The sequence below is a fragment of the Salipiger sp. HF18 genome (genome assembly GCF_011806505.1).
In the GTDB taxonomy this organism is placed as follows: Bacteria; Pseudomonadota; Alphaproteobacteria; order Rhodobacterales; family Rhodobacteraceae; genus Salipiger; species Salipiger thiooxidans.
Map to the genome: position 1 here is coordinate 1 of NZ_JAATOS010000001.1, position 113,181 is coordinate 113,181.

General features: G+C 66.1%; 103 protein-coding genes and 8 pseudogenes (1 of these 111 only partly in view). 59 read left to right on the top strand and 52 right to left on the bottom strand.

Going from position 1 to position 113,181, the window contains the following annotated elements; genetic code table 11:
- The 4 genes and pseudogenes from HC022_RS00005 to HC022_RS00020 all read right to left on the bottom strand — a co-directional run.
- Positions 1-457: pseudogene (locus tag HC022_RS00005) on the bottom strand (xanthine dehydrogenase family protein molybdopterin-binding subunit); the annotation flags it as partial.
- A 2-nt stretch (positions 458-459) separates the two neighbouring features.
- Positions 460-2,406 carry a TRAP transporter fused permease subunit gene (locus HC022_RS00010; protein WP_089959348.1) on the bottom strand — a complete coding sequence of 649 codons (1,947 nt, stop codon included), beginning with the start codon at positions 2,404-2,406 and terminating at the stop codon, positions 460-462.
- A gap of 59 nt (positions 2,407-2,465) precedes the next feature.
- Positions 2,466-3,449, bottom strand: coding sequence for a TAXI family TRAP transporter solute-binding subunit (locus HC022_RS00015; RefSeq protein WP_089959346.1), 984 nt, complete (start codon positions 3,447-3,449; stop codon positions 2,466-2,468).
- 216 nt (positions 3,450-3,665) lie between these two features.
- Positions 3,666-4,577: a helix-turn-helix domain-containing protein gene (locus HC022_RS00020; protein ID WP_008888033.1), complete on the bottom strand. Its 912-nt coding sequence runs from the start codon at positions 4,575-4,577 to the stop codon at positions 3,666-3,668.
- A 135-nt stretch (positions 4,578-4,712) separates the two neighbouring features.
- Between HC022_RS00020 and HC022_RS00025 the strand changes: the two genes are divergently transcribed.
- On the top strand, positions 4,713-5,969 hold the full coding sequence (locus HC022_RS00025) for an amidase (protein ID WP_167450874.1): 1,257 nt from the start codon (positions 4,713-4,715) through the stop codon (positions 5,967-5,969).
- On the opposite strand, the gene HC022_RS00030 is transcribed toward HC022_RS00025, so the two are convergent.
- Positions 5,970-6,419, bottom strand: coding sequence for a CoxG family protein (locus HC022_RS00030; protein ID WP_008888177.1), 450 nt, complete (start codon positions 6,417-6,419; stop codon positions 5,970-5,972).
- 186 nt (positions 6,420-6,605) lie between these two features.
- On the opposite strand from HC022_RS00030, the gene HC022_RS00035 reads away from it, so the two are divergent.
- From HC022_RS00035 to HC022_RS00045, 3 genes are read left to right on the top strand one after another with little or no spacing between them, the layout of a single operon-like run.
- Entirely contained in the window at positions 6,606-8,279 is a 1,674-nt protein-coding gene (locus HC022_RS00035) for a class I adenylate-forming enzyme family protein (RefSeq protein ID WP_167450875.1), read from the top strand.
- Complete coding sequence (locus tag HC022_RS00040; protein WP_008888166.1) at positions 8,279-8,689, top strand: PaaI family thioesterase; 411 nt, start codon at positions 8,279-8,281, stop codon at positions 8,687-8,689. The genes HC022_RS00035 and HC022_RS00040 overlap by 1 nt, the downstream gene beginning before the upstream one ends.
- Positions 8,686-9,687: an NADPH:quinone oxidoreductase family protein gene (locus HC022_RS00045; protein ID WP_167450876.1), complete on the top strand. Its 1,002-nt coding sequence runs from the start codon at positions 8,686-8,688 to the stop codon at positions 9,685-9,687. The genes HC022_RS00040 and HC022_RS00045 overlap by 4 nt, the downstream gene beginning before the upstream one ends.
- A gap of 295 nt (positions 9,688-9,982) precedes the next feature.
- Here the strand turns inward: HC022_RS00045 and queF are convergent, their stop codons facing one another.
- Genes queF through queC form a run of 4 tightly spaced genes read right to left on the bottom strand, consistent with a single transcriptional unit; the run spans position 9,983 to position 12,221 of the window.
- On the bottom strand, positions 9,983-10,447 hold the full coding sequence (gene queF, locus HC022_RS00050; protein WP_167450877.1) for a preQ(1) synthase: 465 nt from the start codon (positions 10,445-10,447) through the stop codon (positions 9,983-9,985).
- A 15-nt stretch (positions 10,448-10,462) separates the two neighbouring features.
- Positions 10,463-11,170, bottom strand: coding sequence for a 7-carboxy-7-deazaguanine synthase QueE (queE, locus tag HC022_RS00055; protein ID WP_167450878.1), 708 nt, complete (start codon positions 11,168-11,170; stop codon positions 10,463-10,465).
- Complete coding sequence (queD, locus tag HC022_RS00060; protein WP_167450879.1) at positions 11,167-11,520, bottom strand: 6-carboxytetrahydropterin synthase QueD; 354 nt, start codon at positions 11,518-11,520, stop codon at positions 11,167-11,169. The genes queE and queD overlap by 4 nt, the downstream gene beginning before the upstream one ends.
- Positions 11,520-12,221, bottom strand: a complete 702-nt coding sequence (gene queC / locus HC022_RS00065; RefSeq protein ID WP_167450880.1) for a 7-cyano-7-deazaguanine synthase QueC — start codon at positions 12,219-12,221, stop codon at positions 11,520-11,522. Before queC ends, queD begins: the two co-directional genes overlap by 1 nt.
- 438 nt (positions 12,222-12,659) lie before the next feature.
- On the opposite strand from queC, the gene HC022_RS00070 reads away from it, so the two are divergent.
- From HC022_RS00070 to HC022_RS00115, 10 genes are all read left to right on the top strand, one after another.
- Positions 12,660-13,163, top strand: a complete 504-nt coding sequence (locus HC022_RS00070) for a MarR family winged helix-turn-helix transcriptional regulator (RefSeq protein WP_008888293.1) — start codon at positions 12,660-12,662, stop codon at positions 13,161-13,163.
- Complete coding sequence (locus tag HC022_RS00075) at positions 13,160-13,861, top strand: SDR family NAD(P)-dependent oxidoreductase (protein WP_167450881.1); 702 nt, start codon at positions 13,160-13,162, stop codon at positions 13,859-13,861. The genes HC022_RS00070 and HC022_RS00075 overlap by 4 nt, the downstream gene beginning before the upstream one ends.
- A complete protein-coding gene (locus tag HC022_RS00080; RefSeq protein ID WP_167450882.1) occupies positions 13,861-15,192 on the top strand; it encodes an FAD-binding oxidoreductase in 1,332 nt (443 codons plus the stop codon). The genes HC022_RS00075 and HC022_RS00080 overlap by 1 nt, the downstream gene beginning before the upstream one ends.
- Before the next feature lie 111 nt (positions 15,193-15,303).
- Complete coding sequence (locus HC022_RS00085) at positions 15,304-16,950, top strand: peptide ABC transporter substrate-binding protein (protein WP_089959305.1); 1,647 nt, start codon at positions 15,304-15,306, stop codon at positions 16,948-16,950.
- Positions 16,951-17,040: 90 nt separating this feature from the next.
- Complete coding sequence (locus tag HC022_RS00090) at positions 17,041-17,991, top strand: ABC transporter permease (RefSeq protein WP_008888184.1); 951 nt, start codon at positions 17,041-17,043, stop codon at positions 17,989-17,991.
- Positions 17,992-18,008: 17 nt separating this feature from the next.
- Entirely contained in the window at positions 18,009-18,890 is an 882-nt protein-coding gene (locus tag HC022_RS00095; RefSeq protein ID WP_089959302.1) for an ABC transporter permease, read from the top strand.
- A gap of 11 nt (positions 18,891-18,901) precedes the next feature.
- The gene (locus HC022_RS00100) at positions 18,902-19,921 is read left to right on the top strand and encodes an ABC transporter ATP-binding protein (protein ID WP_167450883.1); all 1,020 of its coding nucleotides are present in this window, start codon (positions 18,902-18,904) and stop codon (positions 19,919-19,921) included.
- A complete protein-coding gene (locus tag HC022_RS00105; RefSeq protein ID WP_167450884.1) occupies positions 19,921-20,949 on the top strand; it encodes an ABC transporter ATP-binding protein in 1,029 nt (342 codons plus the stop codon). Before HC022_RS00100 ends, HC022_RS00105 begins: the two co-directional genes overlap by 1 nt.
- Complete coding sequence (locus HC022_RS00110; protein ID WP_167450885.1) at positions 20,946-22,268, top strand: FAD-binding oxidoreductase; 1,323 nt, start codon at positions 20,946-20,948, stop codon at positions 22,266-22,268. Before HC022_RS00105 ends, HC022_RS00110 begins: the two co-directional genes overlap by 4 nt.
- Before the next feature lie 204 nt (positions 22,269-22,472).
- Positions 22,473-24,578 (top strand): LssY C-terminal domain-containing protein, encoded by a 2,106-nt coding sequence (locus HC022_RS00115; RefSeq protein WP_167450886.1) that lies wholly within the window; start codon positions 22,473-22,475, stop codon positions 24,576-24,578.
- Positions 24,579-25,081: 503 nt separating this feature from the next.
- On the opposite strand, the gene HC022_RS00120 is transcribed toward HC022_RS00115, so the two are convergent.
- The 15 genes and pseudogenes from HC022_RS00120 to HC022_RS00190 all read right to left on the bottom strand — a co-directional run bounded on the left by HC022_RS00120 (position 25,082) and on the right by HC022_RS00190 (position 37,631).
- Positions 25,082-26,062, bottom strand: a complete 981-nt coding sequence (locus HC022_RS00120; protein ID WP_008888061.1) for an MDR family oxidoreductase — start codon at positions 26,060-26,062, stop codon at positions 25,082-25,084.
- Positions 26,059-26,748, bottom strand: a complete 690-nt coding sequence (locus tag HC022_RS00125; protein WP_089959283.1) for a TetR/AcrR family transcriptional regulator — start codon at positions 26,746-26,748, stop codon at positions 26,059-26,061. Before HC022_RS00125 ends, HC022_RS00120 begins: the two co-directional genes overlap by 4 nt.
- A 273-nt stretch (positions 26,749-27,021) precedes the next feature.
- Positions 27,022-27,216: pseudogene (locus HC022_RS00130) on the bottom strand (transposase); the annotation flags it as partial.
- 139 nt (positions 27,217-27,355) lie between these two features.
- On the bottom strand, positions 27,356-28,168 hold the full coding sequence (locus HC022_RS00135; protein WP_167450887.1) for an ABC transporter ATP-binding protein: 813 nt from the start codon (positions 28,166-28,168) through the stop codon (positions 27,356-27,358).
- Entirely contained in the window at positions 28,165-29,208 is a 1,044-nt protein-coding gene (locus HC022_RS00140) for an iron ABC transporter permease (RefSeq protein WP_167450888.1), read from the bottom strand. The genes HC022_RS00135 and HC022_RS00140 overlap by 4 nt, the downstream gene beginning before the upstream one ends.
- Entirely contained in the window at positions 29,205-30,290 is a 1,086-nt protein-coding gene (locus HC022_RS00145) for an ABC transporter substrate-binding protein (protein WP_167450889.1), read from the bottom strand. The genes HC022_RS00140 and HC022_RS00145 overlap by 4 nt, the downstream gene beginning before the upstream one ends.
- A 14-nt stretch (positions 30,291-30,304) precedes the next feature.
- The gene (locus HC022_RS00150) at positions 30,305-31,021 is read right to left on the bottom strand and encodes a Crp/Fnr family transcriptional regulator (protein ID WP_167450890.1); all 717 of its coding nucleotides are present in this window, start codon (positions 31,019-31,021) and stop codon (positions 30,305-30,307) included.
- 10 nt (positions 31,022-31,031) lie between these two features.
- Positions 31,032-32,423 carry a PepSY domain-containing protein gene (locus HC022_RS00155; RefSeq protein WP_167450891.1) on the bottom strand — a complete coding sequence of 464 codons (1,392 nt, stop codon included), beginning with the start codon at positions 32,421-32,423 and terminating at the stop codon, positions 31,032-31,034.
- Between the two features lie 45 nt (positions 32,424-32,468).
- Positions 32,469-32,843 carry a DUF2946 family protein gene (locus tag HC022_RS00160; protein WP_167450892.1) on the bottom strand — a complete coding sequence of 125 codons (375 nt, stop codon included), beginning with the start codon at positions 32,841-32,843 and terminating at the stop codon, positions 32,469-32,471.
- A 3-nt stretch (positions 32,844-32,846) separates the two neighbouring features.
- Complete coding sequence (locus HC022_RS00165; protein ID WP_167450893.1) at positions 32,847-33,305, bottom strand: copper chaperone PCu(A)C; 459 nt, start codon at positions 33,303-33,305, stop codon at positions 32,847-32,849.
- Between the two features lie 174 nt (positions 33,306-33,479).
- A complete protein-coding gene (locus tag HC022_RS00170; RefSeq protein WP_167450894.1) occupies positions 33,480-33,836 on the bottom strand; it encodes a polyketide synthase in 357 nt (118 codons plus the stop codon).
- Positions 33,837-33,931: 95 nt separating this feature from the next.
- Positions 33,932-34,114 (bottom strand): annotated as a pseudogene (locus HC022_RS00175) (transposase); the annotation flags it as partial.
- Positions 34,115-34,184: 70 nt separating this feature from the next.
- A pseudogene (locus tag HC022_RS00180) lies at positions 34,185-34,733 on the bottom strand (transposase); the annotation flags it as partial.
- 854 nt (positions 34,734-35,587) lie between these two features.
- Entirely contained in the window at positions 35,588-36,904 is a 1,317-nt protein-coding gene (locus HC022_RS00185; protein ID WP_368484586.1) for a sensor histidine kinase, read from the bottom strand.
- A 55-nt stretch (positions 36,905-36,959) separates the two neighbouring features.
- A complete protein-coding gene (locus HC022_RS00190) occupies positions 36,960-37,631 on the bottom strand; it encodes a response regulator transcription factor (protein WP_008888089.1) in 672 nt (223 codons plus the stop codon).
- A 147-nt stretch (positions 37,632-37,778) separates the two neighbouring features.
- On the opposite strand from HC022_RS00190, the gene HC022_RS00195 reads away from it, so the two are divergent.
- The 6 genes from HC022_RS00195 to HC022_RS28525 all read left to right on the top strand — a co-directional run bounded on the left by HC022_RS00195 (position 37,779) and on the right by HC022_RS28525 (position 43,272).
- Entirely contained in the window at positions 37,779-38,855 is a 1,077-nt protein-coding gene (locus HC022_RS00195; protein WP_167450896.1) for a tricarboxylate transporter, read from the top strand.
- Between the two features lie 86 nt (positions 38,856-38,941).
- On the top strand, positions 38,942-40,972 hold the full coding sequence (locus HC022_RS00200; RefSeq protein ID WP_089959249.1) for a tripartite tricarboxylate transporter permease: 2,031 nt from the start codon (positions 38,942-38,944) through the stop codon (positions 40,970-40,972).
- Between the two features lie 18 nt (positions 40,973-40,990).
- Positions 40,991-42,079, top strand: coding sequence for a 4-oxalomesaconate tautomerase (locus HC022_RS00205; protein WP_167450897.1), 1,089 nt, complete (start codon positions 40,991-40,993; stop codon positions 42,077-42,079).
- A 1-nt stretch (position 42,080) separates the two neighbouring features.
- Complete coding sequence (locus HC022_RS00210; protein ID WP_167450898.1) at positions 42,081-42,896, top strand: universal stress protein; 816 nt, start codon at positions 42,081-42,083, stop codon at positions 42,894-42,896.
- A gap of 10 nt (positions 42,897-42,906) precedes the next feature.
- Positions 42,907-43,068 (top strand): hypothetical protein, encoded by a 162-nt coding sequence (locus tag HC022_RS00215; RefSeq protein WP_008888049.1) that lies wholly within the window; start codon positions 42,907-42,909, stop codon positions 43,066-43,068.
- A 9-nt stretch (positions 43,069-43,077) separates the two neighbouring features.
- A complete protein-coding gene (locus HC022_RS28525) occupies positions 43,078-43,272 on the top strand; it encodes a hypothetical protein (protein ID WP_175583387.1) in 195 nt (64 codons plus the stop codon).
- A 331-nt stretch (positions 43,273-43,603) separates the two neighbouring features.
- Here HC022_RS28525 and HC022_RS00225 read toward each other — a convergent pair whose 3' ends face one another.
- Positions 43,604-44,659: an AbrB family transcriptional regulator gene (locus HC022_RS00225; protein WP_167450899.1), complete on the bottom strand. Its 1,056-nt coding sequence runs from the start codon at positions 44,657-44,659 to the stop codon at positions 43,604-43,606.
- Positions 44,660-44,736: 77 nt separating this feature from the next.
- Here HC022_RS00225 and HC022_RS29760 point away from each other — a divergent pair, with 77 nt between their 5' ends.
- Genes HC022_RS29760 through tcuB form a run of 3 tightly spaced genes read left to right on the top strand, consistent with a single transcriptional unit; the run spans position 44,737 to position 47,868 of the window.
- Positions 44,737-45,420, top strand: coding sequence for a GntR family transcriptional regulator (locus HC022_RS29760; protein ID WP_167450900.1), 684 nt, complete (start codon positions 44,737-44,739; stop codon positions 45,418-45,420).
- On the top strand, positions 45,417-46,817 hold the full coding sequence (tcuA, locus tag HC022_RS00235; RefSeq protein WP_167450901.1) for an FAD-dependent tricarballylate dehydrogenase TcuA: 1,401 nt from the start codon (positions 45,417-45,419) through the stop codon (positions 46,815-46,817). The genes HC022_RS29760 and tcuA overlap by 4 nt, the downstream gene beginning before the upstream one ends.
- Positions 46,807-47,868, top strand: a complete 1,062-nt coding sequence (gene tcuB / locus HC022_RS00240) for a tricarballylate utilization 4Fe-4S protein TcuB (RefSeq protein ID WP_167450945.1) — start codon at positions 46,807-46,809, stop codon at positions 47,866-47,868. The genes tcuA and tcuB overlap by 11 nt, the downstream gene beginning before the upstream one ends.
- 263 nt (positions 47,869-48,131) lie before the next feature.
- Here tcuB and HC022_RS00245 read toward each other — a convergent pair whose 3' ends face one another.
- Entirely contained in the window at positions 48,132-49,040 is a 909-nt protein-coding gene (locus HC022_RS00245; RefSeq protein WP_167450902.1) for a LysR family transcriptional regulator, read from the bottom strand.
- A gap of 168 nt (positions 49,041-49,208) precedes the next feature.
- Between HC022_RS00245 and HC022_RS00250 the strand changes: the two genes are divergently transcribed.
- The 4 genes from HC022_RS00250 (at position 49,209) to HC022_RS00265 (ending at position 55,829) form a co-directional block, all read left to right on the top strand.
- Entirely contained in the window at positions 49,209-50,873 is a 1,665-nt protein-coding gene (locus HC022_RS00250; RefSeq protein WP_089959233.1) for a GMC family oxidoreductase, read from the top strand.
- Between the two features lie 26 nt (positions 50,874-50,899).
- On the top strand, positions 50,900-53,410 hold the full coding sequence (locus tag HC022_RS00255; RefSeq protein WP_167450903.1) for a CoA transferase: 2,511 nt from the start codon (positions 50,900-50,902) through the stop codon (positions 53,408-53,410).
- Between the two features lie 37 nt (positions 53,411-53,447).
- Complete coding sequence (locus HC022_RS00260) at positions 53,448-54,098, top strand: aldehyde dehydrogenase family protein (protein ID WP_303049029.1); 651 nt, start codon at positions 53,448-53,450, stop codon at positions 54,096-54,098.
- A 642-nt stretch (positions 54,099-54,740) separates the two neighbouring features.
- Entirely contained in the window at positions 54,741-55,829 is a 1,089-nt protein-coding gene (locus HC022_RS00265) for a TRAP transporter substrate-binding protein (RefSeq protein ID WP_008888207.1), read from the top strand.
- Between the two features lie 86 nt (positions 55,830-55,915).
- Here the strand turns inward: HC022_RS00265 and HC022_RS00270 are convergent, their stop codons facing one another.
- From HC022_RS00270 to HC022_RS00295, 6 genes and pseudogenes are all read right to left on the bottom strand, one after another.
- Positions 55,916-57,307 carry a TRAP transporter large permease subunit gene (locus HC022_RS00270; protein ID WP_008888238.1) on the bottom strand — a complete coding sequence of 464 codons (1,392 nt, stop codon included), beginning with the start codon at positions 57,305-57,307 and terminating at the stop codon, positions 55,916-55,918.
- Complete coding sequence (locus HC022_RS00275) at positions 57,307-57,882, bottom strand: TRAP transporter small permease subunit (RefSeq protein WP_167450905.1); 576 nt, start codon at positions 57,880-57,882, stop codon at positions 57,307-57,309. The genes HC022_RS00270 and HC022_RS00275 overlap by 1 nt, the downstream gene beginning before the upstream one ends.
- Positions 57,883-58,120: 238 nt before the next feature.
- Positions 58,121-58,224 (bottom strand): annotated as a pseudogene (locus HC022_RS00280) (IS5/IS1182 family transposase); the annotation flags it as partial.
- A pseudogene (locus HC022_RS00285) lies at positions 58,215-58,508 on the bottom strand (isocitrate/isopropylmalate family dehydrogenase); the annotation flags it as partial. The pseudogenes HC022_RS00285 and HC022_RS00280, both read right to left, overlap by 10 nt.
- Entirely contained in the window at positions 58,469-59,842 is a 1,374-nt protein-coding gene (locus tag HC022_RS00290) for a HAMP domain-containing sensor histidine kinase (RefSeq protein ID WP_167450906.1), read from the bottom strand. The gene HC022_RS00290 and the pseudogene HC022_RS00285, both read right to left, overlap by 40 nt.
- On the bottom strand, positions 59,829-60,506 hold the full coding sequence (locus HC022_RS00295) for a response regulator transcription factor (protein ID WP_008888264.1): 678 nt from the start codon (positions 60,504-60,506) through the stop codon (positions 59,829-59,831). Before HC022_RS00295 ends, HC022_RS00290 begins: the two co-directional genes overlap by 14 nt.
- Positions 60,507-60,671: 165 nt before the next feature.
- Here HC022_RS00295 and HC022_RS00300 point away from each other — a divergent pair, with 165 nt between their 5' ends.
- Genes HC022_RS00300 through cyoD form a run of 9 tightly spaced genes read left to right on the top strand, consistent with a single transcriptional unit; the run spans position 60,672 to position 69,481 of the window.
- Positions 60,672-61,250 carry an HdeD family acid-resistance protein gene (locus tag HC022_RS00300; RefSeq protein WP_008888190.1) on the top strand — a complete coding sequence of 193 codons (579 nt, stop codon included), beginning with the start codon at positions 60,672-60,674 and terminating at the stop codon, positions 61,248-61,250.
- Positions 61,243-61,959, top strand: coding sequence for a DUF1003 domain-containing protein (locus HC022_RS00305; protein ID WP_242661695.1), 717 nt, complete (start codon positions 61,243-61,245; stop codon positions 61,957-61,959). The genes HC022_RS00300 and HC022_RS00305 overlap by 8 nt, the downstream gene beginning before the upstream one ends.
- Entirely contained in the window at positions 61,946-64,534 is a 2,589-nt protein-coding gene (gene mprF / locus HC022_RS00310; RefSeq protein WP_167450907.1) for a bifunctional lysylphosphatidylglycerol flippase/synthetase MprF, read from the top strand. Before HC022_RS00305 ends, mprF begins: the two co-directional genes overlap by 14 nt.
- A gap of 12 nt (positions 64,535-64,546) precedes the next feature.
- Positions 64,547-64,870 (top strand): YidH family protein, encoded by a 324-nt coding sequence (locus HC022_RS00315; protein WP_008888294.1) that lies wholly within the window; start codon positions 64,547-64,549, stop codon positions 64,868-64,870.
- Entirely contained in the window at positions 64,857-65,513 is a 657-nt protein-coding gene (locus HC022_RS00320; protein WP_254884838.1) for a hypothetical protein, read from the top strand. The genes HC022_RS00315 and HC022_RS00320 overlap by 14 nt, the downstream gene beginning before the upstream one ends.
- Entirely contained in the window at positions 65,510-66,469 is a 960-nt protein-coding gene (locus HC022_RS00325; protein ID WP_175583388.1) for a cytochrome ubiquinol oxidase subunit II, read from the top strand. The genes HC022_RS00320 and HC022_RS00325 overlap by 4 nt, the downstream gene beginning before the upstream one ends.
- Positions 66,466-68,559 carry a cbb3-type cytochrome c oxidase subunit I gene (locus tag HC022_RS00330; RefSeq protein ID WP_167450908.1) on the top strand — a complete coding sequence of 698 codons (2,094 nt, stop codon included), beginning with the start codon at positions 66,466-66,468 and terminating at the stop codon, positions 68,557-68,559. The genes HC022_RS00325 and HC022_RS00330 overlap by 4 nt, the downstream gene beginning before the upstream one ends.
- Positions 68,556-69,185 (top strand): cytochrome c oxidase subunit 3, encoded by a 630-nt coding sequence (locus HC022_RS00335; RefSeq protein WP_089959209.1) that lies wholly within the window; start codon positions 68,556-68,558, stop codon positions 69,183-69,185. Before HC022_RS00330 ends, HC022_RS00335 begins: the two co-directional genes overlap by 4 nt.
- Positions 69,182-69,481, top strand: a complete 300-nt coding sequence (cyoD, locus tag HC022_RS00340) for a cytochrome o ubiquinol oxidase subunit IV (RefSeq protein ID WP_008888170.1) — start codon at positions 69,182-69,184, stop codon at positions 69,479-69,481. Before HC022_RS00335 ends, cyoD begins: the two co-directional genes overlap by 4 nt.
- A gap of 2 nt (positions 69,482-69,483) precedes the next feature.
- Here cyoD and HC022_RS00345 read toward each other — a convergent pair whose 3' ends face one another.
- From HC022_RS00345 to HC022_RS00395, 11 genes are all read right to left on the bottom strand, one after another.
- Complete coding sequence (locus HC022_RS00345) at positions 69,484-71,022, bottom strand: DHA2 family efflux MFS transporter permease subunit (RefSeq protein WP_167450909.1); 1,539 nt, start codon at positions 71,020-71,022, stop codon at positions 69,484-69,486.
- The gene (locus tag HC022_RS00350) at positions 71,019-72,023 is read right to left on the bottom strand and encodes an HlyD family secretion protein (RefSeq protein WP_167450910.1); all 1,005 of its coding nucleotides are present in this window, start codon (positions 72,021-72,023) and stop codon (positions 71,019-71,021) included. Before HC022_RS00350 ends, HC022_RS00345 begins: the two co-directional genes overlap by 4 nt.
- 64 nt (positions 72,024-72,087) lie before the next feature.
- On the bottom strand, positions 72,088-72,237 hold the full coding sequence (locus tag HC022_RS00355) for a DUF3096 domain-containing protein (RefSeq protein WP_083791917.1): 150 nt from the start codon (positions 72,235-72,237) through the stop codon (positions 72,088-72,090).
- Positions 72,234-72,758: a DUF1269 domain-containing protein gene (locus HC022_RS00360; protein WP_167450911.1), complete on the bottom strand. Its 525-nt coding sequence runs from the start codon at positions 72,756-72,758 to the stop codon at positions 72,234-72,236. Before HC022_RS00360 ends, HC022_RS00355 begins: the two co-directional genes overlap by 4 nt.
- Before the next feature lie 32 nt (positions 72,759-72,790).
- Positions 72,791-73,060 (bottom strand): hypothetical protein, encoded by a 270-nt coding sequence (locus HC022_RS00365; protein ID WP_008888192.1) that lies wholly within the window; start codon positions 73,058-73,060, stop codon positions 72,791-72,793.
- A 26-nt stretch (positions 73,061-73,086) separates the two neighbouring features.
- Positions 73,087-73,869: a 3-hydroxybutyrate dehydrogenase gene (locus HC022_RS00370; RefSeq protein ID WP_008888203.1), complete on the bottom strand. Its 783-nt coding sequence runs from the start codon at positions 73,867-73,869 to the stop codon at positions 73,087-73,089.
- Positions 73,870-73,881: 12 nt separating this feature from the next.
- Positions 73,882-74,478, bottom strand: coding sequence for a cytochrome b/b6 domain-containing protein (locus HC022_RS00375; RefSeq protein ID WP_167450912.1), 597 nt, complete (start codon positions 74,476-74,478; stop codon positions 73,882-73,884).
- Between the two features lie 5 nt (positions 74,479-74,483).
- Positions 74,484-75,230: an acetoacetate decarboxylase gene (locus tag HC022_RS00380; RefSeq protein ID WP_008888299.1), complete on the bottom strand. Its 747-nt coding sequence runs from the start codon at positions 75,228-75,230 to the stop codon at positions 74,484-74,486.
- Between the two features lie 11 nt (positions 75,231-75,241).
- Positions 75,242-76,348, bottom strand: coding sequence for a patatin-like phospholipase family protein (locus tag HC022_RS00385; protein WP_167450913.1), 1,107 nt, complete (start codon positions 76,346-76,348; stop codon positions 75,242-75,244).
- 213 nt (positions 76,349-76,561) lie between these two features.
- Positions 76,562-76,954 carry a tautomerase family protein gene (locus HC022_RS00390; protein ID WP_167450914.1) on the bottom strand — a complete coding sequence of 131 codons (393 nt, stop codon included), beginning with the start codon at positions 76,952-76,954 and terminating at the stop codon, positions 76,562-76,564.
- A gap of 82 nt (positions 76,955-77,036) precedes the next feature.
- Positions 77,037-77,444, bottom strand: a complete 408-nt coding sequence (locus HC022_RS00395) for a hypothetical protein (protein ID WP_167450915.1) — start codon at positions 77,442-77,444, stop codon at positions 77,037-77,039.
- 178 nt (positions 77,445-77,622) lie between these two features.
- Between HC022_RS00395 and HC022_RS00400 the strand changes: the two genes are divergently transcribed.
- From HC022_RS00400 to HC022_RS00460, 13 genes are all read left to right on the top strand, one after another.
- The gene (locus HC022_RS00400; RefSeq protein ID WP_167450916.1) at positions 77,623-78,507 is read left to right on the top strand and encodes a mechanosensitive ion channel family protein; all 885 of its coding nucleotides are present in this window, start codon (positions 77,623-77,625) and stop codon (positions 78,505-78,507) included.
- Between the two features lie 441 nt (positions 78,508-78,948).
- Positions 78,949-79,806 carry an oxaloacetate decarboxylase gene (locus HC022_RS00405; RefSeq protein WP_008888175.1) on the top strand — a complete coding sequence of 286 codons (858 nt, stop codon included), beginning with the start codon at positions 78,949-78,951 and terminating at the stop codon, positions 79,804-79,806.
- A 10-nt stretch (positions 79,807-79,816) separates the two neighbouring features.
- Positions 79,817-80,530 carry an SDR family NAD(P)-dependent oxidoreductase gene (locus HC022_RS00410; RefSeq protein WP_008888269.1) on the top strand — a complete coding sequence of 238 codons (714 nt, stop codon included), beginning with the start codon at positions 79,817-79,819 and terminating at the stop codon, positions 80,528-80,530.
- Positions 80,527-81,045: a TRAP transporter small permease gene (locus tag HC022_RS00415; protein ID WP_167450917.1), complete on the top strand. Its 519-nt coding sequence runs from the start codon at positions 80,527-80,529 to the stop codon at positions 81,043-81,045. The genes HC022_RS00410 and HC022_RS00415 overlap by 4 nt, the downstream gene beginning before the upstream one ends.
- Positions 81,042-82,319, top strand: coding sequence for a TRAP transporter large permease (locus HC022_RS00420; RefSeq protein ID WP_008888144.1), 1,278 nt, complete (start codon positions 81,042-81,044; stop codon positions 82,317-82,319). Before HC022_RS00415 ends, HC022_RS00420 begins: the two co-directional genes overlap by 4 nt.
- Before the next feature lie 32 nt (positions 82,320-82,351).
- Positions 82,352-83,368, top strand: a complete 1,017-nt coding sequence (locus HC022_RS00425; protein WP_008888230.1) for a DctP family TRAP transporter solute-binding subunit — start codon at positions 82,352-82,354, stop codon at positions 83,366-83,368.
- Positions 83,369-83,470: 102 nt separating this feature from the next.
- Positions 83,471-84,892 carry an FAD-binding oxidoreductase gene (locus tag HC022_RS00430; protein ID WP_167450918.1) on the top strand — a complete coding sequence of 474 codons (1,422 nt, stop codon included), beginning with the start codon at positions 83,471-83,473 and terminating at the stop codon, positions 84,890-84,892.
- Positions 84,889-85,677 (top strand): HpcH/HpaI aldolase/citrate lyase family protein, encoded by a 789-nt coding sequence (locus HC022_RS00435; protein WP_008888015.1) that lies wholly within the window; start codon positions 84,889-84,891, stop codon positions 85,675-85,677. The genes HC022_RS00430 and HC022_RS00435 overlap by 4 nt, the downstream gene beginning before the upstream one ends.
- Before the next feature lie 79 nt (positions 85,678-85,756).
- Positions 85,757-86,431: a GntR family transcriptional regulator gene (locus HC022_RS00440; protein ID WP_008888122.1), complete on the top strand. Its 675-nt coding sequence runs from the start codon at positions 85,757-85,759 to the stop codon at positions 86,429-86,431.
- Between the two features lie 488 nt (positions 86,432-86,919).
- Positions 86,920-87,780 (top strand): hypothetical protein, encoded by an 861-nt coding sequence (locus tag HC022_RS00445; protein WP_167450919.1) that lies wholly within the window; start codon positions 86,920-86,922, stop codon positions 87,778-87,780.
- Between the two features lie 165 nt (positions 87,781-87,945).
- Entirely contained in the window at positions 87,946-89,157 is a 1,212-nt protein-coding gene (locus HC022_RS00450) for an NAD-dependent epimerase/dehydratase family protein (protein ID WP_167450920.1), read from the top strand.
- The gene (locus HC022_RS00455; RefSeq protein ID WP_167450921.1) at positions 89,154-90,773 is read left to right on the top strand and encodes a hypothetical protein; all 1,620 of its coding nucleotides are present in this window, start codon (positions 89,154-89,156) and stop codon (positions 90,771-90,773) included. The genes HC022_RS00450 and HC022_RS00455 overlap by 4 nt, the downstream gene beginning before the upstream one ends.
- Positions 90,767-92,626, top strand: coding sequence for a glycosyltransferase family 2 protein (locus tag HC022_RS00460; protein ID WP_167450922.1), 1,860 nt, complete (start codon positions 90,767-90,769; stop codon positions 92,624-92,626). Before HC022_RS00455 ends, HC022_RS00460 begins: the two co-directional genes overlap by 7 nt.
- Positions 92,627-93,012: 386 nt before the next feature.
- On the opposite strand, the pseudogene HC022_RS00465 reads toward HC022_RS00460, so the two are convergent.
- Positions 93,013-93,219 (bottom strand): annotated as a pseudogene (locus HC022_RS00465) (transposase domain-containing protein); the annotation flags it as partial.
- A 377-nt stretch (positions 93,220-93,596) separates the two neighbouring features.
- Between HC022_RS00465 and HC022_RS00470 the strand changes: the two are divergent.
- The 4 genes and pseudogenes from HC022_RS00470 to HC022_RS29765 all read left to right on the top strand — a co-directional run bounded on the left by HC022_RS00470 (position 93,597) and on the right by HC022_RS29765 (position 96,482).
- The gene (locus HC022_RS00470) at positions 93,597-93,833 is read left to right on the top strand and encodes a type II toxin-antitoxin system ParD family antitoxin (RefSeq protein ID WP_008888043.1); all 237 of its coding nucleotides are present in this window, start codon (positions 93,597-93,599) and stop codon (positions 93,831-93,833) included.
- Positions 93,830-94,129, top strand: a complete 300-nt coding sequence (locus HC022_RS00475) for a type II toxin-antitoxin system RelE/ParE family toxin (RefSeq protein ID WP_167450923.1) — start codon at positions 93,830-93,832, stop codon at positions 94,127-94,129. Before HC022_RS00470 ends, HC022_RS00475 begins: the two co-directional genes overlap by 4 nt.
- 285 nt (positions 94,130-94,414) lie before the next feature.
- The gene (locus HC022_RS00480) at positions 94,415-94,573 is read left to right on the top strand and encodes a hypothetical protein (protein WP_167450924.1); all 159 of its coding nucleotides are present in this window, start codon (positions 94,415-94,417) and stop codon (positions 94,571-94,573) included.
- A gap of 28 nt (positions 94,574-94,601) precedes the next feature.
- Positions 94,602-96,482: pseudogene (locus HC022_RS29765) on the top strand (FAD-binding and (Fe-S)-binding domain-containing protein).
- 101 nt (positions 96,483-96,583) lie between these two features.
- Here HC022_RS29765 and HC022_RS00490 read toward each other — a convergent pair.
- The 4 genes from HC022_RS00490 to HC022_RS00505 all read right to left on the bottom strand — a co-directional run bounded on the left by HC022_RS00490 (position 96,584) and on the right by HC022_RS00505 (position 100,309).
- Positions 96,584-97,744, bottom strand: a complete 1,161-nt coding sequence (locus HC022_RS00490; RefSeq protein WP_167450925.1) for an FAD-binding oxidoreductase — start codon at positions 97,742-97,744, stop codon at positions 96,584-96,586.
- On the bottom strand, positions 97,741-99,129 hold the full coding sequence (locus HC022_RS00495) for an NAD(P)/FAD-dependent oxidoreductase (RefSeq protein WP_167450926.1): 1,389 nt from the start codon (positions 99,127-99,129) through the stop codon (positions 97,741-97,743). Before HC022_RS00495 ends, HC022_RS00490 begins: the two co-directional genes overlap by 4 nt.
- A 1-nt stretch (position 99,130) precedes the next feature.
- Positions 99,131-99,430, bottom strand: coding sequence for a (2Fe-2S)-binding protein (locus HC022_RS00500; RefSeq protein ID WP_008888280.1), 300 nt, complete (start codon positions 99,428-99,430; stop codon positions 99,131-99,133).
- A gap of 93 nt (positions 99,431-99,523) precedes the next feature.
- Positions 99,524-100,309 carry an IclR family transcriptional regulator gene (locus HC022_RS00505; protein WP_368484587.1) on the bottom strand — a complete coding sequence of 262 codons (786 nt, stop codon included), beginning with the start codon at positions 100,307-100,309 and terminating at the stop codon, positions 99,524-99,526.
- A gap of 166 nt (positions 100,310-100,475) precedes the next feature.
- Here HC022_RS00505 and HC022_RS00510 point away from each other — a divergent pair, with 166 nt between their 5' ends.
- The 6 genes from HC022_RS00510 to HC022_RS00535 all read left to right on the top strand — a co-directional run bounded on the left by HC022_RS00510 (position 100,476) and on the right by HC022_RS00535 (position 108,153).
- Positions 100,476-101,240, top strand: coding sequence for an enoyl-CoA hydratase/isomerase family protein (locus tag HC022_RS00510; RefSeq protein WP_008888123.1), 765 nt, complete (start codon positions 100,476-100,478; stop codon positions 101,238-101,240).
- Between the two features lie 109 nt (positions 101,241-101,349).
- A complete protein-coding gene (locus HC022_RS00515; protein ID WP_175583389.1) occupies positions 101,350-102,411 on the top strand; it encodes an ABC transporter substrate-binding protein in 1,062 nt (353 codons plus the stop codon).
- Between the two features lie 178 nt (positions 102,412-102,589).
- Positions 102,590-103,696, top strand: a complete 1,107-nt coding sequence (locus HC022_RS00520; protein WP_167450929.1) for an ABC transporter ATP-binding protein — start codon at positions 102,590-102,592, stop codon at positions 103,694-103,696.
- Positions 103,693-105,462: an ABC transporter permease subunit gene (locus HC022_RS00525; protein WP_167450930.1), complete on the top strand. Its 1,770-nt coding sequence runs from the start codon at positions 103,693-103,695 to the stop codon at positions 105,460-105,462. Before HC022_RS00520 ends, HC022_RS00525 begins: the two co-directional genes overlap by 4 nt.
- Before the next feature lie 64 nt (positions 105,463-105,526).
- Positions 105,527-107,050, top strand: coding sequence for a class I adenylate-forming enzyme family protein (locus HC022_RS00530; protein WP_167450931.1), 1,524 nt, complete (start codon positions 105,527-105,529; stop codon positions 107,048-107,050).
- Positions 107,047-108,153: a hypothetical protein gene (locus HC022_RS00535; protein WP_167450932.1), complete on the top strand. Its 1,107-nt coding sequence runs from the start codon at positions 107,047-107,049 to the stop codon at positions 108,151-108,153. Before HC022_RS00530 ends, HC022_RS00535 begins: the two co-directional genes overlap by 4 nt.
- A gap of 117 nt (positions 108,154-108,270) precedes the next feature.
- Here the strand turns inward: HC022_RS00535 and HC022_RS00540 are convergent, their stop codons facing one another.
- From HC022_RS00540 to HC022_RS00555, 4 genes are all read right to left on the bottom strand, one after another.
- On the bottom strand, positions 108,271-109,503 hold the full coding sequence (locus HC022_RS00540; protein WP_167450933.1) for an FAD-binding oxidoreductase: 1,233 nt from the start codon (positions 109,501-109,503) through the stop codon (positions 108,271-108,273).
- A 1-nt stretch (position 109,504) separates the two neighbouring features.
- On the bottom strand, positions 109,505-110,506 hold the full coding sequence (locus HC022_RS00545) for an ornithine cyclodeaminase family protein (RefSeq protein WP_167450934.1): 1,002 nt from the start codon (positions 110,504-110,506) through the stop codon (positions 109,505-109,507).
- 175 nt (positions 110,507-110,681) lie between these two features.
- Positions 110,682-111,905, bottom strand: coding sequence for a pyridoxal phosphate-dependent aminotransferase (locus tag HC022_RS00550; protein WP_167450935.1), 1,224 nt, complete (start codon positions 111,903-111,905; stop codon positions 110,682-110,684).
- A 2-nt stretch (positions 111,906-111,907) separates the two neighbouring features.
- A protein-coding gene (locus HC022_RS00555) for an aldehyde dehydrogenase family protein (RefSeq protein ID WP_167450936.1) crosses the window boundary here: on the bottom strand, positions 111,908-113,181 show its 3' portion. Its footprint extends 250 nt past the window's final position; 1,274 of the gene's 1,524 nt are visible here — the last part of the coding sequence; its start codon lies beyond the right edge, outside the window; the stop codon is at positions 111,908-111,910.

The following is a 113,181-nucleotide window of genomic DNA, read 5'->3' on the forward strand; positions in this document are numbered from 1 at the left end:
GGTCCACGTCCTCGTCAATGTCGGCGAAGACCGTCTCGGCGGCGTCCTCGGCGAGGTAGGGATCCTCGGCGAAGACGATGGCCACGGGCTCGCCCACGTAGCGCACCCGGCCCTTGGCAAGGCAGGGCTGGGTGTAGGGCCCGAGTCCCTCGATCCTGGTGGCCCTGAACGGGATGTCGGGCAGGTCGCCCAGGTCCTTTGAGGTCCAGACCGCGACCACCCCCGGCATCTCGAGCGCCTCGGAGATGTCGATGCCGGTGATGCGCCCCGTGGCATGGGCCGAGCGCACGACCCGGGCCCAGAGCTGGTGGGGCATGTCCATGTCCCCCACGAAGCGCCCGGTGCCGCTGACAAGCGGCCGGTCCTCGAGCCGGGTGACGGCCCGGCCGATGTAGGCCGATTTCCTCGGCGGTTTGTTGTGGTCCTGCGGCAGCGGGGGAGTGGTCTGGTCTTGCACGTTCAGAGGTCTTTGCGAAGTTCCGTGAGGGGCGCGCGGCTGCTGCGGAGCGTCCACAGCCCGAAGGCCACGAGGACGGCGCCGACAGCCAGCGCGATGAGGTTGGGCGAGATCATGAGCAAGGCTCCGATGGCGAGCGCCAGCCGGGTCGGGGCCCCGAGCGGGCCGCGCCAGTAGCCTTCCGAGGCGATGGCGATGGCCAGCACGACGACCAGAACGCGGAGCGCATCGAAGGCGATTGCCGGGATGCTGCCCTGCAGGAGAATGCCGGGCGCATACATGAAGGTGAAGGGCAGAACGAAGGCGGCGACGGCCAGCTTGCAGGCCATGCCCGCGATCGAGATCGGGTTGGCGTCGGCGATCGCGGCGGCAGCGTAGGCAGCGACGGCGACCGGGGGCGTCATCGCCGAGAGCACCGCGAAGTAGAGCAGGAACATGTGGGCCTGCAGCAGCGAGTAGCCGTAATCCCCGACCAGCGTCGGCGCCACGAGGGCGGCGGCCAGCGCGTAGGCTGCGGGGGTGGGCATGCCCATGCCGAGCAGGATGGTCATGGCGGCGGCGATGACCAGCGTCAGCAGGTCGTTCGAGCCCGCGATCAGCACCAGCAGCTCCGAGACCTTGCCGGCGAGGCCGGTCATGGTGATGCCGCCGATGACCATGCCCGCGGCGGCACAGGCGCCGGTCACCGCGACCATGCTTATGGTGGTCTGGGCGACGCCCTCGTAGAGCGCCTTCAGCGAGAAGCTCTTCCAGCGGAAGATCCAGGTGCCGAGCAGGGCGATGGTGCCGTAGAGCGCCACGTAGGTCGGGCTGAAATGCATGACCAGAGAGCCGGTCAGCACCACGAGCGGCACGATGAAGGGCCAGCCGTCGCGCAGCACCTGCCGGGCCTTTGGCAGCTCGTCGGGGTTGAGGTTGCCCGCCCCCATCCGGCGCGAGCGCAGGTCGACCTGCAGGAACACGGAGACGTAGTAGAGGATGGCCGAGATCAGCGCCGCGAAGACGATCTCGAGATAGGAGATGCCGGTGAACTCGGCCATGATGAAGACCGCGGCGCCCATGACGGGCGGCAGGATCGAGCCGCCGGTCGAGGCCGCGACCTCGATGGCGCCGGCAAGGCGTGGCGAGTAGCCGAGTTTCTGCATCACCGGGATGGTGACCGAGCCGGTGGTGACCACGTCGGCGGTCGGGCTGCCCGAGAGCATGCCGAAGAGCCCCGAGGACATGACGGCGACCTTTGCGGGCCCGCCGTTGTACTTCCCGGTGAGCGCCGCGGCGAGGCCGAAGAAGAACTGCCCGCCGCCGGCTTTTTCCAGCAGCGTGCCGAAGAGCACGAAGAGGAAGGCGTAGGTCGCGGTCACCTGCACCGGCGCGCCGAAGATGCCGTCGGTGGTGAAGACGGTGATGTCGAGGAAATGCGCGAAGCTGATATAGCCGTGGCGCAGCGGGCCCTCGAAGTTGTGTCCCCAGAGGTTGTAGGCCATGAAGATCAGCACGATCCCCGTAAGCCCCATGCCGACGGTCCGCCGGGCGGCCTCGAGCGAGAGCAGCAGGATGCCGTAGCCGAAGATCCAGTAGGCGGGCGTCAGCGGATCGAAGAGCGTGATGCGCTCGGCGATGGCCTGCATCTCGATGCTGAAGAAGACGAGGCAGGCAAGGCTGAGGCCCGAGAGGATGAAGTCGGGGATGCTTGGCCGGTCGGTGCGGGCAGCGGGCGTGGCGCCCACCAGCAGGAACAGCAGCGTCAGCATCATCGACAGGAAGACGATGGTGCGGGCCAGCACGTCCCAGGTGGACATGGTGGCGGCATAGACGGTGAACAGCGCTGTCAGGACCGCAAAGCCCTTGATCGCGTGGCCGAGCGGCCCGTCGAGCCGCCGGCGCGGGCCTGTGCCGAGTGCGGCGCCGACGAGGCGCTGCGCGTAGGTGGGGGAGGGGGGCTGGATCATGCGGTCGCTTTGCATCCGGAAGAGGTCGGCGGGGCCGGTGGTCGGCCCCGCGCGTGCCCTTACATCAGGCCTGCTTCTTCATAGGCGCGGATGGCGCCCGGGTGGAACGGCACGACGGCCTGTTCCTTCATGCCCTCGGGCGTGAAGCGCGACATGGCGGCAGAGACGGCGGCCATGGCGTCGGGATGGTCGAGCATCGCCTTGGTCACGGTATAGGCGGTCTCTTCGTCGAGTTCCTCGGTGGCGAAGAGGATGATCGAGGTGGTCACCGTCTTCACGTCGCCGCCCTCGCCGGGGTTGGCGTCGGCCGAAATCGTCCAGGGCTTGAGCGAGAACTTCTCGATCACCGCCTCGGCCGCGTCATCGGGCACCGAGAGCAGCTTGAGCGGGGTCGCCTCGGACATCTGCGTGAGCGAACTGTGGCCCTCGAAGAGCGTGTTGGCCAGCAGGTCGACGCGGCCGTCGCGCATGAGCGTGGTCTGCTCGCCCGAGGCCTGGAACTGCACCGAGCCGCCCCAGTCCTCGATGTCCTCGATGCTGACGCCGAGCGCGGCCAGCGTCTCTTCGGTGATGGCCGAGGTCAGCAGGCCCTTGCGGTTGAACACGAGGCGGACCGGCGGCTTCTTCTCCGCGAGGTCGGCGAGGCTTTCGAGCCCGTACTCCTCGGCGAAATCGGCGCGGGCGATCCACCACACCGGCGCCCAGTCATAGAGCACGGCAAGCGCGGTCAGGCCCTCGACGGGCGCCTTGAAGGGGTCGGTGCCGGCCTTGGCAAAGGCGAGGTCGCCGTCGTTGGCCATGCCGAGCGCGCAGGCGCCGGTCTGCACCTGCACCACGTTGGCGAGACCGCCCGAGGAGGTCTGGTAGGTGATGGTCGAGCCGGGCGCCTCGGCCTTGACCGCTGCATCGAGACCGGCGCCCACCAGCGACCAAAGTCCGCCCGGGCTTGCGCCGCAGACCGACTCGTTGACCGTCTGGGCCTGGGCGGGGAGCGCCAGCCCGAGAGCGAGGCCGGCTGCCGCCGAAATCTTGAGAATGTTCATGGTCCTACCCTGTTCGGTTTTTGTTGAACGTGACCGGGCGATGACGCTGCCGGTCCCGGACGTTGTTCCGTCCTGGGTCAAGCGTGACCTAAAAATGACGCGAATCGCAAGGGAAATTCCAAAAATGGAACAAAATTCAAAATGAGAATGACGGTCGCCGGCACCCGCTGCCTGTTTTGGAAGCGGGCGCGCGGGTGGCGGTTGCGTCGGGGGCGGTTATTGCCCGTCCGGGGTGATACCGTTCTCGCGGTCGACGGTTTCGAGCAGCTTGCGGAGGTAATCGGCGGCCTCGCGGCCCTTCAGCGACTCGCGCCACATCTGGTCGATGGTGCGCTCGTGCAGCGCGATGGCCTCGTCGGTGTTGGTGATCATCGCCACGCCAAGCCGCACGTTGGGCTGTTCGCCAAGGCGGAACGGGCTGATCGACAGGGTCTTCACGTCGCCCTTGCGGAAAATCTGGAAGGCGCTGTGGGGCAGGGTGCCGGTAACGAGACCGACCTGCACGCCGATGGGCTCGCCCTCGATCAGGTCGATGAAATGCTGCACCTCGCGGCGGGCGCGGGCGCGGCGTTCGCTGAGGTCGTCCGGCGGCAGGAAGGGCTGTCCGACGAAGCCCGAGCGCAGCAGGCGCACGATATCGTGGGCGGACATCAGGTTGACGATGGTGGGCCGCCGCGACAGGTAATTCGCCTTGCGTTCCTTGAGGATCTCGATGATCCGCTCGATGTCGGCCAGCGTCTGGTCGCGGTGGTCGGCGGTCTCGGGGACGCTCTCCTTGAGCAGCCGTTCCAGCGATTCATGGAAGTCGTCCGAGGCCAGAAGGTAAGAGATCGGACCGGCCAGGACGATGATCTGGTTGGCCTCGGTCTCGAGCTGGCGGAGACGTTCGAAATAGGTGACGGCGGACGAGATGTACTCGATCTCGACCCCGAGCAGGGTGGGCAGCGACACGTTCAGCAGTTCCGCCAGCCCGATCAGGGTCTCGATCTTGACCACTTCGCCCTTTTCGAAGCGGTAGACCGCGGTGCGCGAGATTCCGATGCGATTGGCGACTTCCTCGGCGCTCATCCCCGAGCCAAGTCGAAATGCCCGCAGCCTCTGGCCGATTTCGTCGTATCGCAGCGTCATCTGGTCCCTTTCTCCAGTTTTGGGAACGGAACCACCGTTTCCGCGCAGGGGCAACGAAAAAGGCCCGGTTCTGCGACGGCCTTGCCGTTCTGTTAAAAAAGTGGGATTTTGCACACAAAAGGTATGGAGGCCGACATGGACTGGCTCAACAGCTCGATCGCGACGCTGCGCAAGGCTCTGGACGCGGGGCAGGTCACGCAGGGGGCGCTGGTCGAGGCCCATCTTGCGCGCATCGCCGAGCGCGACGGCGAGATCGGGGCCTATGTCCATGTAGACGCGGACGGCGCCCGGGTGGCGGCAACCGCGCCGGTGGCGGGGCTGCTCGGCGGCATTCCCTTCGGGGTGAAGGACGTGCTCGACGTGGCGGGGATGCCCTGCGAACAGGGCAGCGTGATCTACAAGGGGCACGTGCCGCCCTTCGATGCGGGCAGCGTGGCGATGCTGAAGCAGCAGGGCGCCATCGTGCTAGGCAAGACGGCGACGGCGGAATTTGCCGGTACCGCGCCCGCGGCGACGGTCAACCCGCTGGACACGGCGCGCACGCCGGGCGGCTCGTCGAGCGGCTCGGGTGCCGCGGTGGCGGCCGGCATGGCGGTCTTCGCGCTTGGCACCCAGACCGGCGGATCGGTGCTGCGCCCGGCGGCCTTCTGCGGCGTCGCGGGGTTCAAGCCGACCTTCGGTGCCTGGCCGGTGTCGGGGATGCTGCCCGCCGCGCAGTCCTTCGATACGGTGGGCGCCATCGCCCGCAGCGCCGAGGATCTGGCCTGGGTCCATGCGGCGATGATGCGGCTGCCGGCGCCGGGCGCGACCGGCGATCTGCCGGTGATCGGACTCTGCCGCACCCACCTCTGGGACACCCTGTCCGAGCTCAGCGCCGGCGCGGTAGAGGCGGCGCGGGGGCTGTTGTCGCGCGCGGGCGCGCATGTCATCGACTTGCCGCTGGCGCCGGGGTTTGCCGAGCTGACGCAGCACCGCGCCATCGTAAATGCCTTTGAGCGCAGCGGAAACACCGCCTGCTTCGCGGCGGAGCTCGACCGGATCCGCCCCGAATCGCGCGAGGTCTTCAGCCGCGGCGAAAGCATCGACGGAGAGACCTACCTGGTCTCGCGCCGGGCGCTGGATGTCGCGCGCGCCGCGGTCGACAGGCTTTTCGGCGAGGCGGGCGTGCTGCTGACGGCGACAGTGCCGGACGTGGCACCGTCCGGGCTGGAAAAGACCGGCGATCCGCGCCTGCAGGAGCTCTGGAGCACGCTGCGCTGCCCCTCGATCGCGGTGCCCTTCGGCCATGCGCCCTCGGGGCTGCCGCTGTCGGTGCAGCTGGTGGCGCGCCCCAACGAGGACGCGCTTCTGCTCGATGTCGCGCGGCAGCTCGAGGCGCTTCGCGAGGGCTGATCAGCCCTCGGCGGTCTCGAAGCGCGCGGCGAAATTGTCGAAGAACTGCGCCGAGAGCTTGCGCGAGGTCGAGGCGATGAGCCGCGAGCCCAGCTGCGCCAGCTTGCCGCCGAGCTTCACCTCGACCTCGTAGCGCAGCAGCGTGCCCTCGGGGTGTTCGTCAAGGAAGATGCGGGCGTGGCCCTTGGCAAAGCCCGCAACGCCGCCCTTGCCCTCGCCGCTCAGCACGAAGCTCTCGGGCGGTTGCTCTTCGCTCATGGTGACAGTGCCTTTGAAGGTGGCCTTCACCGGGCCGATCTTGGTGGTGACGCTGGCGTGGAAGGTGTCGTCGCCCTCGGCTTCGAGCTCGGTGCAGCCGGGGATGCAGTCGCGCAGCACGTCGGCGTCATGGAGCGCGGCCCAGACTTCGGAGCGCGGGGCGGGGAGGGTGTATTCTTCGGAAAGCTGCATGATTGGGCACCTCGACTGTTTCAATTTTGGTTCGTCACCCCTTGGCTATTTTATTATTGAAACCCAGAAAAGAGTAGAATACCAAAAATGGAACAGTCGGACGCCCTCCGAGACGCGCCGCACCAATGAAAAAGACGCTGCATGGCCTGTCGCGATGCGCACAGGACCATGGATAGAGAGGACCAGATGACCCGGGCTTTCCAGAATATGCTGACGCGGCTGACCCCCGAGATGGTCGCCACCTTCACCGAGGCCGGGTTCTGGTCGGACGACACCATCTATGACTGCGCCCGCGCTTCCGCCGCGCGCGCGCCCGCGCAGATCGCCATCCGCGACGCCGGGCTGGCGCTGGCCTATGGTGATCTGGTGACGCTGGCCGACGGCTTTGCCGCGCGGCTGGTGGCGGCGGGCCTGCGCCCGGGCGACCGGGTCGCCGCGTGGATGTCGAGCCGCTGCGAACTGGCGGTGCTGCTGCTGGCCTGCGCGCGCGAGGGTTTCGTGCTTTGCCCGTCGCTGCACCGCAACCATACGGTGGGCGAGATCACCGGGCTGGTGAAACGGATGCGCGCCAGCGCGCTGGTCACCGAGACCGGCTTCGGGGCGGATGCGGACCGGCTGGACATCAACAGGACCGCCGCCGAGGGCACCGACCTAAGGCTGACCGTCTGGCGCGAGGCGCCGAAGCCGCGCAGCGTCGCGGATCTCGCGGCCGCGCTTGGCACCGGCGAGGCCGAGCCGCCCGGGCGCAACGGCTGCGACATCGTGTACCTCGCCTTCACGTCGGGCACGACGGGCGAGCCCAAGGGCGTGATGCACTCGTCGAACACGCTGCTCGCCAACGCCCGCGCCATCGCCGGCGACTGGAACATCGGGCCCCAGACGGTGACCTACACCATGGGGCCGCTCAGCCATAACCTCGGCTTCGGCGCGCTGATCCTGACGCTGCTGGCGGGGGGCGAGCTGATCGTGCACGACATGCCGCGCGGCAAGAGCCTGCTCGAGCGGCTGGAAGAGGTCGGCGCGACCTTCCTCTTCGGGGTACCCGCCCACGCCATGGACCTTTTGACCGAGCTCGACGCCGCAGCCGAGGCAGGCGGCACGCCGCTGGCCGGGCTGCAGGGCTTCCGCATCTCCGGTGCCGCTGCCCCGTCCTGGGTGGTCGAGCGGCTCTCGGCCCACGGCATCAAGGCGCAGAGCGGCTATGGCATGACCGAGGCCTGTTCGCACCACTACACGCTCCCCGACGATCCCGCCGAGCGCATCACCGGCACCAGCGGCCGCGCCTGCCCGGGCTACGAGGTGAGGATCTTCGACCCCGCCGATCCCGACCGCCCGCTCGCCACCGGCGAGGTCGGGCACATCGGCGGCCGCGGCGCGAGCCTGATGATGGGCTACTTCGACGACCAGGCGGCGACCGAGAAGGCGTTCAACAAGGACGGCTGGTTCATGACAGGCGACCTCGGGCGCATGGACGAGCACGGCTACCTGATCCTGACCGGGCGCCTCAAGGAGATCATCATCCGCGGCGGCCACAACATCCACCCCGCCCGGATCGAGTCGCTGGCCAGCCGCCACCCGGACGTGGCACGCGCCGCCGCGGTGGGCGTGAAGGACGAGCGTCTGGGCGAGAAGGTTTGCCTTGTGGTGATGCCGCGCAACGGCGTGGCGGTCGATCCGCAGGACGTGCTGCGCCACCTCGACGAGACGGGCCTGTCGAAATACGACATGCCGGAGTTCTTCCTGCAGGTGGACGAGATCCCGCTCTCGGCCTCGGGCAAGATGCTCAAGCGCGCGCTGCTGCCCGACATCGAGCAGGGCAAGCTGGTGCCGCAGCCGATCCGGTTCAAGGCGCCTGCCTGATGGCCGATTATCTTGCCCGGCTCGAGGAAGAGATGCGCCGCCCGCCGCTGCACGGCTGGCTGCGCCCGCAGGCGATCCGGGCCGACGGCTCCGAGGTCGAGGTGCGGCTGCCGTTCAGGCCCGAGTTTGCCGGCGGGACCGATCCGGTCTTCATCCATGGCGGCATCGTCGCGGCGCTCTGCGACCTGACCGCCCACGCGGCGGCGGCCTGTGCCGCGGGCACGCCCGTACCCACGGTGACGCTGGGGGTCGACTACCTGCGCGCCGCGCCGGGCGTGGATCTGCGCGCTGTCGGTATCCTGCGCAAGCTGGGCCGGACGCTCGCGCGTGTGGATGTGGAGATCTTCGCCGGGGACAGGCTTGTCGCGCTGTCCCGCAACACCTTTGCCATTCCCGAGGAGAGACCATGAAAGCGGTCGTGATCGAAGACTTCGGAGCGCCCTCGCAGGCCACCCTCCAGGACCTGCCCATGCCCGAGCCGGGCGCGGGCCAGCTTCTCATCGCGGTCGAGGCGGCGCCGGTCAATTTCGTCGACAGCCTCGTCTTCACCGGCAAGTACCAGTTCCTTCCCGAGCGGCCCTTTACCCCGGGCAAGGGTCCCGCGGGCAAGATCGTCGCCATCGGAGAAGGGGTCGAGGGCTTCGAGGTCGGGCAGCGCGTGCTCGCCATGGCCGAGCACGGCGGCTATGCCGAGGCGGCGCTGGTGCCCGCCAAGGACGCCTATGTGTTGCCCGAGAACGTCAGCAGCGAGGACGCCGGCGTCCTGTCGCTCGCGTTCGACACCGCGTGGACGGCGCTCTTCGAGCAGGGCCGGATGCAGCCCGGCGACACCGTGCTGGTGCTGGGCGCGACCGGGGCCGTGGGCAACGCCGCGATGCAGCTTGCCAAGATCAAGGGCGCCAAGGTGCTCGCCGCCGTCTCCTCGCCCGACCGGGCCGATGAGGTGATGCGCTACGGCGCCGACGCCATCGTCGACCTGTCGCAGCCGAAGCTGCGCGACAGCCTGCGCGAGCAGGTCTACGCCCAGACCGGGGGCCGCGGCGTCGACGTGGTGATCGATCCGCTGGGCGGCGACATCTTCGACGCGGCGCTGCGCGCGGTGGCCTGGCGCGGGCGCGTCGTGGTGGTGGGGTTTGCCGCAGGGCGCATCCCGACCATCAAGGCCAACTACCTGATGCTCAAGAACATCGAGGTCAGCGGCCTGCAGGTCAGCGATTACCGCAAGCGCCGTCCCGACATCCTCGACGCCGCCTTCCGCGAGATCCTGGCGCTGGCCTCCGAGGGGCGCATCTTGCCTGGGCCGCGCAAGACCTACGCGCTGGCCGAGTTCGCCACCGCGCTCGACGATCTGCTGGAGCGTCGCGCGCGGGGCCGGGTGCTGCTGGTGCCGAACGGGGCCGTGGACTGAGCCTTTCCGGCCGAAACCCCGAGGTGCTGGCGGCGGCGGCAATGCCGCGCTCTGTGCCGCCACAGCCACCGGGCTTCCTTCTGGTGCTGTGCGCGACGCCCGCGATGCTGGCGCTGCATCGGGGCGTGGTGATGACGCTGTTCCTGTCCGTGCCCTACAGCAGGCGCGTGCATGGCATCTTGCGATACATGGCGCCGGGTCCGGCACGGGCGCGAGCCGCGGTGCCACGTAGCGTAATCTCAGCTTACGTAAACAAGAAGACGACGGCGCCCCGCGGGTGCCGTTGTCTGCGTTTTCAGCCCCGGCCGCGGTAGGGCGGCACGCCCTGGTCGGGAAGCCAGAGCCCCTTGGGCAGCGGCCCTGTCTGCCAGAACACGTCGATCGGGATGCCGCCGCGCGGATACCAGTAGCCACCGATGCGCAGCCATTGCGGCTCGAGGAAACCGACCAGCCGCCGCGCGATCGAGATCGTGCAGTCCTCGTGGAAGGCGCCGTGGTTGCGGAACGAGGTGAGGTAGAGCTTCAGCGACTTCGATTCCACCAGCCACTTGCCCGGCGCGTAGTCGATGACGAGATGCGCAAAGTCGGGCTGGCCGGTCATCGGGCAGAGCGAGGTGAACTCCGGCGCGGTGAAGCGCACGTTGTAGGTCACGTCCGCCTGCGGGTTGGCGACGCGTTCGAGCTCGGCCTCTTCGGGGCTGGCGGGGATGCGGGTCTCGCCGCCGAGTTGCCTGAGGTTGCTGTAGATGCTGTCGGTCATGCAGGTCTCCTGCGGTCAGACGCCGCGCTTGTTGCCCCAGATCAGGACATGCAGCTGCGGCAGGATACGAGGGGTGAACCAGGCGTCGGCCATGGTGCGCTCGACGAGCCAGCCGAGCCGGTCCGCCAGCGCCTGCGGATCGACGGGCGTTTCGGGATCGACCTCGGGGTTGCCGGGCTGGAGATAGAGCGGAAGCTCCGGGTGGCGGGCGTGGGCGTCCCTGGCCCAGGCGTAGTCGGTGTCGTCGAAGATGACGATCTTCATCACCGTCTGGCGGGCGGCGCTGCCGGCGCGGACGCAGGCGGCGAAGGCGTCCCAGTCGACGGTCTCGCCGCTCGACGGGGGCTTCGGCGAGAGCACCAGCGTGTCGAGTTCGGCGAACCAGGGCCGCGCGACCGAGCCCTGCGTCTCGCAGGCAAAGCGGTAGCCCGCCGCCCGTCCGCGCGCGATCACCGGCGCGAAGTCCTGGATCGCGGGATTGCCGCCGCTGAGCGACACCGTCAGCGGCTGGCCCCCGGAGAGGCGCAGCACCTCGTCCCAGACGGCGCTGTCGCTCATCGCGGCCCATGTGTCGCGGTAGCGGCTTTCGACCGCGTGCAGGCTGTCGCACCAGCTGCAGCGGTAGTCGCAGCCGCCCGTGCGGACAAAGACGGTGGGCTCGCCGATCAGGGCGCCTTCGCCCTGGATCGTCGGCCCGAAGATCTCGGCGATGCGCAGGCTCATGGCCGGTACTCGGCCCAGGTCTTGGGGGTCTCGCTCACCAGCACGGCGCTGGTCTCGGGCCAGCGGGCCCGGCACCAGTCGAAGAAGTGCCGCGCCATGTGCTCGGCGGTCGAGGGCACCTCGAGCACGTCGTTCAGGTGGCGATGGTCGAACTGCCCGTCGATGTAGGTCTTGAGATCGGCAAGGTCGTGGTAGTCGCGCACGAATCCGTCGGTGTTGAGCGTCTCGGCGGCGAGCTCGACCACCACGACGTAATTGTGCCCGTGCAGCCGCGCGCACTGGTGGTCGGGCGGCAGGTGCTCGAGCCGGTGCGAGGCGGAGAAGTGGAATTCCTTGCGGATGCGGAACATCAGGCGGTCCCCCGCGCGGCCACGGCCTGCGCCCAGTAGTCGGGGTCGGCATAGGCCGTGGGGTCCCCGACCCCGGCGAGGTGGAAGGCCTCGCGCCGTTCGACGCAGGTGCCGCAGCGGCCGCAATGCAGCTCGCCGCCTTTGTAGCAGGACCATGTCTCGGCGAAGGGCGTGCCGTGGGCCGCGCCCGCGCGCACGATGTCGGCCTTGCTGCGCTCGACGAAGGGCGTGTGCAGCCGCACCGAGGCATAGCCGTCGAGCGCCGCCTGTTGCATCGCGTCGAAGGCCTGCGTGAAGGCCGGGCGGCAGTCGGGATAGATGAAGTGATCGCCGCCATGCACCGCGGTGGCGACGGCCTCGTCGCCATTGGCCGCTGCGACCCCGAAGCCGATCGCCAGCATGATGGCGTTGCGGTTGGGCACGACGGTGATGCGCATGGTCTCCTCGGCGTAGTGGCCATCGGGGACGTCGATGTCATCGGTCAGTGCCGAGCCGGAGAGGGAGGCGCCGATGCCGCGCATGTCGATGAGGTGGTGGGGGACGTTCAGGCGCCGCGCGGCGGCGGCGGCGAAGTCGAGTTCCTTGCGGTGGCGCTGGCCGTAGTCGAAGGAGACGAGCCGGGTCAGCTGGTGCTGGTCGGCGATGATATGCGCGAGCGACACGGAATCGAGTCCGCCCGAGCAGATGACGAGTGTTTTCATGTTGGGGCCCTTGTTTTGATATCCGGGTAGGCTGCGACCGGACGTGGGGGCAGGCGATAGCAGCCCGGGACCGGTCAGGCAAGCGCGGGCGCCGGGGCCGGGCGCCTGTCTGCCGCGGCGTCATGGGCGCGCGCGGATGGTCCGGCGTGCGCGACGATTCGTCTCGCCGGGGGGGCTGAGGCGGGCGAGGGGCCGGGACCGGCGCACCGCGCGCCATGGGCCGGACGCTGGCAAAGACGGCGTTCGGGACCGTTTCGATCAACCATTGGGCGAACGGTCACGCCCGTTGCCCGGGATTTCCCCAAACACACACTCTTCGCGCCGAAGGTGAGTTTTTCGCAAAAGTTTTGACATTAACGGTTGTCAGGCACAATTGTCATCGACAACTGTTTGGAGTGACCAGAGATGAATGAAGAGATGCGGGGCAGAGGCCGGGGAGTGACGGACGTGCAGGACGGTTTCGACGAGATCGAGCTCGACTGCCTGACCGGCGCGGTCAGCTACTACATCCGGGTGCTGAACCTGTGGATCTCGCGCGATCTCGAGAAGAAGCTGGCGAGCCTTCCGGTCGCGGGGGGCACGGGCAAGATCTCGACCCTGTTCATGGTGCTGCACCAGCCGGGCATCACCGCCTCGGAAATCATGAGCTTCGCCGGCAAGGACGCGCCGGCGATGACCCGGCTCGTCGAGAAGCTGATCGCGGACGGGCTGCTCGAGCGTCGTCCCGACCCGGACGTGCGGCGGCGCCAGCAGCTTTTCATCACGGCGGCCGGGCGCGAGGTGCTCGACCGGGTGCGCGAGATCGTCGAGCGCGAACCCGAGGACGCGTTCTGGATGCTGTCGAAGAAGGAGCACGCGCAGACCGTCGCGCTGCTTCGCAAGATCGCCGCGGCGTATGTCGAACGCCACAACGGGCTCGATTGGAAACGGAAGAAGACATGACGACCAAGACCATGCTGCTCACCGGCGGATCCCGAGGGATCGGCCACGCCATCGCCATCGAGGCCGCGAAGCGCGGCTGGTTCGTCTCGCTGGGGCTGCGCGACGCCTCGGCGCTGCCGACGGGGCTGACCCCGGAGACGGCGGAGGCGGTGCCCTACGATGCCGCCGCCGGCGGCGAGCGGGACTGGGTTAAGGGCGTGCTGGAGCGGCGCGGGCGCATCGACGCCGTGGTCGCCTGCGCCGGCATCCTCGAGCACGACCGCATCGTCACCGAGGACGAGGACACCGTGCAGCGGCTCTTCGAGGTCAACGTGCACGCGCCCCGGCGCCTTGCCGCCGCCGCGTGGGACGCGCTGGCCGAGACCGGCGACGGACGGATCATCGTCATGGCATCGCTCTCGGGCAAGCGGGTCAAGAGCAAGCGCTCGGGGCTCTATTCGTTTTCCAAGTTCGCCGCCGTGGGGCTGGCCCATGCCCTGCGCCACGAGGGCTGGGATCTCGGCATCCGCGCCACGGCGATCTGCCCGGGGCTTGTGCGCACGGACATGGGCGAATCCGCCGCAAACGGCGGCTTCCCGCCCGAGGCGATGAGCCAGGTCGGGGACGTCGCGACGCTTACGCTCAACACCCTCGAACTGCCCGGCACGCTTTGCCAGGCGGAAATCGCCTTCAACTGCCAGCCTGACGGAATCCACTGATGCCCGGTCCACGCGTAACCCCGGTCCACGGGGACGAAACCCTGCCCGACAAGGTCGAGGTCGTCGTGATCGGCGGCGGGATCATCGGCACCTCCACGGCGCTGGAGCTCAGCGAAAAGGGGCTGCGGGTGGCGCTTTGCGAGAAGGGCGGCATCGGGCAGGAACAGAGCTCGCGCAACTGGGGCTGGGTGCGGATCTCGCGTCGCGATCCGCGCGAGATCCCGCTGATGGCCGAGGCGCTGCGCATCTGGCCGGGGATGAACGACCGCACGGGGCGCGAGCTTGGCTACAAACGCACGGGCATCATGTTCTCGTGCCGCACCGACGAGGATATGGCCCGCTACGAGCGCTGGTCCGAGCATCTCAAGCCCTACCAGCTCGACAGCCGGATGGTCTCGGGCGCCGAGTTCGCCGAGGTCATGCCCGGCTGCGAGGAGCCGGTGAAGGGCGGGCTCTACACCTCCGTCGACGGGCGCGCCGAGCCGCAGCTCGCGGCGCCTGCCATCGCCGAGGCGGCGCGCGACCGGGGTGCCGCCATCCTTACCGAGACCGCGGTGCGCGGCATCGAGACCAGCGCCGGCGCGGTCTCGGGCGTGGTGACCGAGCGGGGCCGCATCGGCTGCGACGCGGTGGTGCTGGCGGGCGGGGCGTGGTCGCGGCTGTTCGCGGGCAACCTCGGCATCGACTTCCCGCAGCTCAAGGTGATGAACACCGTGCTGCGCACCGAGCCGCTCGAGGGCGGGCCGGAGGCGGCCTACTGGACCAGCGAATACGCCTTCCGCAAGCGCAAGGACGGCGGTTACACCATCGCCTCGGGCTCGACCAACGTGGTCGACATCGTGCCCGACAGCTTCCGCCTCGCGCTGCGCTATCTCCCGGCGCTGCAGCACCAGTGGCGCGACCTCAACTTCCGCGTCGGGCCACGGTTCGGGCAGGAGGCCGGCTATGCCCGCAAGTGGCGCAACGACGAGGCCTCGCCGTTCGAATACACCCGTGTGCTCGATCCCAAGCCGCATCCGCGCATCATCAAAAAGACGCTCAAGGCGGCGGCGAAGTACTTCCCGGTCTTCGAGAAGGCAAAAATCGCCCAGACCTGGGCCGGCTACATCGACGTCACCCCCGACGCGGTGCCGGTGATCTCGGCGGTCGACGGCCAGCCCGGCTTCTTCATGGCCTCGGGCTTCTCGGGGCACGGATTCGGCATCGGCCCGGCCGCGGGGCGGCTGATGTCCGAGCTGGTTACCGGCCGCACCCCTTGCGTCGACCCGCACCACTTCCGGTTCTCGCGCTTCACCGACGGAACGAAGCTGCGACCCGACGACGGGTTCTGAACCCCTTTCTCCGCGGCCGGACGACCGGGCGCGGGAGCCCCTGACCAAGCGCCACAAGAAGCGCTGGCAGCACATCAAGACCGACCCAACAGCCAACAGGAGTAGAAAAGCATGACCAACACGCCGTTCAAGGACCTGACCCACCCGTCGCGCCGCGGCTTCCTCGGGATGACGATGCTGACCGCCGCCGGTCTCGGGCTTTCGGGCCTGCCGGGCGCCGCCCGCGCGCAGGCCACCGGTCAGGTGATCGTGGGCATCAGCCAGGAGCCCACCGTCTTCAACCCGCACCTGCTGCACATCGAGGTGGACGAGGGCATCCACTGGGCGATCTTCGACCCGCTGTTCTCGGTCGAGCCCGACGGCTCCTTCGCGCCGCGGCTGGTGACCGAGGTGCCCAGCATCGAGAACGGCGGCATCTCGGAAGACGGCACCGAGTGGAAGATCACGCTGAAAGAGGGCGTGACCTGGCACGACGGCACGCCGCTGACGGCGGAGGACGTGAAATTCACGCTCGAGCTGCAGAAGGACCCCGATTTCCGCGCCGCCCGCCGCACCGGGCACGAGCTCATCGAAGAGATCACCGTGGTCTCGGACACCGAGCTCACGTGGAAGATGTCCTCGGCCTTCGCACCCTACATGGCGATCCTGAGCTGGACCTTCATCGTGCCCAAGCACGCCTTCGACGGCGTGGACCCGAACGAGGCGCCCTTCAACCAGAGCCCCATCGGCACCGGGCCCTACAAATGGGACAGCCGCGCGCCGGGCGACAACATCCAACTCGTCGCGTACCCCGACTACCACGGCGACGGCGCCTCGATCGAGCGCATCGTGGTCAAGTACGTGCCCGATCTCACGGTGCTCTACACCCAGTTCAAGACCGGCGACATCGACGTGATCGCGCTGCAGGGCATCTCGCCCGACCACTATGCCGAGGCCTCGACGCTGGAGGGCAAGACCGTGCAGCTGGTGCCGGTGGGCACCGTCGAGACACTGTCGCTGAACCTCGGCAACCCGGTGCTGGCGGACAAGGCGGTGCGCGAGGCGCTCTATCTCGGCGTCGACAAGACGACGATCCTCGAGGCGCTGTACTACGGTCTGCCGACGCCGACCGAAACCTACATGCCGCAGCAGAGCTTCTACTACAATCCGGACCTGCCCGGGCACGTCTACGACCCCGAGGCCGGCAAGGCGCTGCTCGACGAGGCGGGCTGGGTGCCCGGCGGCGACGGCATCCGCGAGAAGGACGGCCAGCGCCTGAGTTTCATCTGCTCGACCACCGCGGGCAACCACGTGCGCGAGCAGATGCAGCAGTTCCTGCAGCAGAGCTGGAAGGAGATGGGCATCGAGATGGAAATCTCGAACCTGCCGCCGGCGGTGATGTGGGCCGACCACTGGATGCAGTCGCAGTTCGACATGGCGGTGGCGGGGATCATCTTCCTCACCGGGCCGGACCCGGACACCACCAACTACATGTCGACGGACTCGATCAACGCGCAGGGCGGGGCCGGGCAGAACACCTTCCAGGTCTCGATCCCCGAGCTCGACGAGCTGCTGAAGAAGGGCGCGACCACCGTCTCGCCCGAGGCCCGCAAGCCGATCTACGCTGAGATCCAGTCGATGATCCGCGAGGAGCTGCCCTTCCTGCCGCTGTTCCAGCGCAACGAGGTGCGTGGCCATCTCGAGGGGCTGCAGGGCTACGAGCCCAACATCAACGTCCGGATCACCTTCTGGAACATGCAGGACTGGAGCTGGGCGTAACCGCCTGACCCCGCGACGACGACCGGCGGTCCCGGAGCCACGTGCTCCGGGGCAGTGCCAGACGTTCACCTTCCGACCGGAGGCCGCGCCATGATCCGCTTCCTTACCCACCGCACGCTGCAGGGGATCGTGCTGATCCTGATCGTCTCGATGATCGGGTTCACCGTGATCAACCTCGCGCCCGGCGGGCCGCTTTCGCAATACGCAATGACGCCCGGCATGAGCCAGCAGGACCTCGACCGCATCGCCCACCAGATGGGGCTCGACCGGCCGATCCCGGTCCAGTACCTGGACTGGCTGGTCAACATGGTCTCGGGCGACTGGGGCAAGAGCTACCGCGACCAGAGCCCCGTGCTGGACGTCGTGTGGCGCCACATGTGGGCGACCCTTCTGCTGATGGGGACCTCGACGGCCATCGCCGTGGCGCTCGGCACGCTGATCGGCGTGCTGGGCGCCCTGAAGCGCTACTCGGTCTTCGACTACATGGCGACGGTGGGCGCGATGATCGCGCTCTCGATCCCGACCTTCTGGTTCGGACTGGTGGCGATCTTCTTCTTCTCGCTCGAGCTCGGCTGGCTGCCCGCCGGCAACATGTACACCGTGGGCGACCAGAGCTTTTCCGACTACGCCATTCACCTGATCATGCCTTCCATCGTGCTGGCGCTGGTCAACGTGGCGATCTGGAGCCGCTACATGCGCGCCTCGACGCTCGACGTGATGGACCAGGATTACGTGCGCACCGCCCGCGCCAAGGGCTTGCCGCGCTGGCGAATCGTCTCGGCCCACATCGTGCGCAACGCGCTGATCCCGATGATCACGCTCGCCGGCCTGCAACTGCCCACCATCATCGGCGGCGCGCTGGTCACCGAGACCGTGTTCACCTGGCCGGGGCTCGGGCGGCTCTTCATCGATAGCCTCGGCTACAACGACTACCCGGTGATCATGGGGCTGCTGATGTTCTCGGCCATCCTCACCGTGATCGGCAACTTCCTCGCGGATATCGGCGTCGCGCTGGCCGATCCGCGCATCCGCCTCGGCTGACCGAAAGGAGCGATCGAATGACCGCAATCCCCGACCCGGCGACCAGGACCCGCTTCGCCATCTTCCGCGGCCCCCGCGTGCGCAAGTTCATGCGCCACCGGCTGGCCATGATCGGACTGCTCACCATCATCTTCCTGACGCTCGCCTGCTTCTTCGGGCCCTACCTGCTGCCCTACGACGAGCTCTACATCGACCTGCGCGCGCGCTTCTCGCCGCCGCTCACCGGAAGCCACATCCTCGGCACCGACCCGCTCGGCCGGGACATCGCGGCAAGGCTGTTCTCGGCCGGACAGATCTCGCTCACCGTGGGGTTCACGGCGATGGTGCTGTCGACGCTCATCGGCACGGTCATCGGCGTGGTGGCGGGCTACTTCGGCGGCTGGAGCCGCATCGGCCTGATGCGCATCGTCGACGCCTTCCTGTCCTTCCCGTCGATTTTCCTGATGCTGACGCTCGCGGCCTTCCTCAAGCCGTCGCCCACGATGATCACGCTGATCATCGCCGTCACCTCGTGGATGGAGGTCGCGCGCATCGTCGAGGCCGAGGTCCGCGGCCAGTCCTCGCGCGATTTCACCGCCGCCGCACGCATGGTCGGCGCGCCGCACTGGTGGATCATGGGGCGCGAGATCCTGCCCAATGTCATCGGGCCGATCATCGTGGCGGCGACCCTGACCGTGGCGCGTGCCATCCTGCTCGAGGCCTATATCTCGTTCCTCGGCTACGGCATCCAGCCGCCGCTGCCGAGCTGGGGCAACATGCTCAACAACGCCCAGCAATATCTCGACAGCGCGCCCTGGCTCGCCATCGTGCCCGGCGTCGCGATCACCCTCGCGGTGACGTCCTTCAACTTCATCGGCGACGGGCTGCGCGACGCGCTCGACGCCCGGTCGGTTCAATAGGAGGGCGGGCGATGACGGATCCGGTCCTTTCCGTGCGCGACCTGCGCATCCGCTTCCGCAGCGGCGGGCGCGAGACGCAGGTGGTCCATGGCGTCGATTTCGACATCCGCGGCGGCGAGACGCTGGCGCTGGTTGGCGAGTCCGGCTCGGGCAAGTCGGTGACCTCGTTCGCGCTGATGCGGCTGCTGCCCGAGGCGCCCCGCTGCACCATCGAGGGCAGCGTCTCGATGGGCGGGGTGAACCTGCTCGAGCTCTCCGAGCGCCGCATGGCGCAGGTCCGGGGGCCGAGGATCGCGATGATCTTCCAGGAGCCGCTGACCTCGCTCAACCCGGTGCACCGGGTCGGCGACCAGATCGCCGAGGCCATCCGCTTTCACCGCAAGATGAGCAAGGCCGACATCCGGGCCCGGGTCATCGAGCTGCTGACGCTGGTGGGTATCCCCGACCCGGCGCGGCGCATGCACGCCTATCCCGGCGAGATGTCGGGCGGGATGCGGCAGCGGGTGGTGATCGCCATGGCGCTGGCGCTCGAGCCCGACCTGCTGATCGCCGACGAGCCGACCACCGCGCTTGACGTCACGGTGCAGGCGCAGATCCTCGAGCTGCTGCGGCAGATCCAGCGCGCCACCAACATGGCGATGCTGTTCATCACCCATGATTTCGGCGTCGTGGCCGAGATCGCCGAGCGCGTGATGGTGATGTACGCGGGCCGCATCGTCGAACAGGGGAGCCTTGCCGACGTGCTGTCGAACCCGCGGATGCCCTACACCCGGGGCCTGCTGGCCTCGGTGCCGCGGTTCGAGGACGCGGGCCTGAAGACCGGCCCTCTCGGCACCATCGAGGGCTTCGTCCCGAGCCCCGACAACCTGCCCACGGGCTGCAGCTTCCACCCGCGCTGCCCGCACGCGCGGCCCGGCATCTGCGACGGCGCGCTGCCCGAGCTCGCGGCGCATGGCGCGGGGGCGCATCTCGTGCGCTGCGCCCGCTCGGACGAGCCGGCGTTCGGCGCCGAACCGGCGGAGGTCTCCTGATGTCCACTCTCATCGAAACCATCGACCTCAAGCAGCATTACCCGATCCGGCAGGGCCTTCTCGGGCGGCCGAGTGCCACGGTGCGCGCAGTGGACGGCATCAACCTGCGCATCCAGCGCGGCGAGGTGCTGGGGCTCGTGGGTGAGTCCGGGTCCGGCAAATCCACCTTCGGCCGCACGCTGATGATGATGGAGCAGCCGACCTCGGGCTCGGTGCTCTACAACGGGGTCGAGCTGGCGGGGCGCTCGCATAAGGCGCTGCACCCGTACCGGCGCCGGATGCAGATGGTGTTCCAGGATCCGTTCTCGTCGCTCAACCCGCGCATGACGGTCGAGGACAGCCTGACCATGCCCCTGCGCTTCCACCAGCCCGGGCTCAGCGCGCGCCAGCGCCGCGACGAGGCGGCGGAAACGCTGGAACGGGTGGGCCTGCCGCGCTCGATGATCTCGCGCTACCCGCACGAGTTCTCCGGCGGGCAGCGGCAGCGCATCGGCATCGCCCGGGCGCTGATGGTCAGGCCCGAGTTCATCGTGGCCGACGAGCCGGTCTCGGCGCTCGACGTGTCGGTGCAGGCGCAGGTGCTGAACCTCTTCTCCTCGATCCGCGAGACGCTGGGCCTGACGATCCTGTTCGTCACCCATGACCTGGCGGTGGTGGGACACATCGCCGACCGCGTGGCGGGGGTGTATCTCGGGCAGGGGGTGGAGATCCCGCCCACCCGCGCGCTTTTCACCTCGCCCCGGCACCCCTACACCGAGACGCTGCTCTCGGCCGCGCCGCAGCCGGCGGTGGGCGCGCGCCGCCAGCGCATCGCCATGAAGGGTGAACCGCCGAGCCCGCTGGCGCCGCCCTCGGGCTGCGTCTTCCGCACCCGCTGCGCCCATGCGCAGGCGGAATGCGCCGTGGCCCGCCCGGTGCTGCGGCCGCGCGGCCCGGGGCATCTCAGCGCCTGCATCCGCGACGACCTCTCCCTCGTTCCCGGCGTCGCCGAAGCGCGGCCCGACCAAGCCAGAAAGCGCATGTCATGACCAAGTTCTCTCCGTTCGACGAAACCCTGTGGCATGCCACGGCGGTGGACGCCCCGGACACCGGGCCGCTCGAGGGCACGGTGCGCACCGACATCTGCGTGGTGGGCGGCGGCTACAGCGGGCTGACCACGGCCATCGAGCTGCGCCGTCGCGGCCACGAGGTGGTGCTGCTCGAGGCGCAGGAGGCGGGCTTCGGTGGCTCCGGGCGCAACGCGGGCCATTGCACGCCGACCTTCTCCTACCTGACGCTGGACGATCTGCGCTCTCACCTCGGGACCGAGCGCGCCAACCGCCTGATCCGCCGCCAGACCAGCGGCGCCGACATGGCGGCGGAGTACATCCGCGACTTTCAGATCTCCTGCGAGTGGAAGCAGAACGGCTATTTCCAGGGTGCGCTGAGCCCGTCGCGCATCGCCCGGATCCGCAAGAAGGCCGAGAGCTACGCCTCGGTCGGCTGTCCTTCGGGGCTCGTCGACGCGGAAGAGGCTAAGCGGCTGACCGGGTCGGAACGGTTCTTCGGCGGCTGGCTGCTGCGCTCCGGCGGCCACCTGAACCCGCTGAGCTATTCCCGCGGCCTCGCCCGCGCCGCCCTGCAGGAGGGGGCCCGGATCTTCACCCGCTCCAAGGTCTCGAAGGTCGAGAGGATGGGCCAGCGCTGGCACGTGAAGACCGACGGCGGCGAGGTCGTCGCCGACAAGGTCATCATGGCGACCGGGGCCTACACCGACGGCGGCTGGAAGGGGCTCGACAAGACCTTCCGGATCAAGAAGGTCATCCTCGCGGCGACCAGCCCGCTGCCCGAGGACGTGCGCGCGCAGGTCATTCCCTTCGACGGCACGATGCACGACGGTCGGGGCGACATCTTCGTCTACAAGTACAACCGCGAGGGCCGGATCGTGGCCTCGATGTTCCCGGTCGGCCGCCGGGGCAGGGACCTCGAGTACACCCGTCAGATGCTGATGGACCGGCTGCGCTGGCTGCATCCGCAGGTGCCCGAGGCCACGACGTGGGATTACTACTGGACCGGCGAGCTCGACATGCAGCGCCACACGATCCCGAGGCTCTACGGTCTGGGGCCGGGGGCACTGGCGTGCACCGGGCTCTCGGGGCGCGGGGTGCCCACGGGCACCATGCTTGGCGGCATCCTCGCGGACTGGGCCGAGGGCACGCCCGAGAAGGACCTGCCGTTGCCGGTCGAGCGCCTGCATTCGGCACCCGCCTACATGTCCATGGCGCCGGGGCTGGTGCTGCGCTGGTACGGCTTCCAGGACAACATGGCCGCCCGCCGCGACGGGGTGGAGCTGCCGCCGCACGCCTGATGTTGCGCGGTCCGCGCGGCGCAGGGCAACCTGCGGTGGCCATGCCTCTTTGCTCCCCGCGTCGCGCAGAGTGCCCGCGCTGCTGGGCCACCCTTTGCTCAGCATGTAACCTCGCTGCAACCTGCGCCGTCTGGATGACCCCGCCGCGGCCCGCGCTGCGCGGAGGGGCATGACACCGGCTGCGGATGATCGTACTGCTACGGCATGGTGTTTTCGCTCGATCAGATCCTGCCGTCTCTCGAGAGCTTCGGGCTCTGGTCCTACTGGATCATTGGCTTTGCCTCGCTGCTCGAGGCGGTCTTCGTGACCGGCGTCGTCCTGCCCGGAACGCTGGTGGTCGATGCCGGCGGGATCCTCGTGCAGCAGGGCGCGCTGGACTTCCTCGACCTCGTCTGGTTCGTGGCCATCGGCTCGGTGCTGGGCGGCGAGATCAGCTACCGGCTGGGGCGCCTCCTGCGGGCGCGGGTCTCGAAACGCCGCTCGCTCGAGGACACGTCGAGCTATCGCCGCGCCATCCGCCTCTTCGAACGCTACGGCGGTTTCGCGCTGGTGCTGGGCCGCTTCCTCGGTCCCGTCTCGGGGCTGGTGCCGCTGGCCGCGGCGGCGGCGGGGATGCCGCATCGGCGGTTCCTGCTCTGGAACGCGATCAGCGGCGTGCCCTACGCGCTGGCGCATGTCGGGCTCGGCGTCCTCATCGGCCATTTCGCCACCAGTCTCGGTCCCTATGCGACGCGGATCGGGCTCTTCGCCGCCGCGGTGCTGGCGGCGCTGCTGCTGCTCTGGTGGCTGCTCCTGAGGGTGCTGCGCCTGATGCCCTTCCTCGTCTCGGTGCTGAGCTCGGTTGCGCAGGGGATCCGCGACAACCCCGACGTGCGGCAATGGGCCGAGAGCCACCCGCGCAGCGCCGCCTTTCTGTCGCACCGCTTCGACCGGACCCGGTTCTCGGGCGCCACGGCGACGCTGCTGGCCTGCGCCGCGGCCTATATCCTCTGGGTCTGGTTCGGATCGGTCTTCGACTTCCTCATGGCCGATCCTATCGTGCAGGTGGACACACGGCTCGCCGCGCTGATCCACGCCTTCTGGTCGCCCGAGGTCCTGCGTCTCGCGGGACACGTGACGGCGCTTGGGGACTGGCGGGTGGTCACGCTGCTGAGCGTGGCGGCGGTCGCCATCCTGCTCGTGCGCTGGCGCCCCGACCTGCTGCTGGGTCTTGGCGTCGCGCTGGCGGGCGATCTCGCTTCGGTGTTCCTGCTCAAGCGGCTGTTCCACCGCACCCGCCCCGAGCTCGGCTTCTTCGCCGAGACCTCGGGCAGCTTCCCCTCGGGCCATGCGGCGCTTTCGGTCGCCTTCTACGGCTTCCTGTTCTTCATCCTCTGGCGGCTCCGGGTGCTGCGCGCGCCCGCAGCGCTTGTGGGCGCCGCGACGCTGGCCTTCTTCGTCGGGCTGAGCCGGGTCTACCTGCTCGAGCACTACCTGTCGGACGTGCTGAACGGCTGGCTGGTGGGGGCGATCTGGCTGCTCGCCGGGGTGGCGGCGTCGGAATGGTGGCTCGACAGCCGCCCCCGGCCACCCCGGCCCGAGCGCTCCGGGCTGGTGCGGGGCGCGGCGGTGGCGCTGGTGGCGCTCTGCGTGACGGGCGCGGCGTGGCAGGTCGCGACCTATGACAAGGCGCGCAACGTCGTGGCAACGCGCGAGGCGGACGCGGTCTTCGGGACGGTCGAGGCGCTGGTTGCCTCGGGGGCGCTTCCCGGCGGCACGGAATCCGTCGCGGGGACGCCGCTGGAGCCGGTCAACGTCCTCGTGCTGGCGCGCGACGAGGCCGCGGTCGAGAACGCGCTGGCGCAGGTCGGCTGGAAACGGGCGGCGGCGCCCGGCGTCATGAGCCTCGGGCGGGCGGCACTGGCCGCGTGGAGCAACCAGCCCGACGCGACCGCGCCGGTGACGCCCTATTTCTGGAAGACCAAGCCCAACGATGTCGCTTTCCAGAAGCAGACCCCGGACGCGACCCTGCGCAAGCGCCATCACATAAGGCTCTGGCGGACGGATTTCGTCAGCACCGACGGATTGCGGCTTTTCGTCGGCGCGGCAAGTTACGACGACGGGCTCGACGGCTGGAGCGCGTGGGGTTTCCTGCACCACATCGACCCCAACGTGGATGCAGAGCGCGACGGGCTGGTCGCGGATCTCGAGGCGTCGGGGCAGGTGGCGAGGTCCGACCGGATCCGGCTTTCGGAGCCGAGGCTCGGGCAATCGGTGGCGGGGGATCCGTGGTTCTCGGACGGCGCCGCCGCGGTGCTGACGCTGCGCTGAGGCCGGGCGGGGCGCGCGTGACGGGGCCCCGCGATTGGTCGGGTCGCTGCCGGGACGGCTCGGGCGGCACCCGGCGACTGGAGCGTCGCCCATGCGCCGTCACGGAAGACGCCCGGCACGTAGAAGATGTTGAACTCTCGGGTGCCGGTGTAGGCGCCGTTGTAGATGTCGAGCTGCCCCAGCGCCATCGACACGAGCCGCGTCTGTTCGCCGCCGAGCGAGCCCGCGAAGATCTCGAAGGAGAGCTCGCCGCCGGGCACCTCAGCCAGCGCGTCGGTGACCTGCTTTTTGAACAGGTTCGACAGGCTGGTGTCGTTGCCCGCGTTGCCGTAGCGCAGCACGGTCGCCGCGAGGGCTGGGGACCACGACAGCGCCGAAACGAGGCCGGTTGCGCCCGAGAGGGCCAGACCAGCCAGCTGGTACCCCGGTCATCCGGTCTAGGGCCTGACGTTGGAAGTCGGGCGCAAGCCAGATACCTCATCTGAGCCTGCGCCCGGCAAGGATCAGGCGGTTACGGGAACGATGATGCGTCCACGGACTTCCCCCTTGAGGAACCTCTGCGCGGTCTCAACGACCTTGTCAAAAGGCAGCTCGGTGCTCATCTCCTCAAGCTTGCCGAGGTCGAGGTCGGAGGACAGGCGCGACCAGGCTTCGAGCCGGTCGGGCTTGGGGCACATCACGCTGTCCACACCGGCCAGCGTCACGCCGCGCAGGATGAACGGCGCGACCGAGGCCGGCAGGTCCATGCCCGCCGCCAGCCCGCAGGCTGCGACGACACCGCGGTATTTCATCATCGAGAGCATGTTGGCGAGAACCGTGCTGCCCGCCACGTCGATCCCCCCGGCCCAGCGTTCCTTGGCCAGCGCACGGGTCTTGCCGGTCAGCTCGGCGCGGTCGATCACCGAGGCGGCACCAAGGCCGCGCAGGTAGTCCGCTTCGGAGGCACGGCCGGTGACCGCCGCCACTTCGTAGCCCTTCGCTGCCAGAAGCGCCGTGGCGACGCTGCCGACGCCCCCTGCGGCGCCGCTGACGACGATCTCGCCCTTGTCGGGGGTCACCCCCTGCCGCTCCAGAGCCAGCACGCAGAGCATCGCGGTATAGCCCGCCGTGCCGATCGCCGCCGCCTGCCGCAGGTCGATTGCCTCGGGCAGCGGCACCAGCCAGTCGCCCTTGACCCGGGCACGTTCGGCCAGACCGCCCCAATGCACTTCGCCCACGCCCCAGCCGTTCAGCACGACCCGGTCGCCGGGCTTGAAATCGGGATGGCTGCTCTCGGCGACGGTGCCGGTAAAGTCGATGCCAGGTACCATCGGGAAGCTGCGCACCACCGGCGCGGCACCGGTGATCGCCAGCGCGTCCTTGTAGTTCAGCGTCGAGTAGGCGACGTCGACCAGCACATCGCCCTCGGGCAGCTGCGTCTCAGAGACCTCGCTTACCGAGACGGTCTGCGTGTCGTCAGGCTTTTCGATCAGGATGGCCTTCATGGTTGGGTCCTTTCAGCTTTCTGGGTGATCGTGGGGGATCGGTTTTCGATGAGACAGAAGAAGGTGGCGGCGAAGCGGTGCAGCGGCTCGGGGCGCAGCTCGAGCTTGGCGCGCAGGACCGCGCCCTCCCAGCCGATCCAGAAGGTCTCGGCGAGGGCTTCCGGGTCGAGGTCCGGCCCGATTTGCCCCTGCGCCTGCGCCTCGCGCAGCAGGCGCGTGGTGCGGGTCTGCCAGCCCTCGAGCACGCCGGTCAGGGCGGCGCGGAAGTCATCCGGCAGCGCGCCCATCTCTTGCCCGAGATTGCCGACGAGACAGCCGCGGCGGAAGCCGTGTCGGGCCATTCCCTCCGCGGCCGCGTCGGTGAAGACCCGGAGCCTGTCAAGCGGCGCGCGCGCCTCATCGAGGAAGGCGCGGTCGAGCAGCTCCACGAAGTAGTCGTTATAGGCAGTGACAAGCGTGAGGCCAAAGTCGGCCTTGCTCTTGAAGTGGTGATAGAAGCTGCCCTTCGGCACGCCCGCGGCCTTGAGAAGCTCGTCCACGCCGACCGCAGAGTAGCCCTTTTCGGTCAGGTGTTCGAGCCCGGCGCGGATCAGCTTTTGCCGCGCCTCCGACGCCTCCGGCGCACCGCGCGGACGTCCGCGCCGGGGCTTGTCGGTGGAAGTGAGGGGTGAGCCGGTCGTGGTCATGCCTTTTATTAGACCAGTCCGTCCAATAAATCAATCACTCGCTTTCGAGCGCGACAAGTCTTCAATATTTGCCTGATAAGGCTGACTTCCGAGCCCAAAACTCGTTTGAAAGAACGGCCTGCCACCTTTGCCCGGGACCACCAGCGAGAACCCAACCGAGTTAAGTGATTCTCTGCCTGCAAGGGCTGTCGGTCCAGATGGAGAGTTCGCTTGCGCTCATGGGGAGATGCCCTGCGAGATGGTGCAAGAGCGCCGACCTTCGGAGAGGTCCAGGGCGCCGAGCCTCGCCTGCTTTCCGCGCAGCGCGTCGGCCACAACCTCCCACCGGACTTCGGTATCCGCCTTGTTTTCCTGCGCGTAGATCGTCTTCAGCATTGCGGCCACGGCCCGGCGCCGCTTGGCCGGAGCATGGGCAACCGCGTTTCTCATCCAGTGAACGCGACAGCGCAGATGCGTCGCGACGAAGATGCCGCGATGCATTAGCGCCATACGCGTTTTCGTCCCGGGCGCAGAGGCACTCCCGGCTCATGGCAGACCTTCGTACCGGACGCAGCGGAGGACCGGAGCCAGGCCCAATTGAGCCGCGGCAAGGGCTGACTTTCGGGCTTCAGGTTCTGCCCGGGCTGCCTTCTCTGACCGGTTCGGTCCCCCGCTTTGCGCCCCGATCGCTCAGAACTGGCTGGTGCTCTTCCGCATGGTGCGCGATCACGACGGGCGCGCCGCAGCGGTCTGCCATGATCTGGCTGTCGATCGAATAGACGTGGTCGAGGTGGACCGACTGCAGCACGTCTCCCGGAGCGCCCGCAACGCCGAGGGTGCCACCCTCGATCAGCACGATCCGTTCGGCGAAGCGCCCTGCGAGCGTCAGGTCGTGCAGTGCGGCGATGACCAGCCGTTCCTTCGAAAGCTGCCGCAGATGCGAGAGCACCTTGAGTTGGTGGTGCAGGTCGAGCGCACTCGTCGGCTCGTCGAGGATCAGCAGGCGTGGGTCGCGCAGCAGCCGCTGTGCCAGCAGGACGCGCTGTTGCTGACCGCCGGACAGGCGGTCCATGCGCGCTCCTGCAAGCTCCGACAAGTCCATACGGGCGAGGACACGGGCAACCTCGGCCCTGTCGTGGGCGGTGATCCACCAGCCGAGCCTCTCGCGGCGACCGAGAAGCACGCATTCCGCAACCGTCATGGCGGCGCTGACGGTGAAATCCTGCGGCAGGTAGCCGATCCTCGAAGGGACCGGCCAGCCTTTGTCCAGCAACTTGTCGCCGTCATGCGGGATCACCCCCGCCAGCGCCTTCAGCAGCGTCGACTTGCCGGCGCCGTTCGGTCCGATGACAGCGACGAGCCCGCGCGACGGCAACTCGAGCCCGGGGATGTCCAGCAGACAGCGACGGCCCGCCCAGACGCGAAACTCCCTGAGGATCATGTCCGGCCTTTCATCAGGATGACGCCCAGCAGCATGGGTATGCCCGCGACGGCGGTGATGATGCCGACGGGAATGACCGCGCCGGGCGACAGGATCTTGCCGGTCACCGAGGCCGCGACGAGGACGATGGCCCCCATGATCCCCGCCATCGGCAGGCCGAAACGGTGATCCTCGCCGACCAGCGCCCGGCCCACATGCGGCGCGATCAGCCCGACAAAGCCGATGGTGCCGGTGAAGCTCACCGCGCCTGCGGTCAGCAGCGCCACCATTACCAGCACCCGGCGGCGCAGCGCAGCGACATCGAGCCCGAGGCTCGCCGCGTTGCCATCCCCGAGGCGCAGCGCGGTCAGGCTCCAGACCTCGCGCAGCACGAAGGGCAGCGTCAGCAGCAGGATCGCCGTGAGCACCTTGACGCTGGTCCATGTCGCCTTCAGCAGGCTGCCGAAGAGCCAGAAGACGATCTGTTGCAACACCTCGGGCGCGGCCATGAATTGCAGCAGCGATTGCAGCGACTGGAAGAAGAACAGCACGGCGATGCCCGCCAGCACCAGCATCTCGGGCGAGGCGCCCCGGTAGCGCGCCACCAGCTGTACCAACCCGGCGGCGATGAGCGTCGCGGCAAAGGCGGCGACGGGAATGCCGATCCAGGTGGCGACCGGCAGCGCGGTGCCGAACAGGATCACCAGCGCCGCGCCGAAGCCCGCCGCGGCGGAAAACCCCAGCGTGTAGGGGCTGGCCAGAGGGTTCGCGAGGATGGTCTGCATCAGCAGCCCCGCGATCCCCAGCGCACAGCCTACCAGGGCCGCCATCAGAGTCTGCGGCATGCGCAGGTGCCACAGGATCGTGGCGAGACGGCGGTCACTTCCGGCGGGACCGTCCTGCAAGCCGCGCAGCACCTCGTCCAGGGACAGCCCCGCCGGACCGGTTACGAGATCCGCCACCATCAGCGCGCTCAGAACGGCGAAGGCGGCCATCACCGCCGCCGCCCGGGTCAGGCCGGAGCGGCCGAAACCGCTCCGTTCCGTCGCGACAAGGCTCATTCCGCGTGCATCATGAAGGTGCCGTCCAGCGTGATCGGCAGCCAGTCGGCGTAGAACTGTGCCAGCTCTGCCTGCGGGTCCACGTCAGAGAACGCCTCGGGGTGCAGCGCTTTGCCGATGAAGCGGAAGTAGGCGAAGTCCGACAGGGTGCGCGATCCGCCATGGTAGATGCCGTAGACCTCGCCATCCTGCACGGCGGGCAGATCGGACCAGCCCGGACGCGCGAGATAGGCGGCCATGCGCTCCTGCGCCAGCGCCGGGTCGGCGGCAAAGCCCAGCGGCACGGCGGCAGGCCGGTTCAGCCACTCGGAGCCCGACAGGAAGATCACCTCGGGCGCCTCGGCCAGCACGTATTCGGGCGACAGCGGTCCCCAGTTCTCGATCTGGCCATTGGCGATGTTGGTCCCGCCAAGCCGGTCGATCACGCCGCCCCACATGCCGCCCGCGTAGGTGTTGCCGACCTCGTCCGGGCCCTTCTGCGCCAATTCGACATAGACCTTGGGCGATCCTGTGGCGGTCTCGACGCGGGCGGCGGTGTCGGCGGTCATGTCCTCATAGAGGGTTGCGAGCGCCTCGGCCCGGTCCTCGGTGCCCATTGCCTTCCCTAGCGCGCGGGTCGAGGCAAGATGCGCGTCCAGCGTCTGCGCGTTGTAGTCGAGTACCAGAACGGGGATGCCCGCCGTGTCGAATTGCTGCGCCGACTCGCCGAGGGCGTCGTATTGCCAGCCGGCGAGGATCACGAGGTCCGGGTCCGTCGCCAGCGCCGTCTCGATAGAGAAGGTGCTGCTTTCGGTGTCGCCGACGTCGGGCAGATCGGCCAGCTGCGGGAAGGCGGCGGTGTAGATCTCCCACTGCTTCGGGCGCCACTCGGCCCAGGGCCCGCGCGACAGGCCGACGATCCGGTCCACTGCGCCGGTCCCCGTCACGGCAAGGAAATCCTCGTAGTAGAAGCCCAGCAGCACTTCCTGCGCGGGGGCCTCGAGCGTCACCTCGCGGCCGCGCAGGTCGGTGATGGTGATCTCGGCCCAGGCGGGCGCGCTCAGCGACAGCAGGGCGAGGGCGGGAATGGTCAGGTGTTTCATGGTGTTTCCTTTGATCAATGAAGGCGCTGAGGTTGGGCGTCGCCGGACAGGGTGTGCAGCGCGCCCGGGTCGATCACCCGGACACGGCTTGGCAGCGGCAGGTCGATGACGCCGGCCTTCTCGAGCGCGCGGACCTGCCGCGACACGGTTTCCATGGTGAGGCCCGCCATCTGCCCCAGTTCGGTTCGGGTCACCGGCAGATGCAGCTCGGCGGGGGCGCCCTGCCGGGTGTGAAACCAGTGCAGCATGGAGGCGACCCGCTCGGATGCGCTTTTGCGGCCCAGCAGGATCTGCCAGCGTTGCGCTTCGGTCAGATGCTCCTGCACGAGCCCGAGCAGGTTGAGCCGCAGGCGCGGCACCTCCTGCGCGATCCGCTCGAACCCGTCCCGGTCACAGGTCAGCAGCTGCACCGCGCCGATGGCGCTGAGCCGCCCCCTGCGTCGGCGCGGGCCGAGAGGCGAGAGCGTCTCGCCGGGAAAGGTCAGCGCAAAGAGCCGTTCGCCGCCCGGCAAGGTGGCGTCCTCGCGCAGGCACCCGTCCAGCAGAAGGCCCACGAAGGGCGCCCGCGCCGGGTCACGGGGCACCGCCTCAGCGTCGTCATAGAGGTCTTCGGTGAAGACGCGGCGGACAAGCCGCATCTCAGGCGTGGTCAGCCCCTGGAACAGCGCCGGGCGCAGGCGCCGTGTCGCCGGAGGATGCCCCCCCGCGTGGGAATGCGATGCGATCTGCATGGGCACCCCCTCAGGACAATGCGCGTTTGAGGCGCGGCGCGTTGGACAGCACCAGCAGGTCCACGGCGATCACCGACAGCAGCGCGACCCCTGCCATCGGGAAGGCCATCGCCAGCACCAGCGCCACCAGCACCGCGCCTTTCCACATCGGCATGTCCGAGGGCACCGGCGGCGCGGCGAGCCGTCCCGCCCCGGCAGGGCGACGTTTCCACCACAGCACCAGCCCTGAGACGCTGACGAAGATCATCGCCGCGATGAAGACGGTGTTCAGGGCGAAGTTCCACAGCCCGAGGTCGCCTTCGTGCAGCGCGATGCCCCAGGCCATCGCCTTGGCATAGGTGGAGTATTCGGCGTAGCGCACGTCGGCGAGCACGTTGCCGGTGTAGCGGTCGATGTGGATCGTCCGGTCCGCCGACGGGTCCGGTCCGTCGTTCGACATGCTGTCATGGCTGATCGTCCAGACGCCGGTCGGTCCGCCGGGCAGGTTCAGGTTGTAGCGCCGGTCAAAGCCCAGCCCATCGGCAAAGGCGGCAACGCTGTCGATGCTCACCGGCCCTGCGATGGCCTGCGTCCCGGCAAGCGAGCCCGAGAGCGGCAGCGGCGTCTGTTCCAGCGTCCACGGCACCTCGTGGGAGCCTTCGTGGTTCATGCTGGCATGGGTCTCGTCCGACAGCGGCGCGCCCCATTTCTCGGCCGGGAAGGTGTTCCACGCCTGTACCATCTTCTCGCCCCAGATCCCGGCCCAGCTGAGCCCCGAGATCAGGAAGAGCACCAGCACGATCGAGAACCAGAAGGCCGTCACCCCGTGCAGGGACTTCCAGAGCGCCCGCCCGCGCTTGTTGAGCGCCGGCACCAGCATCTCGCGCAGGCCCGATCCGTTGCGGGGCCAGTGCAGGTAGAGCCCGGTGATCACCAGCAGCAGCCCGAGGCTGGCCGCGGCCTCGATCAGAAGGTCTCCGGCGGTGCCGATGAGCAGCGTGCCGTGGATGTCATTGGCCAGATCGTACCAGCCCGCCCGCCACGGGAAGCTGTGCATCACCTTCCCGGTATATGGGTCGAGGGTGACGCCAGTGGCGATGCCGTCGGCGCTCACCCGGAAGACGGCGGCATGTTCAGGGCTGAGGGGAGAGACGTACTGGCTGGCGGTGCTGCCCGGAACGGCGGCCTCGGCAGCGGATTGCAGGGCGCTGACGGGCAGCGGCGCGTGGCCGGGAACGACGCTTCGCTTCTCGTCGCCGATGCCCTGGAAAAACGCGATCCAGAGCATGATGAAGCCAGTCACGGCCAGCATCAGTAGAAAGGGAATGACGTAGAGACCGGCATAGAAATGCCAGCGCCACGCGGCGAAATAAAAGGCGCGGTCACGCGTCTGCGTGCTTGCCGCGTCGATGGAGGATGTCATGACGGGATGTCCTTGTCTGACGGAAAGAGCCGAGAGCTTTCGAAGTCAGACAGGGCGTGGCGGCGCTCGTGCTGCGGCGATGCGCAGGGGCGGGCCGCGGGCAAGGATCTGGTGTTCCCTGCGCCAGAGAACGAGCCGGCGTGCCGTCTCCTCCGGCGGGGCGACGACGAGATCGGGAGACAGGGGCGGCACCAGCCCCGACAGGATGCAGGAGGCGGTCCGGTGATCCTTGTCCGGGGCCTCCTCCGGGATTGGCGCACCGCTGGCATCGACGACGATCTCCCGCGGGCCATCCCCGGTGCAGATCACGAGGCGCATCCCCTCGGGACCGGACACGCGCATGAAACCGGTCGGCACGATGCCTGTACCGATCAGCGCCAGAAGCAAAAGCGCCCGTGTGATGATCCCGAGGAACCGCAAGGATCAGTGGCCGGAATGGTCCGAATGATCGTCCATTGCATCCACGGCAAACTCGACCGCGACCTCGCCCGCGTTGCGGAAGACCAGCGTGGCCGGGATCAAGTCGCCCTCGGCGGTCTTGCCCTGAAGGCCCATGAACATGACATGCAGGCCATCTGGCTCCAGGGTGACGGTTTCGCCCGGGGCGATGGGAAGGCTCATGATGTGGGTCATCTTCGCAACGCCATCCGCATGTTCGGTGGTGTGCAGCATGGTCTGATCGGCAAATGCGGAGTGGACTTCGACCAGTTCGTCGGCCTCGTGGCCTCGGTTGGTGATGACCATGTAACCGGCGGCGGATTTCGCCGTGGCGGTCGGCACCGGCATCCAGGGATGGTCGATGTGCAGGCTTCCCGCAGTGGTGTCATGAGCGGCCAGGGGTGTGGCCAGGGCAAGGAAGATCAGGGTCAGGGCGCGTTTCATGGCGGTCCTCGTCTGGAGTGGCCGGCAGAGCCGGTCGATTGGAGCCCCGCGGTGCAGGACGCGCGGTGCGACAAGGTGGAAAAGGGGGGGGACGACTGCAGAAGCTGGCGCGAAAGCCAGTTTCCTCGGGAACACCGTCAGGCAGCGACGCGGAAGCGCATCCTGCCGCCGGGGTCAGGCGACCGGAGGTGCCCTCGAAGGACGCAGCGGGACCGCCGCAACATCATGAAGCACCGGCGGCAGTGACGTCCACTCGGCCGGATCGAGCGATAGTTCGGCAAGGATCAGCGTGACGGAGGGCTCCTGCAGGCTCATCGCCGCGTGCAGGCGGCAGGCGTCGCAGGTCTTGCCTGCATCCATGTCCGCTCCACCGCAGATGTCTTCCGCATCGAGCCCGAAGGTCTGCGCGTAGACCAGCGCGGCCTGCTCTCCCGGCGATGCGAAACGATGCGCGAAGCCTGACGTCGCGAGGGCGACGAACAGCAGCGCGATCAGCGCGCAGAAGGGGATGAACCGCATCGAAACCTGCATGGCCGGACCTGCATACCAGCGATGCGCGAATCCGCAAGCGTCCTGATTGCCGCGCCTGTCACTCTCCGTCTCCGAGAAACCTGATGCCGGGCAGTGGACAGACAAAACCGGATCGCCGCATCCGAGAACAACGCGGGGCGGCCGGGGTTGCCGTCATGCGCCGCGAGCCAAGTCAACTCCTTGTCCAGCCAGATCCGTAGCGACCCGCGATTGCGAAGCGAAGCCGTGTAGTTCGACCAGTTCGTCGTGCGCTGGCGGGCGACTGCAGAATTGCTCATGCACCCCGTCTAACCGCATGGATTCACGATGTGAGTCCTTCGCAGACAGAGTTCAGCAACAACGCCGCGAGGATGGGCCGGTGGCGATGCCGAGACCCTCGCGCTTGCCGTCCCCGTTCACAGCTACCGCCCTGATCGCGGCGCGGGTGATGATCCGCCCACTCTCGCGCAGTTTCACGCAGGTCGCGTCGAGCCGGAGGCAGGGCCGGGCGCCTTCGGGCGGGCGGGAGACGAGTGCATTCACCCGCTCTGCGCCACTAAGGCGACTGACCTGGCTCTGCCACAAGCCGCGTTCGTCGGGGGGACCGTCCACCGGACGGTCCCCTGATCCTCCTCACCCCACCGCCTTCACCAGATCGCCTGCGAAGCGCGGAAAGACCCCGTGGGCGCAGGCCTTCCGGATCACCGCCACCAGCGCCTTCACAGCCGTCCGTCGTGGCGCCGGGAAGCTGGGCAGTCAGCTCCCCTTTCCAAGCTTCGGGATTTCCAGCGCGATCCGCCCGGCAAGAGTGTCCCGGTAACCGTCCCCCTGACCCTCCCGCAGTGGAGAGGAAACGCCCTTCCCGGCACCGGCTCGGGCGTCGATCTCCACGTCCATGATCCGCTCGGCCGCGAAGGCCGGCTTGTGGCGCTCTCGTCGGAACTCATGCATGTCCGATGCGAAGCCGGTAATCGCCATCGCGCAGACCGGGCCGATCACAGGCAGGGTCTGACGCCTGCGGGCCACCCCGGTTTCCTTCGTGGCAGTGATGATGCGCTTGTCCGGCTTTTCGATCTCGGCTCCCAGTCGCGCGATCTGTTTAAGACAGAGCCGCCTCAGGTGTCGGACGACGTCCGACAGGTAATCTTCTTCCGGGCGAAGGGCAGGGCGCTCGATGTTGCCGATGCCCTTACCCGGAACGATGGTTCCTGTCCGAGGATCTGGTGTCATTTCGACGCCTCACGAAGGGTCTGAAACAGACGGGCGGGATGAGCCGTATGTCATCGCCGAGCCGGGCGAGTTCCCGGTCCGAATAGTGCGCTGTCGCGCAGGCCTCCATGGCCACGATGCAGGGCGGCAGCGCTGACCTGACCTTCGCGGATTCTGACCGGGACAATTTCTTGCGGAAAACCGCGCGCCCGTCCGACGTCGCGCCAAGACTCCGGAAGACCTGCTTTGCCAGGTCGACGCCGACGGTTCCGGTCTCATCCATGGCGGCCTCCTCTCCCTGTGGTGACGTCAGCATCACCCTCTTGGCACATCGCGATGCCGTCGGGCGGGAGCATCGACCCCGTCAGAGTCGGGTGTGTCTCCGATCTGCCACTTGAGCCCCATCGCGGCTACCGGCCGGGCGCTGCGATGGGGTGGGATACAGCGCGGAACACCTTGTGGCCTGACCACGATCGCCAGCAGGCTGATCCCGCCGCTGCTGTGGACCAGTCTTGTACCGCCGTTTCCACGATCAGGTGCCGTTGAGAATGGACCCGCGCCCGTTACGCTCGCGGCAATTCGATGCGGATGGTCGTGCCTGCGGCGCACTCCAGCAGTTGCACGCTGCCGTGATGCCTGCGCACGACCTGTTCGACGATGGACAGGCCCAGGCCGGTGCCCTCGCCGTTGCGAAGCTGCGAGAACCGGCGGAACGCGGCCTCCGACCGGTCTGCGGGAATGCCGATCCCGTCGTCCTGCACGGTGACCGCGACGCCCGCATCGCTCAGCGCGGTCCTGACGGTGATCCGGGTCATCCCGTCGCCGCCATGGCGCAGCGCGTTGTCCACGAGGTTGGTCATCGCCTCGCCGATCAGGACCGGGTCTGCCTCGACTGGCAGAGGCTCGGCGGAGCGCTCCAGCGAAAAGTCGAGGTCACGCATCAGGGCGGCGGGCGCCAGCGCCTGACATGCCTCTTCGATGACATCGTTCAGGTCGAACCGCTGCCATGTGTCGGTGTCGCCGTAGCGCAGGCGTTCGAGCTGAAGCAGCTGATTGGTCAGACGCGCCGAGGAACGCGCCGCCGCGATCAGCTCTGCCTGCCGGGCGGCGCGCTCGGTCTCGTCGGTGACATCCGGAAGGGTCTCTGCCAGCGCCATCAGGGCGGCCGCGGGATTGCGCAGCTGGTGCGCGGCATCCGAGATGAAGACCTGGTGCGCCTCGATGCTGTCCTGCACCTGCCCGAACAGGCGGTTGAGCGTGGCGACCACCCCTGCGACCTCCTTGGGCACCGGGCGCCGGATCCGGCCCAGATCGTCCGGTGAGCGTCTGCGGATCGCCTCCTGCAGGTCGTTGAGAGGCCGCAGCCCGACCTGAACCCCGAACCAGATCAACAGCGCCAGCGCCGCCATCAGCCCGGCCATCAGGCCGATGGCCCGCAGAGCCAGCTCCTGCGCGAACCCCTGGCGGTCGCTCACACGCTGCCAGACGGTCACCACGGTTTCGCCCGAGAGGTTGGCGATGGTGCGGGTCTCGGTCATCCGCAGCACGCGCATCTTTTCGCCCCGGTAATCGGCCATATAGTAGCTGGGAAGATCGCTTTGCAGGGCGGCGCCGGCGCGCGGAGGATAGGCATAGCCCGTGACGTAATACCCCCCCGGCCCGGTGACGTGATAAAAGATTTCCCCGCCCCCGGCATCCGAGATGAAGCTGCGGGTGCTGGGCGACAGGGCATCGCCGTCCGAAATCGCCACGTCCCGCGAAATGGCCAGCGCCGCGGCCAGAAGGCTGCGGTCGAACAGTTCTTCAGAGGTTTCCTGCGCGGCATGGAACCGCCAGATCCCCAGCAGGATGGATACGGCGAACAACGGCGGCAGGATCACCAGGAACAGCCTGAGCCGCAGCGAGATCGCCCTTCGCGGCGTCGTCCTGCGCCGACTAGCCGACATTGACGTCCAGCATGTAACCCAGCCCGCGCGCCGTCTTGATCCGGATGCCGAACGGTTCGAGCCGCTTGCGCAGCCGCGAGACATGCGGCTCGATCGCGGTTTCGTCGGTGTCCGACCCCGTGCCGTAGACATGGCTGATCAGCTGCGCCTTGGACACGATGCGCCCGCTGCGTTCCAGCAGGCATTCCAGCGTCGCGATCTCCTTTCGGGGGATGTCGAGCGGCGTCCCGTCCTGGAAGAGCTGCCGGGCGTTGCGGTCGAAGATCAGCGCCCCCAGCCTCTCGCGCGCCGCAAATTCCAGGTCCTTGCGCCGGGCCATGGCGCGCAGGCGGGCCTCGAGCTCGTCCATCTCGAACGGCTTGGTCAGGTAATCGTCCGCCCCCGCATCCAGCCCAGCCACACGTTCCGCCGTCTCGGACCGCGCGGTCAAAAGGATCACCGGGGTGCCGTCGCCGCGGCGACGCATGGCGCGCAGAACGGCAAGGCCGTCCATGTGCGGCAGGTTCAGATCAAGTACCACCAGATCCGCCCCCTCCTGCGCAAGGAAGGCATCCGCCTCGGCGCCGTCATTCAGCAGATCGACGGAGTGGCCACGATCCCGCAAACGGAACGCGATCCCGTGCGCCAGGGCCTCGTTGTCTTCGATGACGGCAATTCGCATGAGATGCCTTTATCGGGATGCGCAAGTTTCACGCAAGGTTTGTACAGCATGTTGCTGCCGTTGGAGGAGGGAATCATTCCCTTGCACAAATAACGCTTTCAGCGTCGGGCGCCTGTCCGGCGTAAAAAGGTCTACGGGAGGATACCAATGACCATCAAGACCCTTGCCGCCTCGGTTGCAGCCCTCGCCCTTCTGAGCGGCCCGGCGCTGGCCGAAGTCGACTTTTCCGGAAAGACGATCGAATGGGTGATCCCGTTCTCGGAAACCGGCGGATCGGCCAAGTGGGCGAACTTCTTCGCTCCGCTTCTGTCCCAGGAGCTGCCCGGCAACCCGACCGTCGTGGTGAAATTCATGCCCGGTGCGGGATCGACCAAAGGGGCCAACTGGTTCCAGGAACAGGAGCACAAGGACGGCACGATGCTGTTCGGCTCGTCCGGGTCGACCCAGTTCCCCTACCTGCTCGACGATCCGCGCGTGCGCTACGACTACAACGACTGGATCCCGGTCATGGCGACCGGCACCGGCGGCGTCGCCTACCTGAACCCGGAAGACGGGGCAAAGTTCGACGGCTCGGCGAACGGGCTTCAGGATGTCGACCTGATCTTCGGCTCGCAGGGGGCCACCGGGCTCGACCTGGTGCCGCTGCTGGCGTGGAAACTGCTGGGCATGAACGTGGAGCCGGTGTTCGGCATCAAGGGCCGCGGTGACGGCCGCCTGATGTTCGAGCGCGGCGAGGCGACCATCGACTACCAGACCTCGTCCGGCTACCTGTCCGGCGCCGCCGATCTGGTCGCGGCCGGCACCGCCGTGCCGATGATGAGCTGGGGTGCTCTGGACGAAGATGGCAACATCGTGCGCGATCCCACCTTCCCGGACATGCCGTCCTTCAAGGAGGTCTGCGCCGCCACCGACGGCTGCGAGACCGAAGGCGTGGCCTGGGAAGCGTGGAAGGCCTTCTTCATCTCGGGCTACCCGTCGCAGAAGATCGCCTTCCTGCCCAAGGGCAGCCCGCAGGACGTGATCGACACCTATGTCGCGGCCTTCGAAGCCGTGCGCGCACGCCCCGACTTTGCCGAGATTTCGTCGAACGAAGTGGGTGAATACCCGATGTTCGTCGGCGAGGGTGCGGCGAAGGCCACCAAGGAGGCGACCACAGTGACCCCCGAGGCCAAGGCCTATGTCATCGACTGGCTCAAGGACTCCTACGGCGTGACGATCAAGTAATCGAAACGCCAGCGGGCCCTCTTCTCCTCCCCCGGGGGCCCGCAACCTTTCTTCTTTTCTGAACATTCAACCGAAAGAACGGTGCGATGGATCTCTTCGCGACCGCCCTGCCGGCGCTTGCCGACGCATGGGCGCTTATCCTGCAACCTTTGGTCCTGGGCTATCTGGTCCTGGGCGTGGTCATGGGGCTTGCGGTCGGCGTGTTCCCCGGCCTCGGCGGCATCGCCGGGCTGTCGCTGCTGCTGCCCTTCATGTTCGGCATGGAACCCGTGCTGGGTCTTGCGCTGATGATCGGCATGGTGGCCGTGGTGCCAACCTCGGACACGTTCTCTTCCGTGCTCATGGGCATTCCGGGCTCGTCCGCATCCCAGGCCACCGTGCTCGACGGCTTTCCGCTGGCGCGCAAGGGTCAGGCGGCGCGGGCGCTGTCGGCGGCCTTCACCGCCTCGCTTTTCGGTGGTCTCGTCGGCGCGGTTTTCCTGACATTGTTCATCGTGGTCGCGCGCCCTCTGGTTCTGGCCTTCGGCCTGCCGGAAATGCTGATGATCTCGATCCTCGGCCTGTCCATGGTGGCCGTGCTCGCAGGGCGCGTTGCGCTGAAGGGTCTCGCGGCGGCGGGTCTCGGGATGCTGATCGGTACCATCGGCGTGGCCGATGCGGGCGGCTCGTTGCGCATGGCCAGCTATGACTTCCCCTACCTGACGGACGGGCTGCAGCTGGTGATCGTGGGCCTGGGTATCTTTGCCGTGCCCGAGATCGTGTCCCTGCTGAGGCAGGACCGTTCCATCGCCAAGGATGCCGCCCTCGGGGCCGGCTGGATGGACGGCGTACGCGATTGGTTCGCCAACAAGTGGCTGTCGGTGCGCTGCTCGCTGATCGGCGTCGTGGTGGGGGTGATCCCCGGCCTCGGCGGCTCGGTCGTGGACTGGATCGCCTACGGCCACGCTGTCCAGACCACGAAGGACAAGTCGCAATTCGGCAAGGGCGAGATCCGCGGCGTGATCGGGCCGGAAAGCTCGAACAACGCCAAGGAGGGCGGCGGGCTGGTTCCGACGCTGCTGTTCGGCATTCCCGGTTCGGGCTCGATGGCAATCTTCATCGGTGCCATCGCCCTGCTGGGATCGGGCGACATCGAGGTCGGCCCCGCCATGCTGCGTGACAACCTCGACATCACCTATTCCATCGTCTGGCTGCTGGCGCTGGCCAATGTCGTCGGCACGCTTCTGTGCATCGGCGTCTCGGGCGGCATCGCCAAGCTGACCACCATCCGCTTCACCTACCTCGCGCCGTTCCTGTTCATGCTGATCGCCTTCGCGGCCTTCCAGTCGGGGCAGAACTTCGAGGACATCCTCGCCCTCTTCGCCATCGGCCTGATCGGCATCTTCCTGCGCCGCTTCGACTGGTCGCGCCCGGCCTTCCTGATCGGCTTCGTGCTGTCCAACCCGGTCGAGAAATTCTCGAATCAGGCGTTCCAGATCGCGTCGTTCCGGTTCCGCAAGTCGTTCGAGGACGGGATGGACTACATCTTCTCGCCGATCGTCATCGCCCTGCTGATCATCACGGTCGTCTCGGTGGTGCTGGGTCTTCGGCAGGCCAAGACCATCATGGCCGAGGGCGACGTGCAGTCGGGCTCCAAGCGCGCACCGATTGTCTTCCTGATGGTCATCATGGCCTATGTCTTGGCCGCCCTGATCAACGCCAACGCGATCCCCGATTACAACATGACGGACAAGATCGTGCCGCTGGTGATCGGAGGCATCACGCTGGCCGCCCTGCTGATCCTGCTGGTGCAGATGATCCTGCGCCCCGAGGGCGACACGATCTTCGCCGACAAGGAATCCTCGGGCGAGGATGCCGATGCGCCCTACGGGCTGTGGGGCACGCTGGCCTGGTTCGCGGGTCTGATCGCGGCGACGTATTTCGTCGGCTTCATCCTCGCGCTGGCCGGCTTCCTCGTCATCTTCCTGAGGGTGCGCGCCCAGGCTCCCTGGCCCAAGACGCTGATCCTCACGGCCTGCGGCCTCGCGCTGATGTGCGTGATGGCGGGTGCCCTCAACCGCGACTTCCCGCCGGGTCTTCTGCAACACGCGGTCGATCTGCCCTGGCCGCTGCACTGACCGTCCGGAGACACTGACATGACACAGACCGGCATTCCCTTTGTCTTCATGCGCGGCGGCACCTCTCGCGGGCCGTACTTCAATCGAGCCGACCTGCCCGAGGACCGCGAGTCTCTGGCCGAGGTGCTGATGGCGGCGCTTGGCGCGGGCCACGCGATCAACATCGACGGCATCGGCGGCGGTGTCGCCGTGACCACCAAGGTCGCGATGCTGTCGCGCTCCGACGACGACTGGGCGGACATCGACTATTTCTTCGCCCAGGTTTCGGTCGAGGATCGGCTGGTCGCCTCCACGCCGACCTGCGGCACCATCCTGTCGGGCGCCTGCCCGGCGGCGATCGAGATGGGTCTCGTCACCCCCAGCGGCGACGAGACCGAGATCCGCATCCGGGCCGTGAACACCGGGGCGCGGGTGCTGGCGCGGGTGCAGACCCCGGGCGGCGCGCTGCGCTATGACGGTGACACGACCATCGCCGGCGTGCCGGGCACCGCCGCCCCCATCGCGCTCAGCTTCATGGGCGTGGTCGGGTCCTCGACCGGGGCGTTCCTGCCCACCGGCAACCTGCGCGACCGTTTCGATGGCATCGACGTCACCTGCATGGACGTGGCGATGCCCATGGTCATCGCCCGCGCCGCCGATTTCGGCCTCACGGGCTACGAGACCGTGCAGGAACTAGACGAGAACCGCGACTTCTTCGCCCGCATGGAGGCGGTGCGCCTTCAGGCGGGCGCCGCCATGGGCATGGGCGACGTGTCGAAATCGGTCACGCCGAAGTTCGGCCTGCTGGCCCCGGCGCGGGACGGCGGCACGATCTGCACGCGCTATTTCATGCCCTGGACCACGCATCCGTCGATGGCGGTCACGGGATCGCAATGCCTTGCCTCCTGCGCGCTGACGCCGGGCACGGTCGCGGACGGGCTGCTGGAGCGGCCCACCGAAAGCCCGGCGAATGTGGTCTTGGAACACGCCTCCGGCACCATCGAGGTACTGGTGGATTTCGAGATGAACAACCACTTCACTCTCAATTCCGCCGGGCTGCTGCGCACCGCGCGCAAGCTGGCGGACGGGCATGTCTACGTGCCCGCCTCTGTCTGGAAAGGCCAGTAACATGCCGATGATGAACCTGCTCGTCGCCTTTAACGGCTCCGAAGGCTCGGTTGCCGCGCTGCGCTATGCCGCCGTGCTGGCCGACCGGCTCGGCGCGCATGTCACCGCGATGCTGGCGCACACCGCCCACGATGTCATCGACAAGCGCTCGCGCTGGATTCCCAAGGAAGCGCGCGCGCTGCTCGACGAGGTCGGCGCCAACGTCCTGCGCGAGATCGAGGCCACGTTCGAAACCGAACGCACTGCCCTGGGTTTGACCAACACGCTTCAGCTGAGGGAGGTGAAAGGGCGCGTCGATACCGTTCTGTCCGAGGCGGCCCGGCATTACGACATGCTCATTGTCGGCAACCACGCGGAGACCGACGACGAACACGTGACCCTGCACCCCGACCGCATCGCGCTGATGTCGGGGCGCCCGGTGATCGTGGTCCCGGCTGGCTACGAGGGCGATGGCCGCCTGACCCACGCGGCCCTTGCCTGGGACGGCGGCCGCGCCGCCGCGCGCGCCCTGTCCGACAGCCTGCGCCTGCTCGAGGACGCAGGACGGGTCAGCGTGCTGACCGTGGGGCCGCGAGCGAGTTGGCCGATCGAGGACCTGATGACCCACCTTTGCCGCCACGGGGTCGACGCCGTCCACGAGGAATGGCCCACCTCGCATCCCGTGGCCCCCACCTTGCTGAGCTGGTGCAAGAAGCACCGCCCGTCGCTGCTGGTTCTGGGGGCCTTCGAACATTCCAAGTTCCGCGAGGATCTGCTGGGCGGTGTTACCTCCGAGGTGCTGTCCCAGATCGACATCCCCGTCCTGCTGTCCCATTGAGGAGCCCGTGATGAACGCTTTCGAGAAACTGGCCCAGATGCGCCGCGACCTGGAAGAGATCCGCAGGGAGCTGACGCAGCCCAACCCCTCCGAGCAGATCACCGAGGCCGACCGTGCGATCCTGCATGACCGCGTGAGCCGGGCGATCAAGGCGCTGTCCCCGCACGGCTGAGCCCGCTGCATGACGGTGCGTATCCGTGACGAGTGGTTCGACACGCTGCGCGGGGTGCCCTGCTTCCGCCGGCTCGACGGCCATGAGGAGACGGTCCGGACCGATGCCGCCCCCGGCGAGGCGACGCTTGCCGCGCGTCTTGCCGGGGCCGGTTGCGTCGTGCTCTTCCGCGAGCGCACGCGCCTCACGCCCAGCCTGCTATAGCGGCTGCCGGATCTGCGGCTGATCCCGCAGCGCAGCGTCTGGCCGCATGTGGATGTCGCGGCCTGCACCGACGGGGGCGTGCTGCTGTGGTCCAAAACCGGCGCGCACGGCGCGAATAATGCTACGGCAGAGCAGACCGTTGCCCTGATCCTTGCCGCCGCCAGCGACCGCAGCAGATGGCCGGCGCCACGGCGGGCAATTGGCAGACCGGCGTCGGGCGCACGCTGCGCGGCTGGACGCTGGGGCTTTGCGGTGGGGCTTTGCGGTTACGGGCGGATCGGCCGGGCGGTGGCGGGCTACGCCTGCACCTCGGGTGCGCCGATCCACATGGTCAATCCTTCCGTCTGCCGGCGATGAGCCCGGCCACGATCGGGGCGCCGACGATCACGATGACGATGCGCGTCAGATGGTGGGTGATGACAAAGCCCAGATCGGCGCCCGTCACGATGGCCAGGACCGTCATCTCGGCCTGACCGCCCGGCGCGAAGGCCAGGTAGGCGGCCACCGGATCGCCCAGCCCCATCCACGAGACGATGCCCGAGAACACCGCCGCCAGCAGCGCCAGAACCACCACATAGGCGATGCCCGCCGCCACGACACGGGTCAGCTCGCGCAGGGTCACGCCGAGAAAGTGCACCCCGATGCCGCAGCCGATGAAGAACTGCGCCGCGAGGATCGCCTCGGCCGGCGGGCGGAAGTGGATCACCCCGGACAGCGACAGCGCCGCCGTGACGATCATCGGCCCCAGGATCGACGCGCCGAAGAGGCCGATGCGCTCTCCGCCCTTCCAGCCGATCCACGCGGCGGCGACCATGATCAGCAGCTCGTGCCACGGCAGATCCGCGACAGGACTGCCGATCGGGTTGGTCAGCGGCGCGCCGTAGAAATGGCCCAGGATGAAGGGCGCCAGCGTCACGATGATCAGCACCCGCGTCGCGTGCACCAGCGACAGCACCCTGGGGTTGGCTCCGGCCTCGGTGCCGAAGATCACCATGTCCTGAAGCCCCCCCGGCATCGCCGCATAGTAGGCGGTGGGTCCGTCGAAGCCCCAGAGCCTGCGAAAGAACGGCACGCCGATCAGCGCGATGGCCGCGATGAAAAGCGGGATCAGCGCGACGGACGCCGCCATGCGCGGCAACTCGGCGATGACCGCCGGCGTGATCGACGCCCCGACCGCCACCCCGAGGATGGTGCGCGCCGCGACGGACACCTGCCCGAATCCTCTGAGCGGGACATGCGCGAGCGCCCCCGCGAGGCAGAACGTCATCGGCCCGAACAGGAAGGGCAGCGGCAGCCCGAGCAGCCAGAACAGGCCCGTCCCCGCCGCCGCGAGGGCGAATGTCAGACCCCGCTGCCATGCCGTTCGAGTGAATAAATGTTTGCGCAAACCTGCCTCCTGCCTCCCTTGACGCCTTCATGAATACTCTTGTATCCACGTGGATACAATAGCAACGGGAGAATCGCGTGACGACCGAAGATGACAGCCCCCCGCAGGGCAACGCGGCCTATGCGCGCCTGATTGCCGAACTGCGCGACGGGCGTCTGAACCCGGGCGACCGCCTGCGCGAGACCGACCTTGCGGAACGGCTCGGCATGTCCCGCACCCCGATCCGCGAGGCGATCCGTCAACTCGAGGCGGATGGCGTCGTCACCCACGTTCCCCGCCAGGGCGCCTGCATCCGCACACTCGATTACGCCGAGGTGATGGAGCTTTACGAGATGCGCGCCGTGCTCGAAGGGACAGCCGCGCGGCTGGCCGCGCGGGCCGCTTCGGACATCGAGATCGAAGAGCTGGCGGACATGAACCAGCAGATGGCGCAGCTTGGCGACGCGCCGGATGCCTTCGTGCTGAACCGGCAGTTCCATGCCGCGCTGCTGGACGCGGCCAAGAACCGGTTCCTCGCCCGGTCGATCCACGTTCTGCAAAAGGCGCTGATGATCCTCGGCCCGACCACGCTGACCGAACCGGACCGCGCCGCGAAGGCGGTCGAGGAACATTTCGGCGTGCTCGACGCCATCAAAGCGCGGGATGGCGCGCTCGCCGAAGCCGCCATGCGCGCCCATATCGAAGCGGCACAGCGCGTGCGCGTCCGCGCCCTTCGTGCCCTGCCGACACGTTCCCCTGGATATGACGGAGATCTCCTGTGACCCTCCCTGTTTCAAGCCCCGACATACTCGTCGTCGGCGGCGGCAATGCGGCGCTCTGCGCTGCCATCACCGCCGCAGAGGCGGGTGCCCGCGTCCTGATCCTGGAAACTGCGCCGAAGCCCTATCGGGGTGGCAATTCCCGCCACACGCGCAACTTCCGGTGCATGCACCACGGCCCCCTGGGGCCGCTGGTCGACAGCTATACCGAAGAGGAATACCTCGCCGACCTGCTGAAGGTCACCGGCGGCAAGACCAATGAAGGGCTCGCCCGGCTGGCGATCCGCACCTCCGAGGAATGCCTGCCCTGGATGGAGGCGCATGGCGTGCGCTTTCAGCCGTCGCTGTCGGGCACGCTGTCGCTGGCACGCACCAACGCCTTCTTCCTCGGCGGCGGCAAGAGCCTGGTGAACGCCTATTACCGCACAGCCAACGCCCTTGGCGTCGAGGTGAAATACGAGGCGGCCGTCACCCATCTGGAGCTGGTCGACGGGCGGATCGAATATGTCGAGTACAGCCAGGGCGGAGAGACCCACCGCCTGACGCCGAAATCGGTCGTCGTGGCCTCGGGCGGCTTTCAGGCCGATACCGACTGGCTTGCCCGCGCCTGGGGCCCGGCGGCGAAGAACTTCCTCATTCGCGGCACCCGCTACAATCGCGGCGTCGTGCTGGCCGACCTGCTGGATCAGGACATCGAGCAGGTGGGCGACCCGACGCAATGTCACGCGGTGGCCATCGACGGGCGCGCGCCCAAGTTCGACGGCGGCATCGTCACCCGCCTTGACTGCGTGCCCTTCTCGATCGTGGTCAACAAGGACGCCCAGCGGTTCTATGACGAAGGCGAGGATGTCTGGCCCAAACGCTACGCGATTTGGGGGCGCCTCGTCGCAGCCCAGCCGGACCAGGTGGGCTATGTGATCATCGACGCCAAGTCGCTCAATCTGTTCATGCCCTCGGTCTTCCCGCCGATCAAGGCCGACACGCTCGAGGAGCTGGCCGGCAAGATGGGGCTGCCCGCCGACGCGCTGGCGAAGACCGTGGCCGAGTTCAACGCGGCCTGCGGCGACACCTCGAACTTCCATCCCACCGAACTCGACGGCGTCAGCACCACCGGCCTCACCCCGCCCAAAACCAACTGGGCCCGTCCGATCACCGAAGCGCCGTTCTACGGCTATTCGCTGCGCACCGGCGTGACCTTCACCTATCTCGGGCTGAAGGTCGACGAGAATGCGCAATGCTCCATCGGCAACCGCCCCGTGTCCAACCTTTGGGCGGCGGGCGAAACCATGGCCGGGTCGATCCTTGGCCAAGGCTACCTCGCCGGTTTCGGCATGACCATCGGCACCGTCTTCGGACGCATCGCAGGCAAGGAGGCCGCGGCATATGCAAATGCAAACTGATCTGCTCCAGGAGGCCCGCCGCCAGGCCGAAATCTGCAACGCCTGCCGCTATTGCGAGGGCTATTGCTCGGTCTTCCCGGCGCTGCACGCGGAACGCGCCTTTTCCGATGGCGACCTGACGCAGCTGGCCAACCTGTGCCACAACTGCCGGGGATGCTATTACGCCTGCCAGTATACCGCCCCGCACGAGTTCGACCTGAATCTGCCGCAGGCGCTGGCCAACGTGCGCCAGGACAGCTGGGAAGAGCTTGCTTTCCCGAAGGCTGCGGGCAAGGCCTTCCAGAAGAACGGCCTGCTGATCGCGCTTGCGACGGCGATCGGCTTTGCGCTGCTGTTCTGGGCGGCGAAGGCTCTGGCGAGCCAGGGCGGCGAAGGCTTTTACGCGGTGCTGTCGCACAACGCGATGGTGGCCATCTTCCTGCCCGCCTTCCTGTTCCCGCTGCTCAGCATCGGGGTGAGCCTGAGACGCTACTGGCACCGGGTCGAGGCGCGCCCGCTGAAGCTGGCGCATCTGGTGCAGGCCGTCCGGGAGGCCGCCAACATGAAGAACCTCAAGGGCGGCCACGGCGACGGCTGCAATTTCGAGGACGAAGACCGTTTCACCCACGCCCGCCGCGCCGTGCACCAGGCGGTGATGTACGGCTTCCTGCTGTGCTTTGCCTCGACCAGCGTGGCCACGGTGATGCATTATGCGCTGAACATGCCCGCGCCTTACGGCCTGTTTTCGCTGCCGAAACTGCTGGGCCTGACCGGCGGGCTGCTGCTGGTGGTTGGGTGTTTCGAGATGGTCAGGCTCAAGCTGCGCTCCGAGCGCAAGCTTGGCGCGAGCGGTGCCTTCGGCGGCGAGATCGCCTTTGTCGGGCTGCTGGGGTTCGTCGGCCTGAGCGGGCTGGTGCTTTATGCGATGGGCCAGACCGCGGCCATGCCTTCACTTCTTGCGATCCATCTGGGTGCGGTGCTGGCCTTCTTCCTGCTGATGCCCTTCACAAAGATGGCACATGGCTTCTACAGGCTCGCCGCCCTCGCGGCCGATGCACAAAGAAAGGGATAAACCCGGTAGCTCGTACTTTGTTGTGTGAGGCGATGCCGCCCCGGGTGCGGCCGCCTTCCTCGTGCCCGGCGCCGAGGGCGTTCTTTCCCGTCAGGGCGATCGGCCTGAGGAGGGTCTCCACGGCATCACCTGCACCTTGTCAGCGAACAGCGGGTCGGTCGGGAGCGCGCTGGCAGAGCATTGCCGTGCCAGCGCGTTTTCCTAGGAGGAGTTGCAGCGGCGAGTCGCTCTCCATAGCGCAGAAGGTCTCAAGCGCCTCACCGTCACCCCCAGACAGAGGCAAGTTGATTAAAAAGCGCTGCAACAACCGGCGAGGAGCGTCGCGACTCCGCCGACAGCATTACCAGGCAAGCGGGGACACTGTGGGTTTCACAAATGCTGAGGCCGCAGGATATCTGTTGGGCGCGCGCGATGGATTCCCGGCACAGGCACAGACCGACCCCGGCGCGCACCATTTCCAGCATCGACGCCTCATGATCGACCAGGGCAACCACGTTTTGCGCGCAGCCGTGTTCCGAAAAAATCCTTCGCAGCAGCCGATTGTGGACGGAGGCCGTACTTGTGCCGATCCACGGCAGCTTGGCCAAGTCGCGCCAGTCTGCGTTCGACACCTTGGTTTCCCACCCTGCGGGCGCGATGATACGATAATCGAACATGACGAGAACGCGTGACCGCATGCGCTCAGCCGAGACGAGCGCGTCGACCGCTTCCGGTGCTGTAAGGTAAAATCCGGCGTCAATCTGGCCCCGCCTCAGCTTTTCAAGAATTTCACCGCTAATGCCATGGACCAATTCCGTGGTGATGCCGGGATGTGCTTCGCCCAGTTGGTTCAGCAGAGGCCCGAGCCGTATGAACTCCGGATCGACGATCGTGCCGATGCGTAGCGCGCCTGAGATCTGACCGATCTGCCTGCTGGCACTTTGACGGAACTCCGCCATCGCCGACAGAACGCTCTCTGCCTTGGGCAAGAGGGCCGCGCCGTCGCGGGTCAGCTCAACGCCGTGGGGGGTCCGCTTAAAAAAGCTGACGCCGGTCTCTTCGCCCAGCCGCTTGATCTGGTGGCTGATCGCAGGCTGAGTGAGATTCAGGACCTCCGCCGCACGCGAGACGCTCCCCTCCCGCGCGACGGTTACGAAGGCTAGAATACTGTTGAGGCTGGTGAATCTCTGCATATTACAGATACTAATATCAGTCAGAGAGTTATGTCATTTGGAATGTTTTTGGACTCTGTCTAGAAAGTAAGGCGCTGATGGGTTGGGAGGCCGCGTTGCCCGAAGGGATGGACGCCGCGGACGCTGCGCGAGATGGCTCTCCTTCGCCCGGCACATAGGGGAGAGGACATGGCCGCGAGCACGACAAACTTCGACTTCATCGTCATCGGAGGCGGGTCTGCCGGATGCCTCTTGGCCAATCGACTCAGCGCCGAACCGGGCAACCGGGTCCTGTTGCTGGAGGCTGGCAAGCCGGACAACTACGCTTGGATCCATGTGCCTGTCGGATATCTCTACTGCATTGGCAACCCTCGCACCGACTGGATGTACAACACCGAGGCCGACCAGGGTTTGAACGGCCGCAGCCTGCGCTATCCCCGCGGCAAGACCCTCGGCGGATGTTCGTCGATCAACGGCATGATCTACATGCGCGGCCAGGCGCGCGATTACGACAATTGGGCCGAGCTGACCGGTGAAGAGGACTGGTCGTGGAATGGCGCGCTGCGCGATTTCATGGCGCATGAGGATCACTACAAGCTGGACCATGGCGCCGATCCTCAAGTGGGCGACAATGAACGCTTTTCCGACATGCATGGACATGGCGGCGAGTGGCGTGTCGAAAAACAGCGTTTGCGCTGGGACATTCTCGACAGTTTCGCCGATGCTGCGGTGCAGGCGGGGATCGAGAAGACAGACGATTTCAACAGCGGTGACAATTCGGGCGTCGGTTACTTCGATGTCAACCAGCGGTCGGGCTGGCGCTGGAACACCTCCAAGGCGTTCCTGAAACCGGCGAAGCAACGGCGGAACCTGACGGTCTGGACAGAGGCCCAGGTCGAAAATCTGCTCTTCGAGACGGATGCCGACGGCGGGGTGAGGTGCTCCGGCGCGCTGGTCCATCACAAGGGCAGGGCGCTCAGCGTGACGGCCCGACGCGAGACGATCGTGTCGGCCGGGGCGATCAATTCGCCGCAGATCCTCCAGCTCTCGGGGATCGGTCCCGCGGAGGTGCTGCGCGAGCACGGCATCAAGGTTCTGCGAGATGCTCCCGTCGGCGAAAACCTGCAAGATCACCTGCAGATCCGCGCGGTCTACAAAGTCAATGGCACGCGAACGCTCAACGCACTCGCCAGCACCCTTTTCGGCAAGGCGGCGATAGGCGCGGAATATGCTTTCAAGCGCTCTGGCCCAATGAGCATGGCGCCGAGCCAGCTCGGCGCGTTCACCCGATCTGACAAGACGCGGCCCCACGCGAACCTCGAGTATCACGTTCAGCCGCTCAGCCTCGACGCCTTTGGGGAGCCGCTGCACGCCTTTCCAGCGATGACGGTCAGCGTCTGCAACCTCAACCCGAGCAGCAGGGGAAGCGTGCGCATCGGCTCTGCCAGCTTCCGCGATGCGCCGAAGATTTCGCCGAACTATCTGGCCACCGAAGATGACCGAAAGGTGGCCGCCGACAGTCTGCGACAGGTCCGCCGCATCATGTCGCAGCCTGCTTTGGCGAACTACAAGCCCGAGGAATTCAAGCCTGGCATTCAGTACCAGAGCGACGAGGAGCTAGCCAAGCTGGCCGGGGACATCGCCAACACGATTTTCCATCCGGTCGGTACCGTGAAAATGGGGAGCAAGGATGACGACACCGCCGTTCTGGATCCGCACCTGCGGGTCAAGGGAGTGGCGGGGCTGCGGGTCGTCGATGCCAGCATTATGCCGGAGATCACGAGCGGCAACACCAACTCTCCGACGCTGATGATCGCCGAGAAGGCGGCACGCTGGATCTTGGCCGGACAATGACACGCGCGTCCCATCTTGGAGGAACCATGCGCACATCCTTCTCAAATCTGCCTCTCACCGGGGTGAAAGTTGTGGATTTCGGGCAGTACATCGCCGGACCCGCCGTGGCGATGCTTCTGGGCGATCTGGGCGCGACGGTCGTGCATATCGACCCGCCGGGAGGCCCCATGTGGGACAGTCCGGCCAACGCGACCCTGATGCGCAACAAGCTGATCGTGAAGCTTGACCTCAAGTCCGACGACGGCCTGGCCAAGGCGCGCGCGCTGTGCGCCGAGGCGGACATTCTTGTCGAGAATTTCCGACCTGGCAAACTCGCCGCGCTGGGTATCGACTTTGCGGCCATGCGCGAGGAGCGACCTGAACTCATCACGGTGTCCATTCCTGGCTTTGCGTCCAACGATCTTGAACGCCGCGAGCAGCGCGCGTTCGAAAGTGTCGTCGCGGCCAGTTCCGGCGTATTTACGGACATGGGGCTCAACCGCGTGTTGATGGGTCTCAATCCTTCCTTCTCGCCATTGCCTCTCTCGTCTGCCTACGCATCGCAGATTGCGGCGTCGGCAACTGTACTTGCGCTGCAATCGCGACAGTTGACCGGCCTCGGCGACCAGATCGAGGTGCCGCTGGCGGCGGCGGTGATGGAGGGGCTTTGCTATAATTCCATCAAGGTCTCCGACATGCCGGCGCGCTACCTGACCCAGCGCGAGATCGAAATCGAACGGCGCCGCGTCGAAGGTCTGCCGATGAACGTGTCGTACCAGGACCTGCAGGAGCTGCTCGACCCGTTCTTCCGCAGCTACATGTGCAAGGATGGACGTGGGTTCTATGTCGTCTGCCCCAGCCATAAGAACCACGCCCGACGCTGCCTCGAGGTGCTTGGCCTTTATGACGAGATGATCGAGGAGGGTCTTCAGGAAGAAGACGACACCTACAAGCCCCAGTCGGAATGGAAGTCCGATACATCGCTCGGGGTCTACCCCATGCCGAAGCTCTGGGCCGACAAGATCGCCGCGCGGATGAAAGAGGTGTTCATGACCCGCACCTCGCATGAATGGAAGCGCATGTTCGGTCGAGCGGGAATCCCCGGCGCGCCGCAGCGCTGGCTGCAGGAGTGGATCAACGACGAATATGCCGAGACGTCCGGCCTGATGATTGACGTCTGGGATCCGGAGTACGGCGAGATGATTCAGCCCGGTCCGGTGGTCTGGATGGAAGAGAGCGGCGAAGAGGCACTGAGCCCCGCCCCGCGCCGCTGGGTGGAGTTCGACGAGGCGCTGAAGGCCCTGAAAAAGCTGCGTACCGAGATTCCGGATGTGGAAGATGGCATCGAGCAGGAAGGCTGGTTGTCGGGGGTTCGCGTTCTGGACATGTGCAATGTCATCGCGGGCCCGCATTCGGCCAGCTATCTCGCGCGGTTCGGCGCCGAGGTGATCAAAATCGACCCGGCCACGCCGCTCTACGACAGCTGGAACACGGTGGTCTACGGGCTTAGCCAGGGGCGGGGGAAGAAGTCGATCCTTGCCGACGTGAAATCCGAGCACGGCCGCAAGGTCTTCGAAGACCTGGTGAAATCGGTCGACGTGATCTTCTGGAACGCGCCGGACAGCCAGATTAAGCGCATGGGCCTCGACGCCGACAGTCTGCGCAAGCTGAACCCCGAGGCGATCTTCTGCAAGCTGGATTGTTTCAGCGGCGTGCGGCGCGGAACGCGCACTGATTACATCGGCTATGACGACCTCGTGCAGGCGATCACAGGGATCATGCTGCGGTTTGGCGGCGCAATGGATCGGCCCGAAGAGCATGCCCACGTTGGCACGATCGACGTGATGTGCGGTTTCGGCGGTGCTCTGGCGGTCGCTGCTGCCCTCTATCAGAAGAATCGCTTTGGCCGTATCGGGCGCGGGCGGACGTCGCTCTCTGCCAACAGCGGGCTGTTGCAGGTGCCTTTCGCTTATGACTTCCGGGGCAGGGGGCTCTTCGATGAACCCTCGGGGCCAGAGGCCAACGGTTACGACTCTCTCAGTCGTTTCTACAGCACGGCCTCCGGCGTCTATATCCTGCTGTGTGCCTATGAAAGCGACCTGCCGCGATTCCGGAATGTCGAAGACTTGTCCGACCTCCCCGACCTTGCGGAAGAGGATCGCGCAGCCTACCTGGCAGGTGCATTCCAGATGCATCCCGCCACGGAGTGGATCGCGCGCCTGCGTGCGGCAGACATCGGCTGTGCGCTCTGCAACAACATCGACGCTCTTCGCTCCGAGAATATGCGGGAGCCGGACGGTACGCCCGGCACCGAGCGGGGCAGCTATTCGTTTTCGCAGTACGTTGACCACCCCAGCGGGCACGAGGTGATCCAGCTTGATCCCTACGCGGTGCGCCCGACGCGCGGGAAGGTCTTTGCCCTCTCGCCGACGGAGAAGTTCGGCTCGTCCACCCGAGCCATCCTGAGCGAGCTGGGTTACTCCGACGCGGCCATCGAAAGGATGCTGAAATCCGGACAGCTCAGCGAAAGCTGGAGCGCGGAGTACCTTCCCAGCTGAGGGCAGATCAGGGCGGGCAGAAATGCCCGCCCAACCCATGCAGCGCGCCGCAGTTCATCGCAGGGTCCGGGCGGCTCTGTTGCACAATTCGGCGGCTGACCAAGGCATCCTTGTCCCCGGACGCTCTTATCCCGCGGCTTCCGTGACAGGTCTCGCGGCGGGCGGCGCCATGGCGATCGAACCGTCTGATTCCACGCCATGTTCGGCGCTGGCGCTCTGCGTCCTGGACGAGCGTGTCGACATCCCCGCGGGTGTGTTTGACGTGCTGACCGGCCGTCCCGAGGTCATCGGTGGCGCGCTCACCGTCTCGCCCGTTGTGCGCAGGCCCAGCGTCACCGGTAAAACCCGGGTGAAGGAGGCTCTGGCTGATTTGCAGAGGGCGGGCCACGATCAGGCTCCGGGCACGCTCTTCAAGGCAGCCACCCGGTTCTACGCGCTGATTTTCGAAGGCGCACGTCACAACATCGCGTGGGAGATCGTCCAGCGGCTGAACGGCCGAATCTCGCGGCTGCGCGTCCTCACCCTGACCAGCGATGATCGTGACAGGCAGGGGCCGGAACACATGCAGGCGATCTGCAACGCGATCACCAATAGCGATCCGGAGGCCGCTCTGGCCGCGGTGAAGGCGCATCTAAACGAGGTCAAGACCATCGCCCGTCACCTTTTGCCGGGCAATGCAAAGGAATAGAAGCGCGGGCGGAGCTGGATTAGTTTTCAGCGGCGGAGAGACACGAGGTTCTCTCGCAGGATTGCTCTGAAAAACGCTCTCCCACTGGGGAGCATGTCGCTATCTATCCGCTCCGGGGCTGAAGTCGGAGCGCCCGCAATTGGAATTTCCACTTGGCAGCATCACATTGGCGCTTGTGCGAATCCAAGCCAGAGCAGGGCGGTCGCCCAGGCATCGAACCGCGGCTCTGGAAACACGTCTTCACGCTGGCGCCAGTCAGGGCTGACCGTCGACGCGTTGCTCCAACTGCGCCGGAGGTGGACTGAGTGGGGCCGTGCTCTGTCTGAGTGCGCGGCCTTTCTGTCGATGGCGCTCTCGCGGCGGGGGAGTTGGTCAGCCGGAGCCAGCCCGAATTGACAAACTCGTTGGCGCCACTGAAGAACCCAGACCCAGTTTGCTAGCCGCAAAATTTTGGCAGGCCCGGTAAGAAACCATTGTCATCGCGACCCTTCCCTCTTGAGGAGATGTGCATCTTTCTAACGAGATGAGCTACATGCCGTCCGCACTGGACTGTCGCCTCTCCTGCTGTATTGATGTCGTCCGAAGCGGTCCGGATACGTCTGGAACCCGTGGAAAAGACCCATCAAATTTTCGGGAGGAAACATGGATCGTCGTTCTTTCATTCGCCGTGGTGCCCTGGCGGGCGCCGGCGCAGCAGCGCTGGCCAGCCCAGCTGTCGCGCAGGACCGTATCACCTGGCGTATGGTCACAACATGGCCAAAGAACTTTCCTGGCCTGGGTGTCGGTGCACAGCGCATGGCAGACCGGATCACCGCCGCATCTGGTGGCCGCCTCACCGTTCAGGTCTACTCTGCCGGCGAGATGGTGCCGCCTCTGCAGTCTCTGGATGCGGTGATCGACGGCACCGCCGAAATGAGCCATGGCGCCGCCTACTATTGGCAAAACAAGTCCACCGCCCTGAACTACTTCACCGGTGTGCCTTACGGGATGACTGCCGGTGAACTCGCTGCCTGGGTGCGTCACCTCGGCGGGCAGGAGCTTTGGGATGAGGTCTATGACCAGTTCGGGGTACAGGCCTTCCTGTCTGGCAATACCGGCACCCAGGCGGGGGGCTGGTTCCGTGAGGAATTGACCGGTCTCGACAGCCTCAAAGGCGTGCGCTTCCGCACGCCCGGTCTGGGCGGTCGTGTCTGGGAGAAACTGGGTGCGACGGTAACGAACATGGCCGCGGGGGAGATTTTCCAGGCGCTGCAGTCGGGTGCGCTGGACGCGGCCGAATTCGTCGGCCCCTACAACGACCTGGCGCTCGGCTTCCATCAGGTGGCGAAGAACTACTATTTCCCGTCCTTCGTGGAGCCGGGTCTCGCGACCGAGCTCGTGGTCGACAAGGCCAAGTTCCAGGAACTGCCCGACGATCTTCAGGCCATCGTTCGCGATGTCTGCCAGGCGGAGTATGACAGCGTCTCCTCCGATTTCGTGGCAAACGATCCGCGCGCGCTGAAGACTCTTGTCGAAGATCACGGCGTTCAGGTTCGTCAGTTCCCCGAGGAGATTCTCGAAGCCGGGGCCGGGGCCGCGATGGAGATCATCGCCGAGTTGCGCGACAGCGGCGACGAGATGACCCGCAAGGTCACCGAGCACTTCATCGAATCGCTGAACATGATGCGCACTCGCACCGAGGGCAACGACCTGAGCTTCATCCAGGCGCGGGCCCGCTACTTCACGCTTTGAAGGATATCCCTTCAACGAAACAGAAGGGCCCGGACATCGTCCGGGCCCTTTCGTTTTTCACCTGCGGCACGTGTGTCCCGGCGCGCTCAGCCTCCGATGAGGCCGGGGAGCCAGGTGACCACGCCCGGGAAGGCGAAGAGCATGGCGATAGCCAGGATTTGCAGCAGCACGAAGGGCAGGATGCCCTTGTAGATGGCTGAGGTCGGCACGCTGTCGGGCGCCACGCCGCGCAGGTAGAACAGCGCGAAGCCGAAGGGGGGCGTCAGGAACGAGGTCTGCAGGTTTACCCCGACCATGACGCCAAGCCAGACCGGGCTGATGTCCATGGCCAGCAGGACCGGCGCCGTGATCGGGATCACGATGAAGATGATCTCGAAGGTGTCGAGAATGAAGCCCAGCACGAACATGATCGCCATGACTGCGGCGACCGCCATCAGCGGGCCCCCCGGCAGACCGGTCAGGAACTCGTGCACGAGGTTGTCGCCCCCCATCATCCGGAACACGACCGAGAAGACCGCAGCACCGAAGAGAATGATGAAGACCATGCTCGTGATGGTGGCGGTCTGGATTGCCGTCTCGTGCACGATCCTCCAAGTCAGCTTCCAGCGGAATGCGGCCAGAAGTGTGGCCCCCACGGCGCCCACCGAGGCTGCCTCGGTCGGCGTCGCGATGCCCCCGAGGATCGAGCCCAGCACCGCCAGGATCAGCAACAAGGGGGGCAGCAGTGCGGTGACGATCTCGCGCTTCAGCTCGGCCTTTTCCTCAGGCGGAACGGGGGTTGCGGGGCAACTCTCGGGATCGACGATCGCCTTGAAGATCACATATCCGATGTAGAGAAGCACAAGAAGCACGCCCGGCAGCATGGCCCCCGCGAAAAGGTCGCCGACCGAGACTGGGCTGGGGGCGAAGTTGCCCTTGGCCATCTGCACCTGGGCATTGATCCCCGAAAGCATGTCACCCATGAAGATCAGGACGGTCGACGGCGGGATGATCTGGCCCAGCGTCCCCGAGGCACAGATCACGCCCGTGGCCAGCGTCGGTTTGTAGCCGGCGCGCATCATGGCCGGTAGCGAGATCAGACCCATGGTCACCACCGTGGCCCCGACCACGCCGGTCGAGGCCGCCAGCATTGCGCCCACGATCACCACGGAAATCGCAAGGCCACCGCGCATGTTGCCGAAGAGTTTGCCCATGGTCATGAGGAGCTGCTCGGCGATCTGTGATCGTTCGAGCATCACCCCCATGAACACGAAGAGAGGCACCGCCACCAGCACCTCGTTGGTCATGTAACCGATGTAGCGGTTCGCCAGCGAGCCGAAGTTGGAGGGATCGAAGACCCCGAAGTACATGCCAACGGCGCCGAAGATCAGGGACGTCCCCGCGAGGGTGAAGGCCACCGGGAAGCCCAACAGCAGAAAGCCGATGATGCCTACGAACATGAGGCCGGAGAGAAGTTCTCCGATGAGGACGGGGTCCATCAGACGGCCTCCGTGGGATGAGTGGGATCTTCTTTGCGGCCATAACGGATGCGATCCGGGACAAGCTCGTCGCGGCCCGCGAGCACGAGGATCGAGCGCAGGAGCATGGCCAGACCCTGCAGCGCAACCAGCGCGGCGAAGACGAGGATGAAGGTCTTCAGCACATAAAGTCCAGGCATGCCGCCGACATTGGCAGAGCCTTCACCGTAGCTCCATGAACGCAGCACGAAAGGCCACGCGTAGGCCCAGACCACCCACATGGCGGGGAACAGGAAAATGACCACGCCCAGCAGGTCGATCAGCGCTTTTTTCTGCGCAGAAGCTGGGCGGTAGAAGATGTCGACGCGCACGTGATTGTCGCGCAGGAGGGCAAAGCCTGCCACTGCGGTGAACATCGCGCCGTTGAGCCAGATGTAGAGATCCTGAAGCCAGACGTGGCTGACGGCAAAGACATAACGCTGTACCACAACGGTAAAACAGACGATCACGATACCGACCGCCAGCCAGGACATGACCGTCCCGACCACGGTGTTGATCAAGCAAATGATGGCGGCAATCCGCCCGACGAACTTCACGCTGCGTCCTCCTCCTGAGGGCCGGGAAAACCGCCCGGCGATACAGCGTTCTATGCCTGCCCCGAAGCGGAAGTCCAAGCGGTGGAGCGTCAATCATTGTCTCTCTGGATGAAAAATGCGCGACTCCTGGGGTGCCGGAGGGCCACTATTGCCGTTCGCTTGCGAGCATCTTGGCGTGCAGCTTCGTGTTCCGTTTTCGGGCGGCACGGTCCCCCGGACCGTTTCTTAATCCCTCAAACCCTTTGGTTCGTCCATTCAGTCGACCGCGCCCCGCGTTTTCACGCCCAAGCTGGACGCCCTTCGGTGAGCCTTCAGGTACGTGGCATCGATCATCACGGCTTTATTCGCGCCGTGCCCCGCAGCCGACGGATGCCGATGCCCTGCCCGGTGGCCGGCTCGATGGCGCTCAGCACGGCGGCTGAGGCCTGGGCCTCGCCAAGGTGCTCGAGCATCTGTGCGCCGAACCAGATGGCGGGGATCGGGTTGGCGATGTTCCGGCCCGCGATATCCGGAGCCGACCCATGCACCGGTTCGAACGTCGAAGGGGCCGACCGGTCCGGGTTGATATTGGCCGAGGCGGCAAAACCTAGGGCGCCAGCGCAGGCAGGCTTACCTCCACGATCAGCCCCGGCTTGGCGTTCTGCAGGGTCACAGCCCCGTTGTGCCTTTCGGCAATCGCGCGCACCAGCGCCAGCCCCAACCCGCTGCCGGGCTTCGAACGGCTGGGGTCGAGGCGGTGGAACGGCTCGAAGACGCGCTGCATGGAAGCCTGCGGAATGCCCGGGCCGCAGTCCGCCACCGTAAACAGCACGCGCCCGTCCGACCGGCCAAGTCCCGCCGTGATGCGGTTGCCCTCAGGGCCGTGTGTCACGGCGTTCTGCAGCAGGTTGACCACCATTTGTTGCAACATCTGGGCATCGCCCCGGATGCCGTAGTCCTGCCCTGCCTCCACCGTGAACGTCAGGCTCTGACCTGCGTCCTCAGCGATCAGGGCGAAGGTCTCGGCAAGGTCGCCCGCAAGCGCCGCCAGATCCACGTCCGCAGTCAGAAGCCCGTCGCCCCCCGCCTCGATGCGGGACAGTTGCAGATAGGAATCGAAGATCACCCGCATGGCCTCTAACTCGTCCTGCGTATCGGCAAGCTCAAGGCCCGGGTCTTCGCCAGCCTCCACCTTTTCCATGGCCTTGCCCAGCGAAAGATAGGCCCGGCCCAGGGGCGATTTCAGATCGTGCGCGGCGGCGGCGGCGGTGTTGCGAGTGGTGGCGACCATGCGCGAAAGCCGGTCGAGATGGTGGTTCAGTTGCAGCGCGATCCGGTCGATCTGCGTGGTGCCGCCATGGTAGGGGATGCGCACAGCCATGTCGCCATCGCTGGTCCGTGACAGGGCGCTTTCAATGTCCCGCAGCCGCCGCAGGCTCTGGTTGCTCAGGTAATAACCCACCGACAGCATGGTCAGGACGATGAAGAAGCCGCTCAGAGTAAGGGAGCGGAAAATCAGGATTTTCGTCTGGTAAAGCAGGTCCAGCCGCTGCCCGACGACAAGCACATTCCCGCCCAGCGGGCCCGCGTAATAGACGTAATCCGCTGCCATTCCGTCGAGCGAAGGTGTGGCGTGATCCATGGGCCCGACCTGCAGGCCGCTGCCCACGGGCCGGGTCTTGAGGTTGCCGGCGACGAGCGCGCCCGACGGCGCGAACAGCGCCGCAACATGGTGCCCGTTCGACGACAGCCGCGCCACCTTGGAGATGGTCTCCACCACATGGTCGGACCCTTCGTTTTCGTGATCGGTGGCGATGATGTTCCAGCGTTGCTGCACATCGTCGCTCAGCTCTGCGGTCAGGCTGCGCTCGACGTAGGCCAGCGCCGCCCAGCCCACCAGCACCAGCACCACCACGAAGGCCATGGCTGAGCGCAGAACCGCCGTGAACGCGGCGCCCGAAAGGACGTCACCGCGGTCCATGCATCGAATACCCGGTGTTGCGGATGGTGTGGATCAGGGGCGTATCGAAGGGCCTGTCGACCTTGGCCCTGAGGCGACTCATATGGGTTTCGACGACGGTGGTGTTGGGCTCAAAGTTGAAGTTCCAGACCCGCTCGAGAAGCAGCGTGCGGGTCACGACCCGGCCCGCGTTGCGCATCAGGATTTCGAGGATGCTGAACTCCTTGGCGTGCAACTCGATGACATTGCCTTGCCGTGTGGCGGTGCGCGACAGCAGGTCAAGCGTCAGGTCGTGCACCGTCAGCACCGGCTCGACCTTTTTCTCCGACTTGCGGCGGACGATCGCGTCGATCCTGGCTACGAGTTCGGAGAAATGGAACGGCTTGGTCAGATAGTCATCCCCGCCAGCCGCCAGACCCTCCACCCTGTCATCGACCTGCCCCAGTGCGGTCAGAAATAGAACGGGCAGGGTCTTCTGCGATGCGCGCAAAGCCTTGAGCACCGACAGCCCATCCATGCCCGGCAGCATGCGGTCGAGGATCGCGAGGTCACAGTCGTTGTACAGGCAATAGCTCAGGGCATCCCGCCCATCGGAAACGTGCTCGACCGAATGCCCGTTTTCGGAAAGGCCGGCGACGATATAGTCGGCAATCTTGGCGTCATCTTCCGCAAGCAGGATTTTCATCGGTCATGGTCTCCTTGCGGGCATGTAACGAGAATCGAGGCTCCGTTTCCAGCGAAAGAGGGTTCTTTGCGCCGATGTAAGATTCGCGCGATTTTCGGGAGAGCGCGCGGTCTTATCGATGGGCCGAGGCCGGTCAGACCGGCCGAAGCTTTGGGAGCGATTGCAATGCAGACGTATCTGACAAATCCGAAAGCGTCGGGGCGGTCGGCGCGTGCACCGTTCGGCGCCGGCAATCTGAGATTGGTCGGCATCACGCTGGCCGTCATCGGATCCCTCGCCATTCTGTTACCCCACGTCGCCACCATCGGGGTCGAGCTCCTCGTCGCCTGGATGCTGACGATCTGGGGCGCAGTCGGTCTGTGGTTTTCCTGGGCCATACGGCCCACGCCCGAGTGGCGCTACGGCTTTGTGACATTCGGACTTCTGTTCCTCGTCGGTGCCGCCTTCGTCCTGTTCACCCGCGCGGGTATCGCCGTGCTCACCGTCTTGATGATGCTGTCCTTCCTGATGGAAGGCATCCTGTCGATCCTCTTCGGGTTGCGCAGCAGCGATCAGGTCGCAAACTGGGGATGGCTGGTCTTCAGCGGGCTGTGTTCTTTCGTTGCGGGCGTCGTCATCCTGTTCGGCTGGCCATGGACCGCAGGCTGGACGCTTGGCCTGATGATGGGCCTGAACTTCCTGTCGACAGGTCTGTCGCTTGTCATGCTGGCAAGTCCGGCGAAGGGTCTGGGCGGACATGACTGACACGATCGACGACGCCGGGTCTCAGTCCGCCTGCCACGTCTGCGGGCGGACGTTTCCCGCAACGGCCTTGCGCCCTTGGATAAGCGTGCGTCCAAGCGTGTCGGACATGATCGCAAAGGAGGCGCCGGGCTGGGCCGATGGCAAGCACATCTGCAAGACCGATCTGGCCCGGTTCCGGCGGGTCTATGTCGAGCGCCTGCTCGAAGGCGAGCGCGGAGAGCTTGGCGATCTGGACCGGCAGGTCATCGCAAGCCTCGAAGCGGGTCAGCCGATCTCGCGCAACCCTGAAGAGGAAATTTCCGAGCGCGTGACCGCCGGAGAAAGGCTTGCCGACAAGGTGTCGGAGTTCGGCGGAAGCTGGGGCTTCATTCTGGGCTTCCTCGTCCTGCTCATTGTGTGGATGACCTCCAACGCGCTGCTCCTCGGACCCAGACCCTTCGATCCTTACCCGTTCATCCTTCTGAACCTGCTTTTGTCCTGCGTGGCGGCATTTCAGGCGCCGATCATCATGATGAGCCAGCGCCGAAAGGATGCGAAGGACAGGGTACGGGCCGAGAATGATTATCGGGTCAATCTGAAATCGGAGCTGGAAATCCGCCTGCTTCACGAGAAGATCGACCACCAGCTGGCGCATCAATGGGAGAGACTTGCAGAGATGCAGCAGATCCAGATCGACTTGCTCGAGGAGGGCATCAATGGCAGAGCATGAGCCCCGGACACTGGTCTCGCGCGCGCTTCGCGTGACAGAGCATCCCGCGCTAAAGATCGCAATCCCGATCGTCATCGGCGTCATTGCCGTGGTCGTGCTGCACAAACTTGCGAGCCATGTGCGGTGGACCGACGTGAAGGCCGATCTCGCGGCTACCAAACCGACGGTTCTTCTGGCTGCACTTGGCTGCACCGTTCTGAGCTTTATCGGCATAGCGTTCTACGATCTTCTCGCCATGCGGGCCGTCGCGCCGGGCAGGATGCCCGCTCTGGTGCCATCGGTCACCGGGGCAGCGGGCTATGCGATAACCGGCTTGCTCGGGGTGTCGTACATTACGGGCACGGCTGTCCGGTACAGGGTCTACTCCGCCTTCGGTCTCGACCTTGTGACGATCGGCGCGATCCTGGCGATCTCGTGGTCTGGGTTCGTATCCGCTCTGATCCTGGCGTTCGGCGCCTTGCTGACACTTCATCCCGCGGGATTGAGTTCGGTCGTCAACATCGCGCCCGCCATCGAGACGTCGCTCGGGGTTGCCCTGCTCGTCGCTCTGTGCGGCTATCTCCTGTGGCTTGCTACGGGCCAGCGGCGGCTGAAAACCGGCGGGTACAGCATCGAACTCCCGGGGCCGCTACAGGCCTGCGGCCTGACGCTTGCCGGGCTTCTCGATGTCTCGGGTGCGGCGCTGACGCTTTACGTCCTCTTGCCGGCTGACATCGTGCCAAACCTGCCCTTTTTCGCGGCGGTGTTCTTCGCCGCCGTGGGGCTTGGCATCCTCAGCCATTCGCCCGGGGGCTTGGGCGTCTTCGAGGCGACCATCATCGCGGGTCTCGGGGCCTCTGGCCGGTCGGACGTTCTGGCATCGCTGCTGCTGTACCGGCTCGTCTACACCGTCCTGCCCTTTGCCATCGCCGGCAGCGGGCTCGCGATCACCGCGGCGATGGCCAGTCGCGGGCGGCTCACGTCAACGTCTGGCGTACTGTGGCGCTCGATCAAACCTGTTGTGCCGGTCCTCGCGTCGGCCTTGGCCGTGTTCGCAGGTGCCGTGCTTCTTGTGTCCGGCAACCTGCCCGCCGAGGGCTCGCGGCTGGAGGTTTTGCGCGACGTTCTCCCGCTTGGCGTGGTGGAGGTATCGCACCTCGCGGGAAGCCTCGCCGGTGTCCTGCTGATTGTCATCGCCGCCGGACTTTACCGCAAGCTCTACCGCGCCTGGCTCTTTGCGATGGTCCTCATCGCCGTGGGGTTCGCGGTATCGCTGGCCAAGGGGCTCGACTGGATCGAAGCCCTGTCGATGATCGCCGCTTTCGCGGTGCTGGGGCTGCTGCGCCCGGCCTTCTACCGCGCCGAAGACGTCTCGCTTTTCCGGCTGGACAGGAGATGGCTCCTCAGCGTTCTTGTGCTCGCCGCCGCAGTCCTCTGGGTCGGGCTTTTCGCCTACGATCATGTGGACTACCGCAACAGTCTCTGGTGGCAGTTCAGCTGGAACGGCGATGCGCCGCGCTTTCTGCGTGCCAGTCTCGTCGTGGCCATCGTCCTCGCGGCGGTGCTGGTCAATTCGCTTATCAGTCACCGCGCAACGGTTCGGGGGAACAACGGCATTCCCGATGCCGTGCGGCGGCTGGTGGCCGAAAGCGAGGATACCGAGGCCAACATCGCCCTGACCGGCGACAAGCAATTCCTGCTGTCGGAGGACGAAAGCGCCTTCGTCGCCTATGCGGACACGGGCAAATCGCTGATCTCCCAAGGGGACCCTGTCGGCGACGCGAAGGCCGGGACGGCCCTGATCTGGGCGCTCCGCGAAAAGGCCTACCGTGAGGGCAAGCGGGTGGCGTTCTACTCCGTCTCGCCCGCTTATCTGCCGACTTACCTCGACCTCGGTCTGTCGCTCCTCAAGATCGGAGAGGTCGCGCGCGTCGATCTGCGTGGCTTCACGCTCGACGGCTCCAAGCGCAAGGACCTGCGGCAGGCGCGCAATCGCGCCGCGCGGGACGGGTTCGTGTTCGAAGTCGTGCCGCAGGCTGACGCGCAGGCGATCCTGCCGAACCTCAAGCAGATCTCGGACGCCTGGCTCGCCCAGAAGCAGGGGGAGGAGAAGGGTTTCTCGCTCGGCGCCTTCACCGAAGACTACATGCGCAACTTCGACGTGGCTGTCCTGCGCAATCCCGACGGCAAGATCGTCGCCTTCGCCAACCTCTTCCAAGGCGCCAACCGGCACGAGCTGTCGCTCGACCTCATGCGGTATCTGCCAGACGCCCCGCATTTCGCTATGGATGCGCTCTTTGCCGAGATGATGCTCTGGGGCGCGGCAGAGGGCTTTCACTGGATGTCACTGGGGGCCGCGCCCTTCTCAGGCGTCGAGAACCGCGAGCTTGCGCCGCTTTGGAACCGGATCGGCGGGGTCCTCTACGAAAACGGCGGGCATTTCTACCGCTTCGAGGGGCTGCGGGCCTTCAAGGAGAAGTTCGATCCGGTCTGGACGCCCAATTACCTCGCCTGTCCGGGTGGACTTGCCGCGCCACGAATCCTCTACGAGGTCAACGTGCTCGTCTCCGGCGGCCTCCGCGGACTGATGAAATAGGGAGGCCCGCGCATGATCGTGAACTTTGAAGCCCACGCCTCCAACGAGCGCACCTTCCTCTCCTGGGTCCGGACCGCCGTCGCCATTGTCGGCTTCGGGCTCGCCGCCTCGCGACTGGGCGAGACGTCCGCGCCGCACTGGGCGTCGTATATCATGCTCGGCGCTGGCGTTACGGTCGTGCTGACCGCCTGGCTGCGGATGCGGCATGTGCGCAAGAGAATTGATCGCGATGAGCACCTGCCCGACGACGACGGACCGGCGGAAGCTCTTCTGCTGATGCTCGTCATGACGCTGTTCGTGCTGCTGGGGAGCTTTGCCATCCATGTCGCGCCCTAAGCCGAACAGTCTGTGGCGAGTGCCGTTCACGCTTGCGTTTCTGGCGGTGATGGTCGCGGCAAATGCCGCTTCGGGGACGTTCTCGGGCCACCTTGACCCGGGCGTTCTGAATGTACGCGGGATCGGTCTCGGCGCGCTACAGGACGGAAACCCGTGGCGCTTCGTAACTGCCATCTTCCTGTCGCACGATCTGCCCATGCTGATGCGGCAACTGGCGTTCGCGGCAACCGTCATCGGTCTGACCGAGTGGCTTTTCGGCAGCCTCCGCGCCGCTGCTCTTTTCTTCGCGCTTGATTTCGCCTCTACGATCACGCTTCTTGCCGCCATTACGTCGATACCCGGCCTCGCTGTGTTGGCGCAGACGACCGATGTCGGCATGTCGCTCGGCGGATTCGGACTGATCGGTCTTCTTGCCGCGCACTGGCGATATGGCCTTTTCACCATCGCGACGATCCTCTTGCTCGTGGCCATCAAGTACGCCATCGCGCCGGAGCCGCTGGCCGATGCCGGGCATGTCATCGCGCTCGTGATCGGCGCCTGCGTCGGACAGCTTGCGAAGGGCTCCGCCCTTCTGCGCATTCCAGAGGTCACGACGGCGCCAGAGAAAACCGTGGAGACACACCAGCGGGGCGGACGGCAATGACATTTCGCAAGGTAAGGACTCCATCGGCAATCGTGATTAACCTTGCCCTCGCGGCATGCAGCAGTTCGCGCGACACGTTTCTGATACCCGGCGGCCCGGTCGCGGCGGCGCAGCGCGCGGAGTTCTTCCACATCATTGGATGGACGATGATCGCCATACTGCCAGTGTTCGTGCTCGTGCCCTTGCTGCTCTGGCGGTACCGTTACCGGAACGAGAAGGCCCGCTACACGCCCGACTGGGAGAGATCTTCGATCCTCGAAATTCTTATGTGGGGCGTGCCGCTCATCATCGTGGCGGTCCTGTCGGTGCAGCTTTACTGCACGACGCATGAGCTCGACCCGACGAAGACCCTCGCGTCCGACAACCCGCCGCTCCGGGTGCAGGTGGTGGGTCTCGACTGGAAATGGCTGTTTATCTACCCCGACCTCGGCATCGCCACCGTGAACCAACTGGCGTTCCCCGAGAACACGTCTGTCGCGCTCGACCTGACCACCGACACCGTGATGCAATCCTTGCTGATTTCGTCGCTCGCGGGGCAAATCTACGCAATGCCGGGAATGCGAACGCGGCTGCACATCCTCGCCGAGGCGCCAGGGGTTTTTGAGGGTGAGAACACGCAGTTCAACGGCACCGGCTTTCCGGCGCAGAAGTTTCAGGCCATCGCGATGACGCAGCAGGCTTTCGACGCCTGGATCCGCAGTGTCAAAGCGGATGGCGCGCCGCTCACCGCCGAGGGCTACGCCCGCCTCGCGCAGGCCTCGACGGGGGACGAAGCGCGCGCAGAGATGGGCGGGGCGGGCGGTCCGGTGGATGCGATCCACTTCTCGTCGGTCGAAGGTGATCTCTTTGGCGCCATCCTGCGCCGCTATACGTCCGGTGCTGCCGTGCCGCCCGCGGGGCAGCCGGGCGCGGTCGGGTACGATCCGAACGCCAGGGCAGGGGAGCAGACACAATGACCGATCCTATTTTCGGCCGTCTCGACTTGTCGTCTTTCGCGTTCGTCCGCGCCTTCGACAACCCGACCGTCAGTGAGCTCATCGGGGCAGGGGCGGCGATGGCGGTGGTGCTCGGCGGGCTTGCCGTTCTCGTCATCCTGACGTGGTTCCGCCTCTGGGCGCCGCTTCTGCGCGTCTGGCTCACCAGTGTCGATCACAAGCGCATCGGTATAATGTACTGCGTTCTGGCGCTCGTCATGCTGACGCGCGGCGTCATCGAAGGCGTCTTGATGCGCACGCAACAGGCGTTCGGCCTTCATGGCGGCTTCCTGACGCCCGACCATTTTTCCGAGCTGTTCAGCACGCACGGCACGATCATGATCTTCTTCGTGGCGATGCCGTTTATCGCCGGCGTCATCAACTACGTCCTGCCGATTCAGATCGGAGCGCGGGACATGGCGTTTCCGGTGATGAACCAGATCAGCCTCGGGTTGACGGCGACGGGGGCGGCGCTGGTGATGCTCTCCCTCGTGGTGGGCGAGTTCTCGACCGGCGGCTGGGCCAATTACCCGCCCTATACCGGCGCCGATTTCCAGCCCGGACCGGGGCCGGATTACTGGATCTGGTCCATCGTCCTCGCGGGCATCGGCACCACGCTCTCGGGCATCAACTTCGCTGTCACGATCTACAAGGGGCGCGCGCCGGGGATGAGCTTCCTTCGAATGCCGATCTTCTGCTGGACGGTGATCTGCGCCTCGATCATCATGATCTTCGCCCTGCCGCCCCTGACTGTGGCCGCGCTGATGCTGGCCGCCGACCGGTACCTCGATTTCCATTTCTTCACCAATGACCTCGGCGGCAACATGATGAACTACGTCAACCTCTTCTGGCTTTTCGGCCATCCGGAGGTCTACCTGCTCATCATTCCCTGTTATGGCATGTTCTCCGAGATCGTCCCGACCTTCTCGGGCAAGCGCATCTACGGCTACATGTCGATGGTCTATGCCACCATGGCGATTGCCGTCCTAAGCTTCTGCGTCTGGCTGCACCACTTCTTCACGATGGGCCAGAGCGCCAATGTCAACGCCGCCTTCGGCATTGCCTCGATGGCCATCGCGATCCCCACGGGCGTGAAGATCTACAACTGGGTCGCGACGATCTTCCGGGGCCGCATCCGCATGACAGTGCCGATGATCTACGTCGTCGGTTTCTTCTACCTGTTCACGGTCGGCGGGCTGACCGGCGTCATGCTGGCCAACCCGGTGATCAGCTACCAGGTGCACAACACGCTCTTCCTCGTGGCGCATTTCCACAATGTGATTATTCCCGGCGTGCTGTTCGGTCTGCTTGCGGCCTATCACTACTGGTTCCCCAAGGCGTTCGGTTTCCGGCTTCACGAAGGATGGGGCCGGCGGGCGGCGCTGCTGTGGATCGCCGGGTTTTCCTTCACCTTCCTGCCGCTCTACTGGCTGGGACTTCAGGGGATGCCGCGCCGGTCCGTCACCTTCAGCGACCCATCGTTCCAGCCCTTCATGTGGCTCGCGTTTTTCGGCGCCGCGCTGATCCTGTCCGCGCTCACCTGCATCTGCATCCAGCTCTGGGTAAGCATCCGGCAGCGCGACCAGTTGGCCGCGCCGCTGGGAGACCCATGGAACGGCCGGTCGCTCGAATGGTCGATCCCGTCGCCGCCGCCCGCGTACAATTTCGCGGTGATCCCGCAGGTCACGCTGCGCGACGAGTTCACCGACGCCAAGGCCACGGGTCGCGCCTATGCGGAGCCGGAGGCATACGAGGATATCGAGATGCCGAACAATACGGCCATCGGCCTGATCGTCTGCGTTTGCGCCACGGCGCTTGGACTGGCGCTTGTGTTCTGGATCTGGTGGCTGGCGGCTCTGTCCTTTTGCGCGATGGTGGCCGCTCTGATCGGGCGCACGTTCCTAACCGAGACGACGCATATCATACCCGCCGCTGAGATCGCGGCCGACCATCGCGCCTGGCTCGCCCGGGTGGGCGCCGCGGGCGCGGTGAACCGTCTCGACGAGACTCACGAACGCAACGCGGGCCTTGCCATTCCGGAACGCCCGGCCAGAGCGGAGCCTGCGGAATGAGCGGCGGCAATCTTCATCCCGGACTGAACCTTGGCGACCATCACGGCAAGGCGCACAGCGGTGCCGAAGCGGTCGTCTTCGGGTTCTGGATATTCCTGATGAGCGATGTGGTGATCTTCGGTCTGGTCTTCGCATCCTACCTGACGGCTGCGAACCCGATGGGGATGGCGGGCGGCACCGGACCGGCGGAGGCTTTCGACCTTGGCAGCGTCTTCGCGCAGACCGTGATCCTGCTCGCCAGCAGCCTGACCTTCGGCTTTGCCACGCTGGCGCTGCGTCACGAAGACGGGCGCAGGGCCATCGCGCGATGGCTTGCGGTGTCCCTGTTCCTCGGCCTCGGCTTCCTGACGCTGGAGATGCGCGACTTCGCCCACATGATCGAGGTCGGTGCGGTGCCGCAACGAAGCGGCTACTGGTCGGCGTTCTGGGGGCTGGTGCCGCTTCACGGGCTTCATTTGGCGGCCGGATGCCTCTGGATCGTCGTCATGCTGGCGCAGATGGCGACGCTTGGCCTTGTTCCGGCGGTCAAGACACGCCTTCTGCGGCTTGGTCTCTTCTGGCACTGCCTCGATCTTATCTGGGTCGCGGTCTTTTCCATCGTCTATCTTGGAGGGCTGATGCCATGACCGATCGGCAACGTGAGACGCGGATGTACCTCGTAGGCTTCGGGCTGGCCCTGACGCTGACGCTTGTCCCGTTTGCGCTGGTCCACTGGGGCCTGATGCAGGGGAGGACGCTCGCCATCACCATCGCGGTGCTTGCCGTGGCGCAGATCGCAGTCCACCTGCGGTTCTTCCTGCATATCGACCTGTCGCGTCAGAAGCGGGAAGACCTGCAACTGATCCTCTTCACCGTGCTGCTCCTCGCCATCATGGCGTTTGGCACGCTCTGGATCATGGGGAACCTCGCCACTCGGATGTAGCTTCAATGAGCCTTTGCGGGGGCGGCCCCCGCCGTGGGCCTCTGCAGGATCAGCACCACCGGGAGCATCAGAAACGCCGCCACGCCGGTCAGCCAGAAGGCATCCTGGAACGCCAGCAGGCTTGCCTGCTGCCGAATGAGACCGGCAATCTGCGCCGCGCCCTCAGCCGAGGTTGGCGTCAGCCCGAGGGGCGCAAGATAGGCGCGTGCGGCCTCGTCGAAGGGCGAGATCCCCGAGGCCAGCATCGCGTAGTGGAACTGCATCCGGCTCGCCACCTGCCAGCCCACCAGTGCGATGCCCACCGACGACCCGAGCGAGCGGGTGACGCCGTAGATGCCAGAGGCCTCGTCCTGTTTCTCCGGGCCGATGTTCTGGAATGCGAGCGTGGACATCGGCACGAAGAAGAGGCCCATCCCGAGGCCAGACACGATGCCGGGCAGGGCAAGGTCCCAGAACCCGGCATTCAGGTTCAGCATCCCAAGCAGCACGTTGCCCGTCCCGGTCAGCACAAGTCCCAGGACAAGCAGCTTGCGCGGATCGAAGCGCGTGACGAGGACCGATCCGGTCAGGACCATCGAAAAGCCAGCCGCGATTCCGCGTGGAATGAACAGCATCCCGGCATCCAGAACAGGGTAGCCCAGCAGGCCCTGCACGAAGAGTGGCAGAATCGCGATGGAGCCGAACATTGCGACCCCGAAGCCGAGGATCGCCACATTCGCGCCGGCGAAACTGCGGTCGCGGAAGAGCGAGAAGTCGATGATGTTGTCGGCTCTCCCGATCCCGCGCAGCACGAACGCCATGCCGCAACAGACCAGCGTAATGGCCGCGATCTGGATCAGGTGAGACGCGAACCAGTCCCGGCTTTCCCCAAGGTCGAGCATCAGTTGCAGCGATGCGATTGCCCCGACCATGAGCGCAAGCCCGGACCAGTCGACCTTCAGCGTCTTGGTGTCTTCGGACTTCAGCTCGCCCGACATCATCGCGAGTGCGAAACCGGCAATGGGCAGGTTCACATAGAACACGGCTCGCCACGAGAAATACTCGGTCAGGAGCGCGCCGATGGTCGGCCCGAGCACGGGGGCCACAACGACGCCGAGGCCGAAGAAAGCCATCGCCTGGCCACGCTTCTCCTTGGGGAAGCTGTCGAAGAGGATGGACTGCGAAAGCGGAATGAGGAAAGCGCCGAAGATGCCTTGGCCGAGGCGGCAGGCGACCATGACTTCGACGCTCCACGACAGCCCGCAGAGCGCGGAGAAGGCGGCGAAACCCGTGATGGCCGAGATGATGAGCCGCCGCCGCCCGACCATGCGGACGAAAAAGCCGGTGAGCGGCATGACGACGACCGAGGCGACGATGTAACTCGTCAGGATCCAGACCGTCTGGTCGTTGGTGATCCCGAAGGCCGCCTGGATTTGCGGCAGGGCGACGTTGACGATGGTGCTGTCGAGCACCTCGAGTACCGCCGTCAGCACGACGGCGAGCACGATCGTCCATTTGACGCCCTCGCGGATGGGTGTGCCGGTCGCCGCCGTTCCGGTCATTTGCGCGTGTCCAGTCCGGAGGTGTCGACGGTCACGGTCGTGCTCGCGCCGACGCGCAGTTGCAGATCAGGATCGTCCGGTCTCGTGTCGATGGCGATGCGGACGGGGAAGCGCTGCGTGACCTTCACCCAGTTGCCGCTCGCGTTCTGCGGCGGCAGGAGGGAAAACACCGCACCCGCGCCCGCGCCGAGGCTTTGCAGCGTGCCGGTCAGCGTCACGCCGGGATACATGTCGATGTCGATGTTCACAGGCTGGCCGGGGCGCAGTCGCTCGAGGTCGGTCTCCTTGAAGTTCGCGTCGATCCACCAGTCGCCGTCTTCGACGAGGGAGAAAAGCGGCGCGTTCGGGGACACCAGCGCGCCGGGCCGGACGTCGAGGTTGGCGATCCAGCCGGACACCGGTGCCGTTACGCGGGCATGGTCGAGATTGATCTGCGCCAGCGTGAGCTGCGCCTCTGCAGCGCGCACGGCCGGGTTGTCGTCGCCCGGCGCGCCGGCCTGCTCGCGCGACGCCGCCAGCGCGGCATTTGCGCTGTCGAATGCAGCCTGCGCCTGGTCACGCGTCATGGCAGCCTGGTCGCGCGCGGCCTGTGGCACGTCGCCCATGGTGAAGAGTTTCTCTGTCCGTCCGTAGGCATCCTGTGCTTCCGACAGGGCGGCCCGCGCACTGTCGACGTTTGCCGAGGCCGCGGAGAGGTCCGTGATCGCCGCAGTCGTCTGCTGCCGGGCCCGATCAAGATTTGCCTGCGCCGACCGAACCGTCGCCTCGAGTTCGGCGGCGTCGATCGTGAAGAGCAGATCGCCGGCCGACACATGCGCGTTCTCGGCGACGGCCACCTCGGAGACGCGCCCGCCGACCTGCGGCGCGATCGTCAGCACGTTGGCCTTCAGGTATGCGTCATCGGTCGAGGGATGGATCCGTTCGTGTTGCCACCAGACCCAAAGACCGCCGCCCGCAAGGGCGATGGCGGCGACGAGAACGATGGCTTTGAGGTGTTTCATGTGGAGACCTGTCGGAACCGGGCGGACCCCGGCGACGGGGTCCGCAGCCTTGGATGATTGGCGCTCACGCGCCGAAGAGGTGAGGGAAGAGCCCGGCCAGTCCGAAAAGGATCAGATAGGCAGCGATGACGTAGTTCAGAAGCTTCGGGGCGATCAGGATCAGGATGCCCGCGATGAGCGCCAGAAGAGGCTGAACGAAGACCACGGTCGTCATGCCTGTTCAGGCGCGGATGCGCCCACCTCCGCCTTGTGCGCGTCGTCGAAGGCGCGCCGCAGACGATTTTCGGCATCCGTGTCGAGGTTGGTGCGCAGCACCCGTCCGCCATGTTCGCCGAGGCGCGCCATGACTTTGTCAGAGGCTTCGCGCCGCATCATCATGAACAGCGCGGCCTGACCCGGTTGCAGGATTCCGGCCACCTCCTTCATGAAGTCGTCGTTGATACCGTAGTCTGTAAGGGCGCCCGAAAGCGCGCCGGCGCCGGCACCAACCGCGACGCCCAGGAGCGGGTTGAAGAAGATCATGCCGACAAGCAGACCCCAGAACGCGCCGCCGGTCGCCCCGGCGGTCCAGAGGTTGACCATCTGGTTCAGCTTGATGGTGCCGTCGCTGTCTGCGACGGCCACAACCGCATCGGCGACGTCGACAAGGTATTCCTGCGCCATCTTCATCAGGTCTGCGCGGGCTTCCTCGGCTCTTTCGGCTGTGTCGTAGCCGATGACGATAAGTTCGGACATTTCGGTCTCCTTTCTCAGGGTTTGGAGGATTGTCAGTTTGATCCGATGTGGGTGGTGTCGATGCTGTCGAGCCACTGCTGCACGGAACGTTCGAGGTCGCTCACGTGGTGGCCCTGCGCCTCGGCTTCGGCGATCTCGCCGTTCAGGCGGGCCTGAAGATTGCGATAGCTTTGCTTCAGCTCTTTTGCGGTCAGATGCGTGGAGTCGTGATAGAGATGCGCCTTTTCGCGCAGCCTCTGTTCCGTGGCGTGGATCTTCCTGCCTAGCGCGTCCAGACGGGCGTGAAGGTCTTGGTTTTCCATCGGATCATTCCTTTCTCGACAGCGGGTCAGTTCATGTACCAGCCGTGGCTGACGACCAGCGACTGGCCGGTGAGGGCATTGGTGGGGAAGGCGGCGAAGACATGGGCGACTTCGGCCACGTCCTCGATGGTGGTGAATTCCTGATCGACGGTCTCGCCCAGCATGATCTTGTTGACGACCTCCTCCTCCGAGATGCCGAGGTCGCGCGCCTGTTCGGGGATCTGCTTTTCGACGAGCGGTGTCTTGACGAAGCCGGGGCAGATCACGTTGGCGCGGATGCCGTGCTTGGCCCCTTCCTTGGAGATCACGCGGGCAAGGCCGAGAAGACCGTGCTTGGCGGTGACGTAGGCCGATTTGAGCGGGCTCGCTTCTTTCGAGTGCACCGACCCCATGAAGATGATCGAGCCCGAGCCGGCCTTCTGCATATGCGGCATGACAGCCTTCGAGGTGAGAAACGCGCCGTCCAAGTGGATCGACAGAAGCTTCTTCCAGTCGTCGAAGGGGAAATCTTCGAGCGGGTGGACGATCTGCACGCCCGCGTTGGACACCAGCACGTCGATCTTGCCCCATGTCTCGATGACCTTGGCGACGCCGTCGTTGACCTGCGCCTCGTCGGTGACGTTCATCTCGACCGCCATGGCTTCGCCCGGCCCTTCGGCGGAGAGCTCGTCGGCGGTCTTCTGGGCGGCGTCGAGCTTGAGGTCGGCGATGACGACCTTCGCTCCGTCGGCGACGTAGCGTTTCGCGATCCCATGCCCGATTCCGCTGGCGGCGCCGGTGATGATGCAGACTTTGTCTTTGAGGTTCATCGTTCAGGTTCCTTATTTGGACGCGCTGCGGAAGGACCACATTTCGCGCAGGTTGAATTCGGTGAAGTGATGCTGGATCAGCGCCAGGCTGGCGTGGCCGATCAGGTAGGCCCAGGCGAGGTTCGCCAGAGTTTTGTGAATTGACATCGCGACGCCCACCAAGCCGCCGGCGTCGGGGTTGCCCTCGCCGATGACGTAGTAAAGCGCACCCGATGCCGCCATCGCGGTGATCAGCAGGATGCCCAACCCGTGAACGGCACTGGCAAAGGGGCTGGCACCGTCGTGGGACGGCAGCCGGAACCGGCGCAACGCGGCGAGGTGCCTTTTGGTGTCGTCCCGAAGCGCCAAGAGCCGCGTGCCCGAAAACCATGGAAACAGCATTCCCACAGGCGTGCCCCGGCGGCGCGCGGTCAGCACGAACCAGAAGATCACGATGAAGGCAAAGGCGGCCAGCCCGCCGTATTCATGGATCTCGAAGGCAAGGTTGCCCGCGTGGCCGTCCTCTTCGGGCTGCATCACGAGGCTGGAGAAAAGCTGCGTGACGACTGCAAGCGCCAAGCCTGCGTGAACCAGCCTGGTGGCGATGGTGTGACGCGTCGCGATGGCCATGGTGTTCATCCTTTCGGAGCGAGGTAGTCGTGGACGACTTCCCCCAGCCCGAGCGTCAGGTCGGTCAGCAGGTGGACGGCCGAGACGACTTCGCGCACCGGCAGATCGGCCACGGGCGCCAGTGCGTGTCGGTGCAGCTCCAGCCCCGCCGGACCTTCCCAGGCGCCTTTGAGCGTCACGTCTATGGTGTAGTAGCGGACCAGCTCGCAGATGCGCGGCGTGCAATCGACATGCGGGATGATCTTGAGCATGAAATTCGGGGCGTCGAAGCCCTTGAGCACCTTCGCGTGGTCCAGCTCGCGGTGCTTGTAGCCCATCGTTCCGGTCGCAACCCGGACCGAGCCCACGTCGAGCGTGCCGACGAGCGTGTCTTTCTCTACCCGCAGCGACGGGTCGGCGAGCTTTTTGGGGAAGCCCCAGATTTCGCGGCCGCCCGCGATGGGCGCGTCATCGTTGAGGAACATCGAGTGGACGTAGCCGCCCGCGACACCGTCCAGGGTCACTGGGATCACCTGGCCGCTTTCGGTGTAGTCACCGAAGCCGGTGCTGTCTGGCATGCGGATGAATTCGTATTTCACCAGCGGCTCGGGGATCTCCAGCGGCTCCGGCACGACGCGGCGCAGGGCTTCCATGTCCGTGCGGTAGGTGATCGTGAGGAACTCGCGATTCACGAACTTGTACGGCCCTTTGGGATAGGACGGGCTGGTGAGGGGCATTGCGAAGGCGGTGGAGATGAGGTCGGACTTGTTCATGTCGAAACTCCTTATTTTCCTTGCGTTCCAAGATCGAAGACCTGCAGGCCGTCGGTCCCGACAACGCGGGATGTCCATGAGGGATGAGTGAGTGTCCGCGTGACGTCCTTCTGGCCTGCGGCCCAATGGTCCGACATCGACTGACGTGAGAATTCGTAGTCCTTGCCGCTGCCCTCGAACCCTTCCTTGCGGTGGATCAGGTGGACAAGCGTGACAGGGCAGGAGGGGCCTGCGGCGCGTAACAGCGCAAGGTCCTCATCATCCCTGAGATCTTCAGGCAGCTTCGCCGCCAGCCGATCGGCCGCCACGCGAAGTGCGTGCAATTCGCGGTAACGGTCGGTGGTCAGCCGGGTGCGGCTCGAATAGCGGATGTCCTTCTCGCGCTGCTGCACGTCCAGCACATCGGTCGGCACGGTGCCCCTGGCATTGAAGAGGTCGATCTGCAGGACACAGAGCGGTTGGTCGCCTTCCGCCTGCTCCATGACGTATTGGAGCGGCGTGTTCGACACGAGGCCGCCATCCCAGTAATACCGCCCGTCGATCTCGACCGGCGGGAAGCCCGGCGGCAGGGCGCCGCTCGCCATAATGTGCCGGACGTCGATGCGGGTGGTGCGGCTGTCGAAATAGGTGAAGTTGCCGGTTTCCACATCGGTCGCCCCGATGCTGAGACGCGGGCCGTGATCGTTGAGAAGGTCGAAATCCACCAGTTCGATCAGCGTCGCCTCAAGCGGGGACGTGTCATAGATGCTCAGCGCAGGCTTCGGGCCGAGCGGCCAGACTGTGCCGGGGAAGCGGGGCCGGAAGAAGCCCGGAGCCCCGGCCATCATGACTTCGGCGGCGGCCATTTCGGAAACCGCATGACGTCCGGCAAGGGTCCAGAATGGCGCAAGAGCCGGCCGGGTGGTCGTGATCCTGTTCCAGAATGCTTCGAGAGCCGGGATGCGGTCTTTCTGACTGTTGCCGCAGATGAGCGCGGCATTGATCGCGCCAATTGAAATACCTGCGACCCAGTCGAAGGAGAACCTGGCTTTGTCGAGCGCAGAGAACGCTCCGGCCTGATAGGCGCCCAGTGCTCCGCCGCCTTGAAGGACCAGCGCATTCAGTTCTTTGGGGGCCATCGTGTTCGTTCCTTCAAGCAGCGTTGTGTGTCGTTGAGGAACAGATAGAAGCGCAGTCCTGCGCTGGCTTTTCTGCAAGTTTACATTTGCGACAGGTTTACCAAGCCACTGATCCAAAATAAAAACCCGCCACGTTTGGTGGCGGGTCGAATTGAGATTTGCAGCGGGCGGCGACCAGGCGTGATTTCCCCGGTGCGGCTGAGTTTCTCTGCCTTATGGCAGACGACCCGTTACATATTGCGCCTCGCCTTTGGCGAAACTCCAGTCTTCCTCCCGGTTGGTGAAGACGGAAATCAGAAGGTCGTTCGGATCGAGGCCACAGGTGTGCTCAAGGCGCTCGGACAGAAGCCGATAGATCTTGATCTTCTCAACATGGGTTCGGGGGCTCGTAAAGAACTGAACCGAAATCACCTCGTCACTCCGGGTAAAGCCGAGTCCGGTATCAAGAAACACCATCCGGCCCGGTTTGTGTTCGTGGACGATCTGATAGCGGTCGGTTTCCGGCACCCCGAAAGCCTCGACAACGCAGCCTTGGATGGTGTCCAGCAAAAGCTGGAGCTGCTCGTCCGACCGGCCTTCGATCATATCAATTCGTACGAGAGGCATTCGTATCTTTCTCAGGTTGGTGAGGCGTACGGCAAACGTGGCCGCCGTGGGTTGGTTCCCCAGGCAGGCCTCGATGCGTTGTTCAATTGCCGTAGAGCCAACCCTGTCGTGGGTAGCTTTCCGGCGCGGGGCCGTTGAACACCGCGTCGTAGGCTTGCTGCTCGAAGGCAGAGACATGCTCTTCGCTTCGGTGATCGGCGGGCGTATCCGAGTTGAGATAGGTGCAGAAGGCCGTGATCATGATGTCGGCAACCTCGGCATCCGTGGCCTCGGGGTAGTCCGACCGGATCTGTCCGACAATTTTGCCGAGCGCGTCTCCGTCCAATTCTGCGGAGCCGACGTCCCGCGCCAGCTTCGGCAGATCGAAAGCGCCCGCGTCCGCTGCGGTGAAGACCGCCGCAGGTTCGGGGCAGTCGAGATCCTGCGCGGCGGCCAGCGTGGCCGAGGACAGGCAAAGCGCCGCTGCGACGGTGAAGAGGGAGCGTTTCATGGGATTTCCTTTCAGAGGTCATGTCGGGCAAGGGGTGGTTGAGCAATCTCTGACAGGGCAGGCTGCAACGAGCCTGTTGTGGGAATTACATTCATGACAAGTTTGCCCGCTGGCCCGCGAGCTGCGCATTTGCATATTAGGCCTGAGGTGGTTGCGATCTGATCTCGGGAGACGCGAAATGAATTGGAAGAACCTTCAGCCCTGGGCGTCCCATGTACACCCTGGCACATGGTCGGGTGCGCTGATCATCCTCGCGTTCTTCGTTTTGGCGGGCCTGCTTTTGTCGCATCTGCTTCGGCAAGGGATCCGTGTCGTCGTCGCGCGCGACCACGACAACCGGCTCGACCGCATGTCCGTGGCGTTCCTGTCGAAGGTCGCCAGCGCCTTCGTCTGGATCCTGATCCTGATGCTCTACGCACATATGATCCCGGCGCTGGATCGGCTAGCGACGGCGCTTCTGGCCAGCGTTTCGGTCGCCTCCGTCGTCTTCGGTCTGGCGGCGCAATCCACGCTGTCGAACTTTGTCGCCGGGTTCAGCCTGATCTTCTATCGTCCGTTTCGCCTTGGCGACAAACTTCAGATCAGCGCCCCGACCGGGGTTGAAACGGGGACGGTGGAGGACGTTTCGCTTGGGTATACGGTCCTCAAAACCTACGACAACCGCCGGGTGATCATCTCGAACGCGTCGATCTCGAACACCACGATGGTCAACCTGTCGGCCCGTGAGGCGCGGACCATGGCGGTCGTGCCGATCTCGATCGGCTATGACGTCGACATCGATGCGGCGCGCGCCATCATCCTCGAGGTCGCGGCCGGCCTTCCGGAGATCGAAGAGGTTGTCGGATGCCCCGTCACCAATCTGGGCGCGTCGAGCGTCGACTTCAGTCTGCGTGTCTGGTGTGCGGACTCGGGCGTCGCGGCGGGGGTCAGGAATGCCCTTCTGGAAGCCGTTAAAAAGCGCTTCGATGCCGCCGGGATCGAGATACCCTATGCCTATCAGAACGTGCAGATCACCAAACTTCCGGAAGAGTTTTCCAAGGCGGAGCGCGCCAATACCGAGTGATTCCAGTGCTTGCGCAGCGCATCCGGCACAGGCCAGACGGCCAGGCAACCTGATGTCACGCCGCCGTTCAGCGAGAGTGAAATCCGCTGCCGGAAAAAACCCGCTCCAACGGCTCGAAGCAAGAATATGGTGACCTGCCCCCGCGACATCCCTCACCGTGATGTAGAGTCTGCGCCAACTTGAGGTGCTACCCGACGTGCCCTCGGCCGTCCTTAGAGGTTCCGCGCTTGCATCTGGCTCACGGGCTCGTGGCGTCGGCCATGGCGAGGCGCAGCGAAGGCGTCAATTTCTGTCAAATGGATGCCCCTAAAGCCGGGCGCCAGAACTTCGAGGCACTCGACACACTCTGCCCGCTTGACAAGCCTTACATGTAACATGTTACACATCAGCGGTAGACGGTCAGGCGCCTGAGGAGGCAGAGCCTGAGCCCGAGGAGGAAAGATGACCCGCAAAAACCTGTTGCGTGCCCGCCTTGAGCAGGGCCTCTTCACCGTGGCGCCCGGCGCCGCCGACGCCCTGACGGCCCGGATCGTCCAGGCCCAGGGGTTCGACGCGGTCTACATGACCGGGCTCGGGGCGACGGCGATGCGGCTTGGCAAGCCCGATCTTGGGCTGATGACGCAGACCGAGATGGCCGACCATGCACGCGCCATGGTGCGGGCGGTCGACATCCCGGTGATCGCCGACGCCGACACCGGCTACGGCGGGGCGCTCAACGTGGCCCGCACGGTGCGCGAATACCTGCAGGGTGGCGTCGCGGCCATGCACATCGAGGATCAGGTCAGCCCGAAACGCTGCGGCCAGTTGTCTGGCATCCGGCTCGTGCCGGCCGAGGAGGCCGCAGCCCGGCTCAGCGCCGCCGTCGAGGCACGCGGTTCGGAGGACATCTGCCTGATCGGGCGTACCGACGCGCTGCCGGGGCAGGGGATGGACGAGGCGGTGAGCCGCGCCGCGCGCTACCGAGACACCGGTGTCGATCTCGTCTTCGTCGACGGGGTCAAGACCCGCGCCGAGGTCGAGCAGATCGCCACCCGCGTCGAGGGGCCGAAGGTTCTGAGCCTCGTGGATGGCACCGATGCGGCGCAGCTGACCGTCGACGAGGTGCGCGAGATGGGCTTTTCCGTCGTCATGTATGCCGTGAGCGGCCTGTTTGCCGCAGCGCGGGCGACGGCGGACGCGATGGCACGGCTGAAGTCCGACGGTCGGCCCGGTGGCGGCGCGGCGCTCAGCTACGCGGAGTTCTGCGACATGGTGGACCTGCAGGCGCATCAGGCCTTTGCCCACCGCCACGGCGAATGAAAGAGGCGACATGACGGCAAAAGTGCTTATCACAGGTGCAGGCTCGGGCATCGGCCTCGCCGTGGCAAGGCGGGTGGTGGCCCGCGGCATGCGGGCAATCCTGTGGGACATCTCGGCCGCGGCGCTGCAAGCCGCGCAGGACGAGCTTGGCGACAGCGCCGAGGTCCGGCAGGTGGATGTTTCCGACGTGCAGGCGGTGACAGGGGCGGCGGCGTCGCTCGAGGGGGTCAGTCATCTCGTCAACAACGCGGGCATCCTTGGGCGGCAGATGGATTGGGGCGACCTTGACCCGTCCGAGATCGCGCGGGTGCTGGCAATCAACGTCACGGGGTTCATGCAGGTGGCCTCGTGCTTCATCGCCGCGCGCCGCCCCCATTCCACGGCGGCCATCGTCAACATGGCCTCGATCGCCGGAGAGAACGGCGGCGCGCCGGGCTTCGCCAGCTACGGGGCCTCGAAAGGGGCGATCATCGCGCTGACCCGTGCCATGGCCCGGGATTTCGCGCCGGAGGTGCGCGTGAACGCATTGGCCCCGGGCATCATCGACACGCCGATCCAGGACGCGGTGATGGCCGACGCTGCCGCGCGCGCCAGGGCTGCCGAGGGCATCCCGATGCAGCGCATGGGCAGCCCAGACGAGGTGGCAGAGGCGACGGAGTGGCTGCTTTTCGACGCGGCCTACACCACGGGTGAGATCATCCGGATCGCGGGAGGCCGCCGGTGAGACTGATCGACTATTTCTTCAAGGCTCTCGAATGCGCCCTCGTGGTCCTGCTGGCAGGCATGACGCTCATGGTCTTTGCCAATGTCGTGCTGCGCTACGGGTTCGGGTCGGGCATCGACGTCAGCGAGGAGCTCTCGCGCTTCTTCTTCGTCTGGCTGATCTTCATCGGCGCCATCGTGGCGATGCGGCGCAACATGCACATGGGCTTCGATCTGGTGGTGGCGACGGTCAGCGCTCCGGTGCGCCGGGTGCTGCTGACCATCGCCAACGGCGCGGTGTTGGGGGTCTGCATCCTGATCCTCGTGGGCACGCTCCAGCAGTTCCACGTCAATGCGACGAACATCGCTCCCGTCACCCGCATGCCGATGATCTGGGTCTTCGGCGTGCTGATCCCGATGTCTGCGCTGGTTGGCCTGATGGCCGGGTTGCGGATGCTGGGCTATGCCACCGGCCGCCTGAGCGGAGCGCCGGGGCATCCGACTGTCGCGGAAAGCGAGATCGAGGTGCGCGAATGACCCTTCTCCTGTTTATCCTGACGCTGGGCGTCAGCCTGAGCATCGGTGTCCCCGTCGCCTTTGCTCTGATCATCTGCGCCGCGGCCATGGGCTTGCAGATGGACCTCTTCGACCCGCAGGTGATCTCGCAGCGGATGGTGGTCGGCGCCAACAATTTCTCGCTTCTCGCGATCCCGTTCTTCCTGCTGGCCGGCGAGTTGATGAACGCCGGCGGCATGTCGCGGCGGATCATCGGCTTCGCCATGGCCTTCGTCGGTCACGTGCGCGGCGGGCTCGGCGTGGTGGCGATCTTTGCCGCGATCATCCTCGCCTCGCTGTCGGGCTCGGCGGCGGCGGACAGCGCGGCGCTGATCGCGATCATGCTGCCGATGATGAAACAGTCGGGCCATGACGAGGCGCGTTCGGTCGGGCTCATGGCCTCGGGCGGCGTGATCGCCCCGATCATCCCGCCGTCGATCGCCTACATCATCTTTGCCGTGGCCACGAACCTGTCGATCACCCAGCTGTTCCTGGCCGGCATCGTGCCCGGCGTGATGATGGGTCTCGGGGCGATCATCGCTTGGCTGATCGTGGCTCGCCGCGACAACGTGCAGCCGCGGCCGCGACAGGGCTGGGGCGTGCGGCTGGAAGAGACCCGCAAAGCGCTGTGGTCGCTGGGCATGCCGGTGATCATCCTCGGCGGCATCCGCTTCGGCGTGGTCACCCCGACCGAGGCCGCCGTGATCGCCGCGGTATACGCCATCTTCGTCGGGATGGTGGTACACCGGGAGCTCAAGGTCAGCGACCTGTTCGGCGTGTTCCGGGACGCGGCGCTGACCACCTCGGTGGTGATGATGCTGGCGGCCGCGGCGCTGGCCACCGCGTGGTTCATCACCATCGCCGACCTGTCGGGCACCGTGCTGGACCTCGTCGGTCCACTGGTGGACAGCCCGACGCTTCTGCTGATCGTGATCATGGCGCTGGTGCTGATGATCGGCACGATGCTGGACATGGGGCCGACCATCCTGATCCTCGCGCCGGTGCTCCTGCCGGTGGTCGAGGAGGCGGGGATCGACCCGGTGTATTTCGGCGTCCTCTTCGTCATCAACTGCGCCATCGGCCTCGTCACGCCGCCCGTCGGCATCGTGCTGAGTGTCTCGGCAGGCGTGTCCGGCGTGCCGCTGCACAAGGTGGCCAAGGGCGCGGCACCCTTCCTGATCGCGCAGGTCACCGTGCTGATCCTGCTCGTGCTGTTCCCGCAACTCGTTCTGACGCCGCTCAACTGGCTGCGCTGACCGACCCCGTTTCACCTAGGAGGAGACCTACCATGACGTTCAAGTTCAAGACCCTTGCGGCCGTCGTTCTCGCGGCGACCGCCCTGACCAGCCCGGCACTTGCGGCCGATTACGGCCGCCACACCTTCAAGGTGTCGAACGGCGCGTCCAAGGATCACCCCGTGGCCGCCGGTGTCGACGCCATGTCCGAATGCCTCGCCAATGGCTCGGACGGGTCGATGAAGCTGCGCGGCTTCTACTCGGGTCAGCTCGGCGACGACGCCGAGGCCACGCAGTCGGTGCGTTCCGGCTCGATCGAGATGGTGGTCACCGGCGCCGCCGCGATTGCCGGCATCGAACCTGCCATGGGGGTGTTCTCACTGCCCTTCGTCTTTGCCAATGACGAGGAAGTGGATGCCATCATGACCGGCCCCTACTTCGACTACCTGGCCGAGAAGATGCCCGCGCACGACCTCGTACTGCTGTCGATCTGGGAGAACGGATTCCGCAACGCCACCAACTCCAAGCGTCCGCTGAATGCCGTGTCGGACTTCGAGGGCCTGAACTTCCGCGTGATGCAGAACCCGATCTTCCTCGATACCTTCCGTCGCCTCGGCGCGAACCCCGTGCCGATGGCCTTCGGCGAGGTCTTCACCGCGCTCGAGACCGGCGCGGTTGACGGCCAGGAGAATCCGCTGCCACTGATCGAGGCGAGCAAGTTCTACGAGGTGCAGAAGTACCTGACGCTGACCCGCCATGCCTATTCGCCGACACCGGTGCTGATGTCGTTGCAGGTCTGGGAGGGGCTCAACGCCGACGAGCAGGCGCTGGTGTCCTCTTGCGCCGCAGAGGCCAGGAACGCCCAGATCGCCCGCTCGCGCGCAGCCGTCGGCGAGGCCGCGGAGCTGCTGACCTCCGAAGGCATGGAGATCAACGAGATGCCCGCTGCCGAGACGGACAAGCTGAGGGAACTGGTCGGCCCGGTCTACGACGCGGCCGCCGACTCGGTCGGACAGGAAAACCTCGACCGACTGCTGGCGGAACTCGACAAGGTTCGCGGCGGCTCCTGAACACGTCCGGCCTGAGGGCCGGACATGAAACCGGCGCGCCACCCTCCCGCGCGCGCCGGTTTCCCTGAATTCCCTATCCCAGTCCCATCGACCGGAGCGACCATGCCTCTCGACACAGCTTCCTGCCTTGCCGCCCTCGCGGAGGCCTTCCCCGGTGCCGCGCTGTTCACCGGAGATGACGTGCCTGCGCGGAATCTGCATGACACCAGTTTCTTGCCGGCTGTCGCGCCGCTGGCGGTGGTGCGCCCCGACAGCCCCGAGGGCGTCGCCGAGGCGGTCAGGATCTGCGCCGAACACGGTGTGCCGATGGTCGCGCAGGGTGGGCTGACTGGCCTTGCCGGGGGCGCGCACCCGGTGGCAGGCTGCGTCGCCATCTCGCTCGAGAGGTTGGCCGGGATCGAGGAGATCGACCCCGCGGCGGCGACCATGACGGTGCGCGCCGGCACGCCGCTCGAGGTGATCCAAAAGGCGGCCGACGAGGCGGGTTTCTTCATTCCGCTCGACCTCGGCGCGCGCGGGTCGTGCCAGATCGGCGGCAATATCGGCACCAACGCCGGCGGCAACCGGGTGATCCGCTACGGCATGACGCGCGAGATGGTGCTGGGACTCGAATATGCGCTGCCGGACGGAACGTTGATCGACGGTCTCAACAAGATGCTGAAGAACAACGCTGGCTATGATCTGAAGCAGCTCTTCATCGGCTCCGAGGGCACGCTGGGCATCGTGACCCGCGCGGTGCTGCGGATGCACCCGAAACCGGGCTGCGTCAACGCGGCGCTCTGTGGCCTTTCGTCCTACGAGGACGTCCTCAAGTTGCTGGCGGCGGCCCGGCGCGGTCTGGGCCCAATGCTCTCGGCTTTCGAGGTGATGTGGCCCGACTACTGGCAGGTGGTCACCGGGGAGGTCGGCGCGCGCAGCCCGCTCGAAGGCACCCATGCAATGTACGTGCTGCTCGAGGCGCAGGGCCTCGACGAGGATATCGACGGGCCGCGATTCATGTCATGGATCGAGGGAGCCTTCGAGGCGGGCATCATCGCCGATGCCGCCATCTCGCAGAGCCTCGGCGACGTGCAGTCCTTCTGGGACGTGCGGGATGCCTGCGCCGAGTTCCAGATTGTACTGGGGCCGCATTGCGCCTTCGACATCGGCCTGCCGCAGACCAGGATGAACGAATTCGCCGATGCCTGCCGGGCGCGGCTGAAAGAGGATATGCCCGAGGCGCTGTCGGTCTATTACGGCCATATCGGCGACGGCAACCTGCACATTGTGGCACTCGACCGCGCACAGGCGCAGCCGCCGATGAAACGCATCAGCGCGGTTGTCTACGACACGGTGCGCGACTTCGGCGGCACGATCTCGGCCGAGCATGGCATCGGCCTGTTGAAGAAACCCTACCTCTCCTACACCCGGTCCGAGAAGGAACTCGCGCTGATGGCCCGCATCAAGGCCGCGCTGGATCCGCAGGGGCTGCTCAACCCGGGCAAGGTCATCGACACGCCCGCAACCGGAAAGACCGACGCATGAACGCTCTGAAATCCCGCCTGCAGAAGGGCGAGTTCGTCGCCGCCGCCTGGGCCGAGTTGGGCCACCCGGACATCGCCGAGATCTTCGTGCGCCACGGCTGGCCGGTGGTGCTGATCGACGGCGAGCACGGCATCGGCGATCTCGAGACCTGGGTGGCGGTGGCCCGCGCTGTCGAGGCGGCGGGCGGCGAGGTGATCCTGCGCGTACCCGACGGGTCCGACACAACGCTAAAGAAGGTGCTCGACCGCGGTTTCCGGTCGATCGTCGTTCCGATGGTGAACAGCGTCGAGCAGGCGCGCGGCATTGCCGCCTCCTGCCGCTACCCGGTGCGCGGCACAGGTGGAGTGGGGCGTGGTTACGCGGCGCCGATCGTGCGCGGCTCGGACTACGGCACGCGGCCGGACTATGCGGTGCGCACGGCAAACGAGGACATGCTTCTGTTCGTGCAGTGCGAGACCCGCGAGAGCATCGACGCGCTGCCGGGCATCTGCGCGGTGGAAGGCGTGGACGGGATCTTCCTCGGCCCCAATGACCTGGCGGCAACCCTCGGCAACATGGAGCAGATGGAGCATGCAACCCCGCAGGCGGCCTTTGCCGAGGTCGAACGGGCGGTGACCGGGGCCGGCGCGCTGCTGGCAACCGTCTGCGGTGGCGGGCGGGACTGGGCCGACCTGCGCGCACGCGGATTCACCCTCGTGGCCGGCGTCAACGACGTGTCTTTCCTCATCGGCGCCGCCTGTGACGCTGCAGCAGTCCGCGACGAGCAGCTGGCAGATCTCGCGTAAGGCCGGATTTCCTGACATTGCCCCGCGTGCTAAGACGTCGGGGTTGCGCCGGCGGGCGCCCGAGAACAAGGCGACCCGAATGAGCGTGAACCGGAAGATGCAGATCGAACAACCCAAGACGTTGACCGAGATCGTCGTCGAACGGCTGCGCGAAGCGATCATCGATGGCCACTACAAGTTCGGCGAGAATATCTCGGAGGACAAGCTGGCCAACGCCTTCGGGGTCAGCAGATCGCCGGTGCGCGACGCGCTCAACGCGCTTCAGTTCACCGGTCTGGTCACCATCAAGCCGAAGCGCGGCAGTTTCGTGTTTCAGCCCACGGCGGCCGATGTGGCCGAGATTTGCGACTATCGGCTCATGCTGGAGCGCGAGGCGCTCCGGCTGTCGATGGCAGCCGATCGCGAGGGCTTTCTCGTGGCACTGTCTGACGCGGTGGAGCGGATGCGCGAGCGGATGCAGGCGGGCGACGAAATCGGATACGTGCGTATCGACACCGAGTTCCACAACCTCTTCTTCGACTTCTGTGGCAACAACCTCGTGCAGAATGCCTTCGATCTGGTCGAGGCGCGCATCGCGACCATTCGAACCGCGCTGAACGCAAGGTTCAAACAGCGGCGCGAGGACAGCTTCGACCAGCACGTTGCGATCGTCGAAGGCTTGCGAAAGGTCGACTGGGAGCAGGTGGACGAGGTCCTGCGCAAGCACATTACCTCGATCCGTTCTGATGCAATCGATGAGCTGTCGAGGGTGTGAGCATCCCTTTCGCCGAGTTTGCTCTTAAAGGTCTTGAGAGTTCTCTCTTCTTCTCGGCTTCTGCGGGGTCCCGCGTCTGCTAACGCGCTGGACGTGTACAGGCTTCCCCGGGTACCGGGCGCTCTTGCAGATTGGCGCTTATGCCAATCCGAGGCGGGGTAGGGATGCCGCAGAGCATACATCTGTGGTCCCAGGCTCCACCTTCGCCCCTGCTCCGCTTACCGGCTGCCGGGCAGCACGGCCAGCACCGCCACCGCCTCCGCGATGGCGAGCGCATCTTCGAGCTCGACACCGAGATAGCGCAGGGCGCCAAAAACACCCCCTTTCGCAAGGCAATGACTTGACAATGCACGGAAAACAGGATCAGACGGACAGTCGTGTCGGGAATACGCTGTGAGATAATTTCGATTTTTCCACTACGGATGAGGCCTACGGTGACGATGGCGCACAAGATCATTTAGCTGATACTGACCTTCATTGCATCGCTGTTGGTCCTTGGCACGGCAGGCTCCCTTTCGGCCGAGCAGGGTTGGCAAACCGATCTGACCTTTCTGGCCGACCGGGACGCAGTCGACGACCGGCATGACGACGGGCTACAACTCGAGCTTGAGACGCGATTTGTTTACGGGCTCAAGACGAGCCGTCGTTTCGAAGCTGCCGGACGGGGCTGGACGGATCTGTCCTTTGGCCTCTCGCGCGAACGCTACCCCGACGCGGAGAATAACGACCGGCTCTATCTCGATGCCGAGATCCTGGGCATGGTGCCGCTGGATCACCCGTTCTGGACGCAGCTCCGGCTGGGGGCACAGGCCCGCCATGCCACCGGACCCGATGGCGAGGTCTATTCCCGGATGCGGCTTTCCGGCGCCCTGCGCTTTGCCCCGGCACAGCGCCAGACCGTGCAGCTGCGCGCCCGGATCGGCTATCGCGAGCAGAACGATCTCAAGACCTTTCGCGGCTACGACCAGCGCGAATACCTGTTCGATGTGATGCATCTGTGGGGCTCCGACGACTGGAGCCGGCGCGTCACCACGACACTCTATGCCGAGCGGCGCGACGCCGAGGCCGCGAGGTTCAGCTATGATGAGCTCGGGCTGCGCTTCTCCTACCGCCAGCGCCTCGATCCGGACACGGATCTGGTGGCCAAGACGGCGCTATTCACCCGCGATTACAATGCCGGCGGGCGCTATGACGAGCGCTTTCATGGGAGTTTCGGCATCGAGACGGCGCTCACGGAGCGGCTGAACATGGAAGCCTATGTCGGTTACGAAACAAACGACTCTACAAATGGCAGAAAGTCCTACCACGGCAGTCTGCTCGGGATGATGTTCATGATCCCGCTGAACTGATCAGCAAGATGCCGCCGGCCCCGCTTTCAGCCGCATGGGTCCGATGCGGCTCAAGCTGCCCGCCGTATCGTCACCCGCACCATCCACAAAGACGCCGCGAACATCCATGTTTCGCTGATGATCTACTTATTCGCACTTAATAATCTACCGTAGGGGGAAGACATCTTGGCAAAGAAAATCCTGATTTTTGGCGGTGACGGCTTTTGTGGCTGGCCGACCGCACTTCATCTTTCTGCGCTGGGAAACGAGGTCGCAATCGTCGACAATCTTTCGCGGCGCGCGATCGACGCCGAGCTGGGCGCGTCGAGCCTGACCCCTATCGCCGAACTCGAAACCCGGCTCGATGCCTGGGAGGAAATCTCTGGCCGGCGCATCGCCTTTCACCGGCTGGATATCGCCGAGGATTACGACGGGCTGCGCGCGCTGCTCGACACGCAGCGCCCCGACACCATCGTGCACTTCGCCGAACAGCGCGCGGCGCCCTATTCGATGAAGACTCCCGCGACCAAGCGCTACACGGTCGACAACAATATCCGCGCCACCCACAACACTCTGGTGGCGCTGACCGATCTCGGACTCGACTGCCATCTCGTCCATCTCGGCACGATGGGGGTCTATGGCTATGACGGGTTCAATGGCGAGATCCCGGAGGGCTATCTCGATGTGAAGATCGAAGAACCCGACGGCAGTCTGAGTGAACACGACATCGTTTTCCCCACCAAGCCCGGCAGCGTCTATCACATGACGAAGTCGATGGATCACCTGATGTTCCAGTTCTATGCTCGCAACGACCGGCTGCGGATCACCGATCTGCATCAGGGCATCGTCTGGGGCACCCAGACCCCGGAGACCCGGCGCGATCCGCGGCTGATCAACCGCTTCGATTACGATGGCGATTACGGCACGGTGCTAAACCGCTTCGTGATGCAGGCGGCGGTGGGCTATCCGCTCACTGTGCATGGCAGCGGTGGCCAGACCCGCGCCTTCATCAATATCCAAGACACCGCGCGCTGCGTTTCGCTGGCGGTGGCGAACCCGCCGTTACGGGGCGAGCGCGTGCGGATCTACAACCAAGTGGCGGAGTCGCTACGCGTGCGCGACCTGGCGGCGCTGGTGGCGGAACTGACCGGGGCGAGCATCGCCCATGTGGACAATCCCCGCAAGGAGGCCGACGAGAACCGTCTTCAGGTCTCTAATGCCGGCTTCCGCAGCCTCGGGTTTCATCCGATCTTACTGCGGGACCGGCTGCTGGCGGAAACGCTCGACATCGCGCGCCATTTCAAGGAACGCAGCCACCGCGAGACAATCCCCGCGCGTTCGCTCTGGACGCCTGAAAACCGGCCTGGCGTGCTCAAGACCGGAGTGACTGCCACATGACCGAATTTGCCCGGCTGATTGCGCTCGCGATCACGACCTTTCTCGTGGCCACCGTTGTCACCATTCTGTCTAATCCCGATCTCGGTCGTTTCGTTGCGGCAAAGCTTGGGATCTCCTCTGAGCAGCTCCAGACGGTCGAGGGTCGCATGCCCCGACCGATTACGGCGGGGGCCGGTACGCTGACAGTGCAGCGCCCCGATCCGGGCCAGTGGGTTGGCCTCACCGGCTTTCCGGGCTCCGCCGAAATCCGCTTTCCGTTGCCGCACAACCTGCCGGTGCTGAGCGGCCAGTTGCAGCTTGTGCTCGACATCCAGATGATCGCGCATGGCGACGGGCTGGTGCGGGTGCTGATCAACGGCACCGAACGCGAGGCCCTGGTAATTGAACCCGGCGAGCAGCGCCGCAATCTGATCTACGAGCTGCGGCCCGAGGATCTTGCCGGGCGGATGTTGACGGTGGCGCTGACCGGGGACGGGACCACCAATCAGGGCCAGATCTGCCCGAGCAACGCGACCAATCTGGGTGTTGCCGTGGAGATCGACGAGGCCAGCCGGCTGATGCTGCGCCACGAGTCCGGCGAGATCGGCGCCGAAACCGCGCTGGCGATCATACCGCAGCCGCTGAGGTTCACGCAGGTCGATACCGCAGGCGATGGCTCGGTACCACTCTGGGTCGCGCAATACCTCACACGGATGGGCGCGCCGGTGGAGCTCGTGGCCGAAGGTGCTGTTGCGCTGACCGGCGCCAATGCGGTGCCGGTGGCCGAAGATGGCGAGGGCGGCATCCGGGTCGCGGACTCGAAGGAGGGCATTGGCCGGTTGGCGGCCCTGCGCGGCGCGGTGCTGCCCGAAATCTACGGCAGCGACTGGCCGGTGCCGGTCTCGCTGCTGGGCGCCGACACGCAGACCAACAGCTTCCGGCGCAGCCGGCGCTGGACCTTCGGTTACCGCCTCGCCGACATGCCGGACGGACGCTTGCCGAACCGGCTCGATCTGGCGATGGTCACCAGTCGGCTCGGCGCCGAGGCCGACTGGAATCTGCGGGTGACGCTGAACGGGACACTGATCCATTCGTCGAGCCATGACGGGCGCTCCGAGCGCATCGACCTGCCGGTGGCGCTGCCCGCCGCGCGTCAGGGGCTGATCAACGAAATCGAGGTGACGCTCGTCGATCCGACGCCGAACCAGGGGATTTGTCGCGCCGGCCCCGACGCGGCGGCGCAGATGCTGGACGAGACGGTGCTCAGCCTCGCCTCACCGGGCAACGAAACCGGGGGCGCCGAGGCTCTGGTACAGCGGCTGGCGCGCGGCGATGCCGTCGCGCTTGCGCTGCCCGGCGATCTGTCGCTGGCCGCCGCGCGCGATGGCGCAGCGCTGCTCGGGCTCGTCCTGCCGCTGACCACGCCGGTTGCAAGCGCAGACGCCGCGGAGGTTCCGCGCATCGCGGTGATCTCCAGTGAGGCGCCGAGTGCCGGCACTTCGGGCGAGGTGGTGCATCGCTATCTGGTGCGGGGCGGTGGCGCGGATCTGCAATCGGTGACTGTAGAGCGGCTCGCCCCCGAAGTCGCGCTGCCGGCGACTGGCCTTGGCGACGCGGCGCTGCTGATCGAATGGTGAGCGCCGCGGCAAACCCGCCGCCCCCGGTCACGGACGGGCATGACGCAATCCTGTCGCGGGCGCAGTTCTCGTCCGTCGACAGCGCGCCGCTGCGCCTGACCCGCCCCGTGGCGCACTGGATCGCGCCGCAGGCGATCTGCGTCACGCTGCTCCTCGCGATGCTGGGCACCTATGCGCTACACAACATTCCGCTGTTAGAGCGGATCTTTCCCGAGGGAGATATCTATCTCACGAGGTACGAGGGCTCTTACACGATCCCCATCCGGCTGTTCATGCTGAGCTTCTATCTAGGCTATGCCAGTGCCATGGACGGCGGTTTGTCCGGACGCATTTTCTTTGGCCTGGATCTTTGCCTGACCGCCCTTTTGACGTTTGGCATCTTCGATCTGATGGCGGCGCTCTTGCATCTCTATCTAGAGCTGCCAATGCATCTTCATATGGCACTGCCGATCTCGGGGCTTGCCGGGCTGCTGATCTTTTCCGTACGCATCCTGCGCCATGGCGACATGCCGCCGCGCGACGACAGCCCGATGCGCAAGCACGTCCACCCGACTCAGTTTCTCGTCGCGTCCCTTACGGTTTCCCTGTCCGCCGGCATCTCGATGACGGTGGCCCGCATGGATCTGCCCGGCATTGCCAAGCTGCGCGAACTGGCGCTGCTGGGAGGCATCGGCACCGGCGTTTTCCTGTTCCTTCCGCTGCTCTTCGTGCTGCTGAACTGGGTTGCTGCGTTCCGGGGTATCTTCTACCCGCCAGGGCGGTTTGCGCCGCCGATCACGGTGATCATACCGGCGCATAACGAGGCGCATATCATCGACGACACGATCCATTCGCTGGATGTCGCCGCGGAGCACTATCACAACGATGTGACGCTGCTGGTGATCGACAACAATTCGTCCGACGCGACACCGAAGATCGTGCGGGAAGCGCTGCTCCGGGCGCGACGTATCCGGGGGCGGCTGCTGTCCGAACCGGTGCCGGGCAAAGCGCATGCGCTCAACAGGGGCATCGCAGAGACCCGCACCGACTATGTCGTGCGCATCGACGCGGATACGCAGGTCACTCCCGAGGCGCTGTGGCGCGTCATGCGGCATTTCTCCAATCCGCTGGTCGCTGTTGCCGGCGGTCAGGCACTCGCGCCGGGCGGCGGGTTTTTCGATGGCGTGCGCGATCTGGAGGTGATCCTGAAGGTCGGGCTCGATCAGGTGGCCTATGGCGCCGGCGACGCGATCATCGGCGTCCCGGGCATGTTCGTGGCCTATAACACGCAGGCGCTGCGCGAGGCTGGCAGCTTTGCCAGCGGGATGAACGGCGAGGACACCGACGCGGCCATCCGCATCGCCGAATCCGGTCGTCGCCTGGTGGTCGATCCGAGCGCGACCTTCGTTTCGGAAGTGCCGCGCACCTTTTCGCACATGCGCGAGCAGCGGATGCGGTGGTTTCGCTCTCTCTTCCACGTCATGGCACGCAATCGCCAGCATTTTCACCTGCGCAACCTGTCGATCCGCAGCAAGCTGTTGATGCCCTATCTGCTCATCAATACCGCCCGCCGAGCCATCGCCCTGCCGTTCTTGCTCTTCGCAACAATCTTCCTGCTCATGGCCCCCGACCCGAGGAGCTCAATCTCCGTGCAGGCGGTGCTCGCCTTCCTGATGGGGGCGCCAATGATCATGGTGATCTTTGCTGCCCTGACGATGTGCAGATTCCGCGCGCTGCTGCATCTGCCGCAATATCTGGTCTTTCGGATGTTCCGCTCCTACCTGACGCTGGAATCCATGCTCTCGATCAGCTTTCAGGGATATCAGACAGGCGTTTCGGCCCGGCGGTCGCCGGGGGCCAAGGCGACGGAATAGGGCGGCTTTCTCAGGTTGCCTGGCCCTGAGTTCTACGATCCGCCAACACGGTTTTCAGGCGGCCAGATCTGCGGCACAATCGACCCAAAGGCTGCACGCGCCAGATCTCTGAGCTACCCCCATCTCTTGGAGAGGATCTGGCGTAATTTAAGCTACTCGCTGCACGTGCTGATCGGGTCAGTTAATATCAGTCGTCTGCCAATAGACCAGCGTCGGAGGCTTTCTGTCGGGGCTGAGTGCGGGATGATTTTAGAAGGTAGTGCGTTTCCGGACGGCCGCTTTCGTCTCTGATCCGGTTTCCCAGACATGCAGGTAGACGCACTCGGATTTCAGGGTACACCACAGCCTCTCGATGAAGAAGTGTAAGCATCCGGCATAGGCCGTGGTCATGCCGCACGTCGGCGCTCTGATGGCAGCCAATTCCAGGGCAGAAGGTCCGGCATGCGTGATGCCGTTGTGCTGGGGAGTCGGGCGAGGACGTCAGCGAGCCATGCTTGCGGGTCGATGTCGTTCATCTTTGCCGTGACGACCAAGGAGTACATGAAGGCTGCTCGATCGCCGCCGCGCTCGGAGCCGGCGGAGAGCCAGGACCTTCACCTACATACGTCGCAACGTTGAAGCGGTCGAAGGAGACAATATCACAATGGCCGCCCCGAGGAGCAGCGCGAAAGTACCATTCATCTAGTCGGCCTGGTCGCTGGGAGCGGCTAGTAGCAGGCTTCTACGGGTAGGTTGCAAGCGGTTTGCGCCGCGACGCCGGACCACATGCAGCCGTGCGCAAGAACTGTGACGAGTGCGAGTGCAGCGCGCATCACGTCAAGCCACCCACTTTGGCATGGTTAATAAGTTCTCCTGATGGATTAGGGGCGCATCAGTCCCTCCACTCGTGCTTCCGAGCCCACGACCGAGCCGGGAATGGCGGGTGCTGTCGCTGGTTGACAATCTTTGCCATGCCCGGCAAGATACGCGCATGGCGACTATGAACGTATCCCTACCGGACCCGATGAAATCCTGGGTCGAATCCCGCACCCGCGACGGGCGCTACAGCAATGCCAGCGACTATGTCCGCGACCTGATCCGGCGCGATCAGGCGCGCGAGGCAGCCGTGGCCGAGATCCAGAGGCTGGTGGACGAGGGCCTGCAGAGCGGGCCAGCACGGCCCTTCGACATGGCGGCCTTCCTGAAGGACCGGGCCGACACTGAATGAGCCGCGAACTGCGGCTACGCCCGGCGGCCGAAAGAGACCTTGCCGAAATCTGGGACTATACCGAGCAGGAACATTCCCGCGCGCAGGCGATCGACTATCTCCAGGGTCTGGACGCGACCTTGCGGCTGCTGGCCGACTACCCCGAGATCGCCCGTCTGCGGGACGACTTCACGCCCCCAGTGCGGTTGCACCGCTACCGGGCCCACATAGTCGTCTATGTTGCGCACAATACCACGCTGGAGGTGATACGGGTGCTGCACGGACGGGCGAACTGGGATGTCGTCCTGAGCGAATGACGCGGGTGCAAGGCAAGTTCCATCGGAGTTTTGTGCCCCTGCTTGGAACGAGCAATGAGCTGCCCCCAAAATTCGGACACTGACATAAGCTATGATTTGCAGTCTGCTGATCTTCGACGACAAGGAGATCAGAGATGTCGAAGCGCAATCAGCACGCGCCTGAGTTCAAGGCGAAGGTCGCGCTGGAAGCCCTGAAAGGCGAAGAGACGGCCGCCGAGCTGGCAAGCCGGCTCGGAGTGTATCTAGGACCGGCAGGTGTTTGCATGCAAACGCCGAGAGGCGACGATGATCCATCAATGGAAGCGAGCCCTGCTCGAAGGCGCCTCCGGTGAGTTCGAGTGCGGGGGCCGCAAGAAGCCGGAGATTGACGAGGAGCAGGTGAAGGAGCTCCACGCCAAGATCGGGGAGCTGGCGGTGGCCAACTCTTTTTGGAACGAAATCTGAAGCCTTGGGGCGGGAAGTGAGGCGCGGCATGATCGAGCCTGACCACCCGGATCTGTCGATCGGCCAGCAGTGCAAGTTGCTGTCGATCGCGCGTTCGTTTTTCTTCCCCGGCTCGGAGGGCACGCTGGGGGCTATCACACGCATCCGGGTGAAGCTCCGCCCGCTGCCGAAGGAAAAGCGCCTCGTGGTCGCGGGCTTTGCCAACTTCCGCGCCTCGCTGGCAGCCGCGATGCCGCCGCTGCAGGACAACCCGACAGCCATCGAAGTGATGGATGAAAGGGTGCAGGCGCTGGCCGATGAGGCCGGTCTGCTTGGCCGCCTGCCCGAGACCCTGCGTCCGCAGGGCGGTAAGGCGCTGGCCTACACCTTCGTTGAATTCAATGGCAATGATGCGGCGGAACTCGAGGCGCGCATCGCCGCCTGCGAGGCGCGTCTGCAGGGCTTGCCCGGCATCCGGGCGGTGCATGTCGCCGCAGGCAGCGATGAGATCCGCGAGCTCTGAGCGATCCGTTCGGCCGGTGTCGGACTTTTGGGGAAGGTCGAGGGCCGCGCCCGACCGGTGGCCGTCGTCGAGGATTGCGTGGTGCACCCCGAGACGCTGCCGGAGTTCCTTGATGGATTTCTCGACATCCTCACCCGGCACGGTCTGAGCTTTGGCATCTATGGGCACGTCGACGTCGGCTACCTGCACATCCGCCCCGCGCTGGACATCGACGCCGAGGCAGACCGTGCGCGGCTGGTGCAGGTCTCGGACCAGATTTTCGCGTTGGTGAACCGGCATGGCGGCATCTTCTGGGGAGAACATGGCAAGGGGGTGCGCGGTGCTTATCTCGAGGGCTGGATCGGGCCAGAGGCCTACGCCGACTTGCAGGGGGTAAAGGCCGCCTTCGATCCCGCGGGACGCTACAATCCCGGCAAGCTGGTGGCCACGGACACGCCGGTCATGGGCATCGCCACGACGCCGTTCCGGCCCTTCAACGCGCCCAACGGCGATCCGCTGGAAAAGGCCTTCCGCTGCAACGGCAACGCGCAATGCCTGAGCTACGCGGCCAGCGTGCCCATGTGCCCGTCGTTCAAGGCGACGGGGGACGTGCGCCACTCACCAAAAGGCCGGGCCGATGCGCTGCGGGCGTGGCACGAGGACCGTCGGACCGCAGAGGCGACGATTGACGAGGCGGATCTTCTTGGCACGCTCGACACCTGCCTCGGTTGCAAGGCCTGCTCCTCGAACTACCCGGTGCAGGTGGACATTCCGGCGATGCGCGCGGCGTTCTACGCGGATGTCTACACCCGCAAGGCGCGGCCGCTGGCGGACCGGGCGATGCTGCTGGCCGAACGTCTGAGCCCGCTCATGCTGCGCGCGGCGCCCGTGATATGCCCCTTCTGGCCGCTCGCGCGGCGCGCCGCTGAGGCCGTGCTGGGCGTTACAAACCTGCCCGCTGATCTGGCGCAGCCCTTGCCGCGTTCGGCACGGGTCTCACTGTCTGAGCTCAAACAGCGCGCGCTTCCGGCGCGCGCGGTTCTTGTGTGGAGGGATTGGTTCTCGGCGCTCTATGACGGCGCGACGCAGCGCGATGTCTATCAAGGCCTCACGGCCCTCGGCTATGTGCCGCTCTTTGTCGAGATGCTGCCAGCGGGCAAAGTGGCGGGTGACCTTGGCGACCGGGCGGGGTTTGCGAAGATGGCGCGGCGTTTGGTGGCGGCGCTCAGCGACGGGGCGGCCAGCGGCGCGCCGATGATCGGTCTCGACCCGGCCTTCGTCATGGCGCTGCGGCAGGACTATCGCAAGGCGGGGCTCGACGTGTCGGAGGTGCTCTTGCCGCAGGAATTTCGTGCGGCGGAGGTCCGGGCCGGCGCCACCGGATGTCCGGCTTGTTTGCCGGGAACCCACGCAGCTGCTGAAGACTAGATCCAAGGCCATCAAATGCCGCGGCGAAAGAGATGGTTCGACGCCCGCACCGTCTCGCAAATGCCCTGCACGCTCTTCGGACAAGGCGTGTCTACAGAGGCTTATTGATCGAACTCCAGGTGAATCTTCTCCGAGACTTCGGAGCTCTCGGTAAAGCGGTCTATGCCATAGCTGGAGATATCGACTGGCGACGCCTCACCCCGCACCAAAGCGGCGAGGCACTGGCCGACGGCCGGTGCGATCTGGAAGCCCCCGCCGCTGCCGCCGAAGGCGTGGAACAGGCCCGGCATGGTGGTGCTGGGCCCGATCACCGGCAGCATGTCCGGCAGGTAGCCTTCGACCCCGGACCACACGCGGATGACCTCGGCCCGCGCCAGCATCGGGATGCATTGAGCCAACTCGCGCATCCCACGCAGTGTTTTGGCGGGCGGGACATGTGTGAAAGCGCCTGATGGCAAGGAGTGGGTGCGCGGATAGCCCGAGAAGATGATGTTGCCGCGCGGGATCTGCCGCACGATGACATCGCCCTCGACCATGTGCACCGAAGGGTGCAACCGGTGCGGCAGGGGTTCGGTGACGAATTGCGGCGGGCCGGCGCTGAACATCGGCACGGGCTCGCCGGCCTTCTCGGCCAGCGCCCCAGACCAGGCTCCGGCGGCATTCACCAGCTTTGGCGCCTCGAAGCGGCGGCCGTCGGTACTCGTGACGGCAAAGCCTCCGGAGGTGACGTCGAAGCCGGCCATCTCGCAGCCCTCGATCACCGTGCCACCGGCGCGGACCATCGCCCGGGCGACGGGCGGCGTGCTGAGCCGGGGATTGGCGACGGCGCTGCGCGGGCTGAAGGCGGCAAGGCGAATGCGGTCCGACAGGAAGCCAAACCGCTTGCGCAGGAGCGCGCCCTCGAGAAGCTGCGACTCGACTCCGAACCGCGTGGCGGTTTCGACATCCTTGCGCAGCTGGGTCTCGCCCCGCTCGCCGCCAGCGAAATAGAGATGCCCGGTGCGGTCGATCTCGCAGTCCTCACCCGTCAGGCTGCCATAATTCTCCCAGAGCTCCTGCGCGCGGATCGACAGGGGGTATTGCAGTGCCGAGCGTCCATGCAGGCGGAGGTTGCCGAAGTTGGTGGCCGAGGCCTGTGCCCCGATCTGCCCCTTCTCGAGGAGCGTCACCCTCAGACCCGCCCGCGCCAGAAACAGCCCGGTGAAGGTGCCGAACAGCCCTCCGCCGATCACGAGCACATCGCTTTGCAGGGCCGGGCTCATGTGCCTTCCCCTTCTGGTGCGATGGGGCCTGCATCGAAGACCAGCGGGATGGGCCGGACCGGTGCCTGTGTCCGCAGACGGCCGGGCGGTTCACCGGTGGCCGAGGCCACGATCTCGCCAAGCGCGGGCCCGCAGAAACGGCCCTGGCAGCGCCCCATGCCGCAGCGGGTGATGGACTTAACGCGGTTCACCTCGATCGGGCCGGAGGGCGTGTCGAGCGCAGCGCGGATCTCGCCTGCCGTGACCCGCTCGCAGCGGCAGATCAGGACATCGTCGGCGAGGGAGGCGGCTTGCTTGGCAGGCCAGCGGAAGGCGTCGGTCATCGCCCGCTGGAACCCGTGCTGCTTGCGCAGGCGCCGCGTGTTGCGCTGGACTTGGCGCGCGTCGGCGGCCCGCCCGAGGCTTTCCAGCGGGCTCTGCGCCGCGAGGCGCCCGGCGGCATCCGCCGCATCGGCACCGCCGATGCGCGCGCTATCTCCCGCAAGCCAGAGCCGTTCGCCTGCGCGTCCCATGTCGTCGGTGCGGGGAAACCACTGCCGGAAGTCTGGATCGAACGCGAAGGTCGCGCCAGCCAGCTCGGCCAGCTGTGTCTCCGCCCGCAGCCCGTGTCCCAGCGCCACCGCATCCGCCTCGGCAGTCATGTCGCGCCCGCGGGCTGTGGTGTAGCGCAGCCGTTGCACGCGGCTGTCCCCCTCGATCCGGTCCAGCCGAACGCCCGAGCGCAGCGTGACCCCGCCGCGCCTGAGCTCGGCGATCAGCGACAGGCCCTGCAGAGCGGTGCGGGGCTCGTGGCGCAGCATCGCGGGAAAGGCCCGGGCCTTGCCGCTGGCAGGGGTTGTGTCGAGCACGGTCAGGTCGCGATGCCCGAGCCGCAGGTACTGCGCCGCCGCGAGGTAGAGCAGTGGCGAGGACCCGGCGAACACCACCTTCTGACCGATGAAGCTGGCATGCCGTTTCAGTGCCACCTGCGCACCACCCAGCGTGAACACACCCGGCAGGGTCCAGCCCGGCATGGGCATGAGCCGGTCGGTCGCGCCGACGGCGATGACGAGATGGGTATAGGTCAGGCTGTCGAACCCGTCCGGGCCAAGCAGCTCCAGCCGGTTGTCGTGGCAGGCCCAGGCCAGCGTACCCGTGCGAAAATCGCACTGCAGCAACACCGCGTCCTCGGCGTCTTCTCGGCGGGCGATGGCCTCGGCCGAGGCGCTGAACAGCGCCGGACGATGCGGGGCGGTCATCGGCGACAGGCGCCGGGTGCCCTGGCCGCCTGCCAGCGGGCTTTCCTCCAGCACGATGGGCCGCAGCCCCGCCTCGACCAGCGTGCGCGCTGCGGCAAGACCGGCAGGTCCTGCGCCGACGATGACGATCCTCGTGTCGGTCTGCATCTCAGTCGGAACCGCCGTGGGGGCGTGAGCGCAGGCGCAGGCCGTCGCGGGCCTCGGTCATGCATCCGCGCAGGCGTCTGCCGTCCTCGTCCCACATGGTGCATTCCTGGCAACTGCCCATCAGGCAGAACCCGGCGCGACCGCCTCCGTCGAACTCGTTGACGCCGCAGCGCTCCCGCGAGGCCAGCACTGCCGCCAGCAGCGTGTCATTGGGCCGTGCGGTAATTTCTTCGCCGTCGAATTCGAAGCGCAGCGGGCGCGGGGCGCCTGGGTCGATGGGATGAAAGAGATGGTGCGCCACGGTTATTACCATGCAATATCTACTATGGCACTATGAGAGATCACAATTGCTCCTTCGTCAAGCCTCCACGTTCGCGGCGGCCTTTGGTCCGCGTCAGGAGAAGGAGATGGACCGTGCCGCCGCAAGGATCATTGGCGCGAAAGAGGCTTCGAGCTGTTCGCGCGTGTAGCGCAGGGTCGAGAGCGCCAGCGAGACCGCCCCGATCATCTGCCCCTGCGCGCCCAGGATCGGCGCCGCAATGGAGGCATCTGCGTGGTAGATTTCTTCGAAGGCGGTGGCATAGCCCTTGAGCCTTGCCTCCTCGATGATCTCCTTAAGCCTGCTGATGTCGGTCACGGTGTTCTGCGTGTGGGCCCGAATCTCCGAGGCTTCGAGAATCGAGGCGATCTCTTCGGGAGGCAGGCGCGACAGCATCGCACGGCCGGGGGCCATGCAGTAGGCGGGTAGACGGGTGCCGATTGTCACGTCCGTATGGAGCACGTGCCGGCTCAGGAAGCGCGAGATGAAGACAATCTCGGTGCCATCCAGAACGGTCAGGTTCACGGTCTCCTCGGTTTCCTTGCTCAGGTACTGCAGCACCGGCATCGCCCGGTCCACGAGCCGCGATGTCCGGGTGAAATGATGCGCGAGATCCAATGCCTTGACTGACAGCTGGAACTGCCGCGTGCGCGTGTCCTTCTCGAGATACCCCAGGCTTTCCAGCGTGTGTGCAAAGCGTTGCGCACCGCTGAGGTCCATGCCGGTCTGCTCGGCGATGTCCGAAAGGGTCATGTGCGGATGCTGCCCGTTAAAGGCCTCGAGGACGCGGAACGCCTTGGCCACCGATTGCACCATCAGCGGGTCCGCCCGCTTTGCCGGCTTCTTCTTTTCTTCTGCCACCACTTCGTTCCTCGATCCCGGCTACGACACGCACCACGCACCTGCGTCGGCACTGCGTTTCTTTCTGTAACACGGGTCGAATTTCAACCGACAGGCTCAAGACGATTGACAAACCCGCGTTCAATCATTTTTATCCAATAGTAACTATCACAATGCAATGGATACTATGGACAACTTCATCCTGACCGAGAAAACCGACAACGTGTTGACCATCACGTTGAACCGTCCTGAGAAGATGAATGCCTGGAACGCGTCCATGCGTGACATGCTCATTGAGGCGTTCGAAACCGCTGAGGCGGATGACGAGGTCCGCGCCATCATCCTGACGGGTGCGGGCGATCGGGCCTTCGGCGCCGGACAGGACCTGAGCGAGAGCAAGACCTTCGACGCGGACCGCACCGAAAGCTGGATGGGCGAGTGGAAAAAGCTCTACGCCTGCCTGCGCGACAGCTCCAAACCCATCGTCGCGGCGCTCAACGGCGTGGCTGCGGGCTCTGCTTTCCAGGTGGCGCTGCTGTGCGACCTGCGCGTGGCGCACTCCGGCGTGCGCATGGGGCAGCCCGAGATCCTTTCGGGCATTCCGACCGTCACCGGCAACTGGGTGATGCGCGACATGATCGGCATTGCCCGCACCATCGACCTGACCTTCACGGGACGGATGCTCGACGCCAAGGAAGCGTATGAGTGGGGCCTGATCAGCCGCCTGGTCGACCAGGACAAGGTTATGTCCGCGTCGATGGAACTGGCACGGGACCTGGCGACCAAGCCCCCGGTGGCGATGCGCCTGAACCGTCAGCGCATCAAGGAAGTCACCCAGGAAGGCTACGAAGATGCCATGCAGGCAGGCGTCCGCATCCAGCTCGAGGCCTATGCCACCGGCGAGCCCCAACGGATGATGGAAGAGTTCTTCGCCAAGCGTGCAAAGGCCTGACCGGCACGCGGTGATCTTCCCGAAAGACCGCGGCTTCCGCCCCAGCGGCGGGCGTCGCTCAATCAGATCAACAATAAACCAAGCCAACCTTCCAACAGAGGTACCCCCCATGATCAAGACCGACAGATCGCGCCTGAGCCGCCGCAGCATGCTGGCCATCGGCACGGCCGCCCTCGCGACCCCGATGCTGGGCCGCAGGGCGAATGCACAGACCACCTCGCTGACCGTCGCTGACCCGGGCGGCCCGTTCAACGCCGGCTTCAGCAAGGCTTTCTACGAGCCCTTCACCGCCGAAACCGGCATCGAGATCGTGCCCGTCGCCCGCGACGCCGAGCCGACCGCGCAGTTCAAGTCGATCGTCGAAACCGGCAGTTACATCTGGGATGTCTGCACCCTGACCCTGTCGGCGCGGCTGATCCTGGAGCGGGAGGACCTGCTCGACGACATCCAGCTTGACCCGGCGCTGGCCGAGAACATGATGCCGGGCTCGGTACATTCGAACTTCTTGGGCACCGACGTTTACGCGACGGTCTCGGCCTTCAACACGCAGAACATGGAGAACGGTCCGTCGAGCTGGGCTGATTTCTGGGACACCGACGCGTTCCCCGGCCGCCGCGCCCTGCGCCGCAACCCGATCGACACGCTGGAACAGGCGCTGATGGCTGACGGTGTCGCGCCCGAGGACCTGTACCCGCTCGACGTGGACCGCGCCTTTGCCAAGCTTGACGAAATCAAGGACCACATCGACGTGTGGTGGACCGGCGGCGCGCAGTCGACGCAGCTGCTGCAAAGTGGTGAGGTCGATATGCTGGCTGGATGGAACGCCCGCCTGCAATCGGCCATCGACACCGGCACCCCGGCTGAGCTGGTCTGGAACCAAGGTCTTTACTCTATCGAGGGCTGGGGCCTGCCCAAGGGTGGCCCGAACGTCGACGCCGCGCGCCAGTTCCTGGCCTTCTGCGCCCGTCCCGAGCAGCAGGCGTTGTTCACCGATGACCTGTCCTACGGCCCGACGAACCTGTCGGCCTACGCGCATATCTCCGAAGAGCGCGCCAAGGTGCTCACGACCGCGCCGGCAAACCTTGAGGGCATGGTGCTGGCGGACGAGAGCTGGTGGGAGGCGAACCGCGCCGAGATGACCGAGCGGTTCAATCTCTGGCTCCTGATGTGATACGACTCCTGCCAGCGGCCCCTTAGCGGAGGTCGCTGGCAGGTCCCCAAACTCTTCGCGACACACGTCAAGACGTCCGCTCCGCGCGGCGACCGGCCCGTTACGCTCGGGCCCCGGGCAAGGCCCGTCGCCGATAAAGACCAAGTGCCCGGCACGCTCCGACAGAGGCATCCTCTTCATGAACATTTCCACCCCTTCCGCCGCCACGGCCTCTCCTGCCGCAAAGATCAGGATCGACGGCCTGTCCAAGACATACGGCACGTTCACCGCCCTCGAACCCACGACACTGGACGTTCAGCGGGGTGAATTCCTCACGCTGCTCGGCCCCTCGGGATCGGGCAAGACAACGCTGCTGCAAATGGTCTCGGGGCTGACCCCCGCGACCTCGGGGCGGCTTTCAATCGACGGCGAGAACTGGACCGACCGGCCCGTGCACGAGCGCGGCATGGGGCTGGTGTTCCAGCATTACGCGCTGTTCCCGCACATGACCGTCGAAGAGAACGTCGCCTTCCCGCTGAGGATGCGGAACCAACCCGCCGACCAGATCAAGGCGGCAGTGGCCGAGACGCTGGAGAAGGTGCAGCTCGACAAGTTCGCGCACCGCTTCCCCCGCGAGCTCTCGGGTGGCCAGCAGCAGCGCGTGGCCCTGGCCCGCTGCTTTGTTTTCCGCCCCGAGATCATCCTCATGGACGAGCCCCTGGGCGCGCTCGACAAGGCCCTGCGCGAGACCATGCAGCTGGAGATCCGCCGCCTGCACCGCGAATTCGGCACCACGCTGATCTATGTCACCCACGACCAGGAAGAGGCGCTGGTGATGTCTGACCGGATCTGCGTGATGAACCACGCCAAGGTCGAGCAGCTGGGCACCCCGAGCCAGATCTACTCGGATCCCGAGACGATCTTTGCCGCGACCTTCATCGGCCACTCGAACCTGCTGCAAGGCACGCTTGCCGGCACCGATGACCAGGGCAACACGCTGATCCGGACCGCTGCCGGGACCTTCGCGGGCCGCATGGGCGCCCGTGACGCCGATGCCGGGGCTCACGCCCTGATCGTGCGCCCCGAGCGGGTGTCGCTCGGCGCGGCCACCGGCCCAGGCATGAACGAGCTGCGCGCCACGCTGCGCGACGTGGTCTACATCGGCTCGGACAACCGGCTGCTGCTCGACCTGCCCGACGGCACGGAATTCACCCTGCGTCGCGATCCCGGTGCCGCCATCGGCGCCGAGATCGGCCAGGAGATCACTGTTCATTGGCCCATCGAGGCAGGCCGGGTGGTGTCATGAGCAGCGTGACCTCGAACATCTCCGCCCGGGGTGGCGCGCTGTCGCGTCTCAAGCTCGGGCCGCTCTGGCTTGCCGCGCCGGCACTGGCATTTGTCGCGGTGTTCCTCCTGCTGCCGATGCTGCGGCTGATCGGCCTGAGCTTCTCGGGCGAGGAGACCGCCGGCGTTTCACTGGAGCATTACCAGCACCTCGCAGACACACCGATCTACATGCGGAACCTGTGGATCACCTTCCGGATCTCGATCCTGACGGCCTTCTTCTCGGTGCTGCTGGGTTATCCGGTAGCCGCCTGGCTGGCGCGCCTTCCGGACAGCCGCCGCAACAAGTGGCTGTTCCTGGTGCTGCTGCCCTTCTGGACATCTTACCTGGTCAAGACCTTCGCCTGGATGATCATGCTGGGTGACCGGGGCCTGTTCAATTCGATCCTCACCGGGACCGGCGTCACCGACGGCTCGCTGGACCTGATGTACAACGAGTTCGGCGTGCTGGTGGGCATGGTCCACGCGATGATGCCGCTGGCGATCCTGACGATGGTGCCCGTGATGACCGGCATCGACCAGCGCCTGCCGCTCGCGGCGGGCAGCCTCGGTGCCAAGCGCGCGCAGCGCTTCTGGCTGATCGAGTTCCCGCTGGCGATGCCCGGCGTGGCCGCCGGTGGCCTGCTGACCTTCATCACCTCGCTCGGCTTCTTCATCGTGCCGGCCTACCTTGGTGGCCGGGGCCAGACGATGCTGGCGCAGATCATCATCATGCAGGTGCAGGAGCTCGTGAATTGGGCCTTTGCCGCCGTGCTGTCGGTCATGCTCGTCGCCGCTGCCCTCGTGGCAATCTGGATCTACGACCAGTTCTTCGGCCTTTCGTCGCTGACACAGGCCAGCTCCACCGGGGCGAAGGGGTCCAAGACGGGGGCGCAGTGGCTGCGCGGTGCCGGGCAGAAGGTCCTGGCCGGGCTTGCTTGGATCTGCTCGCCCTTCAACCGGCTCGGGGACCGTGGTGACGAAGGTCCCAAGCCCGTCCGGGCAGCCTATCTGGGGGTTCTGTTCCTGTTCCTTCTGGCCCCGGCAATCATCGTCCTGCCGCTGGCCTTCACCGCCGAGCAGGCGCTGACCTTCCCGCCGCCGTCCTACTCGACGCGCTGGTTCTCCGAGTACTTCAGTTCGCAGATCTGGATCTCGGCAACCCTGCGCAGCTTCGGCGTGGCCTTCGCCACCGCCATCCTGGCCACGCTGCTGGGCGGCATGGCGGCTCTGGCACTGGCGCGCTCGGACAGCAAGTGGGGCAAGGCCGTCTTCGGCCTGATGCTGGCGCCGATGATCGTGCCGCGCATCGTCATCGCGGTGGGGCTGTTCTACCTGATGGCACAGATCGGGCTGGTGGCCTCCAACATCGGCCTGATCATCGGCCACACGCTGCTGGCGATCCCCTTCACCTTCATCGCCATCGGCGCGGTGCTCAAGGGCTACGACTGGCGTCTTGACCAAGCGGCAGCCACGCTCGGCGCGGGGCGGATCAAGGTTCTGAGGCTGATCACCCTGCCGCTGCTGCGGGGCGGTATCATCTCGGCTGCACTCTTTGCCTTCGTGACGAGCTTCGACGAGCTGACCATCGCGCTGTTCATCTCGGGCGGTCTGAAATCGACCCTGCCCAAGCAGATGTGGGACGACATGTACCTTCAGCTGAACCCGACACTGGCCGCCGTGTCCGTCGTGGTGCTGGTGATCGTCACGGTGATCCTGCTGCTGGCGCAGCGTGTGCAGAAATCCTGACGCCCTCTCCCTCGCCGCGCCACCTTTCCGTGGCGCGGCGCTCTGATCCATTTCGAGGAAGACCATGAACATCCAAGGCTTGGCAAAGACCTTCATCGAACAGGCCCAAAAGACGCCTGACCGGGTCTTTGCCCGCACCACCGACGGCACCGTCCTCAGCTTCCGGGCGCTGTCCGATGCGGCGGACGCCATGATCGCATGGCTTGCCGAACACGGCGTGCGCCCAGGCGACACAGTGGCCGTCATGACACGCAACAGCCCCGCCACGCTGGCCCTCGTTCACGGGCTGCTCCGGTCGGGCATGATCTGGGTGCCGGTAAACCCCGCGCTCGTCGGCGACGGGCTGGTGCACGCCATCCGGCTCGTGGATGCCGCCATCGCGGTCTGCGACCCCGAGCTCGAGGCCACGCTTGCCACATGCGAGGCGCAGCCGCGCGAGGGTATCCTCGTGCTGCACAGCCGCGACCTTCCCGCCGCCCCGGCGATACGCCCCGCCTTCGAGGTGGCCGAGCCGACCGGGCTTGCCTCGATCATGTTCACCTCTGGCACCACCGGCCCGGCCAAGGGCGTGCGCGTCACACAGACCATGCTCGAGATCGCCGCCCGCGGTGTCGAGGAGGTCGGCCGCCTTCAGGATGGTGACAACCTCTTCATGTGGGAGCCGATCTACCATGTCGGCGGCGCGCAGGTGATGGTTTTGCCGATCCTGCGCGATGTCAGCCTGACCATCGCCGAAAAGTTCTCGGCCAGCCGCTTCTGGCGTGAGGTGTCTGAGGCGGGCTGCACCCACATTCACCACCTCGGCGGCATTCTGCAGATCCTGCTCAAGCAACCGCCGTCGGATCTCGACCGGAGCCACGGCGTGCGCATCGCCTGGGGCGGCGGCTGCCCGGCTTCGGCCTGGCGCGATTTCGAGGACCGGTTCGGCATCACCATCACCGAATGCTACGGCCAGACCGAGGCGTCCTCGATCAGCTGCGCCAACTCCGAGGGGATCGTCGGGGCCATCGGCCGCCCGCTGCCCTGGTTCGACTTCAAGGTGAAGGACGAGGCGGGACGCATCCTTGGGCCCGGGGACGGACGCGGCGAGATCGTGATCACCTCGACCATCGAGGGCGCGATCTTCGCCGGCTACCACAATGCTCCCGAGGCCACGGCAAAGGCCCTGCAGGCCGACGGGTTCCACACCGGCGACACGGGGTCCTGGGGTGAGGACGGGATGCTGCGCTTCCACGGCCGCGTCGGCGACAGCGTACGCTGCAAGGGCGAGAACGTGTCGGCCCACGAGGTTGAGAGCGTCGCCAACCGGCACCCGCAGATCGAGGAATCCGCTATGGTTGGTGTGCCCGCCGAGATCGGGGAGTACGACATCCAGCTCTTCGTGAGGCCCACCCCGGGCAGCACGCCCGATGCCGAGGCGATCAGCATTTGGCTGCGCGACAAGCTGGCCCCCTACCAGCAGCCGCGCTTCATCGCCTTCATCGACGAGTTCCCCAAGACCCCCAGCCAGCGGATCCGCAAGCACCTGCTGCCCAAAGCTCCCGACCGCTGGGAGCGCGCGACCACCCGAAAGGCCTCCACCGTATGACCACTGACGTCCTCATCACCGGCACCGGCATGTTCGCCGGTCGTATCGCGCTCGACATTGCTGCCACCGCGAAGGAGCCCGTTTCCGTCGTTATCGCCGGGCGGAACGTCGACCGGCTGCAATGGCTGCAGACCGCCGGCAATGCCCGGGCGGCCATGTTCGGCACCCCTGCCACCTTCCGCGCGCACCGGATCGACCTGCTCGAGGAGGGCGCGAGCGAGGCGCTGCTGTCCGAACTGAAGCCGCGTATCGTAGTTCAGGCGGCCTCGATCCAGACCTCGTCGGTGATCTCGGACCAGGGCTCGCGCTGGACGCAGCTGGTGGCGGAGGGCGGCCTGAGCGCCACGGCGGTCTTTCAGGCGCTGATGTCCTCGCGCATGGCGGCGGCGATCACGAAGCTCTGCCCGAAGACCCCGCTGATCAACTGCTCCTTCCCGGACGTGGTCAACGTCATGATCACCGCGATGGGCCATGACGTGCTGTGCGGCACCGGCAACGTGGCCATCCTGTCCAACGTCTTCCGGGGCGCTCCCGCCCGTCCCGAGGGCACCTTGCGGGTGCTGGCGCATTATCAGTGCCTGAAGCCCTGGCGGCAGCCGGCGACAGAGCGTACCGGCCCCGCGCCGCGCATCTTTGCCGATGATACCGAGGTTGCCGATCCCTTCGCGACCTTCGCCGAGTGCAAGCTGACCCCCGAACCCGCGATCGAGATTTCCGGCGCCAGCGGCGTCACCCTGATCCTCGCCCTCGCGGCGGGGACGCCGTGGAGCGGCCATGTGCCCGGACCGTGCGGCTTGCCCGGCGGCTACCCGGTGACTCTGTCCGAGGCGGGGGTCATGAGCCTCGACCTGCCGGCCAGCGTGACCGAGGCCGAGGCCGTTGCCTGGAACGACGCCTTCGAGCATGCGGGTGGTCTCACCGTGTCCGGCAGCCGGGCCAGCTATAACGGACGGCTTGCCGAGTTGCTGCGCTCCGAGGGGTTCGCCCATGCGGACGGTTTCGATGTCGCCGACCTGGAGGCCGTGTGCGCCGACATGCTCGGCCTGCGGGACCGGCTGATGTCGGAACCGGCGTGGCACGCGACGGGGGAGCGGCGCCGATAACGGCCCGTGACCAGACACATGATACGCGGAAAGGGGCGCCGGGTTTTGGCGCCCCTTTCATGTCGGGACCGCAGCGATGTAACCAGTCGCCTTAAGGTCCGCGCTGGCTGACCGGCTTCAGCGGAAGCGGGCGATGTCAAAGTGATGGGGCTCGATGCGGCCCTGCCGCCCTGCCAGCAGGTCCGAGACGAGGTTGGCGGTCCCCGGGGCGCCGCACATGCCCGTCTGCCCGTGCCCGAGGGCCAGCACCAGATCGGGATGGCCGGGGGCGCGGCAGATCACCGGCACCGAGTCTGGCATGGCGGGACGATGCCCCATCCAGACCGAGCGTGCCTCACCGACGTCCCGGAAGATCCGCCGCGCGGCACCGGTCAGCCGGTCGATGTTGGAGAACTCGGGCGGCTTTCGGGTGCCCGCGACCTCCACGACGCCCACCACGCGCAGACCGTCCTCCATCGGGGTCGCCATGATCTTTTCGGCGATGGGATAGATCGGCTGGCCCGGCATCCGGGGCAGCTCGAGCGTGGCGTGGTAGCCGCGCAGGCTTTCCAGCGGTACCGCCGCGCCCAGCGGTTTCAGCAGGCGGTTGGACCAGATCCCTGCGGCCACGACCACCGTGTCGAAGACCTCTTCTCCGTGGTCGCTGAGCAGGCCCATACCGCGCCCTCCGGGCACCGGCAACAACTTGTGGATGCAGGTCGTGACGAGGCGCGCCCCGTCACGTACGGCGTCCTCGGCGATGGCCCGCACCAGCGCGCCCGGGTTCGGGGTCTGGCCGAAATCGGGAAGATGCAGCGCCCGTGCCAGCCCGGGGCGAAGCGACGGCTCCATCTCAAGCGCCTCGTCGGCGGTCAACTCGGTCATCCGTACCCCGTGATCACGGCGCAAGGCGCGGCCCGGCGCGTCCTTCTCGTAGGCCTTGTCGCTGTCGTAGACGTAGAGCTGACCGCTGGTGCGCAGAAGGTCGGCGCGCCCCGGCCCGAGCAGCTGGGCGTAATCGGTCAGCGCGCTGCGGTGCAGCTGGTGCAGCGCGGCGGCGGTGCCCTGCAGCCCGTCGGGCCGGCCGGCGCGGGCGAAGCGGCGCAGCCAGGGAGCCGCCACCGGCAGGCGCGGCCAGTGCAGGCGCAGCGGCCCGTCCCCGGCGAGGCTCCAGCGGATGGCGTCGCCGAGTATGCCTGGGCCTGAGGTGCCCGCGATGGAGCCGGGGGCGATGCTGCCGCCATTGCCGAAGGAGGCCGCCTGTCCCGGTCCGCGGGGATCGAAACAGGTGACGGCGTGTCCTTCGCGCTGGAGCACGGCGGTGATGCTGCTGCCGATGATGCCGGCGCCTATGACCGCGATCCGGGCCATCTCAGCGCATGAGGCTCGTGCCGAGACCACGCTCGGCAGCCCGGGTCATCACCAGCCGGGCCACCGCGAGATCGGCCAGCGGCATTCCGGGGAAGAGGAACATCAGGCGTTGCGTGTCGCTTTCGCGCCCGGGGTGCGCCCCGCTCAGCATCGCATAGAGGTCACCATCATAGCGCCCCTGATGGGCCAGCGACGGGTTGCCGCCATTGCGCTCGAGTGCGGCAAGATCGTCGGTGAAGAAGCCGTCCACGTGATCCGAAAGCCCGTCACGCTGCCATGCCCTGCCAAGGTCCACCCCGATGGCAAGCGCTCCGGGCTTCAGCGCCTGCGAACGCACGATCGGCGTGATGCCGTCGATGCTTGGCAGGCAGCTGACCACCACGTCGCTGGTCCCGGCAAGAGCTTCGGGCTCCTGCATCACCTCAGCCTCGAAGCCCATGTCCAGGGCCCGGTCAGCCAGCGCCTCGGCGGAGGCGGTGCTGCGTGAGAACGCCCGCACCTTGCGCAGCCCCGGCAGCACGTCCGCAAGGGCGGCCAGGTTGCTGTGCGCCTGCACGCCGCAGCCAAGCACACCAAGCGTCGACGCCCCCGGCCGGGCGAGCGCCTGCGCCGCCAGCGCGGACAGCGCGGCGGTGCGATGGGTGGTGATCCAGCTGCCGTCCATGATGGCCACGGGCCGGGCGGTGTCGGCGTCGCTGAGGATGATCTGTGCGCTGATCGCCGGCAGACCGCGCTGCGCGTTGGCCGCAGAATAGCCGATCCACTTGGTCACTCCCAGCCCGAGCACGGTATCGGCGTCGGACATGGACATGAAGAAGCGGGTCTCGTCCACCTGCACGCGGGTCTTCAGACCGCCCCTGATGTCATGCGAGCGCCTCCGTACCGCGTCCCCGATGGCACCGCGAAGGTCGGCAGGCGTGAGACCGAGGGCCTCTACGTCCACAGATGACATGTAGAGAAGGCCGGGGTCTTGTAGCGTTTCGGGTGCCTGGCTGTCGGTCATTCGTGGGCTCCAGCACGGGCCGCGGCGCAGGGACGCGCCGTCAACCCATCCGTTCTTCTTGCTAGCCTTGATCACCGCCCGTGGGAACCGGCGATGGCGCATGGTATCGGGGGCAGGCCGTCGGCCTGCGTCTCGGGGCGGCACCGCATGTGGCACCGGTGCCGCCCGAGGGGTGTCAGGCGAGCGTCGCGCAGGCGTCGGCGATGCGTGCCATTGCCGTCCGCAGGGTCTCCACGTCGGTGGCATACGAGACCCGGAAATGCCCGGGCAGGCCGAAGGCGGTGCCCGGCACCACGGCGACATCCGCCGTTTCCATCAGCCATGCGCAGAACTCTCGGTCGCTTTCGAGGCGCCGGCCGTCCGGTGTCTGCCTGCCCAGCACCCCGCCGCACTCGGCGAAGGCGTAGAAGGCCCCCTGGGGGGTCCGGCAGGCCAGCCCGGGCACGGCCTCGAGCGCTGCGACAACAAGATCGCGGCGGGCGCGGAAGGCTTCGGCACGCTCTGCAAGGAACTCCTGCGGCCCCTCCAGCGCGGCGATCGTCGCCGCCTGGCTGATCGAGCAGGGGGCCGAGGTCGACTGGCTCTGGATCACCGACATGGCCTTGATCAGCGCCTCCGGACCGCCGCCGTAGCCCAGCCTCCAGCCGGTCATGGCATAGGCCTTGGACACGCCGTTGATCGTCAGGGTACGCGGCCTGATCGCGGGCTCCATCGCTGCCGGCGTGGCATGGCGGAAGCCGTCGTAGACGATATGCTCGTACATGTCATCGACCATGAGCCAGACATGCGGCGCCTCGAGCAGCACATCGATCAGCGGGCGCAGGTGCTCGGCCGCGTAGGCGGCGCCCGAAGGGTTCGAGGGCGAGTTGAGCATCAGCCAGCGGGTGCGCGGGGTGATCGCCTCGCGCAGCTGCGCGGCGGTCAGGCGAAAGCCCTGGTCGGCGGCGCAGGGCACCAGCACCGGCGTGCCGCCGCAAAGCTCGACGATGTCGGAGTAGGTGACCCAGTAGGGGGTCGGGATGATCACCTCGTCCCCCGGGTTCAGCGTTGCCATCATCGCGTTGAAGATCACCTGCTTGGCGCCGGTGCAGGCGATGATCTCTGACGGACGGTAGTCGAGCCCGTTCTCGCGGGCGAACTTGCCGGCGATCGCCTTTTTCAGCGCGGCGGTGCCGGTCAGCGCGGTGTACTTGGTCTCACCGCGCTGCATGGCCTCCCACGCGGCCTGCTTGATGTGGTCGGGCGTGTCAAAATCGGGCTCACCCGCCCCGAGCGTTATAATGTCACGACCCGAGGCGCGCAGCTCTGCGGCACGCGCCCCGATCGCGAGGATTTCGGACACGCCGAGCTGCTCGATGCGCTCGGCGGGCCGGAAGTCGGATGCGTCGACGTCCTTCATGATCAGTCGATGTCGAAGACCACGCCCTGCGCGAGGGGCAGCTCGGTCGAGTAGTTGATCGTGTTGGTCGCCCGGCGCATGTAGGCGCGCCATGCGTCAGAGCCGCTTTCACGGCCGCCGCCGGTCTCTTTCTCTCCGCCGAAGGCGCCACCGATCTCGGCGCCCGAGGTGCCGATGTTGACGTTGGCGATACCGCAGTCCGAGCCCTTGGCCGACAGGAAGGTCTCCATCTCGCGCAGGTCGGTGGTGAAAATCGACGAGCTGAGACCGCCACCGACGGCATTGTGCTGTTCGAGCACGTCGTCGAAGTCGGAGTACTTCATGACGTAAAGGATCGGGGCGAAGGTCTCGCGCAGGACCGGGCCGTCATGGGCAGGCATCTCGACAATGGCGGGCTTTACGTAATAGGCGGTGTCCGGACCGACCTCCTGACGTTCGCCGCCATGCACGACGCCGCCCATCTCACCGGCTTCGGCCAGGGCCGCAACCATCGAGTCATAGGCCGTCTTGTCGATCAGCGGGCCGACCAGCGCCTGGGTTTCCAGCGGGTTGCCGACCGAAACCGAGGCATAGGCTTTCTTCAGCGCGGGCACGATCTGGTCATAGACACTTTCGTGCACGAACAGGCGGCGGGTGGTGGTGCAGCGTTGCCCGGCGGTTCCCATCGCGCCGAAGGCGACGGCGCGCAGGGTCATGTCCATGTCGGCCGAGGGGCAGACGATGCCGGCGTTGTTGCCTCCCAGCTCGAGGATGCACTTGCCAAAGCGCGCCGCGACCTTGGGGCCGACGATCCGGCCCATGCGGGTCGAGCCGGTGGCCGAGATCAGCGAGACCTTCTCGCTTTCGACCAGCGCCTCACCAACGGCGGGCCCACCGACCAGCACCTGGCTGAGCCCGGCGGGGGCGTCGTCACCGAAACGGGCGAGGGCACGCTCGAACACTGCCTGGCAGGCGAGGGCGGTAAGCGGGGTCTTTTCGGACGGCTTCCAGATCACCGGGTCGCCGCAGACCAGCGCCAGCGCCGCGTTCCAGCACCAGGGCGCGCAGGGGAAGTTGAAGGCGGTGATGATGCCCACCACGCCCAGCGGGTGCCAGGTTTCCATCATGCGGTGGCCGGGGCGTTCGGTGGCGATGGTCAGGCCGTAGAGCTGACGCGACAGACCGACGGCAAAATCGCAGATGTCGATCATCTCCTGAACTTCGCCGAGGCCTTCAGACGGCGACTTTCCGGCCTCGATCGAGACCATGCGGCCGAGGTCTTCCTTGGACTTGCGCA

What these genes read in the sequence shown, in the direction of transcription:
- HC022_RS00010 (WP_089959348.1), bottom strand. Translation starts at nt 2,406, where the DNA reads ATGATCCAGCCCCCCTCCCCCACCTACGCGCAGCGCCTCGTCGGCGCC.
- HC022_RS00015 (WP_089959346.1), bottom strand. Translation starts at nt 3,449, where the DNA reads ATGAACATTCTCAAGATTTCGGCGGCAGCCGGCCTCGCTCTCGGGCTG.
- HC022_RS00020 (WP_008888033.1), bottom strand. Translation starts at nt 4,577, where the DNA reads ATGACGCTGCGATACGACGAAATCGGCCAGAGGCTGCGGGCATTTCGA.
- HC022_RS00025 (WP_167450874.1), top strand. Translation starts at nt 4,713, where the DNA reads ATGGACTGGCTCAACAGCTCGATCGCGACGCTGCGCAAGGCTCTGGAC.
- HC022_RS00030 (WP_008888177.1), bottom strand. Translation starts at nt 6,419, where the DNA reads ATGCAGCTTTCCGAAGAATACACCCTCCCCGCCCCGCGCTCCGAAGTC.
- HC022_RS00035 (WP_167450875.1), top strand. Translation starts at nt 6,606, where the DNA reads ATGACCCGGGCTTTCCAGAATATGCTGACGCGGCTGACCCCCGAGATG.
- HC022_RS00040 (WP_008888166.1), top strand. Translation starts at nt 8,279, where the DNA reads ATGGCCGATTATCTTGCCCGGCTCGAGGAAGAGATGCGCCGCCCGCCG.
- HC022_RS00045 (WP_167450876.1), top strand. Translation starts at nt 8,686, where the DNA reads ATGAAAGCGGTCGTGATCGAAGACTTCGGAGCGCCCTCGCAGGCCACC.
- queF (WP_167450877.1), bottom strand. Translation starts at nt 10,447, where the DNA reads ATGACCGACAGCATCTACAGCAACCTCAGGCAACTCGGCGGCGAGACC.
- queE (WP_167450878.1), bottom strand. Translation starts at nt 11,170, where the DNA reads ATGAGCCTGCGCATCGCCGAGATCTTCGGGCCGACGATCCAGGGCGAA.
- queD (WP_167450879.1), bottom strand. Translation starts at nt 11,520, where the DNA reads ATGTTCCGCATCCGCAAGGAATTCCACTTCTCCGCCTCGCACCGGCTC.
- queC (WP_167450880.1), bottom strand. Translation starts at nt 12,221, where the DNA reads ATGAAAACACTCGTCATCTGCTCGGGCGGACTCGATTCCGTGTCGCTC.
- HC022_RS00075 (WP_167450881.1), top strand. Translation starts at nt 13,160, where the DNA reads ATGACGACCAAGACCATGCTGCTCACCGGCGGATCCCGAGGGATCGGC.
- HC022_RS00080 (WP_167450882.1), top strand. Translation starts at nt 13,861, where the DNA reads ATGCCCGGTCCACGCGTAACCCCGGTCCACGGGGACGAAACCCTGCCC.
- HC022_RS00085 (WP_089959305.1), top strand. Translation starts at nt 15,304, where the DNA reads ATGACCAACACGCCGTTCAAGGACCTGACCCACCCGTCGCGCCGCGGC.
- HC022_RS00090 (WP_008888184.1), top strand. Translation starts at nt 17,041, where the DNA reads ATGATCCGCTTCCTTACCCACCGCACGCTGCAGGGGATCGTGCTGATC.
- HC022_RS00095 (WP_089959302.1), top strand. Translation starts at nt 18,009, where the DNA reads ATGACCGCAATCCCCGACCCGGCGACCAGGACCCGCTTCGCCATCTTC.
- HC022_RS00100 (WP_167450883.1), top strand. Translation starts at nt 18,902, where the DNA reads ATGACGGATCCGGTCCTTTCCGTGCGCGACCTGCGCATCCGCTTCCGC.
- HC022_RS00105 (WP_167450884.1), top strand. Translation starts at nt 19,921, where the DNA reads ATGTCCACTCTCATCGAAACCATCGACCTCAAGCAGCATTACCCGATC.
- HC022_RS00110 (WP_167450885.1), top strand. Translation starts at nt 20,946, where the DNA reads ATGACCAAGTTCTCTCCGTTCGACGAAACCCTGTGGCATGCCACGGCG.
- HC022_RS00115 (WP_167450886.1), top strand. Translation starts at nt 22,473, where the DNA reads ATGGTGTTTTCGCTCGATCAGATCCTGCCGTCTCTCGAGAGCTTCGGG.
- HC022_RS00120 (WP_008888061.1), bottom strand. Translation starts at nt 26,062, where the DNA reads ATGAAGGCCATCCTGATCGAAAAGCCTGACGACACGCAGACCGTCTCG.
- HC022_RS00125 (WP_089959283.1), bottom strand. Translation starts at nt 26,748, where the DNA reads ATGACCACGACCGGCTCACCCCTCACTTCCACCGACAAGCCCCGGCGC.
- HC022_RS00135 (WP_167450887.1), bottom strand. Translation starts at nt 28,168, where the DNA reads ATGATCCTCAGGGAGTTTCGCGTCTGGGCGGGCCGTCGCTGTCTGCTG.
- HC022_RS00140 (WP_167450888.1), bottom strand. Translation starts at nt 29,208, where the DNA reads ATGAGCCTTGTCGCGACGGAACGGAGCGGTTTCGGCCGCTCCGGCCTG.
- HC022_RS00145 (WP_167450889.1), bottom strand. Translation starts at nt 30,290, where the DNA reads ATGAAACACCTGACCATTCCCGCCCTCGCCCTGCTGTCGCTGAGCGCG.
- HC022_RS00150 (WP_167450890.1), bottom strand. Translation starts at nt 31,021, where the DNA reads ATGCAGATCGCATCGCATTCCCACGCGGGGGGGCATCCTCCGGCGACA.
- HC022_RS00155 (WP_167450891.1), bottom strand. Translation starts at nt 32,423, where the DNA reads ATGACATCCTCCATCGACGCGGCAAGCACGCAGACGCGTGACCGCGCC.
- HC022_RS00165 (WP_167450893.1), bottom strand. Translation starts at nt 33,305, where the DNA reads ATGAAACGCGCCCTGACCCTGATCTTCCTTGCCCTGGCCACACCCCTG.
- HC022_RS00170 (WP_167450894.1), bottom strand. Translation starts at nt 33,836, where the DNA reads ATGCAGGTTTCGATGCGGTTCATCCCCTTCTGCGCGCTGATCGCGCTG.
- HC022_RS00190 (WP_008888089.1), bottom strand. Translation starts at nt 37,631, where the DNA reads ATGCGAATTGCCGTCATCGAAGACAACGAGGCCCTGGCGCACGGGATC.
- HC022_RS00195 (WP_167450896.1), top strand. Translation starts at nt 37,779, where the DNA reads ATGACCATCAAGACCCTTGCCGCCTCGGTTGCAGCCCTCGCCCTTCTG.
- HC022_RS00200 (WP_089959249.1), top strand. Translation starts at nt 38,942, where the DNA reads ATGGATCTCTTCGCGACCGCCCTGCCGGCGCTTGCCGACGCATGGGCG.
- HC022_RS00205 (WP_167450897.1), top strand. Translation starts at nt 40,991, where the DNA reads ATGACACAGACCGGCATTCCCTTTGTCTTCATGCGCGGCGGCACCTCT.
- HC022_RS00210 (WP_167450898.1), top strand. Translation starts at nt 42,081, where the DNA reads ATGCCGATGATGAACCTGCTCGTCGCCTTTAACGGCTCCGAAGGCTCG.
- HC022_RS00215 (WP_008888049.1), top strand. Translation starts at nt 42,907, where the DNA reads ATGAACGCTTTCGAGAAACTGGCCCAGATGCGCCGCGACCTGGAAGAG.
- HC022_RS28525 (WP_175583387.1), top strand. Translation starts at nt 43,078, where the DNA reads ATGACGGTGCGTATCCGTGACGAGTGGTTCGACACGCTGCGCGGGGTG.
- tcuB (WP_167450945.1), top strand. Translation starts at nt 46,807, where the DNA reads ATGCAAACTGATCTGCTCCAGGAGGCCCGCCGCCAGGCCGAAATCTGC.
- HC022_RS00245 (WP_167450902.1), bottom strand. Translation starts at nt 49,040, where the DNA reads ATGCAGAGATTCACCAGCCTCAACAGTATTCTAGCCTTCGTAACCGTC.
- HC022_RS00250 (WP_089959233.1), top strand. Translation starts at nt 49,209, where the DNA reads ATGGCCGCGAGCACGACAAACTTCGACTTCATCGTCATCGGAGGCGGG.
- HC022_RS00255 (WP_167450903.1), top strand. Translation starts at nt 50,900, where the DNA reads ATGCGCACATCCTTCTCAAATCTGCCTCTCACCGGGGTGAAAGTTGTG.
- HC022_RS00260 (WP_303049029.1), top strand. Translation starts at nt 53,448, where the DNA reads ATGCAGCGCGCCGCAGTTCATCGCAGGGTCCGGGCGGCTCTGTTGCAC.
- HC022_RS00265 (WP_008888207.1), top strand. Translation starts at nt 54,741, where the DNA reads ATGGATCGTCGTTCTTTCATTCGCCGTGGTGCCCTGGCGGGCGCCGGC.
- HC022_RS00270 (WP_008888238.1), bottom strand. Translation starts at nt 57,307, where the DNA reads ATGGACCCCGTCCTCATCGGAGAACTTCTCTCCGGCCTCATGTTCGTA.
- HC022_RS00290 (WP_167450906.1), bottom strand. Translation starts at nt 59,842, where the DNA reads ATGGACCGCGGTGACGTCCTTTCGGGCGCCGCGTTCACGGCGGTTCTG.
- HC022_RS00295 (WP_008888264.1), bottom strand. Translation starts at nt 60,506, where the DNA reads ATGAAAATCCTGCTTGCGGAAGATGACGCCAAGATTGCCGACTATATC.
- HC022_RS00300 (WP_008888190.1), top strand. Translation starts at nt 60,672, where the DNA reads ATGCAGACGTATCTGACAAATCCGAAAGCGTCGGGGCGGTCGGCGCGT.
- HC022_RS00305 (WP_242661695.1), top strand. Translation starts at nt 61,243, where the DNA reads ATGACTGACACGATCGACGACGCCGGGTCTCAGTCCGCCTGCCACGTC.
- mprF (WP_167450907.1), top strand. Translation starts at nt 61,946, where the DNA reads ATGGCAGAGCATGAGCCCCGGACACTGGTCTCGCGCGCGCTTCGCGTG.
- HC022_RS00315 (WP_008888294.1), top strand. Translation starts at nt 64,547, where the DNA reads ATGATCGTGAACTTTGAAGCCCACGCCTCCAACGAGCGCACCTTCCTC.
- HC022_RS00320 (WP_254884838.1), top strand. Translation starts at nt 64,857, where the DNA reads ATGTCGCGCCCTAAGCCGAACAGTCTGTGGCGAGTGCCGTTCACGCTT.
- HC022_RS00325 (WP_175583388.1), top strand. Translation starts at nt 65,510, where the DNA reads ATGACATTTCGCAAGGTAAGGACTCCATCGGCAATCGTGATTAACCTT.
- HC022_RS00330 (WP_167450908.1), top strand. Translation starts at nt 66,466, where the DNA reads ATGACCGATCCTATTTTCGGCCGTCTCGACTTGTCGTCTTTCGCGTTC.
- HC022_RS00335 (WP_089959209.1), top strand. Translation starts at nt 68,556, where the DNA reads ATGAGCGGCGGCAATCTTCATCCCGGACTGAACCTTGGCGACCATCAC.
- cyoD (WP_008888170.1), top strand. Translation starts at nt 69,182, where the DNA reads ATGACCGATCGGCAACGTGAGACGCGGATGTACCTCGTAGGCTTCGGG.
- HC022_RS00345 (WP_167450909.1), bottom strand. Translation starts at nt 71,022, where the DNA reads ATGACCGGAACGGCGGCGACCGGCACACCCATCCGCGAGGGCGTCAAA.
- HC022_RS00350 (WP_167450910.1), bottom strand. Translation starts at nt 72,023, where the DNA reads ATGAAACACCTCAAAGCCATCGTTCTCGTCGCCGCCATCGCCCTTGCG.
- HC022_RS00355 (WP_083791917.1), bottom strand. Translation starts at nt 72,237, where the DNA reads ATGACGACCGTGGTCTTCGTTCAGCCTCTTCTGGCGCTCATCGCGGGC.
- HC022_RS00360 (WP_167450911.1), bottom strand. Translation starts at nt 72,758, where the DNA reads ATGTCCGAACTTATCGTCATCGGCTACGACACAGCCGAAAGAGCCGAG.
- HC022_RS00365 (WP_008888192.1), bottom strand. Translation starts at nt 73,060, where the DNA reads ATGGAAAACCAAGACCTTCACGCCCGTCTGGACGCGCTAGGCAGGAAG.
- HC022_RS00370 (WP_008888203.1), bottom strand. Translation starts at nt 73,869, where the DNA reads ATGAACCTCAAAGACAAAGTCTGCATCATCACCGGCGCCGCCAGCGGA.
- HC022_RS00375 (WP_167450912.1), bottom strand. Translation starts at nt 74,478, where the DNA reads ATGGCCATCGCGACGCGTCACACCATCGCCACCAGGCTGGTTCACGCA.
- HC022_RS00380 (WP_008888299.1), bottom strand. Translation starts at nt 75,230, where the DNA reads ATGAACAAGTCCGACCTCATCTCCACCGCCTTCGCAATGCCCCTCACC.
- HC022_RS00385 (WP_167450913.1), bottom strand. Translation starts at nt 76,348, where the DNA reads ATGGCCCCCAAAGAACTGAATGCGCTGGTCCTTCAAGGCGGCGGAGCA.
- HC022_RS00390 (WP_167450914.1), bottom strand. Translation starts at nt 76,954, where the DNA reads ATGCCTCTCGTACGAATTGATATGATCGAAGGCCGGTCGGACGAGCAG.
- HC022_RS00395 (WP_167450915.1), bottom strand. Translation starts at nt 77,444, where the DNA reads ATGAAACGCTCCCTCTTCACCGTCGCAGCGGCGCTTTGCCTGTCCTCG.
- HC022_RS00400 (WP_167450916.1), top strand. Translation starts at nt 77,623, where the DNA reads ATGAATTGGAAGAACCTTCAGCCCTGGGCGTCCCATGTACACCCTGGC.
- HC022_RS00405 (WP_008888175.1), top strand. Translation starts at nt 78,949, where the DNA reads ATGACCCGCAAAAACCTGTTGCGTGCCCGCCTTGAGCAGGGCCTCTTC.
- HC022_RS00410 (WP_008888269.1), top strand. Translation starts at nt 79,817, where the DNA reads ATGACGGCAAAAGTGCTTATCACAGGTGCAGGCTCGGGCATCGGCCTC.
- HC022_RS00420 (WP_008888144.1), top strand. Translation starts at nt 81,042, where the DNA reads ATGACCCTTCTCCTGTTTATCCTGACGCTGGGCGTCAGCCTGAGCATC.
- HC022_RS00425 (WP_008888230.1), top strand. Translation starts at nt 82,352, where the DNA reads ATGACGTTCAAGTTCAAGACCCTTGCGGCCGTCGTTCTCGCGGCGACC.
- HC022_RS00430 (WP_167450918.1), top strand. Translation starts at nt 83,471, where the DNA reads ATGCCTCTCGACACAGCTTCCTGCCTTGCCGCCCTCGCGGAGGCCTTC.
- HC022_RS00435 (WP_008888015.1), top strand. Translation starts at nt 84,889, where the DNA reads ATGAACGCTCTGAAATCCCGCCTGCAGAAGGGCGAGTTCGTCGCCGCC.
- HC022_RS00440 (WP_008888122.1), top strand. Translation starts at nt 85,757, where the DNA reads ATGAGCGTGAACCGGAAGATGCAGATCGAACAACCCAAGACGTTGACC.
- HC022_RS00455 (WP_167450921.1), top strand. Translation starts at nt 89,154, where the DNA reads ATGACCGAATTTGCCCGGCTGATTGCGCTCGCGATCACGACCTTTCTC.
- HC022_RS00460 (WP_167450922.1), top strand. Translation starts at nt 90,767, where the DNA reads ATGGTGAGCGCCGCGGCAAACCCGCCGCCCCCGGTCACGGACGGGCAT.
- HC022_RS00470 (WP_008888043.1), top strand. Translation starts at nt 93,597, where the DNA reads ATGGCGACTATGAACGTATCCCTACCGGACCCGATGAAATCCTGGGTC.
- HC022_RS00475 (WP_167450923.1), top strand. Translation starts at nt 93,830, where the DNA reads ATGAGCCGCGAACTGCGGCTACGCCCGGCGGCCGAAAGAGACCTTGCC.
- HC022_RS00480 (WP_167450924.1), top strand. Translation starts at nt 94,415, where the DNA reads ATGATCCATCAATGGAAGCGAGCCCTGCTCGAAGGCGCCTCCGGTGAG.
- HC022_RS00490 (WP_167450925.1), bottom strand. Translation starts at nt 97,744, where the DNA reads ATGAGCCCGGCCCTGCAAAGCGATGTGCTCGTGATCGGCGGAGGGCTG.
- HC022_RS00495 (WP_167450926.1), bottom strand. Translation starts at nt 99,129, where the DNA reads ATGCAGACCGACACGAGGATCGTCATCGTCGGCGCAGGACCTGCCGGT.
- HC022_RS00510 (WP_008888123.1), top strand. Translation starts at nt 100,476, where the DNA reads ATGGACAACTTCATCCTGACCGAGAAAACCGACAACGTGTTGACCATC.
- HC022_RS00515 (WP_175583389.1), top strand. Translation starts at nt 101,350, where the DNA reads ATGATCAAGACCGACAGATCGCGCCTGAGCCGCCGCAGCATGCTGGCC.
- HC022_RS00520 (WP_167450929.1), top strand. Translation starts at nt 102,590, where the DNA reads ATGAACATTTCCACCCCTTCCGCCGCCACGGCCTCTCCTGCCGCAAAG.
- HC022_RS00525 (WP_167450930.1), top strand. Translation starts at nt 103,693, where the DNA reads ATGAGCAGCGTGACCTCGAACATCTCCGCCCGGGGTGGCGCGCTGTCG.
- HC022_RS00530 (WP_167450931.1), top strand. Translation starts at nt 105,527, where the DNA reads ATGAACATCCAAGGCTTGGCAAAGACCTTCATCGAACAGGCCCAAAAG.
- HC022_RS00535 (WP_167450932.1), top strand. Translation starts at nt 107,047, where the DNA reads ATGACCACTGACGTCCTCATCACCGGCACCGGCATGTTCGCCGGTCGT.
- HC022_RS00540 (WP_167450933.1), bottom strand. Translation starts at nt 109,503, where the DNA reads ATGGCCCGGATCGCGGTCATAGGCGCCGGCATCATCGGCAGCAGCATC.
- HC022_RS00545 (WP_167450934.1), bottom strand. Translation starts at nt 110,506, where the DNA reads ATGACCGACAGCCAGGCACCCGAAACGCTACAAGACCCCGGCCTTCTC.
- HC022_RS00550 (WP_167450935.1), bottom strand. Translation starts at nt 111,905, where the DNA reads ATGAAGGACGTCGACGCATCCGACTTCCGGCCCGCCGAGCGCATCGAG.